The sequence below is a fragment of the Saccharospirillum sp. genome, assembly GCF_039982735.1.
GTDB lineage: Bacteria > Pseudomonadota > Gammaproteobacteria > Pseudomonadales > Natronospirillaceae > Saccharospirillum.
Genome location: NZ_JBDWXV010000002.1, coordinates 1 through 115,343 on the forward strand (window position 1 = coordinate 1; position 115,343 = coordinate 115,343).

General features: G+C 56.3%; 105 protein-coding genes and 3 tRNA genes (1 of these 108 running past the window's edge). 63 read left to right on the forward strand and 45 right to left on the reverse strand.

Translation table 11 applies throughout. From position 1 onward, the window contains the following. From ABJT94_RS00785 to ABJT94_RS00850, 14 genes are all read right to left on the reverse strand, one after another. Nucleotides 1–252: GTP-binding protein (locus tag ABJT94_RS00785; RefSeq protein ID WP_348473720.1), on the reverse strand; the 252-nt coding region annotated here is incomplete at its 3' end. A 100-nt stretch (nucleotides 253–352) separates the two neighbouring features. Next, nucleotides 353–427, reverse strand: a tRNA-Thr gene (locus tag ABJT94_RS00790). A gap of 58 nt (nucleotides 428–485) precedes the next feature. Then, nucleotides 486–559, reverse strand: a tRNA-Gly gene (locus ABJT94_RS00795). Nucleotides 560–580: 21 nt separating this feature from the next. Further along, a tRNA-Tyr gene (locus tag ABJT94_RS00800) sits at nucleotides 581–665 on the reverse strand. Nucleotides 666–893: 228 nt separating this feature from the next. Then, nucleotides 894–1,550 carry an SPOR domain-containing protein gene (locus ABJT94_RS00805; protein WP_348473722.1) on the reverse strand — a complete coding sequence of 219 codons (657 nt, stop codon included), beginning with the start codon at nucleotides 1,548–1,550 and terminating at the stop codon, nucleotides 894–896. Continuing rightward, the gene (locus ABJT94_RS00810; RefSeq protein ID WP_348473724.1) at nucleotides 1,547–2,278 is read right to left on the reverse strand and encodes a type III pantothenate kinase; all 732 of its coding nucleotides are present in this window, start codon (nucleotides 2,276–2,278) and stop codon (nucleotides 1,547–1,549) included. The genes ABJT94_RS00805 and ABJT94_RS00810 overlap by 4 nt, the downstream gene beginning before the upstream one ends. 22 nt (nucleotides 2,279–2,300) lie before the next feature. Next, complete coding sequence (locus tag ABJT94_RS00815; protein WP_348473726.1) at nucleotides 2,301–3,266, reverse strand: biotin--[acetyl-CoA-carboxylase] ligase; 966 nt, start codon at nucleotides 3,264–3,266, stop codon at nucleotides 2,301–2,303. A 166-nt stretch (nucleotides 3,267–3,432) separates the two neighbouring features. After that, nucleotides 3,433–4,269 carry an ABC transporter permease subunit gene (locus ABJT94_RS00820; protein ID WP_127558014.1) on the reverse strand — a complete coding sequence of 279 codons (837 nt, stop codon included), beginning with the start codon at nucleotides 4,267–4,269 and terminating at the stop codon, nucleotides 3,433–3,435. Continuing rightward, entirely contained in the window at nucleotides 4,266–5,168 is a 903-nt protein-coding gene (locus tag ABJT94_RS00825) for an ABC transporter permease subunit (protein WP_348473728.1), read from the reverse strand. The genes ABJT94_RS00820 and ABJT94_RS00825 overlap by 4 nt, the downstream gene beginning before the upstream one ends. Continuing rightward, the gene (potA, locus tag ABJT94_RS00830) at nucleotides 5,165–6,307 is read right to left on the reverse strand and encodes a polyamine ABC transporter ATP-binding protein (RefSeq protein WP_348473730.1); all 1,143 of its coding nucleotides are present in this window, start codon (nucleotides 6,305–6,307) and stop codon (nucleotides 5,165–5,167) included. Before potA ends, ABJT94_RS00825 begins: the two co-directional genes overlap by 4 nt. Before the next feature lie 196 nt (nucleotides 6,308–6,503). Further along, complete coding sequence (locus tag ABJT94_RS00835) at nucleotides 6,504–7,595, reverse strand: polyamine ABC transporter substrate-binding protein (protein WP_348473732.1); 1,092 nt, start codon at nucleotides 7,593–7,595, stop codon at nucleotides 6,504–6,506. A 109-nt stretch (nucleotides 7,596–7,704) separates the two neighbouring features. Then, nucleotides 7,705–9,099, reverse strand: coding sequence for an aspartate aminotransferase family protein (locus ABJT94_RS00840; protein ID WP_348473734.1), 1,395 nt, complete (start codon nucleotides 9,097–9,099; stop codon nucleotides 7,705–7,707). 270 nt (nucleotides 9,100–9,369) lie between these two features. Then, on the reverse strand, nucleotides 9,370–10,722 hold the full coding sequence (locus ABJT94_RS00845; RefSeq protein WP_348473736.1) for a glutamine synthetase family protein: 1,353 nt from the start codon (nucleotides 10,720–10,722) through the stop codon (nucleotides 9,370–9,372). Between the two features lie 18 nt (nucleotides 10,723–10,740). Further along, complete coding sequence (locus ABJT94_RS00850; RefSeq protein ID WP_348473738.1) at nucleotides 10,741–11,481, reverse strand: gamma-glutamyl-gamma-aminobutyrate hydrolase family protein; 741 nt, start codon at nucleotides 11,479–11,481, stop codon at nucleotides 10,741–10,743. Nucleotides 11,482–11,847: 366 nt separating this feature from the next. Here ABJT94_RS00850 and ABJT94_RS00855 point away from each other — a divergent pair, with 366 nt between their 5' ends. The 6 genes from ABJT94_RS00855 to ABJT94_RS00880 all read left to right on the forward strand — a co-directional run bounded on the left by ABJT94_RS00855 (nucleotide 11,848) and on the right by ABJT94_RS00880 (nucleotide 19,969). Beyond that, nucleotides 11,848–13,299 carry an NAD-dependent succinate-semialdehyde dehydrogenase gene (locus ABJT94_RS00855; protein ID WP_348473740.1) on the forward strand — a complete coding sequence of 484 codons (1,452 nt, stop codon included), beginning with the start codon at nucleotides 11,848–11,850 and terminating at the stop codon, nucleotides 13,297–13,299. Nucleotides 13,300–13,388: 89 nt separating this feature from the next. Further along, nucleotides 13,389–14,753, forward strand: a complete 1,365-nt coding sequence (locus ABJT94_RS00860; RefSeq protein ID WP_348473742.1) for a glutamine synthetase family protein — start codon at nucleotides 13,389–13,391, stop codon at nucleotides 14,751–14,753. A gap of 281 nt (nucleotides 14,754–15,034) precedes the next feature. Continuing rightward, nucleotides 15,035–15,904 (forward strand): N-carbamoylputrescine amidase, encoded by an 870-nt coding sequence (gene aguB, locus ABJT94_RS00865; RefSeq protein WP_348473744.1) that lies wholly within the window; start codon nucleotides 15,035–15,037, stop codon nucleotides 15,902–15,904. Nucleotide 15,905: 1 nt separating this feature from the next. Then, nucleotides 15,906–17,003 carry an agmatine deiminase gene (gene aguA, locus ABJT94_RS00870; protein WP_348473746.1) on the forward strand — a complete coding sequence of 366 codons (1,098 nt, stop codon included), beginning with the start codon at nucleotides 15,906–15,908 and terminating at the stop codon, nucleotides 17,001–17,003. A gap of 284 nt (nucleotides 17,004–17,287) precedes the next feature. Beyond that, nucleotides 17,288–17,947, forward strand: a complete 660-nt coding sequence (locus tag ABJT94_RS00875; protein ID WP_348473747.1) for a hypothetical protein — start codon at nucleotides 17,288–17,290, stop codon at nucleotides 17,945–17,947. Between the two features lie 609 nt (nucleotides 17,948–18,556). Beyond that, a complete protein-coding gene (locus ABJT94_RS00880; RefSeq protein WP_348473748.1) occupies nucleotides 18,557–19,969 on the forward strand; it encodes a DUF4397 domain-containing protein in 1,413 nt (470 codons plus the stop codon). Between the two features lie 81 nt (nucleotides 19,970–20,050). Here ABJT94_RS00880 and ABJT94_RS00885 read toward each other — a convergent pair whose 3' ends face one another. The 6 genes from ABJT94_RS00885 to ABJT94_RS00910 all read right to left on the reverse strand — a co-directional run bounded on the left by ABJT94_RS00885 (nucleotide 20,051) and on the right by ABJT94_RS00910 (nucleotide 26,498). Further along, entirely contained in the window at nucleotides 20,051–20,479 is a 429-nt protein-coding gene (locus ABJT94_RS00885) for a CBS domain-containing protein (protein WP_348473750.1), read from the reverse strand. 85 nt (nucleotides 20,480–20,564) lie between these two features. Then, nucleotides 20,565–21,218: a hypothetical protein gene (locus tag ABJT94_RS00890; protein WP_348473752.1), complete on the reverse strand. Its 654-nt coding sequence runs from the start codon at nucleotides 21,216–21,218 to the stop codon at nucleotides 20,565–20,567. Nucleotides 21,219–21,311: 93 nt separating this feature from the next. Next, on the reverse strand, nucleotides 21,312–21,767 hold the full coding sequence (locus tag ABJT94_RS00895) for a YaiI/YqxD family protein (RefSeq protein ID WP_348473754.1): 456 nt from the start codon (nucleotides 21,765–21,767) through the stop codon (nucleotides 21,312–21,314). Nucleotides 21,768–22,057: 290 nt separating this feature from the next. Beyond that, nucleotides 22,058–23,344, reverse strand: a complete 1,287-nt coding sequence (locus tag ABJT94_RS00900) for an FAD-binding oxidoreductase (RefSeq protein WP_348473755.1) — start codon at nucleotides 23,342–23,344, stop codon at nucleotides 22,058–22,060. A 264-nt stretch (nucleotides 23,345–23,608) separates the two neighbouring features. Further along, nucleotides 23,609–25,096, reverse strand: a complete 1,488-nt coding sequence (locus ABJT94_RS00905; RefSeq protein ID WP_348473757.1) for a CoA-acylating methylmalonate-semialdehyde dehydrogenase — start codon at nucleotides 25,094–25,096, stop codon at nucleotides 23,609–23,611. A 40-nt stretch (nucleotides 25,097–25,136) separates the two neighbouring features. Further along, complete coding sequence (locus tag ABJT94_RS00910; protein ID WP_348473759.1) at nucleotides 25,137–26,498, reverse strand: aspartate aminotransferase family protein; 1,362 nt, start codon at nucleotides 26,496–26,498, stop codon at nucleotides 25,137–25,139. A gap of 292 nt (nucleotides 26,499–26,790) precedes the next feature. Here ABJT94_RS00910 and ABJT94_RS00915 point away from each other — a divergent pair, with 292 nt between their 5' ends. The 21 genes from ABJT94_RS00915 to ABJT94_RS01015 all read left to right on the forward strand — a co-directional run bounded on the left by ABJT94_RS00915 (nucleotide 26,791) and on the right by ABJT94_RS01015 (nucleotide 47,699). After that, a complete protein-coding gene (locus tag ABJT94_RS00915) occupies nucleotides 26,791–28,281 on the forward strand; it encodes an aldehyde dehydrogenase (protein WP_348473761.1) in 1,491 nt (496 codons plus the stop codon). Between the two features lie 91 nt (nucleotides 28,282–28,372). After that, nucleotides 28,373–29,200 (forward strand): hypothetical protein, encoded by an 828-nt coding sequence (locus ABJT94_RS00920; protein WP_348473762.1) that lies wholly within the window; start codon nucleotides 28,373–28,375, stop codon nucleotides 29,198–29,200. Nucleotides 29,201–29,645: 445 nt separating this feature from the next. After that, nucleotides 29,646–32,441 carry a monovalent cation/H+ antiporter subunit A gene (locus tag ABJT94_RS00925; protein WP_348473764.1) on the forward strand — a complete coding sequence of 932 codons (2,796 nt, stop codon included), beginning with the start codon at nucleotides 29,646–29,648 and terminating at the stop codon, nucleotides 32,439–32,441. Next, entirely contained in the window at nucleotides 32,441–32,806 is a 366-nt protein-coding gene (locus ABJT94_RS00930) for a Na+/H+ antiporter subunit C (protein ID WP_127558074.1), read from the forward strand. The genes ABJT94_RS00925 and ABJT94_RS00930 overlap by 1 nt, the downstream gene beginning before the upstream one ends. Beyond that, on the forward strand, nucleotides 32,806–34,311 hold the full coding sequence (locus ABJT94_RS00935) for a monovalent cation/H+ antiporter subunit D (RefSeq protein ID WP_348473766.1): 1,506 nt from the start codon (nucleotides 32,806–32,808) through the stop codon (nucleotides 34,309–34,311). The genes ABJT94_RS00930 and ABJT94_RS00935 overlap by 1 nt, the downstream gene beginning before the upstream one ends. Then, entirely contained in the window at nucleotides 34,308–34,796 is a 489-nt protein-coding gene (locus ABJT94_RS00940; protein ID WP_348473767.1) for a Na+/H+ antiporter subunit E, read from the forward strand. The genes ABJT94_RS00935 and ABJT94_RS00940 overlap by 4 nt, the downstream gene beginning before the upstream one ends. Further along, nucleotides 34,790–35,059: a K+/H+ antiporter subunit F gene (locus tag ABJT94_RS00945; RefSeq protein WP_127558080.1), complete on the forward strand. Its 270-nt coding sequence runs from the start codon at nucleotides 34,790–34,792 to the stop codon at nucleotides 35,057–35,059. Before ABJT94_RS00940 ends, ABJT94_RS00945 begins: the two co-directional genes overlap by 7 nt. A gap of 46 nt (nucleotides 35,060–35,105) precedes the next feature. Then, a complete protein-coding gene (locus tag ABJT94_RS00950) occupies nucleotides 35,106–35,474 on the forward strand; it encodes a Na+/H+ antiporter subunit G (RefSeq protein WP_348473769.1) in 369 nt (122 codons plus the stop codon). A 258-nt stretch (nucleotides 35,475–35,732) separates the two neighbouring features. Then, nucleotides 35,733–36,866 (forward strand): hypothetical protein, encoded by a 1,134-nt coding sequence (locus tag ABJT94_RS00955; protein ID WP_348473771.1) that lies wholly within the window; start codon nucleotides 35,733–35,735, stop codon nucleotides 36,864–36,866. Further along, nucleotides 36,863–37,495, forward strand: a complete 633-nt coding sequence (locus ABJT94_RS00960; protein ID WP_348473773.1) for a hypothetical protein — start codon at nucleotides 36,863–36,865, stop codon at nucleotides 37,493–37,495. Before ABJT94_RS00955 ends, ABJT94_RS00960 begins: the two co-directional genes overlap by 4 nt. 41 nt (nucleotides 37,496–37,536) lie before the next feature. Then, on the forward strand, nucleotides 37,537–39,327 hold the full coding sequence (locus ABJT94_RS00965; RefSeq protein WP_348473775.1) for a hypothetical protein: 1,791 nt from the start codon (nucleotides 37,537–37,539) through the stop codon (nucleotides 39,325–39,327). Between the two features lie 34 nt (nucleotides 39,328–39,361). Then, a complete protein-coding gene (locus ABJT94_RS00970; RefSeq protein ID WP_348473777.1) occupies nucleotides 39,362–39,826 on the forward strand; it encodes a hypothetical protein in 465 nt (154 codons plus the stop codon). 38 nt (nucleotides 39,827–39,864) lie between these two features. After that, nucleotides 39,865–40,644, forward strand: a complete 780-nt coding sequence (locus ABJT94_RS00975) for a hypothetical protein (protein WP_348473778.1) — start codon at nucleotides 39,865–39,867, stop codon at nucleotides 40,642–40,644. Between the two features lie 43 nt (nucleotides 40,645–40,687). Beyond that, nucleotides 40,688–41,254 (forward strand): hypothetical protein, encoded by a 567-nt coding sequence (locus ABJT94_RS00980; RefSeq protein ID WP_213676660.1) that lies wholly within the window; start codon nucleotides 40,688–40,690, stop codon nucleotides 41,252–41,254. Nucleotides 41,255–41,257: 3 nt separating this feature from the next. Further along, entirely contained in the window at nucleotides 41,258–42,256 is a 999-nt protein-coding gene (locus ABJT94_RS00985; protein ID WP_348473780.1) for a hypothetical protein, read from the forward strand. A gap of 45 nt (nucleotides 42,257–42,301) precedes the next feature. Then, the gene (locus tag ABJT94_RS00990; RefSeq protein WP_348473782.1) at nucleotides 42,302–42,943 is read left to right on the forward strand and encodes a hypothetical protein; all 642 of its coding nucleotides are present in this window, start codon (nucleotides 42,302–42,304) and stop codon (nucleotides 42,941–42,943) included. Next, nucleotides 42,943–44,142 (forward strand): PASTA domain-containing protein, encoded by a 1,200-nt coding sequence (locus ABJT94_RS00995; RefSeq protein ID WP_348473784.1) that lies wholly within the window; start codon nucleotides 42,943–42,945, stop codon nucleotides 44,140–44,142. The genes ABJT94_RS00990 and ABJT94_RS00995 overlap by 1 nt, the downstream gene beginning before the upstream one ends. A 239-nt stretch (nucleotides 44,143–44,381) precedes the next feature. Continuing rightward, nucleotides 44,382–45,062, forward strand: coding sequence for a PASTA domain-containing protein (locus ABJT94_RS01000; protein ID WP_348473786.1), 681 nt, complete (start codon nucleotides 44,382–44,384; stop codon nucleotides 45,060–45,062). A gap of 77 nt (nucleotides 45,063–45,139) precedes the next feature. Continuing rightward, nucleotides 45,140–46,147, forward strand: coding sequence for an LLM class flavin-dependent oxidoreductase (locus tag ABJT94_RS01005; RefSeq protein WP_348473788.1), 1,008 nt, complete (start codon nucleotides 45,140–45,142; stop codon nucleotides 46,145–46,147). A 44-nt stretch (nucleotides 46,148–46,191) separates the two neighbouring features. Next, nucleotides 46,192–47,271: an aldehyde reductase gene (locus ABJT94_RS01010; protein WP_348473789.1), complete on the forward strand. Its 1,080-nt coding sequence runs from the start codon at nucleotides 46,192–46,194 to the stop codon at nucleotides 47,269–47,271. Between the two features lie 32 nt (nucleotides 47,272–47,303). Next, on the forward strand, nucleotides 47,304–47,699 hold the full coding sequence (locus ABJT94_RS01015; RefSeq protein WP_348473791.1) for a hypothetical protein: 396 nt from the start codon (nucleotides 47,304–47,306) through the stop codon (nucleotides 47,697–47,699). 2 nt (nucleotides 47,700–47,701) lie between these two features. Here ABJT94_RS01015 and ABJT94_RS01020 read toward each other — a convergent pair whose 3' ends face one another. Then, nucleotides 47,702–48,769 carry a helix-turn-helix domain-containing protein gene (locus tag ABJT94_RS01020; RefSeq protein ID WP_348473792.1) on the reverse strand — a complete coding sequence of 356 codons (1,068 nt, stop codon included), beginning with the start codon at nucleotides 48,767–48,769 and terminating at the stop codon, nucleotides 47,702–47,704. Nucleotides 48,770–48,871: 102 nt separating this feature from the next. Here ABJT94_RS01020 and ABJT94_RS01025 point away from each other — a divergent pair, with 102 nt between their 5' ends. Further along, nucleotides 48,872–49,831, forward strand: a complete 960-nt coding sequence (locus ABJT94_RS01025; RefSeq protein ID WP_348473794.1) for an alpha/beta fold hydrolase — start codon at nucleotides 48,872–48,874, stop codon at nucleotides 49,829–49,831. 6 nt (nucleotides 49,832–49,837) lie between these two features. Here ABJT94_RS01025 and ABJT94_RS01030 read toward each other — a convergent pair whose 3' ends face one another. Then, a complete protein-coding gene (locus tag ABJT94_RS01030; protein ID WP_348473796.1) occupies nucleotides 49,838–50,500 on the reverse strand; it encodes an SDR family oxidoreductase in 663 nt (220 codons plus the stop codon). A gap of 372 nt (nucleotides 50,501–50,872) precedes the next feature. Between ABJT94_RS01030 and ABJT94_RS01035 the strand changes: the two genes are divergently transcribed. Next, nucleotides 50,873–51,646, forward strand: coding sequence for a YiiX/YebB-like N1pC/P60 family cysteine hydrolase (locus ABJT94_RS01035; protein ID WP_348473798.1), 774 nt, complete (start codon nucleotides 50,873–50,875; stop codon nucleotides 51,644–51,646). 35 nt (nucleotides 51,647–51,681) lie between these two features. Here ABJT94_RS01035 and ABJT94_RS01040 read toward each other — a convergent pair whose 3' ends face one another. Beyond that, nucleotides 51,682–52,650, reverse strand: a complete 969-nt coding sequence (locus ABJT94_RS01040) for an NAD(P)-dependent alcohol dehydrogenase (RefSeq protein WP_348473800.1) — start codon at nucleotides 52,648–52,650, stop codon at nucleotides 51,682–51,684. A gap of 261 nt (nucleotides 52,651–52,911) precedes the next feature. On the opposite strand from ABJT94_RS01040, the gene ABJT94_RS01045 reads away from it, so the two are divergent. The 3 genes from ABJT94_RS01045 (at nucleotide 52,912) to ABJT94_RS01055 (ending at nucleotide 57,794) form a co-directional block, all read left to right on the forward strand. Continuing rightward, nucleotides 52,912–54,186, forward strand: coding sequence for a biotin/lipoyl-binding protein (locus ABJT94_RS01045; RefSeq protein ID WP_348473801.1), 1,275 nt, complete (start codon nucleotides 52,912–52,914; stop codon nucleotides 54,184–54,186). Continuing rightward, the gene (locus ABJT94_RS01050; RefSeq protein ID WP_348473802.1) at nucleotides 54,183–57,275 is read left to right on the forward strand and encodes an efflux RND transporter permease subunit; all 3,093 of its coding nucleotides are present in this window, start codon (nucleotides 54,183–54,185) and stop codon (nucleotides 57,273–57,275) included. The genes ABJT94_RS01045 and ABJT94_RS01050 overlap by 4 nt, the downstream gene beginning before the upstream one ends. Nucleotides 57,276–57,506: 231 nt before the next feature. Continuing rightward, the gene (locus tag ABJT94_RS01055; protein ID WP_348473804.1) at nucleotides 57,507–57,794 is read left to right on the forward strand and encodes a hypothetical protein; all 288 of its coding nucleotides are present in this window, start codon (nucleotides 57,507–57,509) and stop codon (nucleotides 57,792–57,794) included. Nucleotides 57,795–57,878: 84 nt separating this feature from the next. Here the strand turns inward: ABJT94_RS01055 and modC are convergent, their stop codons facing one another. From modC to modA, 3 genes are read right to left on the reverse strand one after another with little or no spacing between them, the layout of a single operon-like run. Continuing rightward, on the reverse strand, nucleotides 57,879–58,940 hold the full coding sequence (modC, locus tag ABJT94_RS01060; protein ID WP_348473805.1) for a molybdenum ABC transporter ATP-binding protein: 1,062 nt from the start codon (nucleotides 58,938–58,940) through the stop codon (nucleotides 57,879–57,881). Beyond that, entirely contained in the window at nucleotides 58,937–59,635 is a 699-nt protein-coding gene (gene modB / locus ABJT94_RS01065; protein ID WP_348473807.1) for a molybdate ABC transporter permease subunit, read from the reverse strand. Before modB ends, modC begins: the two co-directional genes overlap by 4 nt. A gap of 9 nt (nucleotides 59,636–59,644) precedes the next feature. Beyond that, complete coding sequence (modA, locus tag ABJT94_RS01070; RefSeq protein ID WP_348473809.1) at nucleotides 59,645–60,421, reverse strand: molybdate ABC transporter substrate-binding protein; 777 nt, start codon at nucleotides 60,419–60,421, stop codon at nucleotides 59,645–59,647. Nucleotides 60,422–60,835: 414 nt separating this feature from the next. Here modA and phnD point away from each other — a divergent pair, with 414 nt between their 5' ends. The 7 genes from phnD to ABJT94_RS01105 all read left to right on the forward strand — a co-directional run bounded on the left by phnD (nucleotide 60,836) and on the right by ABJT94_RS01105 (nucleotide 69,457). Further along, the gene (gene phnD, locus ABJT94_RS01075) at nucleotides 60,836–61,810 is read left to right on the forward strand and encodes a phosphate/phosphite/phosphonate ABC transporter substrate-binding protein (protein WP_348473898.1); all 975 of its coding nucleotides are present in this window, start codon (nucleotides 60,836–60,838) and stop codon (nucleotides 61,808–61,810) included. A 63-nt stretch (nucleotides 61,811–61,873) separates the two neighbouring features. Beyond that, nucleotides 61,874–62,671, forward strand: coding sequence for a phosphonate ABC transporter ATP-binding protein (phnC, locus tag ABJT94_RS01080; protein ID WP_348473810.1), 798 nt, complete (start codon nucleotides 61,874–61,876; stop codon nucleotides 62,669–62,671). Next, nucleotides 62,668–63,486, forward strand: coding sequence for a phosphonate ABC transporter, permease protein PhnE (gene phnE, locus ABJT94_RS01085; RefSeq protein ID WP_348473812.1), 819 nt, complete (start codon nucleotides 62,668–62,670; stop codon nucleotides 63,484–63,486). The genes phnC and phnE (ABJT94_RS01085) overlap by 4 nt, the downstream gene beginning before the upstream one ends. Further along, nucleotides 63,480–64,289 (forward strand): phosphonate ABC transporter, permease protein PhnE, encoded by an 810-nt coding sequence (gene phnE, locus ABJT94_RS01090; protein ID WP_348473814.1) that lies wholly within the window; start codon nucleotides 63,480–63,482, stop codon nucleotides 64,287–64,289. Before phnE (ABJT94_RS01085) ends, phnE (ABJT94_RS01090) begins: the two co-directional genes overlap by 7 nt. Before the next feature lie 174 nt (nucleotides 64,290–64,463). After that, a complete protein-coding gene (locus tag ABJT94_RS01095; RefSeq protein ID WP_348473815.1) occupies nucleotides 64,464–65,270 on the forward strand; it encodes a DeoR/GlpR family DNA-binding transcription regulator in 807 nt (268 codons plus the stop codon). A 109-nt stretch (nucleotides 65,271–65,379) separates the two neighbouring features. Then, a complete protein-coding gene (locus tag ABJT94_RS01100; protein WP_348473817.1) occupies nucleotides 65,380–67,428 on the forward strand; it encodes a hypothetical protein in 2,049 nt (682 codons plus the stop codon). A gap of 73 nt (nucleotides 67,429–67,501) precedes the next feature. Further along, the gene (locus ABJT94_RS01105) at nucleotides 67,502–69,457 is read left to right on the forward strand and encodes a choice-of-anchor tandem repeat NxxGxxAF-containing protein (protein WP_348473819.1); all 1,956 of its coding nucleotides are present in this window, start codon (nucleotides 67,502–67,504) and stop codon (nucleotides 69,455–69,457) included. A 126-nt stretch (nucleotides 69,458–69,583) separates the two neighbouring features. Here the strand turns inward: ABJT94_RS01105 and ABJT94_RS01110 are convergent, their stop codons facing one another. Next, nucleotides 69,584–70,828, reverse strand: a complete 1,245-nt coding sequence (locus tag ABJT94_RS01110) for an HD-GYP domain-containing protein (RefSeq protein ID WP_348473820.1) — start codon at nucleotides 70,826–70,828, stop codon at nucleotides 69,584–69,586. Nucleotides 70,829–71,049: 221 nt separating this feature from the next. Between ABJT94_RS01110 and ABJT94_RS01115 the strand changes: the two genes are divergently transcribed. The 4 genes from ABJT94_RS01115 to ABJT94_RS01130 all read left to right on the forward strand — a co-directional run bounded on the left by ABJT94_RS01115 (nucleotide 71,050) and on the right by ABJT94_RS01130 (nucleotide 75,956). Beyond that, the gene (locus ABJT94_RS01115; protein WP_348473822.1) at nucleotides 71,050–73,017 is read left to right on the forward strand and encodes a S9 family peptidase; all 1,968 of its coding nucleotides are present in this window, start codon (nucleotides 71,050–71,052) and stop codon (nucleotides 73,015–73,017) included. A gap of 126 nt (nucleotides 73,018–73,143) precedes the next feature. Further along, a complete protein-coding gene (locus tag ABJT94_RS01120) occupies nucleotides 73,144–73,968 on the forward strand; it encodes a M48 family metallopeptidase (RefSeq protein WP_348473824.1) in 825 nt (274 codons plus the stop codon). A 254-nt stretch (nucleotides 73,969–74,222) separates the two neighbouring features. Then, nucleotides 74,223–74,615 (forward strand): PAS domain S-box protein, encoded by a 393-nt coding sequence (locus ABJT94_RS01125; protein WP_348473825.1) that lies wholly within the window; start codon nucleotides 74,223–74,225, stop codon nucleotides 74,613–74,615. 354 nt (nucleotides 74,616–74,969) lie between these two features. After that, on the forward strand, nucleotides 74,970–75,956 hold the full coding sequence (locus ABJT94_RS01130) for a methyl-accepting chemotaxis protein (protein WP_348473899.1): 987 nt from the start codon (nucleotides 74,970–74,972) through the stop codon (nucleotides 75,954–75,956). A gap of 28 nt (nucleotides 75,957–75,984) precedes the next feature. On the opposite strand, the gene ABJT94_RS01135 is transcribed toward ABJT94_RS01130, so the two are convergent. Continuing rightward, on the reverse strand, nucleotides 75,985–76,815 hold the full coding sequence (locus ABJT94_RS01135) for a hypothetical protein (protein ID WP_348473827.1): 831 nt from the start codon (nucleotides 76,813–76,815) through the stop codon (nucleotides 75,985–75,987). Nucleotides 76,816–76,836: 21 nt separating this feature from the next. Further along, nucleotides 76,837–77,403: a YceI family protein gene (locus tag ABJT94_RS01140; RefSeq protein ID WP_348473829.1), complete on the reverse strand. Its 567-nt coding sequence runs from the start codon at nucleotides 77,401–77,403 to the stop codon at nucleotides 76,837–76,839. 213 nt (nucleotides 77,404–77,616) lie between these two features. Here ABJT94_RS01140 and ABJT94_RS01145 point away from each other — a divergent pair, with 213 nt between their 5' ends. From ABJT94_RS01145 to ABJT94_RS01175, 7 genes are all read left to right on the forward strand, one after another. After that, nucleotides 77,617–78,504 (forward strand): LysR family transcriptional regulator, encoded by an 888-nt coding sequence (locus tag ABJT94_RS01145; protein WP_348473830.1) that lies wholly within the window; start codon nucleotides 77,617–77,619, stop codon nucleotides 78,502–78,504. 389 nt (nucleotides 78,505–78,893) lie between these two features. Beyond that, nucleotides 78,894–80,630 (forward strand): AMP-binding protein, encoded by a 1,737-nt coding sequence (locus ABJT94_RS01150; RefSeq protein ID WP_348473832.1) that lies wholly within the window; start codon nucleotides 78,894–78,896, stop codon nucleotides 80,628–80,630. Nucleotides 80,631–80,655: 25 nt separating this feature from the next. Next, nucleotides 80,656–81,552, forward strand: a complete 897-nt coding sequence (locus tag ABJT94_RS01155; RefSeq protein ID WP_348473834.1) for a bile acid:sodium symporter — start codon at nucleotides 80,656–80,658, stop codon at nucleotides 81,550–81,552. A 228-nt stretch (nucleotides 81,553–81,780) separates the two neighbouring features. Continuing rightward, entirely contained in the window at nucleotides 81,781–82,836 is a 1,056-nt protein-coding gene (bioB, locus tag ABJT94_RS01160; RefSeq protein WP_348473836.1) for a biotin synthase BioB, read from the forward strand. Nucleotides 82,837–83,103: 267 nt separating this feature from the next. Beyond that, nucleotides 83,104–83,970 (forward strand): putative selenate ABC transporter substrate-binding protein, encoded by an 867-nt coding sequence (locus tag ABJT94_RS01165; RefSeq protein ID WP_348473837.1) that lies wholly within the window; start codon nucleotides 83,104–83,106, stop codon nucleotides 83,968–83,970. Continuing rightward, nucleotides 83,967–84,632 carry an ATP-binding cassette domain-containing protein gene (locus ABJT94_RS01170; RefSeq protein ID WP_348473839.1) on the forward strand — a complete coding sequence of 222 codons (666 nt, stop codon included), beginning with the start codon at nucleotides 83,967–83,969 and terminating at the stop codon, nucleotides 84,630–84,632. Before ABJT94_RS01165 ends, ABJT94_RS01170 begins: the two co-directional genes overlap by 4 nt. Next, entirely contained in the window at nucleotides 84,629–86,110 is a 1,482-nt protein-coding gene (locus ABJT94_RS01175) for an ABC transporter permease (RefSeq protein WP_348473840.1), read from the forward strand. Before ABJT94_RS01170 ends, ABJT94_RS01175 begins: the two co-directional genes overlap by 4 nt. Before the next feature lie 39 nt (nucleotides 86,111–86,149). On the opposite strand, the gene ABJT94_RS01180 is transcribed toward ABJT94_RS01175, so the two are convergent. Then, nucleotides 86,150–87,175, reverse strand: a complete 1,026-nt coding sequence (locus tag ABJT94_RS01180; protein WP_348473842.1) for a DUF2157 domain-containing protein — start codon at nucleotides 87,173–87,175, stop codon at nucleotides 86,150–86,152. 419 nt (nucleotides 87,176–87,594) lie between these two features. Further along, on the reverse strand, nucleotides 87,595–88,209 hold the full coding sequence (locus tag ABJT94_RS01185; protein ID WP_348473843.1) for a LysE family transporter: 615 nt from the start codon (nucleotides 88,207–88,209) through the stop codon (nucleotides 87,595–87,597). A 262-nt stretch (nucleotides 88,210–88,471) separates the two neighbouring features. Between ABJT94_RS01185 and ABJT94_RS01190 the strand changes: the two genes are divergently transcribed. Together ABJT94_RS01190 and ABJT94_RS01195 are read left to right on the forward strand one after the other, a co-directional pair. After that, complete coding sequence (locus tag ABJT94_RS01190; protein WP_348473844.1) at nucleotides 88,472–89,002, forward strand: GNAT family N-acetyltransferase; 531 nt, start codon at nucleotides 88,472–88,474, stop codon at nucleotides 89,000–89,002. Nucleotides 89,003–89,066: 64 nt separating this feature from the next. Continuing rightward, a complete protein-coding gene (locus tag ABJT94_RS01195) occupies nucleotides 89,067–90,164 on the forward strand; it encodes a histone deacetylase (RefSeq protein ID WP_348473846.1) in 1,098 nt (365 codons plus the stop codon). A 135-nt stretch (nucleotides 90,165–90,299) separates the two neighbouring features. Here the strand turns inward: ABJT94_RS01195 and ABJT94_RS01200 are convergent, their stop codons facing one another. Genes ABJT94_RS01200 through ABJT94_RS01210 form a run of 3 tightly spaced genes read right to left on the reverse strand, consistent with a single transcriptional unit; the run spans nucleotide 90,300 to nucleotide 94,076 of the window. Further along, complete coding sequence (locus ABJT94_RS01200; RefSeq protein WP_348473848.1) at nucleotides 90,300–92,087, reverse strand: ABC transporter ATP-binding protein; 1,788 nt, start codon at nucleotides 92,085–92,087, stop codon at nucleotides 90,300–90,302. Next, nucleotides 92,084–93,835 (reverse strand): ABC transporter ATP-binding protein, encoded by a 1,752-nt coding sequence (locus ABJT94_RS01205; RefSeq protein ID WP_348473849.1) that lies wholly within the window; start codon nucleotides 93,833–93,835, stop codon nucleotides 92,084–92,086. The genes ABJT94_RS01200 and ABJT94_RS01205 overlap by 4 nt, the downstream gene beginning before the upstream one ends. Then, nucleotides 93,828–94,076 carry a hypothetical protein gene (locus tag ABJT94_RS01210; RefSeq protein ID WP_348473851.1) on the reverse strand — a complete coding sequence of 83 codons (249 nt, stop codon included), beginning with the start codon at nucleotides 94,074–94,076 and terminating at the stop codon, nucleotides 93,828–93,830. Before ABJT94_RS01210 ends, ABJT94_RS01205 begins: the two co-directional genes overlap by 8 nt. Nucleotides 94,077–94,612: 536 nt before the next feature. On the opposite strand from ABJT94_RS01210, the gene ABJT94_RS01215 reads away from it, so the two are divergent. After that, nucleotides 94,613–95,083, forward strand: a complete 471-nt coding sequence (locus ABJT94_RS01215) for a hypothetical protein (RefSeq protein WP_348473852.1) — start codon at nucleotides 94,613–94,615, stop codon at nucleotides 95,081–95,083. Continuing rightward, on the forward strand, nucleotides 95,050–96,204 hold the full coding sequence (locus ABJT94_RS01220) for a GGDEF domain-containing protein (protein WP_348473854.1): 1,155 nt from the start codon (nucleotides 95,050–95,052) through the stop codon (nucleotides 96,202–96,204). Before ABJT94_RS01215 ends, ABJT94_RS01220 begins: the two co-directional genes overlap by 34 nt. A 143-nt stretch (nucleotides 96,205–96,347) precedes the next feature. Here the strand turns inward: ABJT94_RS01220 and ABJT94_RS01225 are convergent, their stop codons facing one another. Next, nucleotides 96,348–97,664, reverse strand: coding sequence for a methyl-accepting chemotaxis protein (locus ABJT94_RS01225; RefSeq protein ID WP_348473855.1), 1,317 nt, complete (start codon nucleotides 97,662–97,664; stop codon nucleotides 96,348–96,350). Nucleotides 97,665–98,482: 818 nt separating this feature from the next. Between ABJT94_RS01225 and ABJT94_RS01230 the strand changes: the two genes are divergently transcribed. From ABJT94_RS01230 to ABJT94_RS01245, 4 genes are all read left to right on the forward strand, one after another. Next, a complete protein-coding gene (locus ABJT94_RS01230) occupies nucleotides 98,483–99,136 on the forward strand; it encodes a response regulator transcription factor (RefSeq protein ID WP_348473857.1) in 654 nt (217 codons plus the stop codon). 131 nt (nucleotides 99,137–99,267) lie between these two features. After that, the gene (locus tag ABJT94_RS01235) at nucleotides 99,268–100,800 is read left to right on the forward strand and encodes a DASS family sodium-coupled anion symporter (protein ID WP_348473859.1); all 1,533 of its coding nucleotides are present in this window, start codon (nucleotides 99,268–99,270) and stop codon (nucleotides 100,798–100,800) included. Nucleotides 100,801–100,822: 22 nt separating this feature from the next. Beyond that, a complete protein-coding gene (locus ABJT94_RS01240) occupies nucleotides 100,823–101,347 on the forward strand; it encodes a hypothetical protein (protein WP_348473861.1) in 525 nt (174 codons plus the stop codon). 55 nt (nucleotides 101,348–101,402) lie between these two features. Next, nucleotides 101,403–101,606, forward strand: coding sequence for a hypothetical protein (locus ABJT94_RS01245; RefSeq protein WP_127558221.1), 204 nt, complete (start codon nucleotides 101,403–101,405; stop codon nucleotides 101,604–101,606). Between the two features lie 83 nt (nucleotides 101,607–101,689). Here the strand turns inward: ABJT94_RS01245 and ABJT94_RS01250 are convergent, their stop codons facing one another. From ABJT94_RS01250 to ABJT94_RS01260, 3 genes are all read right to left on the reverse strand, one after another. Further along, nucleotides 101,690–102,130 (reverse strand): hypothetical protein, encoded by a 441-nt coding sequence (locus tag ABJT94_RS01250; RefSeq protein ID WP_348473862.1) that lies wholly within the window; start codon nucleotides 102,128–102,130, stop codon nucleotides 101,690–101,692. Nucleotides 102,131–102,423: 293 nt separating this feature from the next. Then, nucleotides 102,424–102,798, reverse strand: coding sequence for a VOC family protein (locus ABJT94_RS01255; protein ID WP_348473864.1), 375 nt, complete (start codon nucleotides 102,796–102,798; stop codon nucleotides 102,424–102,426). Nucleotides 102,799–103,007: 209 nt separating this feature from the next. Next, nucleotides 103,008–104,000, reverse strand: a complete 993-nt coding sequence (locus ABJT94_RS01260; RefSeq protein ID WP_348473866.1) for an AraC family transcriptional regulator — start codon at nucleotides 103,998–104,000, stop codon at nucleotides 103,008–103,010. Between the two features lie 549 nt (nucleotides 104,001–104,549). On the opposite strand from ABJT94_RS01260, the gene ABJT94_RS01265 reads away from it, so the two are divergent. Next, entirely contained in the window at nucleotides 104,550–105,098 is a 549-nt protein-coding gene (locus ABJT94_RS01265) for a hypothetical protein (RefSeq protein WP_348473867.1), read from the forward strand. Nucleotides 105,099–105,324: 226 nt separating this feature from the next. Here ABJT94_RS01265 and ABJT94_RS01270 read toward each other — a convergent pair whose 3' ends face one another. Next, nucleotides 105,325–106,449, reverse strand: coding sequence for an NADH:flavin oxidoreductase (locus ABJT94_RS01270; RefSeq protein ID WP_348473869.1), 1,125 nt, complete (start codon nucleotides 106,447–106,449; stop codon nucleotides 105,325–105,327). Nucleotides 106,450–106,555: 106 nt separating this feature from the next. Here ABJT94_RS01270 and ABJT94_RS01275 point away from each other — a divergent pair, with 106 nt between their 5' ends. Beyond that, nucleotides 106,556–106,921 carry a helix-turn-helix domain-containing protein gene (locus tag ABJT94_RS01275; RefSeq protein WP_348473870.1) on the forward strand — a complete coding sequence of 122 codons (366 nt, stop codon included), beginning with the start codon at nucleotides 106,556–106,558 and terminating at the stop codon, nucleotides 106,919–106,921. A 178-nt stretch (nucleotides 106,922–107,099) separates the two neighbouring features. Here the strand turns inward: ABJT94_RS01275 and ABJT94_RS01280 are convergent, their stop codons facing one another. Next, complete coding sequence (locus ABJT94_RS01280; protein WP_348473871.1) at nucleotides 107,100–107,516, reverse strand: RidA family protein; 417 nt, start codon at nucleotides 107,514–107,516, stop codon at nucleotides 107,100–107,102. A gap of 137 nt (nucleotides 107,517–107,653) precedes the next feature. On the opposite strand from ABJT94_RS01280, the gene ABJT94_RS01285 reads away from it, so the two are divergent. Beyond that, complete coding sequence (locus ABJT94_RS01285; protein WP_348473872.1) at nucleotides 107,654–108,568, forward strand: LysR family transcriptional regulator; 915 nt, start codon at nucleotides 107,654–107,656, stop codon at nucleotides 108,566–108,568. A gap of 238 nt (nucleotides 108,569–108,806) precedes the next feature. Here the strand turns inward: ABJT94_RS01285 and ABJT94_RS01290 are convergent, their stop codons facing one another. The 3 genes from ABJT94_RS01290 to ABJT94_RS01300 all read right to left on the reverse strand — a co-directional run bounded on the left by ABJT94_RS01290 (nucleotide 108,807) and on the right by ABJT94_RS01300 (nucleotide 112,644). Continuing rightward, the gene (locus ABJT94_RS01290; RefSeq protein ID WP_348473873.1) at nucleotides 108,807–110,033 is read right to left on the reverse strand and encodes a hypothetical protein; all 1,227 of its coding nucleotides are present in this window, start codon (nucleotides 110,031–110,033) and stop codon (nucleotides 108,807–108,809) included. 187 nt (nucleotides 110,034–110,220) lie between these two features. Then, nucleotides 110,221–110,682: a hypothetical protein gene (locus tag ABJT94_RS01295; RefSeq protein ID WP_348473874.1), complete on the reverse strand. Its 462-nt coding sequence runs from the start codon at nucleotides 110,680–110,682 to the stop codon at nucleotides 110,221–110,223. An 801-nt stretch (nucleotides 110,683–111,483) separates the two neighbouring features. Further along, complete coding sequence (locus tag ABJT94_RS01300; RefSeq protein WP_348473875.1) at nucleotides 111,484–112,644, reverse strand: helix-turn-helix transcriptional regulator; 1,161 nt, start codon at nucleotides 112,642–112,644, stop codon at nucleotides 111,484–111,486. A gap of 242 nt (nucleotides 112,645–112,886) precedes the next feature. Between ABJT94_RS01300 and ABJT94_RS01305 the strand changes: the two genes are divergently transcribed. Continuing rightward, nucleotides 112,887–113,462, forward strand: a complete 576-nt coding sequence (locus tag ABJT94_RS01305) for an OmpW family outer membrane protein (RefSeq protein ID WP_348473876.1) — start codon at nucleotides 112,887–112,889, stop codon at nucleotides 113,460–113,462. Between the two features lie 205 nt (nucleotides 113,463–113,667). Further along, a complete protein-coding gene (locus tag ABJT94_RS01310; RefSeq protein ID WP_348473877.1) occupies nucleotides 113,668–114,345 on the forward strand; it encodes a DUF4386 family protein in 678 nt (225 codons plus the stop codon). A 74-nt stretch (nucleotides 114,346–114,419) separates the two neighbouring features. Here ABJT94_RS01310 and ABJT94_RS01315 read toward each other — a convergent pair whose 3' ends face one another. Further along, nucleotides 114,420–115,328: an oxidoreductase gene (locus tag ABJT94_RS01315; RefSeq protein WP_348473878.1), complete on the reverse strand. Its 909-nt coding sequence runs from the start codon at nucleotides 115,326–115,328 to the stop codon at nucleotides 114,420–114,422. After that, nucleotides 115,321–115,343, reverse strand: the end of a protein-coding gene (locus tag ABJT94_RS01320) for an MBL fold metallo-hydrolase (RefSeq protein ID WP_348473879.1). The gene runs 1,075 nt beyond the window's last position; the window shows 23 of its 1,098 coding nt (coding positions 1,076–1,098); its start codon lies beyond the right edge, outside the window; it ends in the stop codon at nucleotides 115,321–115,323. Before ABJT94_RS01320 ends, ABJT94_RS01315 begins: the two co-directional genes overlap by 8 nt.

Here is a 115,343-nt window from a genome sequence, read left to right on the forward strand (position 1 = left end):
CGGGCAGTCAACGTGCGCGTAGTGACGAGCCGGTGAATCGTATTCAACGTGAGAGGTGGCGATGGTGATACCACGCTCGCGCTCTTCCGGTGCGTTGTCGATGCCGTCAAACGCAACCGAGGCGCCTGTGCCCCACACTTCGTGACAAACGCGCGTCAGCGCCGCGGTCAAAGTAGTTTTACCGTGGTCAACGTGACCGATGGTGCCGACGTTTACGTGCGGCTTGGTACGCTCAAAAGTAGCTTTAGACATAGTCCCAGCCTCTCACCTGGATTCACATAAGCAAAAGGCAGCCACTGCTAAGTGCCTGCCTTCCGATTCACTCAGCCAGCCAAAACGCCGGCTATAAATATGGTGCTCACGATGAGATTTGAACTCATGACCTCTCCATTACCAATGGAGTGCTCTACCACTGAGCTACGCGAGCAAACACTGCAGACAGATCAGAAGGCACAGCCCGTAGGCCGACTTTCGACAACACTATCTGGAGCGGGTAGCGGGAATCGAACCCGCATCATCAGCTTGGAAGGCTGAGGTTCTACCGTTGAACTATACCCGCACTGCCTCCCGGGGGAGGAAATGGTGGAGGGGGACGGATTCGAACCATCGAAGCATAAAGCGGCAGATTTACAGTCTGCTCCCTTTGGCCACTCGGGAACCCCTCCAAACCGGGCGAGAGTTTGCATGAAGCCTGCCAGGGTGTCAACTCTGATCGTTAAATTTTTCTCAATCAGAACAAGCACTTAGACAACATGAAACCAAGTAAAACCCACCTTGCCTAACAAGGAGGCGCGCATATTATTGATTATGGGATTGAAATGCAACTGTTCGGCAAGTGTTTTGCGCCGCCGCTATGGGGCCGCACCAGAGGCGGCCTGCAGCGGCATACAGCATTAACAGCGGAAGCGCTGGAACGAGGCGCCTTCAAATTCAGAGACGATGGAATCCACAGCGGCATTTGATATCTGCCGGGCGGACTCGGCCCCGACCGTCAGGACCCAGACTTCGCGGGTCCGATCTACTCGCTCTACCCGGGCTTCTATGTCTTGCCCGGCCAGTTCAGAAACCCGGGTTCTGGCATTGGCGTCCGATGAAAACAACCCCAGTGAAATACCGCCGGCGAGGCGGCCCTGGTTGATCAGAAAGCTCTCGATGTCGTCGGACTGCAATTGCGCCAGGCGGTCACGCCCTTGCTGATCGGTGTCGAAGGGACCAATCACGACCCAGTAGTCCGAACGCAGAATCTCTTCGCGGGTGCTCATGTCAGAAGACACTTCCAGCGCCCGCAACCGGGATTGAATAATATCGGCCTGATCTTCAGCAGCAATGCCGGTGATTCGAATGCACTGCAACGGCTCGACCACTGGCTCAGCCACCACAGTTTGCTCCAGCTCTGCCAGTTGGTTTCGTGTCGCCTGGTCAATCGCCAGGTTGTTCATTTGTGCGACCGAGGGCTCAGCCACCTGCACGGTGGGCTGCGTCATCTGCCAGTACTGAAAACCACCCAGCGCCAGGTTCAGCACCAGCAGGGTCAGAATTATCCACTTCATCCTAGAGATTCCATGTAAGCCGCATCCTTATACAGTTGTTTCATACCGTCGATTACCAGGTCCGGCAGCTGCTCGCCGGCGGGTTCTACATGCCCCGCCAGTGCCGGTGCATCGCCTCCGGTCCAGACCAGGCGGCAAGGCGACAGGGCATACTCGATGCAAGCCGCGCTGACCGCTGCACTGAGCGTCAGTACCGCACCGTTGGCAATGGCATCGGCGGTGTTGTGACCGGGTGCCCTACTCTGACTCGCGGCCACGGCCGGTAACGCGAATGTATCACTTACCAGCGCACGACGCATCAGCGCCAGGCCGGGCACGATATAGCCACCCCGGTGCTGCCCGCTGGCATCCAGCGCATCAATGGTCAGCGCGGTGCCGGCATCCACAACAACCACGTTCTGTTGCCAGTGGCGCACGGCAATCAGCGTCAGCCAGCGATCCACTCCGTAGCGTGAGGGGTCGGGATAGGCCAGTTGAATGCCGTGCCAGCCATTACGCACCGTTATAACGCTGATCTTGCATCGACGGGTCGCTGACAGGGCCTCGTGAAGCCGGGCGCCGAAAGCAGAGACGGTCGCGATTACCACCTGCAGAGGTTGCCAGTGATCTATATCGGCCAGCGCCGCTTCAATGTCGAGCCAGTGGCCTCGGCGCTCACCCATCCGGTATTTGCAGCGGCTGTTGCCGCAGTCGAGGAACAGGACCTGTGCTTCCTGAATCGGTGTCATAGCCGCCACCCTCCTGCAGGCCTTACCACAGTACCGACACCTCACCGCCATTGACGGTTCTGCGTTGCCCGGCCTCGTCATCGACAATCAACTGACCCTGGGCATCGATACCGCGAGCGACCACGGCTTCTTTCCCGCTGCCTTGCACCAACGTGACCGAGCGGTCCAACAAGCAGTCGTATTCAGACCACTCTCGAAGCAATTCCGCCAAACCACCAGACTGCGTCAGGCTGGCCAGCACGCTGTGCAGTTCGTTAAGCAATGCTGCCAGCAAGTCATTACGATCAATAAACCGACCGGAAAGATCGCGCAAGCAAGCAATGTCGCGGTCCAGCCCCGGTGGCGCCGCGTTCACATTCAGACCAATGCCGACGACCAACACGGGCTGATCGAGCAGGTTTCCCTGTAATTCGCAGAGCACGCCGCCGAGTTTGCGACCTTCATAATAAATGTCGTTGGGCCATTTCAAGGCGACTGACAAGGTCGTAATCTGCCGAATGGCCCGCACTACGGCTACACCGACCACCAGGCTGGCGGCATAGAGGGCATCGCCCGTCAGCGATTCCCGCACCGCCGCCGAGACCATAACGCTGCTGGCGGGCGGACTCTGCCAGGCCCGCCCGCGGCGCCCCCGACCCTGGTGCTGATAATCAGCCGTGCACACCGACCAGCGCCCCGGCGCGGGCGGCTGCGCCAGCACCCAGACGTTAGTGGAATCGACATCGGTGCGGATATCCAGCACCGACAAGCGGCGCGTGACCTCACTCGTTAGCAAGCCCAGTATCCGCTCCCGATCGAGCAGACTGACCGGTTCGGCCAGCCGGTAACCCCGCCCCTTCACCGAATAAACATCCACGCCCTGCGCGACCAGTTCAGCTACCCAGTTGGAAACGGTGGGCCGCGTCACCTGAAGCTCGTCAGCCAGGGCCTGGCCTGAAGTAAATTGCTGGTGGGACAATAGTGGCAATAATCGATAAAGGCTTTTCATGCGAACGAGGCAACCCTGGCGGCCAACGGAATGGTCGACGGGGCACTCAGTGCCCCCTGTGGGCACATCATAGGGAAATTTGAAGCCCCGGCACAGAGCTGATCTCACTCTGGCCAGGGAGGGGAGTGGCCAGCGACCAGTGCGCCGGCGCTATGAAGCGGTGGCGTTAACCCTGAGCCGCCATGCGAGCCGCGGCCCGGTTGTGCTGATCGATCTTGCGGAACAGCAGCCAGCTGGAGAAAGCTACGATCGATACGACACCGATGATGATCGTCGCCAGCGCATTGATCTTGGGCGTCACGCCCAGCTTGACCTGGCTGAACACTTCAATCGGCAACGTAGTGGCCCCGGGTCCGGTGACGAAACTGGCGATCACCACATCATCGAGTGACAAGGTAAACGACAGCAGCCAGGCGGAAATGATCGCTGGCGAAATCACCGGCAGAGTAACCAGGAAGAACGCCTTGATGGGTGTCGCACCGAGATCAAGCGCCGCCTCTTCGAGGCTCTGGTCCATCTCACGCAGCCGGGAGCTGATCACCACCGTCGAATAAGCTACACAGAAGGTTGTGTGCGCAATCCAGATCGTCAGCATGCCGCGCTGGGCCGGCCAGCCGAGCGACTGCGCCATGGCGACGAACAGCAGCAGCATGGAAATACCGATGATCACATCGGGCATGACCAGCGGCGCAGTGATCATGCCGCTGAACAGGGTGCGACCGCGAAAGCGGGTGAAGCGGATCATCACTATGGAGGCCAACATACCAATCACCACGGCGGTACTGGCCGAATAGAACGCAATTTGCAGAGAACGGCCGACCGCACCCATCAGTTGCTGGTCCTGAAACAGCTCACCGTACCAGCGCGTCGACCAGCCGGCCCACACCTGAACCATGCGCGAGGCGTTGAACGAATAGATAATCAGCATCAGCATCGGGCCGTAGAGAAAAAAGATGCCGAGCCAGAAAATGGTGACGCTGAGACTGAAACGACCCGACCTCATAGCCCCGACTCCTTGTTCTGATAGCGATGGAACAGCATGATCGGAATGATCAGCAACAGAATCATCAGCACCGCCAGCGCCGAGGCAACCGGCCAGTCGCGGTTATTAAAGAATTCCTGCCACAGGACCTTGCCGATCATCAGTGTTTCGGCACCGCCCAGCAGTTCGGGGATGACGTATTCACCCACCACCGGAATAAACACCAGCATTGACCCGGCAATAATGCCGTTGACCGACAAAGGCAGGGTTATACGGAAAAAGGAAGTCACCTTGCGGGCACCCAGATCACTGGCGGCCTCCAGCAAGGCATTGTCGTGCTTGACCAGGTTGGCGTACAGCGGCAACACCATAAACGGCAGGTAGGAATACACCACACCGATGTACACCGCAAAATTGGTGTTGAGCATTTGAATCGGGCTGTCGATCAGACCGATCCAGATCATGAAATTGTTGAACACGCCATTGTTGCCGAGCAGCCCCATCCAGGCATACACCCGAATCAGGAACGAGGTCCAACTGGGCAGTAGCACCAGCAGCAACCAGGTGGTCTGCAAATGCGACGGTGCCTTGGCAATGGCATACGCCATGGGGTAGCCCAACAGCAAACAGAAAACGGTTGCATTGAACGCGATCTTGATCGAATTCCAGTAGGCGCGAATGTACAAATCATCACTCAGCAACCAGGCGTAATTGCTGAATGTCATGCGGATGTTAAGTGTCTGATCCAGCCATTCGAACATCGCGGTGTACGGTGGAATGCCCAGAAAGGTTTCCGACACGGATATCTTCGCCACCATCACAAACGGCATGAAGAAGAAGACCAGCAACCAGAGGTAGGGGCCGGCAATCACCCAGCGGCGACCACCCGGAAGAATGCGAGCCAGATCGAGTTTTTTCATGAGCGTAACACCACACCGCTGTCGCTGGCCCAGTGCACATAGACCGGGTCATCCCAGGTCGGCCGGTCAGCCCGTCGTTCGACATTGGCCAGGAAACACTGAACGATTTTGCCCTGCGGCAGCCGGACGTAATAAACGGTGTGGCCACCCAGGTAGGCAATGTCGTGCACAATGCCGGACGACCAGTTGTAATCACCTTCTGGTTTCTCGCGCGTCATCAGGGTTTTTTCCGGGCGCAGGGCGAACAGCATGCTGCGCTCGTCCACACCGGAGGTCACCCCGTGGCCGATGTAAATATCGGCATCCAGATCCGGGGTGTGCAGGGTCATGTGGTCTTCCTGATCGTCGATGATCTGCCCGTCGAACAGATTCACCGACCCAATGAATTCAGCCACCATACGGCTATTCGGGCTTTCGTAAATATCGACCGGCGAGCCGACCTGCTGAATAAAGCCCTGGTCCATAATCGCAATGCGGTCAGCCATGGTCATGGCTTCTTCCTGATCGTGCGTTACCATCACACAGGTAACGCCCACGTTTTCCAGGATATCGACCACTTCCAGCTGCATTTCGGTACGCAATTTTTTATCGAGTGCACCCATGGGTTCATCGAGCAACAACAATTTGGGCTGTTTAGCCAGGCTACGCGCCAGGGCCACTCGCTGCTTCTGACCGCCGGATAACTGGTGCGGTTTTCGCCGCGCATATTTTTCCATATGCACCAGCTTCAGCATGCGCTGCACCCGATCAATGATCACGTCTTTCGACAGTTTTTCCTGCTTCAGGCCAAATGCCAGGTTTTGCTCTACGGTCATATGCGGAAACAGCGCATAGGACTGAAACATCATATTGATCTGACGCTGGTATGGTGGCTGATGGGTAATGTCTTCCCCCTCCAGCAAAATGCGCCCTTCGGTCGGATTCTCGAACCCGGCCATCATTCGCAACAGGGTTGACTTGCCCGAACCGGACGCCCCCAACAGCGCAAAAATCTCCCCCTGACGAACCTCCAGCGTCACGTTATCAACGGCCAGATCTTCATCGAAGTACTTGGTCACCTTTTCGATACTGAGCAGGGTTTTCTTCACTTCAGTACTGGTTTCATGCTGTTGTCGGCGCGCGCCGGCCGCTAATGCCATCTGGGTGTCTCCCCTTTCACGCTGGCTAAAATTACCGAGTTTGGTTTTTTAATAATGGGCAAGTGCCCCTTAACCCTGCATCGGGCTGACAGCCCTGCTCCAAACCCACGGTTGTTTTTTTACTGCTTACTGTACCGCTTGGAGCAGAAATGTCGGGGCCGGATTAACCGGCCCCGTTGTCATGCATTGAGATAACTCAGCTGCCGGACTTGAAACGAGTCCAGCTGCGTGTAATTTCCCGCATGATGCTGTTGGGCAGAATCTCGTTGGTGAACAACTCTGTGCCTTCGGGTGGATAGATGCCCGGGTTTTCAAGAATTTCCGGGTCGATGTACGGGTTGGCCGCTTCCACCGGGCTGCCATACCAGACGTAATTGGTGATACCCGCAGCTACCTCAGGCTCCAGCACGAAGTTGATGAACTCGTGGGCTTCTTCCACATTGCGGGCGTCCGCTGGGATCACCATCATGTCAGACCAGAGCACAGTGCCTTCTTCGGGAATGAAGTAGTCAACCGAGACACCGTTTTCCGCTTCTTCAGCGCGCCACATGGCCTGGAAGACATCACCGGACCAGCCGATGGAAACACACACTTCGCCATTGGCCAGGTCGGAAATGTAGCGTGAGCTGTGGAAATACTGGATGTACGGACGCACCTTGTTCAACTCATTCAGTGCGGCACGGTAGTCCGCTACGCTGCGGCTGTAGGGGTCACGGCCCATATACTGAAGTATCAGCGGGAAGATCTCGTTACCGGAATCGAGGAAGGTAATGCCGCATTCGGCCAGTTGCGAGGCGTATTGCGGATCGAAGACCAAATCCCAGCTACCAACGGGCGCATCGTCACCCAGAATTTCCTGGATTTTGCCGACGTTGTAGCCAATACCATTCGTGCCCCACTGGTAGGGGACTGAGTATTCATTGCCCGCATCGAAGTTCTCGAGGCGCTCCAACAGCTCCATGTCGAGATTGTCGTAATTGGTCAGCTTGGATTTGTCGAGCTTCTGGTAAGCACCGGCCTGAATCTGACGCGCCATGTAGTTGGTGGTCGGGACGACAAGGTCATAACCGGTCTGACCGGAAAGCACCTTGGCTTCCAGTACGTCGTTGGAGTCGAACACATCGTACACAACTTCAATGCCGGTCGCTTCGGTAAAGTCTTCCAGCGTATCCGGGCCAATGTAGTCAGACCAGTTATAGATATAAACAACGCGATCTTCAGCGATCGCCGTTCCCCCAACAGCCGCCGCCAGTGCGGCGATGGCGATGGTCTTCTTATGTTTACTCATCGAAAGATACTCCCCTGCATCATTTTTTTATTCGGCCCTTCGGCTGACCTGGCCAGCTTCCGGACCACCTGCCTACAGTAAAATGAGATGATCAAAACACCAAAAGAATTTATGCACCGGCCGGATATTCTTTCTGCAACTGAGCCAGGGTCTGGTCCAGCGCCCGCCGCGTTTTGGCGACAAGTTCATCAATTTCAGCCGGCTTGATCACCAGCGGTGGTGACATCAGCATGGTGTCACCGGTAGCGCGCAACACCAGCCCCCCGGCTAACGCAAAATCCCTGCACAGGGTGCCGACCCGCCCTTCATCAGGGTAACGGCTACGGCTTGCTTTATCCTGAACCAGTTCCACCGCACCCAGCATGCCCACGCCGCGGACTTCGCCCACCAGCGGGTGGTCTGCCAGCGTCTGCAACTGTGCCTGCAAGTAAGGTGCCGTTTCCTCCCGGACCCGATCGACAATGCCTTCTTCGCGCAGTATTCGCACATTTTCCAGCGCCACGGCGGCACAGACCGGGTGCCCCGAGTAGGTGAAACCGTGGTTAAATTCACCACCACTGGATTTAAACACCTCGGCAACCCTGTCGGCCACCATGACACCGCCTATGGGCAAATACCCGGACGACAACCCCTTGGCGATGGGCATGAGGTCTGGCGTTAAACCATAATAGTCAGAACCAAACCATTCACCGGTGCGGCCAAAACCACAAATCACCTCATCAACCACTAACAGTAGATCATAGCGTTTAACGATGCGTTCGATTTCCGGCCAGTACGTGTCCGGGGGAATGATCACGCCACCGGCGCCCTGAATGGGTTCGGCAATAAAAGCACCCACCGTTTCCGGGCCAAGCTCCAGAATTTTCTCTTCAAGGGCTTGTGCCGCGACCAGACCAAACTCGTCTGGCGAGAGATCTCCGCCCTCTCCAAACCAGTAAGGCTGACGAATGTGCGCAATGCCCGGAATCGGCAAATCCCCCTGGGCATGCATGGGACTCATGCCGCCCAGGCTGGCGCCTGCCACGGTCGAGCCGTGATATCCGTTATGGCGACCGATGATGGTTTTCTTCTGTGGCTTGCCCTTCAAGTCCCAGTAGCGGCGCACCATGCGCAGTACGGTGTCATTGGCTTCACTGCCGGAATTGGTAAAGAAGGTATGATTGATATGCTTCGGCGCAATCTCGGCCAGTGCCCCGGCCAGTTCGACCGCCGGTGGCGTCGCCGACTTGAAAAACAGATTGTAATACGGCAGCTCGCTCATCTGTTTGCTGGCTGCCTCAACCAACTCCTGCCGGCCATAACCCAGGTTCACACACCAGAGCCCGGCAAAGGCGTCGAGGTACTCATTGCCTTCACTGTCCCAGAGCATTACGCCTTCGGCTCGGGTAATGATGCGAGCCCCTTCGCGGCCGATGGCGCCGCTGTCACCAAAGGGGTGCAACATGTGGTCCGCCCCCTGGTGTTGCCAGAGTTCGGTCTGAGTCAGTGACGGTGCGGCGGTCATGACAGTTTTCCTTATTTAATTCAATGACAAGTTTCGAAGTTCGATGATCACCCATTTCGCTTTGAACCTGCGACGGATGGGAGGAGTATGATCCGGAGCTCGCAACCAATTTAGTGTCAGGTGCCGGGTGTACCTATCTGGGGAAGTCCGCAGCATGAATGCTGTGGTCTAGGCCCCATGGATGGGTCCATGCCGACCCCGGATAGGTACACCCGGTGCTTGACACGGACTCCTGGTACCAGTACTGACCGAACTCCAAACGTACGGTTACTAAACCGTACTCAACAGGAACTCCCGTTCCCAGGAACTGATCACTCGCTTAAACCCTTCATACTCAGCCCAACGTGTAGCGATAAAGCCATCCACAAAAGTTGGTCCCAGCAGCTCCCGCATTTCCTGGCACTCGGCCATGATGTCCAGCGCCGCCTCCAGGTTGAACGGCACATCCGGGTCGGCCTCTGCGCCGGCACGTCCGGTGACCGGCTTGCGCGGTTTGATATCTTTCACCATGCCCAGGTAGCCGCAGGCAAGGTTCGCCGCCATGGCGAGGTAAGGGTTGGTGTCGGCGCCGGGCAGTCGGTTTTCGACACGGCGCGATTCCGGCGATGCCTGCGGCACCCGCAACCCCACGGTGCGATTTTCCTCACCCCACTCAATGTTCACCGGTGCATTGCCATCCGCACCCGGCAAGTAACGGCGGTAGCTGTTCATGTTCGGGGCAAACATCGGCATCAGTGCCGGAATGTAAGCCTGCAACCCACCGATGTAGTTCAGGAATTGCTTGGAAGCCGAGCCGTCCGGATTGGAAAACAGGTTCTTGCCGGTTTTGGCGTCGACCAGCGACTGGTGAATGTGCATCGAACTGCCAGGCTCACCGGTAATCGGCTTGGCCATAAAAGTTGCACCAATATTGTGCTTCATCGCCGCTTCGCGCACCGTCCGTTTAAACACAAACACCTGGTCAGCCAGTTTCAACGCATCGCCGTGGCGGAAGTTGAATTCCATCTGGGCGGTGCCTTCCTCGTGAATCAGCGTATCGATGTCCAGTCCCTGGGCTTCACACCAGTCGTAGATATCCTCAATGATCGGATCAAATTCGTTGGCGGCATCGATGCTGAACGACTGGCGACCACTTTCCTTGCGGCCAGAACGGCCAATCGGCGGCTCGAGCGGCAAATCCGGGTCGGTGCAGCGCTGGGTCAGGTAGAATTCTACTTCCGGGGCGACAATGGGTTTCCAGCCTTTGGCTTCGTACAGGCCCAGCACTTTTTTCAGTACCGCCCGTGGCGACAGTTCGATCAGGTTGCCGACGCTGTCGTAGCAGTCGTGAATCACGTGAGCCGTTGGCTCCAGCGTCCAGGGCACCAGAAAAGCAGCGTTCGGGTCCGGACGCAAAATCATGTCGATGTCGGCCGGGTCCAGAATGCTGTAATAGGCTTCGTCGTCCGGGTAATCGCCGGTTGCAGTCTGCAACAGCACACTCTCGGGCAGGCGGATGCCGCGCTCGGCAATGAACTTGTTAGTCGGCATGATCTTACCGCGTGCGATGCCGGTCTGATCGGGCGTGATGCATTCAACTTCGGTCACGCGGTTGTCTTTAAGCCACTTAATTAAATCGTCCATACAGGGTTCGTTCGGTTGTCACGCTCTACACGCATCACCGAACGCCTCAAACAGTTGTCGTTGTTGGGGATGGTTCATAACCTGCCATTCCGGGTGCCACTGCACGGCCAGTGCAAATCGCATGGCGGCGACTCGCACTGCTTCGATCAAACCGTCCGGTGCAGTGGCTTCTACCTCTAAGCCGCCCCCAAGTGTTGCTACACCTTGAACATGCAAGGAGTTTACCTCCAGGGTGTCAGTCGAAAGTATCTGCTGCAGCAACCCACCCCGGGTCAGTGCAACAGGGTGTGCCGGCGCGTACTGCTGCGCTAGCGACTCGTCTTTGTTTTCGCGATGTTCCTGCAAACCCGGCACCTCATGCAATGCCTGGTGCAAAGTGCCACCCAGAGCCACGTTTACCTCCTGAAAACCACGGCACGCAGCAAAGAGGGGCAGGTCCCGATCCAGAGCGGCGTTGATCAGAGCCAGACTCAACGCATCACGTCGTTCATCATAGGCCTGATCCGGCAAAGGCGCTGCCCCATAATGCCGTGGATGCACCATGGAGTAACCACCGGTCAGAAAGAGACCGTCGAGACGGCTTACAAAGGAAGTGGGATCGAGCAGATCGGTCAGGGCAGGCAGCAGCACGGGGGTTACACCAGCGGCCTGGGCCAGTGCGGTCAGGTACTTGTCACCGGCCATGTGAAAGGCATGCGGCGGTACCATTTTGACATCGCAGACGACGCCGACCAGTGGCCGGACACGTTCGGGCTGCATGCAAACCCCCTCTTGTGCTGTGCTTTATTATTACCTTGAGCGCTCCGGCTTCGACCTCTATCAGGCGGTAAAATCCGGTGGCTGCTCAGGTGTTTATTTTTTACCACGTTACCATAAAAAATAATCAACACAAGGCACTCAAATGGCCGAATGTTAATTATATAAAACATTATTGACGGCCTTCAGGCCCCAAAGCCCGGTAAAGTGTCAATTATTTTCACCACACCTCTTGAGCTTAACCGCTTTTTGGGGTTAGCTTGCTTCATCGATTAATCCTCTCCGGGACACGACTATAACCACTACACTGGGTGGTTCACGGCGACGAGGTCTCGCCCGTTAGCGATGTAACCCATAAGGAGCGCCTTCATGACAGAATCCATGATTCACAGCCTCAGTTTTATCGATGGCGACTGGGCAACGGCCCAGTCTGGCCGAACCTTCGATGTCACCAACCCGGCCAATGGCGAATGCCTGGCCGTGGTTACCGACTGCGGCCCGGAAGATGCCGAGCTGGCCATTGAAGCGGCGCACCGGGCTTTTGCTTCCTGGAAACATGAAACGGCCAAGAGCCGTGCGACCATCCTGCGCCGCTGGTTCGAACTGATCATGAGCCATCAGGATCAGCTGGCCGAACTGATGACACTGGAGTGCGGCAAGCCCCTGGCCGAATCGAAAGGCGAAGTCGCCTACGGTGCTGCCTTTATAGAGTGGTTCGCCGAAGAGGCCAAGCGCGCCTCGGGTGATGTCATTCCAACACCGAACAATGACCGCCGTATTCTGGCCATCAAACAGCCAGTCGGCGTCTGCACCGCCATTACACCGTGGAACTTTCCACTGGCGATGATTACCCGCAAGGTTGCACCGGCGCTGGCCGCCGGGTGCACCATCGTCGTCAAGCCAGCCGAAGCAACGCCGCTCACGGCCCTGGCACTGGCCAACCTGGGCCGGCAGGCGGGCCTGCCCAAGGGCGTGCTGAACATCATCACTGCCAGTAATGGCAAAGCCGTCGGTGAAGTGCTCAGCACTCATCCCCTGGTGCGCAAGGTGAGCTTTACCGGCTCAACCCCGGTTGGCAAGACGCTCATTCGCCAGGCCGCCGACACGGTGAAGCGGGTATCAATGGAGCTTGGCGGTAATGCCCCCTTTATTGTCTTTGACGACGCCGATATTGAGGCGGCTGTTAAAGGTGCCATGGCGTCCAAATACCGCAATACCGGCCAAACTTGCGTCTGTGTAAACCGCTTTCTGGTGCAGGAAGGTGTGTACGACCGCTTCGCCAGCGCCATGGCCGAAGCCAGCGAACAACTGAAAGTGGGCAACGGGATGGACGACGGCGTGACCATTGGTCCGCTGATCAACGAAGCCGGGCTGGAGAAAGTCGAGTCACTGCTTAACGAAGCAACCAGTCAGGGAGCCAAGGTGCTGCTCGGTGGCAAACGTCACAGTCTGGGCCACAGTTTTTTTGAACCGACCGTGTTAACCGACGTAAAACCGGCCATGCGCGTCAGCCAGGAAGAAATTTTTGGCCCTATCACCGCCCTGACCCGGTTCAAAACCGAAGAGGAAGCGGTGCAACTGGCAAACGATACCCCGTTCGGACTCGCCGCCTACTTTTACAGCAGCAACCTGTCGCGCATCTGGCGGGTTGCCGAGGCGCTGGAATATGGGATGGTGGGCATTAATGAGGGTATTATCTCGACTGAGGTCGCGCCCTTTGGTGGCGTGAAGGAGTCGGGCCTGGGCCGCGAAGGCAGCCAGTACGGTATCGATGAATATCTGGAACTGAAATATTTATGCATGGGCGGTCTCGACCGCTGACCCTTTTGGCGGCAAGACCGCCCAACTGTTAAGTCGCTGTGTCAGGCCCGGTACGCCCGGGCCGTCATCGCCAACGATGAGAAAGTATCATGTCACACCCTGAAGTAACCGCCTTTCTGGAACAACACCCGGACGTCACCACCATCGAACTGCTGGTCACCGACCTCAACGGTGTGCTGCGCGGCAAACGCATTGAGCGTGAGCTGCTGGAAAAAGTGTATGAAGAAGGCTTTAACCTGCCTGGCTCTGTGATGGCGCTGGACGCCACCGGCACCACCGTCGAAGAAACCGGCCTGGGCGCTGAAGACGGCGACCGCGACCGGCTCTGCCTGCCGGTTCCCGGCACTCTGGCTATGGTGCCGTGGCACGCCGACGGCGACCGGGCTCAGGCGCTGTTCACCATGTTCGAAACCGATGCCGAAACCCCTTTTCTGATGGACCCGCGTCAGGTATTGGTGCAGGCCGTCAAGCGTTTCAATGAACTGGGCTATACCCCGGGTATCGCCGTGGAGCTGGAATTTTATCTGATCGACACCGAACGCGACGCAGAAGGCAAACTGCAGCCACCGGTCTCGCCGGTCAGTGGGAGGCGCATGAGTTCCAAACAGGTCTATTCGATGGATGACCTGGACGATTACGATTTCTTCATCCGCGATGTACTCGACACCGCCCACGAGCAGAACATCCCGGCCGACACCGTCATCACCGAATACGCGCCCGGCCAGTTTGAGGTGAACCTCAATTACGGCAACGATCCGATGCGCGCTGCGGACGAAGCGGTAATGCTCAAGCGCGTTATCGCTCAGGTAGCACGCAAGTGGGAAATGGAAGCCACTTTTATGGCCAAGCCCTACATCGAGGAAGCGGGCAGCGGCATGCACATTCACCTGAGCCTGATGGACGAAGACGGTAACAATATCTTTGCCAGCGAAGACCCGGAAAACGTACCGGAAATGCGCTGGGCCATGGGCGGATTAATTGACATGGCCGACCACGTTCAGGCGCTGCTGTGCCCGAACATCAACAGCTACCGCCGTCTCAACCCGGATGCCTTCGCCCCGACCGCCAAGACCTGGGGTTACGATAACCGCACGTCAGCCTTGCGCATTCCCTCTGGCAGCATCGAAGCCACCCGCATCGAGCACCGCCTGAGCGGAGCCGACACCAACCCCTACCTGGCCGTAGCGGTGGTATTGGCTGGCGTAACCGAAGGCCTGCAAAACCACATAGAACCGCCCGAACCGGTCGAAGGCAACGTCTACGACCAGGACCACCCGGAGCTCGCCGACAACGCCCGCGATGCGCTGCGCTCCATGATTCTGGATGAGCGCGTCCAGACATGGTTCGGTGCCGATTTCATCGAGATGTACCGCATCTGCAAGTGGAGCGAAGTGCGGCTATTCGAGCGCCAGGTCACCCCCATGGAATACGAGCTTCTGCTACCCTATATTTGATCAGGTAAGTAGCCGTGAGCCCGTGTCAGGCACCGGGTGTGCCTATCCGGGGTCGGCGTGGACCCGTCCATGGGGCCTAGACTGAAACATCCATGTTTCAGACTTCCCCGGATAGGCACACCCGGCATCTGAAACTCGGTTGGTAATCGCCTTTAACTTTAGTGAAATACTGCTTTTGAGCGGCCCTTCACCGGCCTGAAAATAACGCTGGTGTTTTCGTCGTTTTCAGGAAAAATACGCGCCCCTGTAAACTCAGGGTTAACCCCGAGGAGCCAAGATAGATGAGACCGGTAACTGTAGCTGCCACCCAGATGAGCTGTGGCTGGGACGTTGACGCCAACATTGCCAAAGCCGACGCCCTTGTGCGTGAGGCCGCTGCAAAAGGCGCACAGATTATCCTGATTCAGGAGCTGTTTGAGCGCTGCTACTTTTGCCAGAAGCAGATAGAAGAGTACATGGCGTTTGCGACCCCGGTTGAAGAAAACCCGGCGATCAAGCATTTCAGCGCAGTGGCCGCGGAGCTCAAGGTAGTGCTGCCCATCAGCTTTTACGAGCGGGCCAATAACGCCTTTTACAATACCGTCGCAATCATTGATGCCGATGGCTCCAATCTTGGCATCTATCGCAAGACACACATCCCCGATGGCCCGGGTTACTCGGAAAAATTCTATTTCACGCCTGGCGATACCGGCTTCAAAGTCTGGGATACCGCCTATGCACGCATCGGTGTGGGCATCTGCTGGGATCAGTGGTTCCCGGAGACTGCCCGTGCGATGGCACTGATGGGTGCCGAGTTGCTGTTCTATCCGACGGCCATTGGCAGCGAACCGCAAGACAACACCATCGACTCGCGTGATCACTGGCAGATTACCCAGCAAGGTCATGCGGCGGCCAACCTGACGCCTTACATTGCCAGTAACCGCACTGGCTCTGAAGTTGAAGGCGAGCAAACCATTTCGTTTTATGGCTCTTCATTTATTGCTAATGAACTGGGCCAGAAGGTGGCTGAATTCGATCGCAAAGACGAGGGCGTGCTGGTGCACACCTTTGATCTGGATGCCGTGGCCAGCACCCGCCGTGCCTGGGGCGTTTTCCGCGATCGCAGACCGGATCTGTACGGCCCGCTGATGACCAAGGACGGAGGCCGCTGATATGCCGGCGCCGCTAACCTCGACCCCGCGCGCAGACGGCTATGGCATGCCCGCCGAATGGGCACCACACAGCCAGACCTGGATGCTCTGGCCAGAGCGGCCGGATAACTGGCGCTACGGCGCCAAGCCAGCCCAGGCCGCTTATACCGCGGTTGCCGAGGCCATCGCCCGGTTTGAACCGGTGACCATGGGTGTGTCGGCCGACCAATACGAGAACGCCTGCGCCCGGCTTAGCGCCGGCATTCGGGTGGTCGAAATATCCTGCAACGATGCCTGGGTCCGGGACACCGGGCCGACGTTTGTTATTAATGGTGAAGGCGGTTTGCGCGCCAACGACTGGGAATTCAATGCCTGGGGCGGCCTGACCGGCGGGCTGTATCAGCCGTGGAACCGGGACGATCAGGTGGCGCAGAAGATCTGCAATATGGAGCGCATTGAACGCTATCGTACCGAAGGTTTTGTACTCGAGGGCGGTGCCATTCATGTCGATGGCGAAGGCACGCTGATGACCACTGAAGAGTGCCTGCTGAACAATAACCGCAATCCGCATCTGACGCGGGCGGAAATAGAGCAGCGTCTGCGGGATCACCTGAACATCGACACCATTTTGTGGGTGCCAGACGGTATCTATAACGACGAAACCAACGGCCACATCGATAACATGGCCTGCTTCGTCAGCCCGGGCCAGGTGGTGTTGGCCTGGACAGATGACGAAGCCGACCCGCAGTACCATCGCAGCCGCCAGGCTTACGATTACCTCAGCGCCCATCGCGACGCCAAAGGCCGGTCACTGAGCATCACTAAAATGCCGTTGCCCAAGCCGCTGATGCAGACCGAAGCCGAGGTCGACGGCATCGACTGGGCCCAGAAAGCCTGGCCGCGCCGGGCTGGTGAACGCATGGCCGCCAGCTATGTGAACTTTCTGATGGTCAACGGCGGCATCATTCTGCCAAGCTTCGATGACCCGCAAGACGACATCGCCGCCAGCATTCTCAGCGACCTGTGCAAAGACCGGGAAATAGTACAGGTGCCGGGCCGTGAAATTCTGCTCGGTGGTGGCAATATTCACTGCATAACCCAGCAGCAACCATTGGCCTGATAACGCGAGTTAGCCTGGCAGTCACCTTTTGGAGAAGGCTCAATTCAATGTTGTGGCTAGAATCCGCGCCAGGCGTCGGGTACGCCTCAGGCGGTCGCTGCAAGTACCTCCATGTAAGCTCGACGGTCCCCATCCCTGGGGACCGACGCCCGCCTGAGGCGTACCCGACGCCTGACGCTAATCAGCCCGGGTTTAATCAACCAATATGTTCCTTTGATAAAGATGCCTTTCCAGCCGCATTTCGTTACTCTTCCCCCACCTTTTTACTGCCAGTCGAGACCTACATGCTTTACACCTTTTTAAAGGACACTGCCCAGTTCTTTCGCCAGCACTTGATAGCGCTGATCATCATCACCGTGGGTCTGGGGTTCCTCTTCGAAGTACTGTTTGTTTTGCTGCAAGGGGCATTTGCCGAGTTTCCCTATGCCTGGCCCCTGATGTTATTGCAATGGGTGGGTGGTGTCTGGGCCTCAGCGGCCGTGGTTCTGTACGTTCGCCAGTCACTGAATAACCAGTACCTGCCCCCTAAAGACGCCATTACCCAGGCCCTACCCTGGGTATTGCCACTGGCCGGCGTACAAATTCTGACCGGCTTTGCGGTGGGCCTGGGTCTATTGCTCATTGTTCCGGGGATCTATTTTGGTGTGCGTCTGGCGCTGGCGACTTTTTACCTGATCGATGGCCGGGAACCCATACCCGATGCACTGCGTAAAGCCTGGACCGGCAGCATGGGGTTCGGCTGGATCATCTTTGGCGGCTACGCGCTGATCTACGGGGTGCTACTACTCGTCAGTCAGCTACTTGTGGGAGGTCTGGATTTGGCAGCGGGCTATGGACCACTGAACTTCATCATCGCGCTTGTCTTTAAGCCGGTCGGTGCCTTTGCGCTGATCTTCGGCTTTCGCATCTACTCGGAAGCCGTCAAACAGCCCGCCAAGCCCTGATCGGGCGCGGTGGATAACACAGCCTTGTGGCGGTCGCAACCGACTTTTATTCACACTCCATCTGGCCATCCGGCCGCTCGCTGTCAAGCCATTTTTTCATCAAAAAGGCTCTAAAACAGGCTTGACAGCACATGCTCTCGTCACAACCTCCCTAAGTCCATCGCATTCTACTTACCCACAGAAAATGTGGATAACCTTCTGCATAACTTTGGGACAAGCCCAATGAATGCGAATCTTTCCCCACTATCATGGCGTTACAGCCGGGTGTGAAAAATTGACTGATTTTCCAACACCCGCTTTGAACTCGCTGGAGGATCGGGCTGTTAAGGTCGAGGCCGAAATGTGCGCCTGTTCACTTTTTACACACAAAATCTGACTTTGACTCCACCCGTTTGCCTGTCATTCCAATGCCTGGTCTTTTTCCGCAGGCGACGGCAAGGGTTTGAATTTTCGAGCATTTCCTGATCTGGCTGCCGCTCGTCTCCTTCATTGTTCATGGAATCCGACCATTTCATTCAAATTCTCTGACTGATCAGTTGAAACCTGATTTGTCGTATTCCTTCACGCTGGCCAGCACCCACAACAACTTATTCTGGAAGGATAACGACAATGCACACTCTAAAAGTGATCGCCGGAATCGCGGTCAGTGGCCTTATTCTGGCCGGCTGTGAGTCCACCAGCGACGATGATGACACCACCACCGCCCAGGCTTCGCTGCGGGTGCTCCATGCGTCACCCGATGCCCCTGCGGTAAACGTCTACCTCAACGATGCCATGACGCCCGCCGTTGATACGCTCGACTATGGCTCGGCATCTGCCTTTGCGTCTGTGGACGCTGGCACCTATGACACCGAAGTTTATGGAATTCTACCAGGCGGAGCTGACACCGATGACGCCGTTATCGATGCTGACCTGACCCTGGAAGAGGATATGGAATACACCGTGGTTGCGGTCAATTCGCTAGCCAGCATCAGCGCCAAAGTCTTCAGTGACGATGGTTCTGAGCAGGACAGCACCAGGGTACGTGTCCAGGTCGCCCACTTGGCACCCGATGCACCCACTGTGGATGTTCACGTAACGGCTCCCGGAGCAACGCTGACCGCCAACACGGTCTTAGGCACTCTGGAATTTACCGCCGAGTCTGATTTACTGGGCCCGACTCTGGTCGATGAAGGCACCTACCAGATTCGCGTCACCGCGCAGGGAGATACTGATCCGGTTTATGATTCCGGTTCCGTAGAACTGACTGCCGGCAGTGATCTGTTCATCGGTGCCATTCCCAATATGTCAGGGATTGGCAACTCACCGATAGCCCTGGCGGTGTCTGATGGCACAAATACGAGCCTGCTTTATGACAAGAATTCAAGCGATGTAGCTGTGCGCGCTGTTCACAACGCAGTCGATGTGCCAGCGGTGGATATCTTTGCTGCCGCAGACACCACCAGCGCGCTCGACGTCACCGATTTCACAAGCGCCGACGCCTTGTATTCCGACGTATCCTTTCCGGCTATTTCGGCTTACACAGAGGTGGGGTCTGGTGATTACGACCTGGCCGTCAGTCTGAATCCGGATGCCGCTAATGCGTCAATTTCGGCTGAAGGAATCACGCTGGCCAACGGCACTAGCTATACCGTATTCGCCATGGGTACGCTGGATGGAACCGACAGTGCAGACCTGGAACTCGTGCCTTACGTCGATGACCGGCGGTCGGTCGCGACTGCCGCCAAAGTCCGCATCATTCATGGCTCTGCCGGCACAGCGGATGTTGACCTTTATGCCACCGCTGGTACCGACATTACCAACGAAGACCCGGCCTTTGAAGACGTTGCCTACAAGGGCAGCACTGGCTTTATTGAACTGGCCGCTGGCACCTACAATTTCACGGTCACACCCGCCGACAGCAAAACCATTGCTGTTCAAGCGGAGTTGACGCTCGCTGCAGGTGACATTGTTACCGTATGGGCCAGAGATGAAGGTGCCGGTGTCGACCTAAGCGTTCAGGATGACAGCCCGGCTCCCTGATACAGTCTGTCGACGATACACCCATATGTAACCACTAAAAAAGGCCGCTAATAGCGGCCTTTTTATTGCAATGAACGCCGACTAATCAGCCTTGCGTTTGTGCTGACTAACTCGCTCCATCGTTCTTAAAATATCCCGCCAACTGACCATACCCAAGGGTTGATTGCCCTGTGAGACCACGGGCAAACAGGAAATTTTGTTCCGGTTAAACAGACTGATAGCATCGGCCAGTGAGGCCTCTGGCGATATGGTGATGGGGTCGCGCGTCATCACCTGATGGGCGCGCCGGAACAGCGTGCTGGTATCGCGCGTTTGCTCCGACGGCGTCCCCACGTAGGGGGACAGCGCTTTCAGAATGTCCCGGTCGGAAACAATGCCCTTGAGAATGCCGCGCTCGGTAACCAGCAAGTGGTGAAACCGATGTTCTTCAAACAACTCGCGCATGCGCGCCACGGTGTCTTCCATCCCGACCACCACCGGGTTGGGATTCATGATTTTTTTGACACTCATACCCGCCTACCCTGCTGTTACCGTTCTGCACAGCATACCGCCATCGCTCTGGAGTGTCTTCACCTCCCAGCCCGGTCAGGTCAGGTCAGTCGAGCCCCTCTACCTGACGTATTGCCGTCAATTCTTCACGGGCAACCACGAGCCCCCCTTCTTCACGCGTCGCATCGATGGTGCCATCACCGTTTTCATCAACGCCATTAACCAGAGCATTGATCAGCCAGGCCATGTCATCGAGAGACTCCTGCGCGGCTGATGTCGACCGGGCGTCCAGTGCTGCATTGCCCGCGCGAACGGCCAGCTTGGCCAGCGACTCGGCGTTGCGCAACGGATTTCGAACCCTGAGGTTATTATTAATGATGTTGTCGGAGGCACCCGGCGACTGGGCCGCATACAGGGTGTGTTTTTCTGCACCGTCGGCCCCTTCAATAACACCGAAACCCAGGCCCGGCCCGCTGCTCTGTTCATCGGGGTCCAGCGCATGCAGTGCATGAGCCACATGCTGTTTGAGGGTAGCGAGGTCTCCGTTGTGATCTTCAGCCAGCCTGACATGAGTCAGAGCAATCTCGGCTTCCTGCAGGGCCACGGTCATGAACCCGACCTGGCCGGGCGCCTCCGGCCAGGAGGTCGAAACGTGTTCCAAATGCATGTGCGCAACGTTCATGGTGGACTCGGCCTGAACGCCACTCATCAGAGCCAACGCCACACAACACCCAGCCATACTGATGGTTCTTTGCTTCATCCTGCTACCTTCCATGTTTATGAATGTGAGAATCGTACTGATTAGACGAAGCCTAGCGGGTTTTGGATGCAAGCGAACACAAAAAGCGTGATTTCAGTTTTTGCGGCCGTATCGGGCGAGGTAGCTGTCGAGTTTGTTGGCAAACGCCATCCGGTCGGTATTATCCATCGTCTTTTGCCCGCCAGACTGAATGCCGCTGGCGCGCAGCGTCTCCATAAAGTCGCGTACATTCAGCCGACCGCGAATGTTGTCGCGGGTAAAGGCTTCACCCCGGTGACTCAGCGCACTGGCACCTTTCTCAATCACTTCTGCCGCCAGCGGAATATCACTGGTGATCACCAGATCTTCCGCCTCGGCCAGTCGAACAATTTCATTGTCCGCCACGTCAAACCCGGCCGGGACCTGCACCGAGGTCACGTATTTCGACGGCGGCGTCTTGATGTACTGATTGGCCACAAAAGTGGTTTGAACCTGCGTCCGCTCCGCAGCCCTCACAATAATGTCGCGGATCACCGTTGGACAAGCGTCGGCATCTACCCAAATGCGCATATCAAATTCACTGCTTTGCTGGTTTGACGGTATTTTCGCACGCTTTGGGGGTTGAATGGGACTACTGATCGGTGGCACAGGTTGGCTGGGAGGCGCTTTCTTAAAGGTGGTTGAATGCAATTCGATGGCTTGCAGCCGCAACCGGCACCGGGTACGGTTCTGGCGGTCGCTGCAAGTACTTCCATGTAAGCTCGACGGCCCCCATCCCTGGGGACCGACGCCCGCCAGAACCGTACCCGATACCTGTTGCTGGTCTGAATCGGTCAAATCTACTGTGCATTCCGAACCATTTAGATTCCCAGCTTATCTCGCAAGCCGTAATAGGTTGCACCAATGGCTGTATAAGGCGCCCTGAACAGTTGGCCGCCGGGGAAGCGGAAGTGCTTCAGGCTGGCAAACGCATCGAAGCGTTCGGCCTGGCCACGCAGCGCTTCGGCGATCAGTTTGCCGGCCAGGTGAGTGGTGGTGACCCCGTGGCCGCTGTAGCCCTGGGCGTAGTAGATGTTGTCGCCGATGCGGCCGAACTGGGGTAGCCGGCTCATGGTGAGCAGGAAATCCCCGCCCCAGGCGTAGTCCAGTTTTACGCCGGTGAGAGACGGAAAAATGGATTCCAGGTGCGGGCGCAGGAAGCGCTCGATTGAATCCGGATCACCGCCGCCGTAGGTGACCCCACCGCCATAAAGCACGCGAAAATCACCGGTGATGCGGTAATAATCGAGCTTGTAATTGCAGTCTTCGACGCATTCCAACTGGGGAATCAGCTCGCGGGCGCGCTCTTCACCGAGCACCTCGGTGGCCACGATCTGGGTGCCACAGGGCATCGACTTGGCGGCCAGTTCCGGCACCAGGTTGCCCAGGTAGGCATTACCGGCAACCATGACGTACTTGGCGCGCACCTGGCCCTTGTCGGTATGGATCACCGGCTCGGCACCCCGGTCAATCTTCACCACCGGCGAGTCTTCAAAAATCTGCCCACCGTGCTGCTCAATAGCTGCGGCTTCACCCAGGGCCAGATTAAGCGGGTGAATGTGCCCGCCCCGATTATCGCGCAAACCGCCGATGTACTTGTCGGAGTTCACTACCTGACGCACCGCATTCTGATCCAGAAAATCGAGCTGGGTATGACCATAACGTTCCCACAGGGCTTTCTGCTCCTGCAGTTCGTGCAACTGGCGTTTGTTAAACGCCACAAACACACCGCCGTCGCGATAGTCGCAGTCGATGTTGTAGTCGCGAATGCGCTGACGAATGATATCGGCGCCTTCAAACGCCATGCCGCCCAGCATTTTGGCGGTATCCATGCCGTAGTTTTTTTCGATCACATCAATATCGCGGCTATAGCTGTTCACCAACTGGCCGCCATTGCGACCACTGGCACCATAGCCAATGCGCGCCGCCTCAAGCACCACCACGCTGAAACCGGCTTCGGCCAGATGCAATGCAGTCGACAGGCCGGTAAAGCCCGCGCCAATCACACAGACATCAGCCTGAACAGAGTCAGTCAGGGCCGGGCGATCCGCTGTCGGGTTGGCACTGGCGGCGTAATAGGAACCGGTATGTTCGGTACGACGGGTCATCTGGGGCTCCACAAAGAAGAATATAAAGAAGGACGATTGAGATTCCGGTAACTCAGGTTTTGGCGTTCGCATACAGACAAGTGCCGGGTGCCGGGTGTGCCTATCCGGGGATAGTCCGCAGCATGAATGCTGCGGTCTAGGCCCCATGGATGGGTTGAGTGGGCGGCATTCCGCCCGACCCCGGCTAGGCACACCCGGTGCCCGGCACGGACCACTGGCAACATAGCAGCACCGAACGCCATAACCTGAGTTAACCGACCACTATTATTTCATGGTCGGCATCACGAAATCTGCACCCATGTCACCTTCCGGCCAGCGCGCGGTCACGGCTTTGCGACGGGTGTAAAAACGCACCCCTTCCATGCCGTGCATGTGGTTGCTGCCAAACAGCGAGCGCTTCCAGCCGCCGAAGGCATGGAAGGCCATCGGTACTGGAATAGGCACGTTTACGCCGACCATGCCGACCTGGATATCGCGGGTAAACTGGCGTGCTGCGCCACCGCTGCGGGTGTAGATTGAGGTGCCATTGCCGTATTCATGCGCGTTGATCAGTTTGACTGCGCTGACGTAATCCGGCACGCGCACCACACACAATACCGGGCCGAAAATTTCTTCCTGATAGATCGTCATCTCCGGGGTCACGTGGTCGAACAGGCAGCCGCCGATGAAATAGCCCGACTCATGTCCGGCTACTTTGTGGCCACGGCCATCGACGACCAGGGTGGCGCCTTCTTTCACTCCGGCATCGACATACCCGGTTACCTTGGCCAGGTGTTCACGGGTAACCAGCGGCCCCATATCCAAACCTTTTTCAGCGCCGTTGCCGATTTTCAGGGTACGGGCTTTTTCCGCCAGTTTGTCGACCAGTTCGTCGGCGATGTCGCCAACTGCGACTGCCACTGAAATCGCCATGCAGCGTTCACCGGCAGAGCCATAGGCCGCTCCGGTCAGGGCGCTGACCGCGCCATCAATATCGGCATCGGGCATGACCACCAGGTGGTTCTTAGCGCCGCCGAGTGCCTGCACACGTTTGCCGTTGGCGCTGGCGGTGCTGTAAATGTATTCAGCAATAGGAGTCGAACCGACAAAACTAACCGCCTGAATAGACGGGTGAGTCAGTAATACATCGACGGCTTCCTTATCACCGTTCACCACATTAAACACGCCATCGGGCAAGCCAGCTTCTTTTAGCCATTCGGCGACCAGCAAGGGCGCGCTCGGGTCTTTTTCGGAGGGCTTCATGATGAAGGTGTTGCCACAGGCAATGGCGACGGGCCACATCCACATCGGCACCATGGCCGGGAAGTTGAAGGGCGAAATGCCGGCGACCACGCCCAGCGGCTGATTGACCGACCATGCATCGACACCACGACCGACCTGCTCGGTAATTTCGCCTTTCAGCAGGTGCGGAATGCCACAGGCGAATTCGACCACTTCCATGCCACGCACGACTTCGCCGCGCGCGTCTTCAAACACCTTGCCGTGTTCGGCGCTGATCACTTCGGCCAGTTCATCCAGCCGTTCTTCAAGCAGCATTTTAAAGCGAAACAGAATGCGCGACCGGTTCAGGGGAGTGGTTTCAGACCAATCAACAAAGGCAGCCGTTGCCGCTTTAATGGCGCCGGCGACTTCGTCGGCACTGGCCAGAGAGACCTCCGCCGTCTGTTCACCCAGCGCCGGGTTGTACACCGGGCCGGAACGCTTGCTTGGCGCGGTGGTTGCGCCGTTAATAAAGTGGCTAATCTGTTTCATCGGGTTTCCAGTCTGATAAATAGAATAAGTCGGGGCCGGTTCAGTCGGTGGCCTCAATGGCGGTTTTCAGCGTCGACATCAGTTCGTCTATCTGTGCTTCATTGATGATCAGCGGCGGCGACATGGCAATGGTGTCACCGGTGCAGCGCACCAGCGCATTGCCTTTCCAGTAGCAATGGTGGAACACATCATAGCCACGGGCACCGGGCGCTTCGCGCGCTTCCAGTTCAATGGCGCCGATCAGGCCGATGTTACGAATGTCTTTTACGTGGCGCGTGCCTTTGAGGCCGTGCAGGGCATCCTGCCAAACGGGTTCCATCGCCAGCGTGCGCTCAAACAAGCCTTCCTGCTCGTAAATGTCGAGAGTCGCCAGGGCGGCGGCGGCGGCCACCGGGTGACCGGAGTAGGTGTAACCATGGAACAGCTCGATCACCGACTCCGGGCCGTGCATAAAGGCATCGTGAATGAAGTCGGCCGCGAACACCGCGCCCATGGGGATGGCGCCGTTGGTCAGGCCCTTGGCGGTGGTCATCATATCCGGTGTTACGCCAAAGCGGTTGGCGGCGAACGGCTTGCCGACGCGGCCAAAGCCGGTGATGACTTCATCAAAAATCAGCAGAATGCCGTGCTGTCTGGTCAGTTCGCGCAGGCGCTGCAAGTAGCCTTTGGGTGGCAGAATGACGCCTGCCGAACCGGCGACCGGTTCCACGATGACGGCCGCAATGGTTTCTGCACCATGCAGCGCGATCATCCGTTCGAGATCCTGAACCAGATCAGCACCGTGCTCGGGCAAACCCTTGCTGAAGGCATTTTCCGGTAACAGTGTGTGACGCATGTGATCGACGCCGTTCAGCCCCATGCCGAAGGCCTTGCGATTGTTCACCAGACCACCGACAGAAATGCCTCCGAAGCCAACCCCATGATAACCCCGTTCACGGCCGATCAGTCGCGTACGCTCGCCCTGGCCTCGTGCCCGGTGATAAGCCAAAGCGATTTTCAGAGCTGTATCGACCGACTCAGAGCCGGAATTGGTGAAAAACACCTTATTAATGCCGTCTGGCGTGTGCTTGATTAGCCGCTCGGCCAGTTCAAACGGCTTGGGGTGGCCCATCTGAAAGGTCGGAGCGTAGTCCATTTCACTGATCTGACGTGCGACGGCGTCAGATATGTGCGCCCGGCCATGGCCGGCATTCACGCACCACAGCCCCGCCGTACCGTCCAGAACACGGCGGCCGTCTTCAGTGGTGTAATGCATACCTTCGGCGCCGACCATCAGCCGGGGTTCAGCTTTGAATTGCCGATTGGCGGTAAAAGGCATCCAGAACGCATCGGTCTTTGCCGGTGAGTCGGCCGAACGGGCCGTCTGGGTTTGCTTGGACGTGTTATCTGGGGTCTGGGTCATGGCCGTTCTCACTCCGACTGAACCGTGGCGCTACCGTCGGGCCGCACCTTTGATGTTTGTTATTTCGAACACATGGGGGCCAGTGTATGTAAAATAATTAAAACATCAAGTCTTGCTGAAGCCTTGATTCGATAGGGTCATCAAGGCGCATCTGCTAATAGCTGAGGGTGATATGGGCGGCATTGATAATCGGCGTAAAGCGCGCCCTTTGCGTTCAATATATTGAAACCCGGCCAGCGACTGGGGTAAGGTAGCGTGCAATAAGAATGACGCTGACTAACAGGTTCCCAACATGACAGATACCCTCGAATACTGGACTCAACGCGCCGCCGAGCTCAAGCCGGAAGGCCGTGCCTTTATCAATGGCGAATACCAGGCCGCCAAGTCAGGCGAGACGTTTGAAAGCCGCAGTCCGATCGACAACCGGTTGCTGGCCAACGTAGCAGCCTGCGACAGTGCCGATGCCGACAGTGCCGTACGTCACGCACGCGCTGCCTTTAATGATGGCCGCTGGTCGCAATTGCCGCCTGCCAAGCGTAAAACCATCCTGCTGCGCTTCGTCGACCTGATCAAACAGCACGGCGACGAGCTTGCACTGCTGGAAACGCTCGACATGGGCAAACCTATCTCTGATGCCCGCAATGTCGATATCCCGGCCACCCGCCGCAGCCTGCAGTGGTCGGCTGAAGCCATCGACAAACTTTACGACGAAGTCGCCCCGACCGGCCCGGGCGAACTTGGCCTGGTCACCCGCGAAGCCGTCGGCGTGGTTGCCGCCATCGTACCCTGGAACTTCCCGCTGATCATGGCCAGTTGGAAAATCGGCCCGGCCCTGGCCATGGGCAATTCAGTCATTCTGAAACCATCTGAAAAATCACCATTGTCAGCACTGCGTCTGGCCGCCCTGGCCAAAGAAGCGGGCATTCCCGACGGTGTGTTCAACGTACTGCCGGGCTTCGGCCACACCGTCGGCAAGGCGCTGGCCCTTCATATGGATGTAGACACTCTTGTGTTCACCGGCTCTACGGCCATTGCCAAACAACTGATGATCTACGCCGGCGAATCCAACATGAAACGGGTCTGGACCGAAGCGGGCGGCAAATCACCCAACGTCGTCTTCGCCGACGCACCGGACTTGCCGGCCGCCGCCAAAGCCGCCGCCGAGGGCATTTGCTTCAACATGGGCGAAGTCTGCACCGCGGGCTCTCGTCTCTTAGTCGAGGCCAGCATTGCCGACGACTTCATGGCCGAAGTGGTGCGGGCAGTACAGGACTGGAAGCCTGGCAACCCGCTCGACCCGGCCACCAATGTGGGCGCCATTGTTGACGAGACCCAGCTCAAACGCGTTCAGGGCTACATCGACACCGGCAAAACCCAGGGCGCCCGGCTCTCAACCGGAGGTAACCGCGCCGACACCGTCGACGGCGGTTTCTTTATGGAACCGACCGTCTTCGAAGACGTCACCCGGGACATGACCATCTTCAAAGAAGAGATATTCGGACCCGTGCTGTCGGTGGTAAGATTTACCGATGAAGCAGAGGCTCTGGCCATCGCCAACGACACCATTTACGGCCTGGCCGCCGCCGTCTGGACCAGCAATCTGAGCCGGGCGCACCGCTTTGCACGCGGTCTGCGGGCCGGGTCCGTCTGGGTCAACCAATGGGATGGCGGCGACATGACAGCACCCTTCGGGGGCTACAAGCAATCCGGTAATGGTCGCGACAAATCGCTGCATGCGTTCGATAAATACAGCGAAATCAAAGCCACCTGGATCAAGCTGTAACACCCCTGCACCATAAATCGGTTAGCGGGGTGAGGCCTACAGGAACAGGCCCCACCCCGAGCAAACTGACCTCCAACGTTGGGCGCACCGGATGCAAGTACTCACCAACCTGTCCCAACACCGCCGTTGGCTGCACATCAGCCTGCTGTGCTTGCTCCCCCTGTTGACGGCCCACGCCAGGGAACCAGTACACCTCACTCTGGGCGGAACCCCGGCGTCCTTTAATTATATGGCCACCCTGTTGACGCGCTCACTGAATCATCAGGGCTATGCCGTGGAAATCACCAACCTTGGCAACATGCCAACCACACGCCTCGAAGTGTTGATGGAACAGGGCAATATCGACACGCTGATACTGGGCCAGACCCCCGCCCGCAACGAACGCTTTCTGAACGTCCAGGTCGGCATGACCGACAATCTGGTGAACCACCGTATCCTGTTCATCCCTCCGGGCAGCCAGCAGGACTACAACCAGGTCAGTACGCTCGACGACTTTATCGCGCTCAACAAAGTCGCCGGTATGGGTCAGGCCTGGGGCGACAAGCTCATCTGGGAAACCAACAACCTGCCGGTGCAGGGCATACCCGGAGACTGGAAACGGCTCTACCAGATGGTGGCATCTGGCTTGCGGGGTGTCGACTACCTGCCGCGGGGAGCGCATGAAATCGTACTCGAATGGCCTCACCAACAGGAGTTGGCCGTGGAGGAAAGCCTGGTCTTCGTGTACGACCGCGATCACATTCTCTACGTCACCCCCACCAGGCCGGAATTGCATACCCTGCTCAATACCGTCATGAAAGCGGCCTATCAGGACGGTGTAATTCGTGATGTCGCCAATGAATTGTTCAGTGAAGTCTATGACCCGCCGGTTAATTTGCACCAGCGGCGGGTTATTACGCTGGTTACACAGCCGGGTTGAGAGGTGCGGTGATCGGGTTTTGTGCTAGTTATTAACTTCACTGGCACTGCGTTCTTCTGGTCGCCCAGAGGACTGGCCTCTTACAAAGACCGCAAACACAGTAAACCACCAAGCCGTGTGATGGGAGATACTAGGGTGTGCCGCCGGGCCGAGTGACGGCTGCCGGTCAGGCCTCTCCGGCGATGTCTGAGGCATGGATGCCGAAGTCTAGGCCCCATGGATGGGTTCACGCCGACCCCGGAGAGGCCTGACCGGTAGCCATCACGGATTCCTGGCACCCATCCAACAATTCCGGTTTTTCTGGACGCTCGTTGCCTGCCTCGTTATCCTCTTTCGCCATTGAACAGCGAGCGAGCGGACCCATCTGTGCACCGCGCTGTAGCGTAGGTTCAAGGGTCGTCTCGCTGGATGTTGCCGTTTTAACCAAGGGGAGTCTTACCCACCCATGAGTCTTTTCTGGATACTGCTGTTACCTTTGCTGGGGACAGTTGTACCCCTGCTGACTGATCGCTTCGGTCGTACCGCCTGTGCCTTTGCAACCGCCGCCCTGCCAGCGCTGGCACTGGTACTGGTATTGCTGCAGGTACCGGCCGTCTTTGACGGACAATCCGTGGTTGCCACCCTGCCCTGGATACCCCTGCTTGGTCTGGAATTGTCCGTGCATCTCGATGGACTGGCGCTGCTGTTTGCCATACTGGTACTCGGCATCGGCCTGCTGATCATCCTCTACGCCCGCTATTACCTCTCCGACAAAGATTCAATGGGTCTGTTCTACGCCTACCTGATCCTGTTCATGACCGCCATGCTCGGCATCGTGGTCTCACATAACATTCTGCAAATGTGGGTCTTCTGGGAAATGACCAGCGTCAGCTCCTTTTTGCTGATCAGCTTCTGGAACCACAACAGCGACGCCCGCAAAGGCGCCCGCATGGCCATGACCGTCACCGGCCTCGGCGGCCTGGCACTGCTGGCCGGCGTCATCATGATCGGCAACATCGTCGGCAGCTACGACCTGACCGCCGTGCTCAGCAGTGGCGACCTGCTGCGCGAACATGCCGCCTACCCGGTCATCGTCATCCTGGTATTGCTCGGCGCCTTTACCAAATCGGCCCAGTTCCCGTTTCACTTCTGGCTGCCCTACGCCATGGCCGCGCCGACACCAGTGAGTGCTTACTTGCACTCCGCCACCATGGTGAAAGCGGGCATCTTCCTGATGGCGCGGTTTTACCCGGTGCTGTCCGGCACCGAACTCTGGTTCGTGATCGTCAGCCTCACCGGCCTGACCACCCTGCTGATCGGCGCCTACACCGCCCTGTTCAAACACGACCTCAAAGGTCTGCTGGCCTACTCCACCGTCAGTCACCTGGGCCTGATCACCCTGCTGCTTGGCATGGGATCCGACATGGCCGCCGTCGCCGCCGTGTTCCACATCATCAACCACGCCATCTTCAAGGCTTCTCTGTTCATGGCCGCCGGCATCATCGACCACGAGACCGGCACCCGCGACATGCGCCGCCTGAGCGGGCTGTGGAAATACATGCCCTACACCGCAACGCTGGCCATGGTAGCGGCCGCCTCAATGGCCGGGGTGCCGCTGCTCAATGGCTTCCTTTCCAAGGAAATGTTCTTCGCCGAGACGCTGGATCAAAGCTCGCTGGGCTCACTGTCCTGGATGATTCCGGTACTGGCGACCGTCGGTACTGCCTTCTCGGTGGCTTATTCACTGCGCTTCATTCACGACGTCTTTTTTGGTGGTGAGCCCGAAGAGCTGCCCAAGCAACCGCACGAGCCGCCGCGTTACATGCGCCTGCCAATCGACATTCTGGTTGCCTTATGCCTGCTGGTCGGTATCTGGCCTGCGCTGCTGATCGGTAATCTGCTGGCCGTGGCAGCCGGTGCTGTGGTCGGCGGCGACCTGCCCGACTATGGCCTCTACATCTGGCACGGCTTCAATTTGCCGCTCCTGATGAGCGCCCTGGCGATGACCGGCGGAGCCTACGTCTACTTCAACCGGGAAAAACTGTTCACCTTCCAGGCCCAGTTTCCGGAAGCCAATGCCAACCTGATCTTCGACAAGTCGGTGAAATGGGTAATGAAGCACTGCGCCCGCTTTATCGACTGGTTCGAGAACGGTTCGCTGCAACGCTACGCCTTCCTGCTGATACTGCTGGCGCTGGTGCTACTGGGGTTGCCACTGATCGATCTGAACACCACCGCCGGCCTGCGCCCTCAGATTCCGGTTGATGCCGTCATGCTCTCAGGTGCAGCCCTGCTGGCACTGTCATCCCTGGCGACCGTTATCTGGCACCGCAAGCGGCTGATTGCGCTGCTGATGCTGTCGGTAGTCGGTCTGATCGTATCTCTTGCCTTCGCATTGTTCTCCGCACCCGACCTGGCACTGACCCAGCTGTCGGTTGAAGTAGTCACCATCATTTTGTTGTTGCTGGCGCTGTTCTTCCTGCCGCAAAGCACGCCCAAGGAATCGAGCCCGAGCAGGGTCGCACGGGACCTGACCATTGCCGCCATCTTTGGTGGCATCATCGGCACCATCAACTACGCCATCATTACCCGCCCGCTGGACAGCATCTCCGACTTCTTCCTCGACAACGCCAAGAGCGGCGGTGGCGGTACCAACGTGGTGAACGTCATTCTGGTCGACTTCCGGGGGTTCGATACCCTGGGCGAGATCACCGTGCTGGGCATTGCTGCACTCGGCATTTACAAACTGATCGCCCGGATGGGGCTGTTCAAACCCACCAGCGACGACGATGGCCGCCCCTGGACCGAAGACAAACACCCGATGATGCTCTCGGTCATTTCCCAGGGCCTGTTACCACTCGCCCTGCTGGTTTCGGCCTACATTTTCCTGCGCGGGCATAACCTGCCCGGCGGTGGCTTCATTGCCGGGCTGGTCACCTCCATTGCCATTATTCAGCAGTACATTGCGCACGGCGTCGACTGGCTCAAAGACCGGCTGAAACTCGACTACCAGAAGGTCATCGGCAGCGGCCTGCTGATCGCCACGCTCACTGGCCTCGGCAGTTGGGCGTTTGGCTACCCCTTCCTGACGTCCTGGTACGACTACTGGACCTGGCCGGTCATCGGCGAATTCGAGGTCGCCAGCGCCATTGCCTTTGACCTGGGCGTGTACCTGACCGTAGTCGGCGCCACCATGCTGATTCTGGCGAACCTGGGCCAGCATACCACCACTGAACGCGCACGAGAGACGGAGCACCAATAATGGAAGCCATCTTTGCCTTTTGCGTTGGCCTGATGACCGCCTGCGGCCTGTTTTTGACCTTGCGCGGCCGCACCTTCCCGGTAGTTGTCGGCATTACTTTGTTGTCCTACGCGGTTAACCTTTTTCTGTTTTCCAGCGGTCGACTGCTGATCAACGGCGCCACCATTCTGGGCCAGTCGGATCAGTACGCCGACCCACTGCCCCAGGCTCTGGTGCTGACTGCCATCGTCATTGGTTTCGCGATGACCGCCTTCGTGGTGATTCTCGCCATTCGCGCCCGCTCCGATCTGGGTAACGACCACGTCGACGGCCGCAACCCACCAGGTGCCGGCTTGCCCAGTGACCGGCTCAAGGAGAAGAATTAATGCAACATTGGGCTGTGCTCCCCATTCTGATTCCTTTGCTGGCCGGTACTCTGATGCTGCTGCCACCGCTGGCTGGCACCATCCGGCGCCAGCGCATTGCCAGCCTGGTCAGCCTGACACTGATGCTCGTCGGGGCTCTGGTGCTGTTCCGCCTGAGCACCCAGGCAACGCAACTGTATGTACTGGGTGACTGGCAACCGCCGTTCGGCATTTTGCTGGTGGCCGACCGTCTATCGTCTCTGCTGGTGCTGTTAACCACTGTGCTGGCGATCGGGGCCGTGCTCTATTCTCTGGCCGGCGACGACAACCGGGGCAAATACTTCCACTCGTTGATGATGTATCAGTTGATGGGTGTCAACGGGGCCTTTCTGACCGGCGATATTTTTAACCTCTTCGTCTTCTTCGAAGTGCTGCTCATTGCCTCATACGCCTTGTTGATTCACGGCGGTGGCAAGCAAAAAACCCAGGCCAACGTGCACTATATTGTGCTGAACCTGATCGGCTCGGCATTTTTCCTGTTTGCGCTCGGCATGCTCTACGGCACCCTCGGCACCCTGAACATGGCGCAAATGTCGACCCGCATTGCCGGGCTGACGCCCGGTGCCAGCATTCTGGCTGAAGCCGGAGCGCTGTTGTTGCTGGTCGTGTTCGGCCTGAAAGCCGCGATGATGCCGTTGCACTTCTGGCTGCCCAAAGCCTATGCCTCGGCCAGTGCGCCGGTTGCGGCGATGTTCGCGATCATGACCAAGGTGGGCATATACAGCATCTTCCGGGTACATACTGTGGTGTTTGGTGAGCAGGCCGGAGACCTGGCCTACATTGCCATCCCGTGGATCTGGCCGATGGCGCTGCTGACGCTGGTGATTGGCGCGGTAGGCGTACTGGCAGCCCCGACGCTGCGCACCCTGGTCGCCAACCTGATTCTTATTTCCGCCGGCACCTTGCTGGTGGCCGTGGTATTGCTCAATACCCAGGCGGTCATCGGCGGGCTTTACTATCTGGTGCACACCACGCTGGTTACCGGCGCCCTCTTTTTACTGGCCGACGTGATCGCCCAGCAACGCGGTCAGGCGTCCGACCGTTTTGTGGTTTCACGGCCCATGAAACAGGCACCCTTGCTTGGCCTGTTGTTCTTTATCGGTGCAGTTACGGTTGCGGGTTTGCCGCCGCTCTCCGGTTTTGTCGGCAAGGCGTTGCTGCTGCAGGCGGCCCAAACCGCCACAGAGATGGGCTGGGTTTGGTCCACCATTCTGCTCAGCAGCCTGGCAGTGATCATTGGGTTGTCCCGGGCTGGCACAAACCTGTTCTGGCATGTCTCAGGCAATAAAACCGGTACCGACAACGCCCGGCCGATTCAGCTGATTGCCATTGCCTTCCTGCTGCTGGCCTCGCCGGCGCTGGTTATTTTTGGCGGCCCGGCTACCGAATTTGCCGAGGCAGCGGCTTTGCAAATGCAGCAGATGTACCCTGAAGTCCAGACGCTGATCGCGGAGGGCCAGCCATGAAACGACTACTGCCGTTCCCGTATTTGAGCCTGCTGCTGTTGATCGTCTGGCTGCTGATGAACAACAGCATGTCGCCCGGTCAAATTCTGCTCGGGCTGATTTTCGCGTTGCTGATTCCGCTCGGCACTTCGTCCATGCGCAAGAACCAGCCAACGCTGAAAAAGCCGCTTTCGGCTGCGAAATACCTGCTGATGCTGATGGGTGACATCATTGTCTCCAACGTTGAAGTCGCGATTCAGGTTCTAGGCCCCGTGCGCAAGATTAACCCGGGCTTTATCGCCGTTCCGCTCGACATCACACAGGATTTGCCCATCACCCTGCTGGCCAGCAGCATTTCACTGACGCCCGGTACCGTGAGTATCGAGGTATCGGAAGACAAACGCTGGCTGTATGTTCATGTTTTGAATCTGGTGAACGAAGCTGACACCATCGCCAACATTAAACAGCGCTATGAATCGCCGCTGAAGGAGATATTCGGATGCTGACGATTGTTGTTCTGATCAGTTGCACTTTTGTAGGCATCGGGCTGCTGCTGAACCTGTGGCGACTGCTAAAAGGGCCCAGCGTGCTCGACCGGGTGCTGGCGCTCGATACCATGTACATCAACAGCATCGCTTTAATTGTATTGCTGGGTTTGTATTTCGGCTCGCCGCTGTATTTTGAGGGCGCCCTGCTCATTGCCATGCTGGGTTTTGTCAGCACTGCGGCACTGTGCAAATACCTGGTACGCGGCGATCTGATCGAATAATACCGGGCGGCCCGCGCCGCCTGCCGACCATTTGTGGAGTTGTTCAATGAGCCTTTTTGTAGAATGGCTGGTCATAATACTGTTATTGCTGGGTGCCTTTTTTCTGATGGTCGGTTCCATTGGCCTGGCCAAGCTGCCCGACTTTTACACCCGCCTCCATGCGCCCACCAAAGCCTCAACCCTGGGCATCGGTGCGGTGCTGATCGCCTCAACGCTGTTCTTTAGCGTGACCCAGGATGGCATCAGCGTGAAGGAACTGGTGATCACCCTCTTCCTGTTCATCACCGCTCCCATTACCGCTCATATGATGGGCAAGGCAGCGATGCACAAGGAAAAAAACGCCATCGACCGCACCCAGAACCTGCATCTGCAGGAACCCGCCCGCAATCGGCAACCGCCTGAGCAGAGCGAGTGAAGCGGGCCCCCTCCCCATAAAGCGAGCCTACCACCGGTAAAACTGCGCATCTGCTCACAAAATTAGCTTTTTTACCGCCTTCCTGGCCGAAGCCAGTTTGACACCTCCGTCACCCGCTGCTTTTCTTCCGCATGCACTTACGTTGTCGCGATGTTCAGATCGTGAAGTGACTTGGGTGTCCCCGTATCGTGTTGCTGTCTGCGTGGACAAGGAACAGCCACTGGTGCTAAGGCACCAGCTAGGGAACGGGTTAAGCCTATGTCTGTCGCTTCAGCCAACACTGCGCCTCAAACACCGCCTGCTGAAGGCGAGTATAGACTGGTCGTCACCTCTATTGGAACGGCCACGCCGGCATCTGCAAAATCCATCGCACTTGGGCTCGGCGTTTCCGTTCAAAGCGTACTCAATGCCCTCTACCGCGCGCCCTCCATTCTGGTTGACCGGGTGTCGGTCGACATCGCCGAACAAATGCAAATGTTACTGGCCAGCCTCGGCTACGAGACGCGAATTGACGCCTGTGATCAGCCACTGACGCCTGCGGATGGCTATTTCGACATCGCCGCTTATATTACTGACGTTCAGGCTTACGACCGCATCCTTGATGAACTCGCGCGCTTTCTGGGCACGACCGCCGCTGAGACATCACACCTGCTCACCTCGCCGCCCGGCATCATTCTCGGCAATGTCAGCCAGGCTACGCTGTCGGCGCTGCGTGACCGCCTGGGCGATGGCATTGAACTGATCGCCTCGAACCCGAAAACCGCTCGCTACAGTGTCTTTCTGACGGCAGACAGCCCCGAGCAGGCTCAGCGGACCGGTCTGGAACTGCGCCGACGGGGCTACCAGCCTATTGCCGACCAGGGCTGCGTATTGATTGACCTCGACAAAACACAGGCCGATGCACTCTGGTCAGCCTTTCAGAAAGCCAACACCCTGCGGGTGATCAATCAGGATTTTCTGCGCTACGATTTGGTACTGACCGAACCCGGCCAGGGCGCCACCGCCGACGCCTGTGCCGCCCTTGGCGACTTGGCAGGCATCCCTGAACACATTGTTCCGAAACTCTTTGCCAATACCCCCATCACCCTGATCGAAGCACTGCCCAACCAGCACCTCCAGTCCACACTGCTGGCTCTGACGCAGACCGGACTCAGCGTGCGTGCCGACCTGATCAGCTTTATGCCGCTGGGACTGAAAATCACGCACACCCGTGAGCCCCGGCAATTGCAGCGCACGCTGCAGTCTCTGGGCTTGCTCGACGGTGCCCAAACGACCCTGCCTGCACTCCCCTTCCAATTGCCCTACGCCCTGCCTGAGTTGCAGGCTCGGGTGGTACGCAGTGCGTTGGCAGCAACCGGTACAGCAGCAGAACTGGTGGAGATAGCCTCATGACCCAGGCGAGACCAAGACAGTCAGGCAAACCAACCAGCGCCGACGCGCACGCCTACCACCTTGGTGTGGCTGAAGCCGGAAAATGCTGTGCACTCAGGGGCGATCATGACGAAGCCCTGCGTCACTATCGCGAGGCCATCAAGCTCGCGGTGTCGGCCCGGGCGCCCGAAGTGTTTTTCCGGCACTACAGCCAATGCGTACTGGAGAGCCTGGAGCTGACCGGAAGTTATCAGGACGTGCTGGACTACTGCGAAAAGGCCGACGAGTACTATCAGACCCTTCGGCAAGCGCCGGGCAATCAGCGCCAGCTACACGCCCGGGATCACGGCAGCATCCTAGAACGCCAGGGCCTGATCTACGCCAAACTCGGCGATCGCAAAGCGGCCTTTGCCAGCCTGGAAAAAGCCCGTCAGATTGCCGGGCAAAATACCCTGGGGCTGACTGAACAGGTGATTGGCTGGTTGCAGCGCGGCTTGCACCCGGATGCAGCCCGCCTGACCGACGCCCAGCGCAAGCATCACTATTTCAGCGTTCGTACCGACCAGGTCGACGCTCGCCGGGCACGCCCGTTACCGGCAGCGACGAACACCGGTCCGGCGTCGCACCGCACCCGCAGTTCACTGTTATAAACCGCTGATTACTCCGCCTGCAGGCGGCCAGGAGAAAGGCAATGTCAGATTACGATGGACTCACACCCGGCCAGGTACTGGCAGACGCCAGTGTCGCCGAATTCATTAAAACTCTGGGTTTGTCCATTGCGGAGGCGCAACAGGCACTGGATGAAAACTCGGTTGATCAGATCGCCGAATTCATCACCCCCAGGGACGGACTCGGCGGTCGCACCTTGCTCGACCTGGGTCTGTCTCCGGCGTTTTATCATTACCAACACGCCGATATTTCCTGTTCCTTGCAATTGAGTTTGCGCGTTGAAAAAGACCTGAGCGTGGGTTTGAACCTGAACGGCTCATTCAACGACACCCAAACCTCAAACAGCGACCAGTCCGAAAGCAGTGAAAGCACCGAGAGCGGGTCGAGCACGGCTTCGCGTGAGCGCACCGCTGAAATCAGCGTGCAATCATCCAGCACCGGTGCACTGACCCTGGGCGGTCGCCAATTCCAGATCAGCGGTGATGACCCCCTGGCACGCATCCGCGCACTGCAGGACGCAGTTACGTCAGATGCCCAGGCTGGTGTACCGCGGCTGTTGTACGAACACCCCGACCGTACTTTCACCATCAGCACCGATGCCGAACCCGAAAAAGTAGCCACCACCGACCGCACCGTCGCATTTAAGGGCGGGGGCTTCGACCGCTGCGTGATTCAAATCGACGCCAACAGCGCTACCGATTATGAGTTTAATGGCAGTATCACGGTAACCACCTCCGCCCAGGGCGCACTGCAGGCGTACGCCGACCATGTAAAAACCGAAGTGGAAGGCGCGGGCTACACGGCGTCGCTCTATGCGCCCACCGACCCGATCACCACCACCCATTTCAAAACTGGCAAGCACCACCTGGAAACCTTCAGCATCGATGGCACCACGTACAACGACGACATGATTCAGAGCCTTGGTTATCTGGCCCAGTTCGCCAAGGATCATAATTTTGAACTTGAAGTCAAAGGCTTTGCCGACGCTCAGCGGTACCGGAATCAGAGCCCTTCCGAATCAAACCAGAGCAATATCGATCTGGGCAACTGCCGGGCCGATGAAGTCATTCGAATTCTGATGGGCCAGGGGCTGCCCGCAAACCAGGTAAGACGGATAACGTCAGAGGGCTCCGCCGATGCACAGGCCGCCGGTGGTACGCCCGATAACGTGAATTTTCGCAAGGCGGAGATTCGCATTAAAAACCGTTCAGCCTATTACCTGCTGGTACGCTCACCCAACTCAGGTCTGACCATCGAAAACGTCACGCCGGATAAAACCACGCCCGGTACCAGCGGCAACGGGTTCGCCTGGCTGTACCGGCCTCAGGCGCTGTCCCTATCTGGAAAAAAAGTCACCATTGAAGGGACGGATTTTCCCTTCTCCGGCGCATCAGCCGCAGGCCATGCAGCGGGCAGTCCATCAGCCTATGCCGAGAATCTGAAGAACGATATTAACGCCAACGCCAGTGTCGATTTCAGTGCCTCTGCCGAGGCCAATGTAGTGACGGTGTTTGGCAAGAGCACACCCTTCCGGCTGACGCTGGTTTCCTCTGAAGAACGCTCGATACAAATCAGCGGCACCGAGGGTATCACCGTAACCCGGCAGTTCACGCGTACCGAGTCTTCGAGTCTGACGCGGCAAAACACCGGCAATCGCACCGTGGCGGTTGGGGCATCACTGGATGTGCGTTTCTCGCGTCAGTTTGAAATGAACGTCACCGGCAACTCCTCCATTTCGGCGCGACTGGTCTCCATTCCTGCGCCACCGGAGTTTCTGGAAACCATAAAAACCTTTTTGGCACAGAACGATTGAACGGCCATGAAGCAACGACCGAGGAGCATTCATCATGAGTGAGGTACCGGCGGTTACCCGCTCGTTAATGTCGGCCCCGCTGCCGCAGATTATTGAAAAACTGGGGGTTGCCATTGCCCAGGCGCAATTGGCGCTCGATAAAAACTCGATCGAGATTGCCCAGTCGCTGGCCGAGTCGGAAGTCGAGATTGGCGACACCACCTACAACCTGTTATCGCTCGGATTTGTGCCCAGCTTTTATGCGTTTACCGAGGCGACGGTGGAAGCCAAGCTCAGTTTCAGCATGACGGAAAGCACCGAAACCTCGGTAAATGTCGGGGTGCAGGTGGGCGTTCAGTACGGGGTTTTTATGGCAGCGGCGTCGGTCGATGTGGGCTACGCGAGAAAGTTCTCGGTATCGGCCGAAGGCATGTCGTCCTTAGCCGCGCGGCTGGTGTCGTTACCCGCACCGGAAACGTTTTTATTGTTACTGAAACAGCAATATCAGCAAGACATTTGACCAACCGGAACTGAACAGTCAGCCAGAGGAGAACGGCAATGGCAATAGGACAAGAACTGCTGAACGTACCCATGGGCGATATGATCCGGCAAATGGCCTTCGCCATCGCCGACGGTCAGTATCAGCTCGATGAAAACTCGATCAACGTTGCCGAAATGATGGGCGGACTGACGACGGTGTACGACGAGCGAGGCGAGGTCACCTTTGACGACAGCCGGGTATTTTTCGGCTACGAATACATGACCATCAAGGAAGCTCGGGCCTTCGCTTTGACCGACGATGCCCTCTCGGGAACCCTCAGTGACGACGCCATCAAACTGTCGGAGGTGCTTGAACCGCTGACCAAAGACTCTGAAGGCGCCGACCTCGACGACAACACGGAAATTCGGGTACCGGTACGCCACTCGATGATGGAGCTGGGTTTTGTACCCACCTTCTATCAGTTCGTCGATACCATCATTGAAGTCAAGATCGCGATCAAGATTACCCGTGAGCGCGAATACACCCATACCCGTAGCAAGAAGACAACAGACCGCGCCAACGCCTACAAGCGCAAGCGCTCTTTCTGGGGCACGTCCAAGTCATCCGGTTCACAAAGTAATGTATCCACCAGCCAGGTTGATGCTACCTACTCCAGCAAATATTCCTATACCGCCGAGGGTGCGTCCATTCTGCGCACCAAAATTGTTCCGGTGCCACCACCGACCGTACTGGAAGATCGCATTCGTTCCTTTATGGAATCCGAGGAGGCACGGCGCGAAGCCAACCTGGAAGTCCGGCGCCGGGACCTGGGTTTGGACACCGATGACGATGCGTAAATTCCCGCGCACTTTTTGCGGCATACAGGCAGAGGGCTAACCCATGTCCATAGGCACAGAGATGCAAAACACGCCGTTTCCCGAGATGGTGCGAACACTCGGGATCGGCATCGCAGAAGCCCAGTATGAACTCGATCTGGTATCACTCAAGATCGCACGGATGATGGCCGGCTACGCGCCCGACCCGGAACCCGAAGACGGCGAACCCGCTCCCACGCCAACCACACCACCGGAGCGCAACATGCTGGTGAAGCTGGGCGATGGCAACGAGTACTCCCTGCTGGAGCTCGGTTTCGTGCCCACTTTCTATCAGTTCGTCGACACCCTGATCGAACTGAAGCTGTCGATTTCGATGTCGCGCGAAACCAACTTCAAGCGCTCGTCCACCAATGTGAATGCATCGGTCAGCGGCAAGGTCGGGTTTTTTTCGGCCTCCGCCAAAATGAGCGTCAGTTCGGTGTCGGCCAGTTATTCCTCCAAATATCAGTACTCGGCAGAGGGCTCCTCGCTGATGCGCACCAAGCTGGTACCGGTTCCGGCCCCGGCGATACTGGAAGAGCGCATCCGTTCAATGATTGCCAGTACCCTGACCGACGCCGACGATGAGTGAACCATGACCCGACGGACCTGGCGCGACCTGGATCAGGATTCAAACGAGCATTCAGCATCGTCCGCTGGGCCGTCCGCCCCGGCCGCTGTGACAGGCTCCCGCGGGGCGTCTGACCTGGCAGAGGCCGCCCGGCTGGCCCCGAACAGTCAACTCAACCAGCTGTTGACCCGGCGCAATGAGCTGGAATCCAAACTGCGCGGCCTGACCGGCAATTCGCAACAGGACCCGGCCATCAGCCAGCGTTTTCCGGTGGCCAGCTTTGCCGAACGGCGCCAGCAAGAGCAGGAATGGGCTGCGCAACGGGCTGCCGCCCGGCAACGGCAGCAACAGCAACAGGGGAATGGGCCAGCGCCGTTGGGCACACCTCGTGGCGGTCTTCCTGCGTCGCCACTCGAAGGCCGTATGGATGCCGGGCTGCCGGATCGCAGCGCCCTGAGTGAGGGGCCAGACAATCGCTTTGTCACGGCCAGCCGTCAGGCTCGCTCTGGCTTGCGTCGCATTGGCGAGGCACTGACGCCACTCCAATCGGTCAGCCAACCGGTGCGAGACGCCCGGCAGTCGGTCGACGGCGCCCGCGATCAACTGCGCGATCTCGACCAGCAACTGGCCAGCGAAGGGGTCTCCGAAGCAGACCGGGCCGAGCTGCGCAAAACCCTGCAAGGCGACCGGCTCGACAAGACCAGCGCCGTTTTAAACCGCGCCCAGTCCGCACTCGATGCGCCTCAGCGAGCCGTCGAGCGCATTGAATCCGGATGGCAAGCCCGTGAACAACGCCTGACTGGCGCCATGGACCGGTTTTCCAGCTACGCCGATCGTCGCGAACAGCGCCTGTCGCTCGACAGCGGCGGCTCCGGAGACCTGTTCGCTCGCATGCAGGCGAACCGACAACGCGCCCTGGAACGACGGCGTGAACGACAACAGGCGGAACAACGCGATCAACAGCGCCGGGAGCGGGCGCTGGCCAAACAACGCAAACGATCACGGGAACAGGACAGTGCCTGATACACCCCAGACGTCAACGTAACGGGCATTAATCGAGGTAGTTGAATGAGCGAAGGAAAATTCATTGCAGACACGCTGGAAAGCGTACTGGTCGGCATTGCCGAAAGTCTGCGCGAAGCCCAGGAAGAACTGAACAGCATAGCGCCACTCGACGGTTATGGACGGCCTGCCCCCCAATACCGCATACCGCATCTGGATTTCGAAGTGGGCTTTCAGCTCAAATCCGAAACCCGATCCGGCGGGGGCGTTCGCTACCTGTTTGCCCCCGTTAAGAGTGGCGAGGCGTCCAAAGAAGTGACCAGCCGGATAACCGGCCGCTTTGTGGCCGTGCCCCCGGGTGAAGGGATGCCGGTGCCACAGCTGGCCGCCGACATTACCTCAGCGGGCAATCGCCGCACCGTGACATTCACGGCCACCACCAGTGCCGGTGAGGTGTTGACCGGTGCTGACATAGAACTGAACCTCGACCAAGAGGCCTCAGTGGGTTTATCCAAAGCCGCCGGTGTCAGCTCACCCCGGCTAACAGCTGTGACGCTGAGCAGTGCCGTGGTAAAGACCGATGAGTCAGGCATGGCCGTCACGGAAGTACAGCTCGGCGGTTCCCTGCAAACGGCCGCCAGGGTAGTGCTGGTCGCAGAGCTTGGCTTTGAAACCCTGCGTCTGGTCATCGGCAAGGAGGTCAGCTGATGGGCAAAGTCATCGCCACCGTTCACTTGCTGACCGATGAAGGCAAAGTTGCCGAAGGCCATACCCTGAGCCTGGAAGCCTACCAGTTGAAAAACCGGCGCTGGCAAGCCGTTGCCAGAAGCAAAACAGACGCCGAAGGCAAGGCCACGCTGACCACCAACAACAGTGCAGTCAGTGACACCATGGCCCCCGCCCTACGACTGACGGAAGCCGGTACACCGGCACCGCGTGTCCTCGCCCACGGCGGGCTGATGCAATATGACGCCCGTCAGCAAACCCTGTTTCTCGATTTTGGAAAAATCGAGCGCCTGGAAGAAACCGCACACCGGTTGCAGCACGTCGACAGTCGCTTCGCCCGCACCAATGAATCGGTCGCCGGGGCACCGGTCGCGCCGCAGATTTCAACGCTGGCCGTCAACCGCCTGGTGATGGCTAACCCGACCCTGACCGCCAATCTGACCCGGGTCGACGTGGCCAGCGAAAGAATAAAACCAACGACCGAAGCCACCGGCGTGAAGCTGGACCCGGCCGTCACCGCCACCCTGTTGAACACCAAAGAACTCGATACGCTCAAAGCCCGGGAAGTGCAATTGAACGCCCAGCTACTCGATAAAAGTCGTGAATTCACGCTGACCGCCGAGCAACTCTCAACCGCCAAAAGCCGCATCAGCACCCTGGAAACCGACCTGTCGCAAACCGCGACCGAAAAGGAAGTGCTGGCCGCAAAAGTGAAACAACTGGAATCCAACACCCGTCAACCCGCCGCGATTGAAACCGTGTTGGTAGGTCTGGGCTCCAAGGTGAGCAGCTCCAATACCCGCATGAAAGCCGAGGCACTGCCTTACCGGCTAGGGAACGTGAAAATCGATTTGCGCGGGTCCATGTCGGACGACGGGAGTTCCATCGTCATGGGCGAAGCCGGAGGCGGCTTCAGCACCGAGCTGATCAGTGAGTCAGCCGATACCGGCGAAACCAGAACGTCGGTCCCGGACATCATCGGCCTGACAGAAAGCGCCGCACGCCGGGTATTGCGATCGGTCGGGTTGCGCATGGCCAGCGCCCACCAGCAACTTGCCGAGGGGGCGGGTGTACCCGGCCAGGCACTCAGTCAGCACCCGGCCCCCAGCAGCGAAGCGGAGCACGGCAGCTCGGTCATGGTGGTATTTGGTGAACGCAAACAAGCAGCTTCGCCGAAGTGATCCCGATACACAGGCCTTTCCTGTGATTCGGACTTTGCCACCAACTGAGTGTCAGGTGCCGGGTATGCCTATCTGGGGAAGTCTAAGGCATGGATGCCGAAGTCTAGGCCCCATGGATGGGTTCATGCCGCCCCCAGATAGGCATACCCGGTGCCTGACACGGATTTCTGGCACCAAGTCAAACCCGAACTCCGAAACTTGAGCTACTACCTTGAATCATTAACAACAGGAGCATGTCCATGAAAAATTTGCGTTCTCTGGTACAGGATGTTGTGGCGTCTCCACTCGGCGATGTTATTGCCTCGGTTGGCGAAGGCGTCGCGAGCGCGCAACAGGCTCTCGACGACGGATCGCTGGCCGCCGTGCTTGATCTTTACGCCGAAAATGATGACGTTAAAATGAAGCTGTTACAGGACATCGGTTATCGGCCCACCTTTTACGCCCTGCCAGACACGACCGGTGAAGTTAGGGTGGCCTTGCGCCTGGGTCAGGGCGCGGCCGGGGCCTCACAGGCCACCGCCGTGAAAAAATCAGCGGTACCGGCGGTTCGGGCGGCGCTTGGGCGGCAGGGGCTGAACACCAGCCGGAAGCTCTACGCCTCGCCGGTCGATGCCGGTTACACTAACCAATACGGGTTCAGTGCCGACGTCAGTGCCAAACTGACCTTTCGCATCGTGCCCATTCCACCGCCGGACGGCGTCGACGAACTGCGCCTGGTGCCGAACCTGGTCACTGACCGGGAAGGCAAGCCGCGCAGCCTGGCCGATGCCCGCGCGGTGCTCGAACAACTGGGCTTAAGGGCTGCGCTGGCTGATGATGAACAGGATGCCAATGACACCTCGCTGATCGCCAGCCAAGACCCCACACCCGACAGCATCGCCCGTGCCGGAGATGAGATCCTGCTTACACTGGCACCGTGACTATCGACACCTTGTGACTGGCGGGATGCCCCTCATGTTGTGGGCATCATTCACTGAATTCGCTCTTGGAGACCCCAGTGACCGCCTATTCAATTCTCGATTTATCCCCCGTTAACCAGGGTAGCAGCGCCCGAGAAGCCCTGCATCGCTCCAGGGCGCTGGCACAGCACGCTGAAAAAGCGGGTTACACCCGCTTCTGGATGGCCGAACACCACAACATGCCCGGCATTGCCAGTGCCGCTACCTCGGTCGCCCTGGGTTTTGTCGCCGAAGGCACCGAACGCATTCGCATCGGGGCCGGCGGCGTGATGCTGCCCAACCATGCACCGCTGACCATCGCCGAACAGTTCGGCACCCTGGCGGCGCTATATCCGGACCGGGTGGACCTCGGCCTCGGCCGCGCGCCCGGCACCGATGGCGCCACCATGCGGGCACTGCGCCGTAACCCGATGAACGCCGCCGATACCTTTCCAGACGATGTGCAGGAACTGCTGCACTACTTTGAACCGGTACAGCCAGGCCAGACGGTGCAGGCTGTGCCCGGCGCCGGCTTGAAAGTGCCAGTCTGGTTGCTCGGCTCCAGCCTCTACAGTGCCCAGCTTGCCGCCGCGCTCGGCCTGCCGTTCGCCTTCGCCTCACACTTTGCGCCCGATCATCTCGATCAGGCCCTGGCTATTTACCGCGAACGCTTCAAGCCTTCCGAGTATCTGGATGCTCCCTACGCCATGGCGGCCGTGAATGTGTTTGCGGCCGACACTGAGCATCAGGCCCGGGTACTGAAAACTTCAGTGGAACAGCAATTCATGGCGCTGCGTCGGGGCACACCGGGCCCATTGAAACCCCCGGTCGAACCGGATCAGGTCGGCAGCCCAATAGAGCGCGCCCAGGTAGATCACGCTCTGGCGGAATCAGCCGTGGGCACGCCCGGCCAGGTGGAAGCATGGTTACGGCGCTTCATTGATCGGACAGACGTCGACGAAATCATCTTTACCGGACAGATGTTCGACGACAAGGCCCGGTTCAAATCGTTCGACATAGCGGCCGATGCGATGCGAGCCATCGCTGCCAGCCAGGTGGCCGTATAACCCCAGGCCACTAATCTCCCAATGACGTAACAGGAAGCCAAACTATGACCGATGCCCTAACGATAGACCCGAACCAGTCCGTACTGGTGACCGGCGCCACCGGCTACGTCGCCGGCTGGATTGTGAAAAACCTGCTCGACGCTGGCGTCACTGTGCACGCCGCCGTGCGCGACCCCGACAACGCCGACAAGGTCGCACACCTCAAACAACTGGAGCAGGAAGCCCCGGGCACGTTGAAACTGTTCAAAGCCGATCTGCTCGACCCGGGCTCCTATACCGAGGCCATGACAGGGTGCTCTGTCGTGTTCCATACCGCCTCGCCGTTTATTCTTTCGTTCGATGATGCGCAAAAAGACCTGATTGAGCCGGCCCGTCAGGGCACCCTGAACGTGCTCGACAGCGTGAATAAAACCGAAACCGTCAAACGCGTCGTACTGACTAGCAGCTGCGCAGCCATCTATGGCGACAACATCGACCTGGAGACCTCGGGCAAGCCGGCGCTGGATGAAACCGACTGGAACCGGACATCGTCACTGACCCACCAGCCGTACTCCTATTCCAAGACCCTGGCCGAACAAGCCGCCTGGGGAACCGTGGAAAAACAGTCGCGCTGGGATCTGGTCACCATCAACCCCTCCCTGGTACTGGGGCCGGGCATCAACCCGCGCAGTACTTCGGCCTCGCTCGGCATGTTCAAACAATTTGCCAGTGGTCAACTCAAGGCGGGCGTTCCGGCCTTCTACATTGCCGCTGTCGATGTGCGTGACGTGGCCGATGCACACATCAAAGCCGCCTTCACACCGCAGGCTAAAGGCCGCTACATTGTTTCCGGTCACGACAGCAGCTTTATCGAATTTGCGCAGATCATGCGCAAAGAATTTGGCGAAGGGTACGACTTTCCGAAGCGCATTCTGCCCAAACCATTGGTCTGGCTGGTCGGGCCACTGGCCGACAAGGCCATGACCCGGGCCATGGTCAGTCGCAACGTCGGGCACCCGATCCGGTTTGATCACAGCAAGAGTGAGCGTGAGCTGGGAGTCCGGTACCGGCCGCTGCGGGATTCAATCGCCGATTTCTTTAATCAGCTGCTGGAAACCGGCCAGATCCCCAAGGCCAACAGCTAACCTGACACGCTAGGCGCGAGTGGGAGGGTACTATGAAAAGTTTTCTGACCCTGGGATTCACGGCGCTGGTGACTTTGTTCGCCGCCAGCCTGGCGTTCAGTGAAACAGACGCTGAACAACGCCACCCGGACGTGATCGACGTCAGTGTCAGCGCCACGGGTGACAACCGTTTCACCTTTCAGGTAACGCTGTCGTCACCCTACGACACACCCCAGCGATACGCCGATGCCTTCAGGGTAATGACCGACGAGGGTGACACCCTGGGGGTGCGTGAATTGCTGCACGACCACGCCAGTGAACAGCCGTTCACCCGAAGCCTCTCCGGGGTATCCATCGCGCCCGGCATTAACCGGGTGATCGTTCAGGGACGCGACCAGGAATTTGGCTACGGCGGCCAGACCATGACGGTCTCACTACCCGGTCGTTGACTTCATGACAATGCCTGAACGTCGGCGACATGGGTCGAAGCCGGGGCTGGCTGACTGCCGGGCTGAAACCCGAACTGATCACGGTATTTCTCCATGGTCATGCCCAGCTCGCGCTTGAACAGCCGGCGAAAATTGCTTTCGTCCTGGTAGCCGACATCGAACGCGATGCGGGCCGAGGTAAGTCGACTGTTTTCCAGTAACTGACAGGCGCGCTTCAAGCGCTCTTTCTGCAAATACTTCAGGGGCGACACACCCGTCGCCTGCTGAAACCGCCGTTTGAACTGCCGGCTACTGATATTCAGTTGCTGCGCCGCCAACTCCATATTGACCGGGTCATGCAGGGACTCCCGAAACCGTGCCTGCGCCAGACGCACCAGGTCATCGTTATGCGGTTTATCATCATCCGTAGCACTGAAGGCCGTCGGTGGCGTCGGGAAACGATCAACCTGCATCATTTTGGCCCCTGTCAGCGCCAGGTCCCGGCTGCCGACTTTTTCCGCCAGGTGCAACACCAACTGATAGGTGGTTTGAGCACCGCCCGTCGTGCAGACGATGCGCCCGTAATCCGCCAACACAGAGCGCGTATCGACTCTGACCCGGGGGAACAGCTGGCGGAAATTCAACTCACTGCGCCAGTGCATCAGCGCCGGGCAATGGTCAAACAAGCCGGCGGCTGCCAGTAAAAACGAGCCGGTACAGCAACTGGCAACCCGGCCTCCCCGCTGATAGTGATCGGCGACCACATCGACCATCGGCTGCAACCGAGCCAGGGCATCCACGATTTTGGACTGACGGGAGATGGCGTCGTAAATGGACGGCACCACCCATAGCTGCTCGTCCAGCGGTGTTCGGGTATCGGCAAAGGCCTGGTGTATCGAACAATCGGGCATCAGCGTCATGCCGTTGAAGGGCGTTACCGCCTTGCCATCCATCGAGGCGGTTACCCATTCGAACAAAGGCCGTTCGCCCCCGGCCTTCAGGTGGCAGTAGTTGAGCGTGATCAACCCATCGATCAGGCTCATGGCCATTGAGCCTACACAGCGGTCGGTCAACAGAATCACAACCTTCATGATTTTGTCCATTTTCGCCAGTATTAGGGCAAATATGACACTTATGCACGGGGGTCGCAAGGCGCACACTCGCTGAACACTCACCCCGTCAGGAGACCCATCATGACGCTGCGACCCGAGCTGTCACAACCGGCCGAGCCCTATTCACCCCCGACAAAAACCGTGCCTCAGCATGCCGAACCTGGTCGAGTACCCGCCAGCTACCGGGCCCTGGCTGCAGGCTTGAACCTGATTGGCCAGGTATCGCCCGACCTGTCAGCCCGCCTGCTTCAGGCCTTGTGGTTTCGTCCGGTCCATGGTCGGCCTGGCAAGCGCACTCAGGCGTTCTGGCAGTCTGCCGATCGGCGCCACCCGCTAATTACGGACACCGACGGCGTCGACCTTCATTTTTGGGGTAAGCGGGATGCACCCATGATACTGGGGGTTCACGGCTGGCGCGGCACCGGTGCTCAATTCCGCTACCTGGTACCCGGCCTGATTGAGGCCGGTTATCAGGTCTGTCTGTTCGACATGCCGGCCCACGGCATGAACCGGACGCGTTTTACCCACGTCTTCGAATTCATGCAGGTACTGTTGTCCATTCAGGCCGAGCTCGGCCAACCCGCCGGGGTCATTGCACACTCACTCGGTTGCCAGGCGGTGATACAGGCAGTCTCCAAGGGGTTCAAGCCCGGCCATCTGGCATTCATTGCGCCCGGTTTTAACATGGACGCCATGCTCGACCGGTTCAGCCAGTCAGTTGGGCTGAGCGCCACAGTGCATCAGCGCTTCAAAGCCCGGCTAGGCACCCAGTCGATCTCGATCAGTGAAGCCTGGGTGGGAACGCGCGAAACGCTCTACCAGCGATTATCACATCAGGTCGTTCGCCAGCACCTGAACCATCCCGGACTGCTTGTTGCCGATGATCAGGATGAAGAAATTCTCTGGCAAGATTTCGAAACAATTACCGACTACTGGCCCCAGGCCGAGACCAGTTTCAGTTCCGGGCTAGGTCACTACCGGATTCTAAAAGATGAAACGGTTCAGCACCGGGTCGCCGCTTACTTCAGCCGCCATCGATAGCGACTGTTACCAGGGCAAGGCATCACCATTGCTGTGCCAGAACGACCCGGTATTGTCCAGTGTGAGGCCGTCTATGCGCGCAGCCAGCCCGGTAGCAGCTTCTTCGGGCGAGATCATACCGCCAAAGTTTACCATCCGGGTTTTCACGTAACCGGGGTGCAACAAAGCTACCGCTATGCCTTTGGGTTTAAGGTCTACAGCAAGCGATTTGCCAAAGGCGTTCAGCGCGGCTTTCGACGCCCGATAGCCATAACGACCGCCGGAGTCGTTGTCAGCGATGGAGCCCATGCGGCTGGTGATAAAGGCCACTTTGCCACCGGCTTCCATGTTCGGCAGCAACGCCTCGGTCACTCGCAACGGAGCGTAGGCGTTGATCTCCATCTGGCTTCGAATGGAATCCAGATCAATGGAACCGAGTTGCTCATCCTGCAACAAGCCAGCGTTGTTGATCAGCAAGTTGATGGGTTCACCGGCAACAGCCGACACCAGCGTCTCGATACTCTGTTCCTCGGTAACGTCAATGCCTTGCACAACCTTCTTCGCCAAGGCATCCAGTTCCGGGGATGACTGACGACACACACCAATGACCTGCCAGCCATTGCCGACATAATGACGCGCCAGTTCCAGACCAATACCGCGATTCGCGCCGGTTATAAGTACCTGTTTCATCCCAGGGCTCCTTTTCCGAATAAGTGAAGCACCCCAACCTAACCGATGAGCGTCCCAGTTGCCAGTAGGGTAGCAGTGTCAGACAATCAGCAAGCTAGCCAAACTGGCCAAAGCCAATCCGTAAATATTTTGGCACCCGCGGAACCTAACTTGAATCGTTCAGAAGGTGCCTAGCCGACGGTTGAAATTTATAGAATTTCCGCAGTTTGCCGAAGATCAAAATGTTATAAGTAAACAATGAGTGGGCCACAGCCAGACGGTAGTGCTGTTAACACCTACTCTTGGGCGGCTTTCTGGACAGTTACCCAGGCTGATCGCGTTGACCCACTGCAACCGGCACCGGCTGGTAATGCCACCTTGCGGAAAGTAGTTATGATGCAATCGATTGGCCGCATGATGGCCTCTTATCTCAGTCGCAGTAACCCCAAAAATCAATCGGTGGAGACCAGTTCTCTGGTATCCGTACTGCCCACCCTGAAGCGGGCCGATGTGCTGCTGGTTGAAGGCAACAGCAAGATTAGTCAGGGCATCAAATACCTGACACAGTCAACTTGGTCGCACGCAGCGCTCTACATTGGTGAAGCCTTGTTGCCCGAAAGCGAGGGCATACCAACAGCCGCGTTAATCGAAGCCGATGTGCACGACGGTGTGCGGCTGGTTCCGGTTAGCCGTTATGCCAGTTTCCATACCCGAATCTGCCGGCCTGTGGGGCTCAGTGACGACGATATTGATCGGGTAATCGCGCACGCCATGCAGCACCTCGGCCACCAGTATGACTTGAAGAACATTATCGATCTGGTTCGCTACCTCTTGCCTACGCCACCGGTGCCACAACACTGGCGCCGTCGCATGATCGCACTGGGCAGTGGTGACCCGACCCGCGCCATCTGTTCTTCTCTCATTGCCAAAGCCTTCCAGCATGTTCACTACCCCATCCTGCCAGACATAGAACACATTGACCGTCAGGAACCGGGGTGCATTCGCTGCCGCGACGAAATACTGCATATTCGCCACCACAGCCTGTTTACCCCGCGGGATTTTGATGTGTCGCCCTTTTTCCAGATCATCAAACCCCGCATTGCCGCCGGCTTTGATCCGTACCGGGTTACCTGGTCTCGTGAACCTTTGGCACCGCCCCTTGAATAAGAGCTGACCTTACAGGCACCCTTCACGGGCATGCACTACTCCACCTTTATCACAATCTTGCCCAGGTGATCAGCCCGACCAAATCGAGCCATGGCGGCGGGTACGTCGGTCAGGGCAAAAGGCCCGTCGATCATGCAATTCAACGCACCGGCTTCAAATAAATCATTGAGTCTGTCTAGCCCCTGGTTTGGCTTAAGTGCCAGTATGGTCAACTGCTTTTTCGTCACCTTGCGGATAAGCGGGCCCGCGCAAAACAGCTGAAACAGTTTTGGCAAATACCCGCCCACCGATACGTAACGCCCACCGGGTTCCAGTGCGTTCAAATACCGTAAGGGTGAGTGTGTCGTTTTGGCATCCAGCACCAGATCGTAGCGTTGTCCGTGCCGGGTAAAATCCGTTTGTTCGTAGTCGAGCGTTTCATCAAATCCCATCGCGTTCAGCGCGCCGAGTTTTGATGCTTTATCCACACCAGTTACCCTGCAACCATAGGTTTTTGCAATACCCAGGCCTATCGCGCCTACCCCGCCGCCAGCGCCATTAATCAGCACCCGGTCCCCGTGCCGGATAGCGCCTGCCCCGACCAGGCCCTGTAATGCCAGCAACCCGGCATGGGGCAACGCAGCCGCCTGCTCGAACGTCATGTTAGCAGTCATGGGATGCATGGCATTTTCCGGTACGCTGACATAGTCTGCAAAACCGCCGAACCCAGCCTCCGACAAATCGCCATATACTCGGTCGCCCACGGCAAAGCGCGTTACGCCTTCCCCCAGTGCTTCAACAACACCCGCGACTTCCGTTCCCAGAATCGTTATCTTGGGTTTGAATGGCCCGGAGAATAAACGCAGCAGATGAGGCTGGCCACGCAGGAGCGTCCAGTCCCAATCATTGATGGCAGTGGCATGGACTTTAACCCGCACCTTGCCCTTGCCAGCAATGGGCACCGGCTGTTCACGCAGCTGCATCACTTCAGGCGTGCCGTAGCGGCGATAAATAATGGCTTTCATAGTATCCGGCGACTCCTAAACTGATCACTCCGTTCTATATCGCAACGGTGTAGCCGTCAACATTAGCGGCCAAAGATGTGACGATCAGCCAATACGAGCCAGGGTTAAACCAAATGAACAACCCGGCGTGACCGGTTGTTCATTATCCAAAAGTCACAGGCAGTAATATGACCGCTGGCACTGTTACGACCTGGCAAAACGCTGAACACTTTGCGTTTTGAATAACAACAGCCCAACCAAGGGGCGACAAGGAGAGTATGAATGAAAACCTGGCAGACGCTGTTAGTAAGCGCCGCTATTTTGGCGGCGGCCGGGACGGCCGTTGGAATCATGATGAACCAGACGCCCGAGCCGGAAAAAACCGAGGCGTCGGAAACCGAGTGGCGCATTGAAAGCGTTCGGGCTGAAGCCGGTTTTCATCACCCCGAAATTCGCTTGGTCGGTCAACTTGAAGCGGCGCGTCAGCTTACTGTGACAACAACGCAGAGTGCCGACGTTATTGAACTGAATGTAACGGAAGGTAGTCGGGTTGAATCCGGAGACCTGCTGCTGCGACTGGATGACTTCGATAGCCGCCAGCAACGCGAACAGGCCGAAGCCGACCTCGCCGATATCACCTCTCAAGTTGACATCCGCCAATTGCAGCAAGTTCAGGAAACCCGGGCTCTGGCGGTTGCCTCCGCCGAACTTGAACAAGTGCAGTCGCGCCTTGTGCAACAACAGCGGTTGGCCGAACGCGGGCTCGCCTCCCAGCAACAACTGGAAGACCTTCAACAACAAGTCGACCAGCAGCAATTGAGCGTCTTGCAACACCGCACCAGCGTCGACAGTCATCCCGCCGAGCTGGCCCGACTGAATGCCAGCCGAACCAAGCTAGCGCTCAACCTGGAACGTGCGCAACGTACCCTGGACCAGACCGATATTAGAGCCCCCTTTGCCGGCCGCATTGGCAGCGTGGCGATACGCCTCGGCCAAACTACCCAGCCGGGCCAGGCATTGCTCACCCTGTACTCGGATGACGCCCTGCAATTGAAAGTGCAACTGCCCCATGCCCTTGCAGGGGAGGAGGAAGCGCTTGCTGCCACTGTGACGCAGGGCAATCGCGAGACGGAGCTTCAATTCGACCGCGCCCAGGCCCAACTGAATACCAGCCAGAGTGGCTTTACCGCCTGGTTCACTCTGACCGACCCTTCGGGCTGGCTACCAGGTGGTTACGCCAGGGCCACCGTACAACTGCCGGCCAGATTCAGTTACCGGGTCCCTGAAGCGGCTGTTTTTCAGGACGGCTGGCTGTATCGCATCACCGACGAGCGCCGCCTGCAGGCTGAACCGGTCGACATTCTGGGCATCAACCAGGAAGGCGATAAGCGCTGGCTGGTGGTTCAGGGGCCGGAACTCACAGGCGATCTGCGGCTGTTAACCACCCGCCTGAACAACCCCATTACCGGCATGCGTGTTCACGAGCCTGGTGTCGACCCGGATCCAGACCCACAGGCCGATGCTGAATCGGTCGAACCGGCCGGGGTTACTTTATGACTGCGCAGAATAACCACGGCCTCCTGGCCTATTTCAGTCAGCACCGGGTCGCCGCCAACCTGATCATGATCGTTGTTGTGCTGTTTGGTTTAATGGCGCTCAGCCGGTTACCAACCCAATTGATGCCCGATTACAGTTTGCCGGGCATTGAGGTATCGACGGCCTGGCCGGAAGCGAATGCCCAGGCGGTTGAAACCTACCTGACCACCCCGCTGGAACAGGCCTTCCGACAACTGGACGACGTTGAAGAGGTCTGGTCCTGGTCGAGCCAGGGGCACAGCCGGATCATCGTGCGCTATTCGATGGATGCCGACATGGACAGCGCCCTGTCGGACATGTCAGGCCAGCTGAGCGGTTTCAGTGATCTGCCCGACGGTGCAGAGACACCCAAGCACCAGCAAGTGGTCGAGAAGGAAGCGGTATTCTCGCTGCTCATACGCTCTTCCGGGCCACTGAGCGAATTGCGCCCCCTGGTGCACGATTTCAAAAACGAATTAATGTCCCGAGGCATTGCGGACATCGACGTACGGGGGTTTCCCGATCAGGAAATCGCCATTGATGTGCCACTCGAACGCCTGCTGGCCAATGGCCAGTCTCTGAACGACATCGCCCATCAGGTTCGTACTGCTAACCGCGACGACAGCGCCGGCCAGGTTGGAACCGATTTCTCCCGGGCCTCGGTCATCAGCCAGCGTCGCGCCGATGGCGCCATCGCGTTAACCGACCTGCCCCTTGCCAGTCAGCAACCGCTATCAACGCTGGCGGACGTTAACCGTCAGGTCGCCCCAGGCGCTCGCCATTATGTGCTCGAAGGGCAGCCCGTCGCCCGGATGCTGATTTACCGCTCCGATCATCTCGACAGCCTCGACACCAGCGAGATCATCTATGACTGGCTCGATGACGTTCGACCCGACTTACCGGCCGGAACCGACATCGTGGTCTGGTGGGACATGTCTGAATTCGTGCAGGGAAACATGGACATGCTGTTGCAAAACAGCCTGATGGGCCTGGTACTGGTGGTCGTCATTCTGTTCGTGTTCCTGAACCGGCGTGTCGCCTGGTGGACCGCCATGGGCATCCCGGTGTCGGTGCTGGGCACACTGATTCTGCTCTACTTCACCGGCGGTTCGATGAACTTCCTGTCGATGTTCGCCTTCCTGATGGCGCTCGGCATTATTGTCGATGACGCCATCGTCGTCGGTGAAGAAACCGTCACTCAAATGGAAAAAGGCCTGGCCCCGGACGAAGCCACCCGGGTTGCTGCCAAACGCATGTTTGGTCCGGTCATGGCCAGTTCGCTAACCACCATCGCGGCCTTTTTTCCGCTGTTACTGGTCCCAGGCCCGTTCGGCGAACTGCTGCGCCCGATACCGGTGGTCATTATCAGCGTAATTGTTGCCTCGCTGATCGAATGCTTTCTGATATTACCCGGCCACCTGAACCACAGCTTTCACGGGCATAACCCGAAACGCAGCCGCTTTCGCCTCTACATGGACACAAAGATCCACCACCTGCGCGAGCATTATTACCGCCCCTTCGTCACGTTCGGCATCCGCAACCGGTCAGTCACACTGAGCCTGGCCGTCGGACTGTTTGCCGTGGCCATCGGTTTGCCGATGTCCGGCCTGGTGCCGGTCACCGATATGAACAACATCGAAGACAACATGGTGACGACTTACATCGAGTTCTACGACGGCACCGAAGAGTCAGCCATTGACCGCTACACCGCCCAGGCAAAAGCCGCGCTGGCCGACACCGAAACAGCCCTGGGCAACGGCCAGCCAATCATCGATCAGGTGTATGAGATTTACAGCGCCGATGAAGGCTTCACCCAGGTTCAGGCCAGGCTGGTCGACCGCGATGACCGCCCCGTCTCCAACGGCGATTTTCTGAAAGCCTGGGGCGGGCGCATTGAGACCGGGCCCGAAGTCTCCTATCTGTCGACAGAAAATGAGAGCGGCGGCGGCCAGTCGACGCTGACTTTCTTTCTTGCCGGGCGCAGCCTGACCGATCTCAAACAGGGCGCGGAAGAATTAAAAACTCGCCTCGAAGATTACAGCGGTCTCGCGAATGTACGCGACACCCTGCCCTGGGGTGATGAACAACGCCTCTTTGAACTGAACGCCACAGGCCGGGGCCTGGGTTTAACCGAGCCCGACATTGCGGCCCAGATCCGCCAGGCCTTCATGGGCATCGAAGCACAAACCTTCACCGAATACGGCCAGGACATCCCGGTCATGGTTCGACTGGCCCAGGCCGATCGCGATGCCCCCGGCGCTTTGTATGACCTGCCGGTTCGCACCGGCGAAGGCCACTATGTGCGCCTGGCCGACGTTGTCGATTTTCGAACCGAACGCGAACTCAGTTCCATCTTTCACAACAATGGCCAACTGGGCGTGGAAGTGAAAGCCGACGTGCTCGGCGAAGACGCTAACCTGGCCGACATTGCCAACGACATTCGCGCACAGGAGCTGCAACCCATTCTCGACCGCTACGGACTGACGGCCGAGATTCAGGGCAGCGCCCAGGACATTCAGGAAATGCAGCAGAACCTGATCTTCGCAGCCCTTGGCGGGTTCGCCCTGATCTACTTCATACTAGTGTGGATGTTCGGCAGTTACAGCTGGCCGCTGGCCGTCATGTCGGCCATACCGCTCGGGATGACCGGGGCTATTTTCGGGCACTGGCTGCTTGGCTTTGAACTGACGTTCCTGTCGTTCTTTGGCTTGTTTGGCCTGGGCGGCATCATCATCAACGACGCTATTATTCTGATCAATCGTTATCAGGAAATTCGGGCTGAACAACCGGAACTCGACTCAAGAATGGCCATTATTGAAGCCAGTTGTCAGCGCTTTCGCGCCGTCATGCTGACGTCCATCACCACCGTAGTCGGGCTGATCCCCATTCTTCTAGCCGACTCCGTGCAGGCTCAGCTGGTGAAAAGCATGGCCGCTTCGCTGGCCTTCGGGCTCGCCTATGGCACCTTGCTGGTGCTGGTCGTTATTCCCGCCACCCTGACGTTTATCGAATCGGCCAATCACCGGCGCCAGCGATTCATCGGCTGGTTCAAACGGCGGGTGTTTTTGTAAGTTGTGAGCTTCGAGCTGCGAGCTATGAGCTATGAGCTTTGAGCTGTTAACTCGCAGCTCGCAGCTCGCAACGTCAGCTTCTCCACCCATTCCCAGGCCATAGCATCTGCGCGGGCTACATTTCCTTCATTCCAAGAGCATTACGCGATAATTTCGACGAGTGAACTTGTTCATTGCAAATACTGAGTTTACCTTTGTGGAACCCTAGCCAAAACCAAAGAGAACGTTGGGATGTCAGTCCAAAAGATATCGGTCACCCTTATTGCGCTGTGGCTTGTAGCCGCGACCGTGCTGGCAGGCTGTGCAACCACCCCAACCCCAGCACAAAACGACGAGAACCTGCTTGGGCAAGACGTTCGACTGCTGTACCAGCAATGGGGGCAACCCGAATACCGCTCCAACGCGACGGCTGACGAACAGCAACTTCATATCTGGGACATCCGTGGCTGCAAAAACAACATAACCACCCGGCCCGATGGCACCATTATTGGCTATGCCGTCACCGGCGATTGCCCCTAGGCAACCGGGGCCAGCCCGGCCCAACCGATCAATACTCACAGGCGCTTACTGCGTGACAACAGCGCACCGTTTCAGCCTGAAACCTCAGTGAACCGCCACGCCTTTAATCAGTGCGTACATCCGCTCTCCCGGCTGCAAGGCCAGTTGCCGGCGCGAGCGTTCGGTAATGCGCGACAGCAGCACCTGGGTGCCCAGCCTGAGCGCGATCAGCACATGCCCCGGCTGCGAATCGGCTTCCAGAGCCTCAATCTGAACCGCCAGGCAATTAAGCACACTGCTGTCGGTCGCCGGTACCCGGCTGATCGTTACATCCCGTGCCGCTACGCTCAAACGCACCCGGGTGCCACAGGCCTGGTTTAACTGGGAGACCCAGACTGACTGGCCATCGCACATCACCTCGGTTAGGTGGTCGGCCTCATCCTGGCGGGTTACAACGCCTTCCAACAGAGCTTGTGCGCCCTGCTGATGCGCCAGCGGCATATCGAGCCGAGTGAGCACCCGGGCGACCGGGCCCTGGGTCAGCACTTGACCGTCCTCCATCAAAACCAACTGGTCAGCCAACCGCAACACTTCATCCTGGCTGTGACTGACATACACAACAGGTACCGCCAGAGTGCGATGCAGTTGCTCCAGATAAGGCAGTATTTCAGCCTTGCTGTCGCTGTCGAGCGAGGCCAGGGGTTCATCCATCAACAACAGATCGGGGCTCGTCAGCAGTGCCCGACCCAGCGCAACACGCTGGCGCTGGCCACCGGAGAGCTGATCCGGGTAACGATTCAGCAGGGGAGCCAGCCCCAGCAATTCGATGGTCGTCTGCCACTCAACGCGCCGATGCGACGGCGCTACCCGCCGCCAGCCATAGCGCAGATTGCGCTCTACGGTCAGGTGGGCAAAGAGGCTGGCTTCCTGAAACACATAGCCCAGGGAACGCCGATGTGTTGGCAGGCACTGGTGGCCCGCTTGCCAGACTTCACCGGCAACGTCCAACTGCCCACTGGCCTCCGGCTCAAGCCCCGCCATGCACCGCAGCAAACTTGTTTTGCCACAGCCGGAGCGACCAAAAACAGCGGTAATGCCCCGGTCAGCCAGTTCAAAGGCCACATCCAGCGTGAAATCACCCCGCTTAAGCTGAAACCGGACCTTCATTGCGCCACCCCGACCAGCCGAAAGCGCCGGTTCAGGGCGTAGACCGCCAGCAATAACGAAAACGCCAGCACCAGCAACACCAGCGACAGGCCATGAGCCGCACCGTAGTCAAGCGCCTCGACGTGGTTGTAGATGGCGATTGATGCAACCTGCGTCTGGCCGGGAATGCTACCGCCAATCATCAGCAGCACACCGAATTCACCCAGGGTATGGGCAAAAGACAACACAAAGGCGGTGAGAAAACCCCGCCGTGTCAGCGGCAACACAACCGTCATAAAGCGATCGATAGGCCCGGCACGCAGGGTGGCGGCGGCTTCGAGCGGCCGGGTGCCCAGGCTTTGAAAGGCATTCTGCAGCGGTTGCACCACAAACGGCAGGGAATAGACCATCGACCCGATGACCAGGCCGGTAAAGCTGAACGCCAGGTGGGTCAGCCCGATTGACTCCAGCGCCCCGCCTATGGCGCCCCTCGGGCCCAGCAATATCAGCAGATAAAACCCGATCACCGTTGGTGGCAACACCAGCGGCAATGCTACCAGCGCTTCAATCAGCACCTTGGCCCGGCTGGGAGTAAACGCCAGCCACCAGGCCAGGGGAACACAGAGCACCAGCAGCAGAACCGTGCTGATCAGGGCGAGCCTGAGTGTCAGGAACAAGGCTATCCAGTCTGCCTCGGCGATGCCGGCTATCACCATCTCAGCACCTCAGGGAATGACGGCGGGCAGATCATACCCGTACGTCTGAAACAAGGTTGCCGCCTCCACCCCGCGCAGGTAGTCGGCGAAATGCCGGGCGACCTCGTTCTGCGCTGCACGGCGGGTCACCACCAGCCCCTGTTCCAGCGGCCTGTGAACATCCACGTCGATCAGCGCGTAACCGCCCTGAGCCGCAATAACCGGGTTCAGCACCTGTGCCAGGGCTACGATTCCAACCTCGGCAGCGCCGCTTTGCACCAGTTGCAGAGTACCGGAGACGTTGTCGCCATAAACCAGCCGTGGCTGCAGAGCGTCCCAGAGGCCGGCAGAGATCAGCGCTTCTTCTGCCCGGGCGCCATAGGGCGCAAGCCGCGGGTTGGCGATGGCCACCCGGCGGAAACGCTCATCGGCCAGGTCAGCAAGCACCAGCGATTGCGCATCGACCGTATTACTCCAGATCGCAATGCGACCGATGGCGTAGGGCATCGCCTCACTGGCGGCAAAGCCAGCCTCGACCAGCGCAGCGGGGTAGTCCATATCTGCAGAGAGGTAAACATCGAAGGGGGCACCGTGGGTGATTTGCGCGTAAAACCGGCCAGACGAACCGTATTGAATGTCGATCGTGTTTTGTGGATAACGCTCACGATACTGCGTCGCGATCGCCTCCAGGACGAAACGCAGTTGGGAAGCCGCAGCCACCCGGGTGATTTGCTGTGCCTGAACCGCCGTCGCCATCAGCAGCGCCGTCACCGCCAGTCCAGCCAACACCGCCTGACGGATCCACATAGCACGCTTCCTGACGTTAGGGGTTAACGCCCCGGAATATATCGTCATAGATAACGACTGACAACACCGTAACAGACTCATCTGCAGCCGCCGGGGATTACTGTGGCTAAAAGGCCGGAGCCATCCACGGCCGCTGGTGCACAGGATCGCACCAGGAAATTCAATTGAACATGGTATTCAATGACTGCTTTCTTATATTTCAATAATTTATCGCTATCAGCCACCAGGCTTGCACTTTTTTGGCGCAGTTCGCCTTGCCAATTGAAGGTTTGCTGTTAGTATGAATGTTCAATTGAACATCTAACAATAACAAACGTCTGGGGCAGGTCCTTTCAGGATGTTCAATTCAAGGCATGGAGCCTTAACGCATGGACCGCACCCAATGGAGAACCAATCATGAATCTGCATAAAACAATGCTCTCCCGCCTTTCACCCACGGCCACTGCCATGGCAACCGCTTTGTTGCTTGGCGTCAGCAGCCATGCGTTGGCTGAATGCGAACGCGGTGCGCTCGATACCATGTATTGCGACGCCGACGGTGATTTGGTCGCTGACTTGCCGGCCGATGAATCGCAATGGGTTGACCCGGACACGTTGATTTTCGCGTACACACCGGTTGAGGATCCGGCCATTTATTCCGACATCTGGCAGCCTTTTATCGACCATCTGGCTGAAGTCACGGGCAAAGATGTACGCTTTTTTGCCGTGCAATCCAACTCGGCCCAGGTAGAAGCCATGCGCAGCGGTCGTTTGCATGTGGCTGGCTTTTCCACCGGGCCTACGCCGTTCGCGGTTAACCTGGCGGGCGCCGTTCCCTTTGCGCTGATGGGCTCTAGCTCCGGTCAGTTTGGTTATTCACTGCAGGTGTACACCCATGTCGATTCCGACATCTATGAGATGGCTGACCTGAAAGGCAAGCGCATCGCCCATACCTCGCCGACTTCCAATTCCGGTAACCAGGCACCCCGTGCCCTGTTCCCTGAAATGGGTGTTGTACCGGGTGAAGACTATGAAATTTCGTTCTCTGGCAGCCACGACCAGTCAATGCTGGGTGTCGTTGCAAAAGACTACGATGCGGCACCGGTCGCCTCGGAAGTGGTGGAACGCATGGCCGCACGCGGTCTCTATGATGAAGACGACGTACGCCTGGTCTGGGAGTCGGATCGGTTCCCGACAACCTCCTATAATCATGCCTACAACCTCCACCCCGAGCTTGCCGAGAAGGTCCGCCAGGCGTTTTATACCTTTGAATTCGCCGGTACCGAGTTAGGTGAAGAGTTCGAAGGTGTTGAGACCTTTATCCCGATTAACTACAAGGATAACTGGCGCGTCATCCGCACCATTCAGGCCTCCAATGGTGTGCAGTACACCCGCGACAACCTTCAATAAGCTCTTCAAATAAGAATGGGTGCCTCCGCCCAAGGGCTGGAGGCACCGTCGGGAGTGAAACAGATGTTAGAAATCACCAACCTGGTAAAACGATACGGGCGCAACGATCCAGTGCTCAAAGGCCTTAATCTGAGTGTCGAGGGCAGCAGTGTCGTGTCGATCGTCGGCGCGTCCGGTGCGGGCAAGAGCACCATGCTGCGCTGCATAAACCGACTGGTCGAACCGACCTCGGGCTCGATCAAGCTAAACGGTCATGAACTGGTCAACCTTCGCGGCAGCGAGCTGCGCCATTCCCGCCGACGCATCGGCATGGTGTTTCAGGGGTTCAACCTGATCGACCGGCTGACGGTAATGGAAAACGTTCTTTCCGGGCGGCTCGGTTATGTGTCGTTTTTCCAGGCGCTGACACGCCGCTTTCCGCAAACCGATATTGAGCGTGCCTTCAACCTGATGGAGCGTGTGGGCATCGCACACTACGCCAATAAACGGGCCGACCAACTCTCCGGCGGTGAACGCCAGCGAGTTGCTGTGGTGCGTGCTCTGATGCAGGAACCGGAGATTCTGCTGGCCGACGAGCCAACCGCCTCACTCGACCCGAAGACCTCCCAGCAAATCATGAGCCTGCTGCAAACCCTGGCCAGTGAAATGTCGCTGCCCGTGTTGATTAACATTCACAACGTTACTCAGGCCCGTATGTATACCGACCGCATTGTCGGCATGCGCCATGGCCAGATGATATTCGACGGCGCGCCCAAAGATTTTAATCAGGACGCACTGGACGCCATCTACGGCGGCATCGAATCGCCGGAAGAAGACGGTGGTGAACCGCAACACCAGACGGCTCAGGAGGCACTGGCATGACACCCGTCAGAACCGCTACCGATGCGTCGTCGGGCAGGGTCTGGAAGAAACCACCTTTTATTGCTAACCCCTGGGTTCGATATGGGCTGGTTGCCATCACTCTGGTGTATTTGTATTGGGCATTTTCAACACTGCCATTCAACTGGGAACGCATTGCCGAAGGCTTGCCGCGTGCGGCAAGAATTTTTGGCGGCGCCTTTCCACCAAGCTTTGAACGCGCTGGCCTGCTGTGGACCGGTTTCAAGGAAAGCTTCCAGATCGCGTTTCTATCGACATTACTGGGTGTGTTTCTGTCGGTACCCATCGCCGTGATGGCAGCGCGCAACGTCGCTCCGTTGCCGGTGTATTTGCTCGGGCGCACCATCATCATTGTGTCGCGCAGTTTTCATCCGGTCATCGTTGCCATTCTGTTTGTTGCAGCCGTTGGCTTTGGACCACTGGCGGGCATTCTCACCCTGACGCTCTACTCCATCGGTTTTGTCGCCAAGCTGTTGGCAGAAGAAATAGAAGAGATCGACTGGGGCCAGGTTGAAGCCATGCGTTCGGTCGGTGCGGGCTATCTGAAAATGCTGATTTACGGTGTGTTCCCGCAAATCATGCCGCGCCAGATTGGCTTGTCTATGTACCAGCTCGATAGCAATTTGCGTGCTTCGGCCGTCGTCGGCATTGTCGGCGCCGGTGGTATCGGTGGCACGCTGATGAACGCCTTTGGACGTTACGATTACGATTTCGCATTTGCCATTCTGCTGATGATCATCGGCATCATTCTGGTCAGTGAAGGCATCAGCGGATGGGTGAGGAAAAAAGTATGGTAGATCACGCAGCAAAACTGTCCGATCACGTCTGGTCTCGCTACGACCGCAAGGAGCAGTGGACCCGCTACGGGGTTTATCTGATCACGCTGATCGCCATTGTCTGGGCGGTACGCGACATCGACATTTTCTGGCCCTGGGTTTGGGATGCCCCCAACCAGATTCAAAGCCTGGGCGCGCGCATGTGGCCGCCACGATTCGATACCTGGAATGCCATTTTCCACGCCATGCTGGAGACGGTACACATTGCCACCCTGTCGACCATGCTGACCATATTCATTGCCCTGCCGGTCTCCTACATCGCGGCACAGAACACCACGCCGAACAAGGCTACGCTGTGGCTGGGCCGGTTCATTCTGGTCTCCAGCCGCTCGGTAAACACCATCATCTGGGCGCTGCTCTTCGTGGCCATTTTCGGCCCGGGTGTGCTGGCCGGGATTCTCGCGGTGATGTTCCGGTCGGTTGGTTTCATCGGCAAGCTGATGGGCGAGGCCATTGAGGAAATCGACCGGCGTCCGGTTGAAGCCATGGAAGCCACTGGCGCCAGCAAAATGAAGATTGTGCTGTACGCCATTGTGCCTCAGGTGATGCCGGCGTTCTTTGCCATCATTATTCTGCGCTGGGACATCAACATTCGCGAATCCACCGTGCTCGGCCTGGTGGGCGCTGGAGGCATAGGAGTGTTGCTGCAAGGGTCGATTGACCTCTTTGCCTGGCAGACCGTTGCCACCATTCTGCTGGCGATTGTCGCACTGGTTATTCTGGGAGAAGCGGTAACCAGCGCCCTGCGCAAGAAGGTAATTTGAGGCCGGCAAACGATGCCCGGGCGCTGCCTGTGGCATCTTCAGCCAGTCGAAACTCGCCCGAAAATCCGCTAGTATGGATTTGGCAAAGCTGATGTTCTGTTCACCGGGTTGGACCATGCCGAGGCGCGCCTCGTACAAAATCAACAAGGGTTTACTGATAGTGGCTTTATTCTAATGGGTGCCAAAGAACGGCAGTACAGTATTCTCGAATGGGTGCGCGAACAGGAGCATGTCGAAGTTGAAGACATAGCCCGGCGCTTCGGTGTCACCACCCAAACCATTCGCCGGGATATCAACCGACTCTGCGAACAGGGTTTGTTACGCCGCCGTTACGGCGGTGTCAGTTTGCCGACCAGTGCTTCAAAAAGCCCACTGGGCGACTCTAAAGTCCGTAATCTGCTGGCCAAGCAGCAGATCGCCCGGCGGGTTGCGGCTGACATACCTGAAAACGCTACCGTCAGTCTGGGCGTGGGCAGCAGCATAGAGCTGGTCGCCCAGGCGCTGATTCACCATCAGTCATTGCGCATTCTAACCAACAACCTGAGTGTCGCCTCGGCGCTTTCCGGAAACCCGGGTATCGAAGTGATTGTATCGGGCGGGCAATACCGGCATAACGATCACGATGTGGTCGGCCCGGAAGTCACCAACTTTTTCAGTTCCTTCATTACTGACTACGGCATCATCAGCACCGGTAGCATGGACCTGAACCACGGCCTGATGGACTACGACATTCGCGAAGCGGAAGTCAGCCGCGCCATCATTTCCAATACCCGGGCTCGTTTGCTTGTCGCTGATCGCAGTAAATGGACACTCAACTCGCACTGCAAGGTTGCTTCATTCAAATATGTAGACCGCTTTTACACCGACCTGATACCAGCCAATAAGCGTACAGAGTTACCCGACTCGGTAGACATCATTGAGTGTGGCGAAGCAGAACCGGTGTTTGATAAACAGAACCCGTTGTCAGTCAGCAACCTCTAACCATTCTGACGATAGAGATGAACCGACCAGAATCAGGACATCTGGCGCAGGTTTGGCTAGGCTTGGATAACCGTGTAAACATCTTCTTCATGCAAACAGGGCATCCAATGTGTCTCAACCGAACGATCTGGCTGACAGACTGAATCGAAACCGGCGACGATTCCTGGTCGGGCGCCATCCGGAAAAAGCGGCCATTGAAGCGTTTGCTACGGCATCCCCGAAACAACCCGGACTGGTCATGCACCTGTGTGCGCCTGGCGGGGTCGGCAAAACAACACTGTTAAAAGCCTTTCTTCAGGATACCCGTTACGAACGCCCCATCTTGTGGTTCGATGCCCGTAACCTACCTCCCAACCCCAACTTGTTTACCGCTGCCATTCAGTCTTTGCGTGACGAAAAAGGCGTTGGAGAAAAAGAGCCGCACCTACTGATCATTGACACCTTTGAATGCCTGGCACCCCTGGAAGGCTGGCTGAGGGACGTATTCATACCCACGCACACTCTGGGCTTCAGACTTATCCTGGCCGGTCGGAATCCGCCCGCCCTGGAGTGGCGAACCGACCCGGTCTGGATCGATGAACATCGCCAGATAACCCTGTCACCGTTTACCGACACCGAAGTGGATGACTACTTAACACTGCGCGGCATAGAAGCCTCAGGCTTTGAGCGCGCCCGACAGTTTGCCCGGGGGAATCCGCTGGCGCTGGCACTCTATACCGATTCGATCGGCAAGCAGGAGGGGCTCTCTGGCAGCCTAGCTCGCAGTTGGCATCAGAGACTGGTCGACAGCCTCGACAGCACACATCAGCGAGCGGCACTTGAAGCCTGCTGTACGGTCCGCCAGATGAATGAATCCATGCTGGCCAGCATGCTCAAACTGCACGCCCATGAAGCGGCTGACTTATACGACTGGCTGGCTTCGCAGTCATACATTGAAGCCGGAAGGAACGGCCTGTTCCCTCACGATCTGCTGCGCCAGGCTTTCACCGACGAGCTTAAGCAGCGCCAGCCTAGCCGGCTGATTGAACTGGGAGACCGGGCCTTTACCTACATCCATGATCGGCTTGAACACGCGGCCGAAGACCGAATCGGGCTCATACAGGACGCCTTCTTTTTGCTGCGGGACATTGATATTCAGCAAACCATGAGCAAGCCGGATCCGGGAGACGTTTACGTCGACAGTCTTCACCCGGCGGACTGGCCGTCCATTGATGACATGGTGCGACGCTTCGAAAATGACCATGCCGTTGACCTGGTTCATCAGTTTCACACCTGTCAGCCCGAGTCACTGACTGTTGTCAGGGACAGTGCCGGTAAAGCCGTCGGTTTCTTTCAGATTCTGCGGGTCGACCGGTTACCCGCACACGTGCAGGAAGCAGACCCGGTGTGTGCAGACTTTCTGTGCCTGGCCAGGCAGACATTAAAGCACTCGGGAACCGTTGTTCTACAACGGTTCTGGCTGCACAGCGACCAGGACATGGCGGCGTCTTCGGTCTACACGCAGGCTTTTTCGCACGCCGCTTTTCTATCGGCCAGTGTCACGCCAGCGGTGATGGGCAGTGTTCAGGGAGACACCCCTGAATGGCGGCGGGCGATGGCTCGTTTTGGTCACTCCGATGCTGAAATCACCATGCCCCGGCGACGCGGAACGCCAGCCATGGTTTTATACCAGGACTGGAGCGCCGACAACCGGGCTGGCATCAACTGGCTACGAAACGCCTATCGACAGGCGTTTGGCCTGGCAGAACCGATCAGCAGAGTGTCAGTGGCAACAGCACCTTTGCCGGATAAAAAGGCCTTCCAGAGCGCTCTGCGTCAGGCATTTCGCAGCGCTACCCGACTCGACCGACTGCAATCCAACGCCCTGGTCGACAGCAAACTGGTGCTCCAACATGGCCCGAACCAGGACCGGGTCACCCGCGCACAAAGCCTTCAGCGCCAGCTTGAAACAACCTGCGAACGACTTGAGTCGCAAGCCACGACCCGAGACCATGCGCGAGTGTTACAAGCCACCTATTTACGGCCGGCGCCCAACCAGCAAGCCGCCGCTGACCGGCTGGCCTTATCCTATGCCACCTACCGCCGCCGCCTTACAGAAGCCCTCAAGCTGGTAGAACTGGAATGGTGGGCTGAAGAGCTGAAATTGCGCGAAAAGTGAACATAAAATGGAGCAGATTGTGAACCCTGACCCTCGTACAGTGAACTGACATTCGCTGAAGGAATAGACGGTCATGGACATCAAACTCATAACGCCACCCTCTCCCCTGCGTCAGGTCATGATCAGCCTGATCATCATTCCCACACTGCTCCTGGTAGGCTGCGGCAGCAGTTCCAGCGACGACGCTGACGATACCGAAGACACCAGCGATAGCGACCCGGGGCCCATTGAAGGCCTGGTCGCGCCAACCGTATCGGTTGACTATGACAACTGGCAATTGCGATTCACCTGGCGCGATATGACAGGCGCTGATTTCTATCGCATCCATGAAGACCCGGACAGCATGAGTGGCTATTCCCAACTCGGGCCGGACCTGACCAGTAACGAATACGTGTACAACATCAACCTCAGCGAAATAACCAACGCCCGCTTTATTGTTGAGGCATGTGACGCGGAACAATGCATCGATTCCGATATAGTAACGCTGGATACGGTGTCACCTGGCATCACACCGATCGTCGTCAGTGGCGATTCAGCGCCGGACATGGGCAGTGCTGTGTTCAGCAGCAACATCGGAACTGCGTTCGACTTCGACGTCAATGGTCCGGGCACCATTGCCATACACGGAGTGACCGACCAGACCGACAGCAGCGGCAGTGCCCGTGATGGCATTTTTAAATATGAATCCGGAACCGGTTTAACGCTCGTCCAACCCGATGATGACAACTTGCCTGCAAGCGATGCCAGCTACAACGGGTTCTACGATGTCTGGATAGCCGATAACGGCCACATTTTATTTGGCGGGTTGCTCAATCTCGACAATACATTGACCGACGATGTTGACGGGTTCAACAATGAAGTCCTGTTACGCAATACGTTCGGCACCACAGCGCTAATGGCCCGTGAAGGCGAGCCTGGCAGGGGCGGTACGGCCTTCCCGACGCTAGACGCCGGCGCAAGCGTTTACTTCTCGGAAAACATCACCGCGAACCGGGTTTTTACCAACCTCAGTATCGATGCATCCGGTGGCATTACTTTCCAACTGGGGTCCAACACAGACGCCTTTCGAACCGACGATGACTCTGACTTTTACGACTCGACCATCTGGACCATCAAAGGTGATGGCACCAAGCTCCAGTCACTGAGTACCAGCCAGACCGAACTTCCGGGCAACCTTGATATCGGTGTGTTCAGTGCGTTCAAACAATACAGCCAGAATGCATCCGGCCAGCTTGCCTACGGCCTGGCAATTAACGGAGTACCCACCGATAACAATTCAGGGGTGTATGTCCGGGATACAGACGGCTCACATACTGAAGTGGCACGGGAAGCCGGTGGATCAGTCAGCGACTACATTGATCGTTTGCAAACAGCCACCTTACAGATCACAGACAACGGCGAAGTATTCTACTTCACCCAAAGAGACGTCGCAGGTGTGGGCAACAGAGGCCTGTATACAAACGCAACCGGCACGTCCAATACCCGGATCGCCCGCATTGGCCTGCCGTTCTTGCTGGAAGACGGAACCACCCAGGAAATCACCGGTTTCATCGGCGGAGGCAGCTCATTTTCTGCTGCCGACAACACAGCGGCATTTCTCGTGAATGCGGGTTCGGTAGACACAGAAGACGCCCTGATTGTCTGGCAAGATGGCACCGCGAAGCGTCGGTTCCAGGAAGGCGATGCGGTTCGCGGGCTGCTGGACAGTTCAACCGTTGATCTCGACCTGGTATCCGTACCGGGAACCGGGCCGAGGATCGAATTGAACAACAACGGCTGGATTGGCTTCCAGGGGCTCACGGCCTTTGGCACTGAAGCGCTGTTTGTTTCAAGCCCCAATGGGTACACGCGATTGATGGTGCGGGAAGGCCAGTCGTTTTCAGTGGGTGACATTGACTACGGCACCGTCATGGAGGTCCTCGACTTCCAAATCGATCAGGCCGCCAACATGATTGTGGGCTTGCGCTTTGTCGACGGTACCAACGGCATTTTCAGTGTCACCCTGTGTGGTTCTGACGAACCTTGCTGACGTTGCTCTAATAAGGCCAGGGTGACCCACCTGTCAGGAAACGCGCCCTGGCACACGGGTTAACACCCTGGTCCACCATCGGCTGACCACCGGGCCGCATAGAACCAGCCAAATGGGATCATTACGTTACAGAAATGGCGTGACATCCAGGTTTAACTGACGAGCGTCCAGCGTCCCGACGATGTCGTACTTCGCTTTTTCGCTGGAAAGGTCGACAAGCACCGGCTCAACCTGATGCCGGTTCACGGTATTGTAGAAGACTCTGACCATAGGGTGTTTCGGGCTGCGTCGGTTGGCTTCAACCACCACTCCGGCTCTGTTTCGTGTCAACTCAACAAGCGTTCCTACCGGGTAAACCGACAGGCACCGGATAAAGTCGTACACCAGGTCTTTGTCGAGGTGGAAAACACTCCACTCAATCAGCTTTCTCAGCGCCATATCGGGCGCCATGCCCGTGTGGTAGACGCGGTCTGCGGTCACGGCATCGTAAACGTCGCAGATGGCCGCCATCCGGCCATAGCGATCGATCTGCTCCCCGGCTTTATTTCGCGGATAGCCCGTGCCGTCGAGCCGCTCATGATGAAGCTGGCAAATCGACCGGCTCAGGTCGCTCAACCCGGCCGTCACGTCCAGAATCTTCTCGCCATAGGTGACGTGGCGCTTCATTTCTTCCCACTCTTCAGCTTCAAGCTTGCCGGGTTTGTGCAATATTGAATCAGGCACCAGTACCTTGCCTATATCGTGCAGAATGCCGCCGATCACAAGGTCCTTTAAAACGTTGCGCTCAAGCCGCATTGAGCGACCAAATATACCCAGAAGAATGCCGACGTTTATCGAGTGTTGGAGAAGATAGGTATCTTTTGAGCGAATATGAGACAAGCACGCCAGGGCATTTTCATTGGTATTAAGCGATTCAAGCAGCTCTTCGGAGGTCTCATCGACCGCCGCCACATCGATGGGCTGGTTGTTTTTGACATCATTCAACACCTCGTCCAGAACATTGCGGGCTTGCTGGTAACGCTTTTCAGCCCGGTCGCGCTCTTGCGACACAGGCACCCGTTTCACGGCCGTTCCGGCATCCGACTGAAGTTGTAACGACTCCAGCTGCTGGGCTTGAATCTGTTTTTGTTCATCGGCCGGCAATGCCTCCGGGCAATCCAGTCCTTTGGCGGTGTCTATATACAGCTCGGTAACCCCAAGCCGCTTAATCTTCTCGATGGTCGCCAGATTGCCAATTTTGCCACTTCGAGATGCGTTATTGCTCGGAACCCACTGGTTATTCAGATCGGAGACATACATTCCGGGCTTCAACATGCTGATCAGTATCTTCTTTATCACTGTACACCCCGAGCCATGATGAAAACCTTCCATTACTACCAGTCTATACTAGCAACATACCCAATACCTGTCCCATATATGAGCATTTATTAATCAATGATTCGAATAGGCCAGCTATATCGCTCACTGTTCCAGTAAACGCTGCGCTTAGCACAGGTATATTGAACCCCTACCTGAAGACGGTCTACAAAACCTGCGCCCGGGTGGTAGAGTTAAAGCATAACTGACAGGGAAACCAGCCAGGGAGCCGAACCATGAAATCCACAGCACCGCTTATCCCCCGCAAACAGCTGTTCAGTAATCCGGAACGCAACGCAGCCATGATCAGCCCCGATGGCCGGTATCTGGTCTGGCAGGCACCGCTCGACGGTGTCATGAACATTTGGCTGGCGCCGAGTGATGATCCCGGCGCCGCACGACCGATCACCCATGACACCCATAGAGGTATTCAGTCATGCCACTGGGCTTACAACAGCCGGGCGGTGCTTTACACCCAGGATAAGAACGGCGACGAGAACTGGCATGCCTACGCTCTGGATATCGAAACCGGGGACAGCCGAGACCTGACACCCATTAGCGGGGTGTCGGCGATGTTTACCCAGCTCAGCGAGCGTCACCCTAACTGCGTCGTCATTGGTTTGAACGACCGGGATGAATCACATCACGACCTCTACGTCATTGATGTGCTCACTGCAGAGTGCACCCTACTGGTCGAGAACCCGCGCTTTCAGACCATCATCGTGGATCGAGACTTCCAGGTTCGGCTGGCGGGTGAAGTGGAAGCCGACGGCGCCATACAATGGAATCAGTACGATCAGGGCAACTGGCACCCCCTTGAGCGAATTCCTGCAGAAGACGCCATGACCACGAATATCGTCGGCTTCGAATCCGACAGCAATCAATTGCTCATGTTCGACAGCCGGGGGCGTGACACCGCGGCCCTGATTCGCTGGAATCTCGTCACCGGCGAACGCGAAACGCTGCTGGCCGATGACAGGGCAGACATTAGCAAACTGATGATCCAGCCAAGCACGCGCACGTTGCAGGCAGCGGCAGTGGAATACGAACGGCTGGACTGGATGCCTCTGGCCCCGGGCATCGAACACGACCTGGCCTTCCTTAAGACGCTGTGCAACGGCGATTATACAATCACCTCCAGAACGCTGGATGACCAGCAATGGATTGTTACCTATACCACCCCGGAACAACCTCGGCACTACTACCGCTATGATCGCAGCCAACGAACAGCTGATCTCCTATTCACCAGCCGACCACAGCTGGAAGGCGCGCCGTTGTCTCCAATGCATCCGACGATTATTACCGCACGCGACGGGCTTAACCTGGTCAGCTACCTCAGCTTGCCTGAAGAAAGCGACCCGGAACGAACCGGCGTACCATCGGCGCCATTGCCCATGGTGCTGCTGGTTCATGGCGGCCCCTGGGGACGCGACAACTACGGGTGGAATGCCTACCACCTCTGGCTCGCCAACCGGGGCTATGCGGTACTCAGTGTCAACTTCCGTGGCTCCAACGGTTTCGGCAAAGCGTTTATCAACGCTGGCGACCGGGAATGGGGCAGAAAGATGCACGATGACCTGATCGACGCCGTTGACTGGGCTGTTGAAGGCGGCATCGCCCAGCGTGACAAAGTTGCCATTATGGGCGGTTCCTATGGCGGCTATGCCACCCTGGCGGGCCTGACTTTGACTCCAGAGGTGTTCGCCGGTGGTGTTGATATAGTCGGCCCCTCCAACTTGATTACGTTGCTGGAATCCATCCCACCCTACTGGGCGCCAATATTCAATATGTTTGCCAACCGTGTGGGCGACCCACGAACTGAATCGGGCCGTGCCTTTCTCAAAGAGCGCTCACCCCTGACTTATGCACACCGAATCTGCAAGCCGCTGCTTATCGGCCAGGGCGCCAACGACCCACGAGTGAAACAACAGGAAGCCGACCAGATAGTCGCTGCTATGAAAACCCAGGGCATACCGGTTACCTATGCCCTCTACCCGGATGAAGGCCACGGCTTCGTGCGCCCGGAAAACAACCTGTCTTTCAACGCCCTGGTCGAAGGCTTCCTGGGCACAATACTCGGCGGCCTGGTCGAACCCATCGGAACGGATCTGCACGATACCAGCTTGCACATTCCCGAAGGCGCAGAAAACATTCAGGGATTAGACCCGAGCCTGATAAATGCCGGATACCCGGAAAACACTTAGACGGGCCGTTTCAATCGCCCGCTGCGAAATGCGCCATCTGATCCGAAATAAAACCGGTACAATCATAAACTGCTATTCTTGGCTAAGTTTCCCTGATCCTAGCCCTCAAATTTGAAAGGAACTCCCATGAGAACCGCTATTCTGGCCGGTATTGGTTTGTTACTGATCTCCGCCTGCGCCACCAGCCCCACCGGCCGCTCCCAGTTGATGCTGATATCGCCGGAGATGGCCATCAGTGAGTCCAAACAGGCCTACGTCAGCACCGTTGCTGAAATCACCAATGAGTATCAGCTGATCACCGACGAGGCGTGGGTTGAGCGCATATCGACCATCACCGGCCGCCTGGTCACCGAGGCGATCAGGAAATACCCGGATTCACGAGACTGGGACTGGAGCGTCGCCATCATCGACGACCCGGACACCCTCAACGCCTGGTGCATGGCGGGCGGACGAATGGCAATCTACACCGGTATTGTCACCCAGCTCAACCTCACGGATGACGAAATCGCCCAGATCATGGGGCACGAAATATCCCATGCGCTGGCTAACCATACGGCCGAAAAGATGTCCCGCGCCGTGTTGGTGAATACCGGGTTGGCCATCACCTCGCAGGTAACCGACCAGAACGGCTATATACTGAACGGAAGTGCCATTGCCGCGCAATTGGCGCTGCAGTTGCCGAACAGCCGGGATGCAGAACGTGAGGCAGACGAGATAGGCATCGAACTGGCGATTCGTGCCGGTTACCGACCCGAGGCAGCCGTCTCACTCTGGCGCAAGATGTCACAGGCTGGCAGTGGCGGGCCGGAATTTCTAAGCACCCACCCCTCACCGGGAAACCGAATGGACACGCTGCAGGACCTGGGTAACAAACTGAAACCGTTAAATCCGACACTGGTAAAATCCGGAGTGCACCCGGTCAGGATCGTTACCGACATTCAACAACTATAATCCACAGAGTCAGTGTGGGAGACAGGGCGGTATTTTTGCAAGTCTCCCACGCCTGAATGAGTCTCCAGGGCTTGCCGTTACTGCTTCCTCAAGCGGTAGCGACCTGCTCTCTGTACTCAATAGCAGGCCTCATTGAGCGCCCGAATAGCGCCCACCGTCGTCATAACGCCAGCAAAGTATAAAGTTTTGTCTAAACTGCCAGATAACCTGTTCAGAGTCCGATTTTTCTGACGCACCCTCTGGAGCTACCGGCAATGCTTGGCTTTTCTAACAACGTCCTCGCCGCAATTAACAATACCTTTGCCTCTATCGAGTTCAAACTCGATGGCACCATTGTTAAAGCCAATTCGCTTTTTCTGGAAACCATGGGTTACCGGGCTGACGAAGTCGTTGGCAAGCACCATCGGCTGTTTGTAGACCCCGACGAAGCGAACAGCAGGCAGTACGAAGACTTCTGGAAGAACCTTCGGGCAGGCAAGGCACAAACCGCACGGTTCGAGCGAATCACCAAAGACGGCAGAAAGGTCTGGCTGCAGGCGTCTTATACGCCCATTCTGAAAGGTGGCAAAGTCAGCCGAATCATCAAGTTTGCCAATGATATTACCAGCCAGGTACTCCGTGAATCGGATTACGAGTCAAAGGTTTAGGCCATTCTTCGGTCTCAGGCCGTCATCGAATTCGACCTGTATGGCAACATTCTGGACGTCAATGAGAACTTCCTCGCGGTATTTGGCTATGAAAAGCAGGAGCTGGTCGGCAATCACCACCGCCTGTTCGTCGATGCAGCCTATGCCCAAAGCTCGGATTACAAGGCATTCTGGGAAACCCTGCGCAAAGGTCAGTTCCAGTCCAGCGAATACCGGCGCATTGCCAAAGATGGATCCGATGTCTGGATTCAGGCTACCTATAATCCCGTCAAGGATCCAAAAGGCAAGGTCCTGAAAATTATTAAGTTTGCCAGCGACATTACGGCCGACGTATTAAAGCGCGAGAAGTTCAAACTGCTGTCGCTGGTCGCCAATGAAACCGACAACTCAGTGATCATTACCGACGCCAATGGCCTTATCGATTACGTTAACCCGGGGTTTGAACGCCTTACCGGTTATAGCCTGCAGGACGTCGCTGGCAAGAAACCGGGAGCACTGCTTCAGGGGCCAGAGACCGACAAGGCTGCGATCGCCCGAATCCGCCAGGCGCTCGACAAACAAGTGCCCTTTTACGATGAGATTCTAAACTACAGCCGCAGTGGTGAACCTTACTGGATATCCCTTTCCATTAATCCGATCTTCGATGACAGTGGTGCCATTGATAAATACATATCCATCCAGGCAAACATAACCTCTGTCAAACAGATGGCTCTCGACTTCGATCGCAAGTTGGCCGCCATCAGTGAAGTATTGCTGCTCGTAGAGCTAACCCCCAATGGTAAACACGCGCACTGGAACGAGTTAGCGAAAACCAAACTGCTGCCCATCATCTCAGAAGCAGACTTCGCAAGCCTTGTGTTTAATGGATTAACGAAAGAAGAAATTGGGCGAATAGATACCGAAGGGTCTGTTAAAAAGATGGTCAGTGTTGAACGCAATGGCAAAGCACTGCATCTCGACGCCCGTCTTTGCTGCCTCAGAAATGTGAAGCAGGAGGTCGCACAATACCTTTTGCTTGGGCTTGATATCACAGATCGAAAACAGGCAGTGGGTCAGACTAAGGTGGCGATGACCAGTGTGCTGGATGCCAGCAAACAGATCAGCGCCATTGTCAGTGCCATTAACGGCATTTCCGAACAAACCAACTTGCTGGCACTCAATGCTGCCATAGAAGCAGCGCGTGCGGGGGATGTCGGTCGGGGCTTTGCCGTTGTCGCCGATGAAGTAAGAAGCCTTGCTGCGAATTCAAAGCAATCGAGTACTGAAATAGACAGCCTGGTAAAAGTCACCGTCGGGAAGATTGAGGAATTGGCAGGCTTGTTGTCCAAAATCGACGACTAAGCCTGCATCGATACCATTAACGCTCACGTCAGTACAACGACTGCTCCGGCCACACGTACCAGAGGCTGAATGCCAGCGGCAATGCGGTCACCAACACCAGCACAACCAGCTTAAGCCACCAGCGACTTGCCTCAAGCCGGGCACGAAACAGGCTGCCTACCAGCCAGGGCAGCGCGGCGGCCAGCAAAGCCACAGCAGGTACTTCAACCAGGTGGTAGGCCGTCAGCGCGACCCACATCAGTGGCAGAGTCAGGCAGGGAAGCAGGCGTTGCCACAAACGGGGAACTTGCCAGTCTGCAATAAGCGGCGCACCTCGGGCAACCCACCAGCAAACCGCCATCACCACACCCATGGCACCGGCTATTTCAGCAAGTTTGATACTGCCAGCCAGCCCGACAGTCGGCGCCAGCACCGCCACCGGCGCGACCAGAAAACCCGGCATCCAGAAGTCTGTGGTAGTCGGCGAATCGTCCGGGTTATCGGCACCTGAGGCCACCAGTGCTACCGGCACCAGCAGGGCCAGCGCCTGGCTTACCCAGACCACGGGGCCAATTGAACCGGCAAACACCCAAACCACCCAAACACTGATTGGAAGGCCGAGCAGCATCAGCGCCGCACCCTGGCGTCGGCCGAGACTGGCAGCGAGTACGGCCACCAGTGTCATCAGCCAGAGGCCATCCATCGCCGCAGGTTCCAGCAAGTGGTTTAACCGGAAGCCCTGTATCCAGCCAAAGGCACCCAGTATCGCCAGCAACACCCCGACCGCAGGCGCCCAGCTCAATCGCAAGCTGGCCGCCGCTGCCGCCAACATGACCAGCAAAGGCATTACAACGGTGGGCAGCAGCATGTCACCAATCATGGTTATAACTCCCGCTGGCCGTTATTGGCGAATACCTTCAATGAAGATCGTCAGTTCGGTTTCATCGGGCACGTTGGGGATGAAATAGTCGATGTCAAAATCACTGCGCATCAGTTCTGTGGTTGCTACGAAGCCCTGACGAAAGCCACCCCAGGGGTCGTCACCTTCACCGATTTTCACGATGTTCATTTCCACTTCGCGGGTTACACCATGCATGGTCATCTCACCCGTCAGCACGCCTTCGTCTGCGGTGCCTTCGTAACCGGTGCTGGTAAACTCAATGGTCGGGTACTGGCGAACGTTGAAGAAATCCGGACTGCGCAGGTGTTCATCACGGTCGGTGTGGTTGGTGTCGATGCTGTTAGCCTGAATCTCAATTGACACGGCATTTTCCGACAGATTGTCGTCCGACCAGGTATAGGAACCTGAAAATTCGTTAAAGCGGCCGGGCAAACGAGAAACACCCAGGTGGCCGGTTTCGAAAGTGACCGCCGAGTGGGCATGGTCAATCTGGTAATTGGCGGCCAGTGCCGAGGCACTGATCATTGAGACGGAAATGGCCGCCAGCGTCAGGGACAGAGTTTTCATGATCGCTTCCTTGTTGAGGGTAAGACAGGATAGAGCCCGCCACTCTACTGAGTCACTCGCACGCTGTAATCCACTGTAATTGAAAATGGCTTTTTCGAATTTGGAAAACAGTGATCCCGATTATACTTTGATGTATAGAAAGCATAAGGACGCCAACATCAAATCCAAAACCGGGTACCATGACCGGTTAGGTCAGAAGAAGGAGGCCGGTTGATGGACCGATTGGACGCCCTGCGGGTGTTTTGCGCCGTAGTCGAACACAGTAGTTTTTCCCGCGCTGCGACGGAGTTGAACATATCGGTCGCCAAAACCAGCAAACTGGTCCAGTCGCTGGAACAGGCCCTGAACACCAGCCTGTTGCGTCGCAATACCCGGCGCATCACCCTGACCGAAGCCGGTGAACGCTACTACCACGACGTCGTGCCGCTGCTGGAAGAGATGGCCAACATCGATGCCCGCGTCGAACGCATGACCACCACCATCACCGGCACTCTGCGCATGACCATGCCGCTAGACTTCGGGCGCCGGCTGATCATGCCACTGATCCCCGAATTCAAACTGACCTACCCCGATCTGGAGCTGGACATTGAACTGTCAGATCGTCACGCCGATCTGGTTGCCGAAGGTTTCGACCTGGGCCTGCGCGTTGCCGACCTCAAAGACAGCAGCCTGATCGCCAAACCCCTCGGCACCTATCGCATGAAGTGCGCAGCCTCACCGGAATATCTGGCCCGCCACCCAGCCATCAACACGCCCGAAGATCTGGAAGCGCACCCTTGCCTGACCTACTCACTGAGCGCCCAACCCAGCAACTGGACCCTGATCCGCGGCGAAGCAGAAGCCCGGGTCCGGGTTCAGTCGGCTCTGCAGTTAAACAACGGCGATTTGCTGGCCCAGGCAGCCTGTCAGCACCTCGGGGTCCTTTACCAGCCCGATTTCATCCTCAGCACCTATCTGGACTCCGGCGCGTTGACGCCCATCCTAACCGACTGGCAAGACCGGATGGTCCATGCCTGGCTGGTCTACCCGGCCCGAAAATACCTGCCGATGAAAGTGCAGGCGATGCTCGGTTTTCTAAAAACCCGCCTCTCGGATCAATGACCGTTTACACACCGCAGCGGGAAACCGGGTTTTCAGTCGTGTCGCTTCACTGACATCGGCATGATGCGATGAATGATGTCCGCATGGCGATTCAGCCATCCACCAGCGACTGCGAGCCAGTCGTTACGGAACACCCACACTTGCATTCAGTGTCAAGTAGATAAGGGCAAGTGTTGGCGGCTCTTTGGCAAAGCATCGATCGGGGTCAATAATCCGTAAGCAGTTCGGGTATATGTGCAGTTTTCTACAAACAGACGCTAAAGCGGTTGTTGCCTTACAGCACTGTTGAGTATTGTATCGGGGAATAAAAACAACAAAGACCTGTAGTACGTTACCCGGAGAGCGCCTTGGGAGACGAACACTGACAGGTCATCACTGCGAGGCCATTCATGTCGAATGATCAGTACTACGATAGCAAACCCTGGGAAAGCCATTACCGGGCAGCCCGGTCCGAGGCCGGTAACAGCACCGCCAGTCAACACAAGCACGACAATCTACCCGCCCTGATACAAGCTGCCAGCCAGACCTACAGCGACCACCTGGCGTTCACCACCTGCATGCCAAACGGCATGAACGGCCGGCTCACCTACGCCGAAGTTGATGAAATGTCCGATGCCTTTGCCGTCTATTTGCGCGAATGCATCAAGCTCGAAGCCGGCACCCGGGTTGCGGTGCAAATGCCCAACTGCCTGACCTTGCCAGTAGTCGCCTTCGGCATTCTCAAAGCCGGTTGCATACTGGTGAACGTCAACCCGCTCTACACCAAGCGGGAAATGGAGCACCAGTTCAACGACAGTGGTGCACAGGCGCTGGTCATCGTCGATATGTTCGTCGATAAACTCGAAGCCATTCTGGCGAAAACCGCCATCAAACAGGTGGTCATCACGTCCGTTGCCCAGTGGTTTCCACCGGTAGTCAGGGGGGTACTCAAAGCTGTCCTGAAATACTGGAATCGAGCGATTCCCCGGCATCAGGTCAACGCCGACGACATCAACACGGCTCTGAAAAAGGGCCGCGAAGCACAAGCACAGGCAAGCCTCGACGTTCGCCAGTATTGGGAACATCTGACTCGCTCAGACACCGCGCTGCTCCAGTACACGGGCGGAACCACCGGGGTCAGCAAAGGGGCCGAGCTGACGCACGGCAACCTGATCAGCAACCTGGAACAGGTCGATTCCGTGGTACAAGGGCACATCGAACCTGGCAAGGAATGCATCCTGACCGCCTTGCCGATGTACCACATCTTTGCGTTCACGGTGAATTTGCTGGCCTTCTATCACAAGGGGGCGCACAACATTCTGGTGCCCAGCCCCAGGCCCATCCAGAATTGCCAGCGTGCGTTCGATAACTACCCGATTTCGGCTATCTCGGGGGTCAACACCCTCTATAACGCACTGCTGAACGAAGAATGGTTTACCGTCTACCCGCCCAAAACCATGAAGGTGGCCATGGCAGGCGGTACCGCGCTGCACCAGGCTGTCGCCGAGCGTTGGCGCACCATAGTCGGCAGCCCCATCTCTGAAGGCTATGGCCTGACCGAAACCGCCCCGGTCATTTGTTTCAACCCGATTGGCCAGGAACGCCCCAACAGCATCGGCATCCCCGCACCCGATACCGAGGTGCGCATCGTCGATGAACAGGGAGCCACCGTACCAGTCGGCGACCCCGGCGAAATCATCGTCCGTGGCCCCCAGGTCATGAAAGGTTACTGGAACCGCCCGCAGGATACCGCCGACTCCGTCAGGGACGGCTGGTTCTATACCGGCGACATCGGCGTGATGACCGAAGACGGCCATTTCAGCATCGTCGATCGCAAGAAAGACATGATTCTGGTCAGCGGCTTTAACGTCTACCCCAATGAAATAGAAGACTGCATCGCCCGCATTCCCCAGGTGCAAGAATCGGCCGTGATTGGCGTCGCTGACGATCAGACGGGTGAAGCAGTACAGGCATTTGTGGTGTTGCGCGAAGAAGGCATTACCGAGCGCGACATTATCGCCCACTGCAAGCAGGAACTCGCGGCCTATAAAGTGCCCCGAAAAGTCGTCTTCTGGGATGAGTTGCCTAAAACGCCGGTCGGCAAGGTGCTCAGAAAAGAAGTCCGCGCCGCCGTCATAAAACAATAACAGTTACTCAGTCGGAGCACAGAACATGCTTAGTCCATTGGAAGAAAGTTTATTGTCGATCATGATGGTGATCATCATGTTTGGCATGGGGTCGTCACTGACCTTCAAAGATTTCCGCCTGGCCTTGCGACACCCGCAGGCGGTGGGGGTTGGTTTCGCTTCGCAATACCTGCTCATGCCGTTGATCGCCTTTTTACTGTCACGCGTGCTGGATTTAACGGTAGAGCAAACCGTAGGGCTGGTTCTCATCGGGTGCATGCCGGGTGGCACGACCTCCAACATCTTTGCCTATTTTTCAAAAAGTCTGCTCAGTCTGAGCATCATGATGACCATCTGCTCAACGCTGGCTGGTTTCGTTATGGTGCCGTTGCTGATGGAGTTCTACACTCAGGGAATCGATGATGCGTTCCGTATCCCGCCAGACCAGATTGCCCGGCTCCTGTTTGTGTTGCTGATCCCCACCCTGATTGGCATGTGGCTGCGCCGCAAAAACTCCAATATCGGTGCGGTTATCGAACTGATGGGCGGCATTCTCGGTGCCATCGTCATTATCTTTCTCGTAATCACCTGGGTACCCAGAAACTGGCGCTTGCTGGTAGAAACCAGCTGGGAAGTCTATGCCGCGGTGATTTTAATCGGGCTCATTGGCTTTACCTTCGGCTATATTTTCTCCCGCGTGCTCAGACTGAACCCGCAAAAAGCCAGAACAGTATCGCTGGAAACCGGCATCCAGAATGGCCCGCTGGCGGCGCTGATCGTCATCATGACGTTCGCCGATGAAACTCAGCAGCTTATCTTGCTGATACCCGTCATGTATTCACTTTTTATCGTGATCAACTCCACCATCGCCACCGTCTTCTACCGTCGCTGGACCCGGCGTGAAGAACTGGCGCGAGACCAGGCCAAGGTCGAACCCGCCTGAAGCATCCCTTGCCTCTATGGCACCTTGCGATGATCCGTCGCAAGGTGCCATCTACAGAAACGTCTTCCCGTACTCGTTGTCTGCACGCATCGACACTTTGGCGGGGCTTGTTTACAGCACGGCATCCGATCATCAATCAACCAACAGTAAAATCTGAAACCCGACAAAGTTGACTGCGCCTGACTCAGACTTAGACTTCCAGGCGCCACTCATCAACAAGGATTTCTCATGCAGGCGCCCGGTGCCATACGCCACGGCTGGACAACCGCCGAGGTAGGTGAGCTTTTCGCATTGCCTTTCAATGATCTGCTGTTTCGGGCGCAGAGCGTACATCGCCAGTATTTCGACCCCAATCGCGTGCAAGTCAGCACCCTGTTGTCGATAAAAACAGGCGCATGCCCGGAAGATTGCAAATATTGCCCGCAAAGCGCCCGCTACAATACCGGGCTAAAAAAAGAACGGCTGATGGACGTGGACACCGTGTTGCAGCGGGCAAAGGAAGCCAAACACAATGGGGCCACCCGCTTTTGCATGGGCGCAGCCTGGCGCAACCCTCACGACAGAGACATGCCCGCCGTCATCGGGATGATCAGCGGCGTAAAATCACTGGGCCTGGAAACCTGCATGACGCTGGGCATGCTCAGCCCCAGGCAAGCTGAGATGTTGAAAGAAGCCGGGCTCGATTACTACAATCATAACCTAGATACATCACCCGAATATTACGCCGATATCATCAGCACCCGGACCTACCAAAACCGACTCGATACGCTGGAGCAGGTGCGCAATGCCGGCATGAAGGTCTGTTCTGGCGGCATTGTGGGTATGGGTGAAAGCGCCAGCGACCGGGCCGGGTTGCTGGTGCAACTGGCCAACCTGGAGCCGCACCCCGAAAGCGTCCCCATCAACAAACTGGTCAAAGTAGCAGGAACACCGCTGGAGCAGGTCGAAGACCTCGATGAGTTCGAGTTTATTCGCACCATTGCCGTCGCCCGCATCATGATGCCTAAAAGCCATGTGCGGCTCTCCGCCGGCCGTGAAGCCATGAACGAACAGATGCAGGCGCTGTGCTTTTTGGCCGGTGCCAATTCACTATTTTACGGCTGCAAGCTACTGACAACCGCCAACCCCGAAGAAGACGCCGATGCCCGTCTGTTTAATAAACTCGGCATCAACACCGAACACAACCACGACGCCAACCATAAAGAGCAGAAAGCCGAAGCAGTGGATGCGTTGAATCGTCAGACAACCAATGCCTTGTTTTATGATGCCAGCTCCAGATCCTAGCTAGCACTTTACAGTGCATGGTTTGCCTCTAGGAGCCTCTGAATTTCCAATGGGCAAACCATCGCCCCACCCCAGTCGACGCCCTCCCCAATAGTTCAGCTTCATAAGCCACTGTCACCACGTCCGCTCACCAAGGCCCGAATGTTTCTCCAAACAACGGGTCAACGGTGCGCAGGTGAATACAGGTACAGCGCAGTCTTTTGATATACTCCTGCCCCTATTCCTCCATGCCCATTTGCTACAATGGCCTCAACAAGGACACTCTACATGAACTGGATAACAAAAACCTTTTGCGTCAGCCTCGCAACGTTTCTGGCCCCAGCCGTTTTGGCCGAGACCTTTGTGTTCACCGCCATCCCCGATCAGGACGAACGTCAGTTAACCGAGCGCTTTGGCAAGATCGCGGACTATCTTGAACAGCAGCTTGAGATCGAGGTTCAGTACATTCCCGTTAAAAGTTATTCTGCCGCCGTTAGCGCGTTTCGCAGTGATCAGGTGCAAATGGCCTGGTTTGGTGGTCTAACCGGAGTACAGGCAAGGCAGTTGGTGCCGGGCAGTCAGGCCATTGCCCAAGGCGAGGAAGACACCGCCTTTAAATCCTATTTCATCGCCCACGAAAGCGCGGGCCTGGCTCCGGCCGACACATTGACCGATGCCTTGCGCGGCAAAAGCTTCACCTTTGGCTCCAAAGGCTCTACTTCAGGACGGTTAATGCCGGAGTTTTACCTGCGCGAGCAATTCGATGAAGCGCCGGAAACCCTGTTCAGCCGGGTCGGCTTCTCCGGTGATCATTCACGTACCATCGCCCTGGTCGAATCGGGTGCCTATGACGTAGGCGCGGTGAACTACGCCGTTTGGGACGCCGCTGTAGAAGCGGGTGAGCTGGATACCACCGTCGTGCAAATCATATGGGAAACCCCGGCTTATCCGGATTACCAGTGGACCATCCGCGGCGATGCCGACGCCCGTTTCGGAGACGGCTTCACCCAGCGCGTGCAACAAGCACTGCTGGATATGACCGACCCGGACCTGCTCGCAGCTTTCCCGCGCAGCGGTTTCATTCCCGCAACCAATGCGGATTACGCACCCATTGAAGCGACTGCAATATCCATCGGCATCATGGACGCCCAGTGACCGGCTTTCGACTTCAACAGGCCGCGTTGACGGTAAGCGGCCGCACCGTGTTACACGACCTGGATCTCAACATCCGGTCGGGTGAACGGGTAGCGCTGCTGGGGGAGTCAGGCGCGGGCAAGACCACTCTGTTGCGGGCGCTGCGCGAGCAACAAACGAGTCAGGTGGCCTGGTGCCCGCAGCAGCCCGGTCTGGTGCCGGTACTGTCTGTTTTTCACAATCTCTACATGGGTCGGCTCGACCACTATGCCACAGCCTATAACCTGCTGAACCTGATTCGCCCGGCACCGGCTCGCCGTCGTGAGGTTACAGAACTGGCCAACCGGCTCGGCTTGGGCGACCGGTTATGGGCACCGGTGGAACAATTGTCCGGCGGCCAGCAAAGCCGTGTGAATCTGGGACGGGCACTGTACCAGCAACGCCCCGTCTTTATTGGCGACGAGCCGGTGTCGGCGATTGACGAACGCCAGGGCGACGACTTGTTAGCGCTGGTGTGCGAACAGCACGAAACCGTTGTGCTCGCATTGCACAATATTGATCAGGCGCTGACACACTGCAATCGCATCATTGGCATTCGCGATGGCCGTGTGGCATTCGACCGCCCGAGCGACCAGCTGACCAGTACCGACATCAAACCGCTCTATCCATCAGACGTTTCATGACCACTCGCCCCCTGCCCCGCGATACCGGTGCCATGCGCCGCACCATCGCCCTGTTCGTTCTGCTGGCACTCTTATGCCTGCCCTGGGCCGACATCGCGATTCATACTCTGGCTCCCGGGCGGGAACTGGGGCGGCTGGCGCAGGGCCTGCTGTGGCCGCAATGGCCGACCACCCGCACCCTGGGCGAGGCCATCGCGGCCACTCTGGCTTTCGCGTTTCAAGGGGTAGCACTGGGCGCCGTCGCCGGCTTCGGGCTGGCACTGATCTATCGGCGGCGTGCGGTTCGCTGGCTCGCGGCTTCTTTGCGCGCTGTGCATGAACTGTTCTGGGCATTGCTGTTCATTCAATTATTCGGGCTGAGCACCCTGGCCGGCGTGCTGGCCATTGCGGTGCCCTACGCCGGGATCTTTGCCAAGGTCTACGGTGAGCTGTTCGAAGAGACCGACCCGGCCCCGCGCCAGGCATTGCCGACTAACGCCAGCCGGCTATCGAGCCTGATGTTCACCACCCTGCCCCAGGCCTGGCCGAACCTCGCCGCCTACACCCGTTACCGGTTGGAATGCGGCATTCGCAGCTCCGCCGTTCTCGGCTTCATCGGCCTGCCAACGCTGGGCTACCATCTGGAAAGTTTGCTGCGCCAGGGCTTTTACGCAGAAGCAGCGCCGTTTTTCTACGCGCTGCTGATTCTGATTGCCACCCAGCATCGCTGGTGCCGGGGCTGGATGATTCCCGCCTTGCTGCTGGCAGCCCTGTGGTGGCTGCCGCCAGTCGCGCCGGTTAACGCCAGCCTGATCTGGCAGTTTCTGACCTACGACATCGTGCCCGCACCGCTGCGCAGCGGCGTCGATGCATGGCCCTGGTTGGCCGACCTGTGGCAAAGCCAACTTTGGCCGGGACTGGTCAACACCCTGGTGCTAGCAATACTCTCGCTGGTGGTGATGGGGCTGCTCGGCGTAATGCTGTTCCCGTCCGTTTCGCGATTGTTTGGTAACCGCTGGACGCGTGGCCTGAGCCACGGTGTTCTGGTCGTGCTGCGCTCGCTGCCGGAATACCTGCTGGCTTTTATCGCGCTGATTCTGCTGGGGCCCAGTATGCTGCCTGCCATTATCGCGCTCGGTCTGCACAACGGCGCCATCATCGCTCACCTGATCGGCCAGTACAGCAACACTCTGGTACTGCGCGACGATGCCGCCCGCGGCGTGAACCGCTACTTTTTTGAAGTGCTGCCGCGCCAGTTCCGTCTGTTCCTGGCGTTCTCACTTTACCGCTTCGAAACCGTCATTCGCGAAACCGCGATTCTCGGCATGCTCGGCATTCCCACCCTTGGTTTCTTTATCGATTCTGCCTTTGCCGAATTCCGATTCGACCGGGCGGTCCTGCTGCTTGTCGCCAGCGCTATCCTTAACATCGGCGTCGATGGTTTCGCACGGCGGATACGGCGACGGTTGCATTTGCAGCAGCAAGTACAGGTGTGCTGAGAATACAACCTCTGAGAGGATCTAAGCGGCGGTTTAACGTTACTTGGAGTCCAGTAATTCTCGCAGGGCAACCGGCAAAATGCTTCGCACTTTCACGGTAAGGCTCTGCTCATTCTTCTGCCACAAAACACCCAGATAAATGATCGCCAGGCCAATCGCCGTTAGCGCGATCGGAAACAGCAGGCTGTCTTCAAACACCGAGTGAGCAAGGTACCCGAGATAAAAGCTACTGCCCAGCGCACCAAACACCATAAAAACCCTGCGCACCAGCATCACACCCAGCCCCATCATTATCAGGTTAATGCCAAAGTACAGCAGTTTCGACAACTCGCTGTCAGAATTCTGTGCGGTCAGGCCACCCCAAAACGTCAACACACCGAACAGGTAAAGCCAGAACGCGTAATCCGCAGAATGCCTGGCTCGAATATCCACCCAGAACGCCAGGCCCAGCATCAGCAAACCAAAATACAGCGATACCAGCGACCGTAACTCAAAATCGGGCCGCTCGCCCACCAGCATGGCTGCCAGATCCATCGACAAATACCATAGAGTGAAGGCGATCGGCAAAACCAGAAACGGGTATTTGTATAGCCGGGCTATGATGACACCAGTGGCAAGCGTACCGAGCTCCATATAAAGCCAATGCCACTTAATGTACCGGTGGTAATCACGGTACTCACTGCCTTCGGGCCAGACACCCAACCCTTGCTGAAGCCCATAGATGAACAGCGGTGTGAGAAACACCGCGAAGGTGGCACATATGCCCGCTGGGATGGCATAGCCTTGCTTCTGAAATCGGTTGGCAAGCAGTAACCCACCTGCCGCATAGAAAAGAGAGATACACACAATACCCCAGCCGCCAAAGGCTTCCCAGCCGAGCCCCATAAACAATGTCATAGCGCCGATAGCAATGAGCCCGCCAAGATAGTAGAGCACATGGGTCAGACTGAAGCTTGGGCCAACCTCCGGTCGGGCTTGCAGAAACGCCAGCAACCGCAAGGATTGCTCCTGCGAAAGAATGCCTTCCGCTACGGCCGCGTCCATTGCGCTTTTGGTTATTTTCATTCGGTTATCTCCTTGTTTTGGCTAGATCAGCAAGCCATCTGAACTGGTCTGTCACCTGCCCTATTATTTTCATCATTCGCACTTGACCTCAAGTTAACATGAGGAATTAGCATGGCCGTGCTCACATCAAACACAGCAACTATGAGGAAGCAGCCATGTGGACCCGTCAACTCCTTAACGTCATCAGATCACGGTACCAGCGCTCCAGATGGTTAAGACACCAGCGGGCCATGCGCCTGGACGTGGCTCACCTGAGCGATCACCTTAAAAAGGACATTGGGCTGAACAACCTCGGCGCGGTGCCCTTGCTGACCTGGCAAGATACGCCAGAAACAGCACGGACTGCACCAACCAGAGGGAACCCGACTGGAACCCTGTACCCGGAATACAGGCAGGCATCGCGCTCAAAAAAGCCGATGCTAATTACTGGTAAACGGTAAGGCTGAGCCAATGGCAATAAAAAGCCCGCCACAGACGTGATTAAACCGCTTACCAACCCGGGCCAGCCAGGGTCTAATGGTAAAAGCCAATCGCGCCAGCCCGTACTCGACAAAAAACTCACCCAAGGCAAAGGTCAGCGCCATGATCACGAACTGCTGCAACAGGGCCGCATTCGGGTCCAGAAACTGCGGTAGAAAAGCACCAAAGAACAACAGCACCTTTGGATTCGACACAGCGGCCAACAAGCCTTGCCGGAACAAAGTAGTGCCAGATACCCATTTCAGTTCCGAAACATACTCGACCTGAGGCGGAGGTGAGCGCCAGACCTGGATACCCAGCCACACCAGATACGCAGCCCCTACCCATTTCAACACCATCAGCGCATGGGCTGAGGCCTGTAATAACATGCCGATACCAAACATCGACAAGGCAATGGCGATTATAAAACCGAGTGTGCCGCCGCTGATGGTAAACAGAGACCGTCGATGGCCATAAAGCGCGCCATGGGTCAGCGCGAGCAGGCTATTGGGCCCGGGTGTTAACGACAACCCAATGACCGCAACCAGATAAATCAACCAGATGTCCAGCGCCATGAAAGCCCCCTCACTGACTAAAAAACCACTATGAAGGCTGTCCGGGTTGCTGTCTACTGTGAACGCGCAACCGACGCACCCATCTCACTGAGTTCACCCGAGCTATCAATCCCTGACTGTGATAGCCACCAATATGAATGTCTTAAGAACAGTGGTTCCAGTGACAAACACCGGTTTAGCTGCTTACCTAGTTGAACGGCATCTCTCTGTGAAGCAAGTGACATCCATATTCAATCAGAGACACCAATAAGGAAAACCTGGGATGGCTACCAAAAAGCAGACACCCGCCTACACCATCCGCGATGCGACCGAGGCGGATTTACCCATGCTTGTGGATTTTCTCAAAAAGCTCGCGCTGCATGTAACCGGGGGGCCAGAACTGGAACTCAAGGAGTCGGAATACCAGCGGCTGCTCGAAGTGCTTGAAGCGGCACTGGCCTCGCCCGACAAACGCGTCGTCGTTGCCGAGCAGCCCGGTGTGGGGTTGATCGGTATGGGGGATGTTACTGTCTGGTCCAGTCAGAGTATCTGGGAACAGGCGACGGTAGCAGAATACCGGTCTGCTATTCTTGACGACATCTGGGTTGAGCCGGAGTTCCGCAAAGCCGGTATCTTCAAGGCATTGCTGCGCGGTCTGGTTGATTTTGCCGACCAGCAGGGGGCGCACGATTTAATGCTGGAGTACTCATCGTCCAACAAAGAAGCCAAATCAGCCTGGACACGGCTTGGTTTTGTAACAACCGGTGTTCGCGCTGCTGCATTCACCCACAAGGTGAAGGAAGCCCTGACATGACAGCCCTGGTGCGGAACGCAAACCCAGCAAACACCGGACAATTCCTGGAAGAGGTGACGATCTGATGCCTAGCCGAACGGTTAACGTTTTCTATGATGAGATAATGCTTGGCCACAACCCGGAAGTCGACGTGCCCTATCTACCCAGCCGGGTTGAGAAGCGCGTCAGAACCATCCTGAGCGGGCTCGATTTCAAATGGAGCTATCCCGAACACCCCGGTCGTATTTCTGCGGTAAAAACCTACCTCGATGAGCACCCGATTCGCGGCGTTCATGTTCGCACCGGCCCGAAGGCCAGCTACAAACAACTGGCGCGCGTTCATACCAGCGCCTACCTGGACTATCTGTTCTCGTTAACCGGCAAAAACGCCTGGCTCGATTCAGACACCACCGCCGTCTCGCCCGACAGCATCGACGCCGCCGTCATGGCCGCTGGCCTCGCCATCGCGGCGGTAGAGTCGGTCGTTCACGGCAAAGCCGACAGCGCTTTCGCCCTGGTTCGTCCTCCGGGCCACCATGCCGAACCGGTGCGCGCCCGTGGCTTCTGCCTGATCAACAACGTCGCCGTAGCGGCCGCACATGCCCACGCCAAACTCGGTTGCGAGCGCATTCTCATCATCGATTGGGATGCGCACCACGGCAACGGCACCCAGGATATTTTCTGGGCCGATCCCAGCGTGCTGTTTTTCGATACTCATTGTGCCGCACCCTTTTATCCGGGTTCCGGCCATCTGGAAGAAGTAGGCGCTGGTTTGGGGGAAGGCTACACCATCAATGTGCCATTGCCCGAGTCGGCTGGCGACGTCGCTTTTGAGAAAGCCTTCCGGGACATTCTTGTCCCTGCTGCTGAACGCTACCAACCCGACCTGATACTGGTATCGGCAGGGTTCGATCCGCACCGGAACGATATGGCACTGAACCTGACCTACGACGGGTTCAAGGTGATCACCAGCATCGTGCAGGGAATCGCCGACGCACACTGCAAAGGCAAGCTGGCGTTCGTGCTCGAAGGCGGTTACAACCTGACCTCGTTATCAAAGGGCGTTCACGCCGTCCTGGATGTTTTGACGGGCGGTGATGTGCCCGAAATCAGTGAGACGGGCATCAAAGAGGTGGAGACCGCAGCGGCCTATCATCGCTCAGCCTTCACAGACGACGAATAGGCCCTGACCTGTCAGTTTGGCCAGGGCGTTCATCTCAACGCCCACCTTACTGCTGCATCCTCCAAGCCTTACCAAGAGCCACCGCAGAACCGGCGCGTACAATTGCTGCCTAAGTGACGTCAGTGTGTATACGGATCACGACAACACCAGTTCCTCACCGGCGTCACCCGGATCGTCGGCTTGTTGCAACAACCCGGCGTAAACGGCGTTTTTCGCCAGCAACTGCTCATGGTTACCCTGCTCGACAACACGCCCCTGGTCGAGCACGAGAATGGTATCGCTGTGCCGGATCGTACTCAGCCGGTGTGCAATGGCGATCACGGTCCGTTCTTTAAACAGTCGGCTGATCGCCCGTTGAATCAGGTTTTCGGTCACCGAATCGACGGAGCTGGTCGCTTCGTCAAGCATAATCACCTGGCCGCCCTGGGCGACAGCCCGGGCAAAGGAAATCAATTGTGTCTGACCGGCACTGAGGTTGCCGCCATTGCCGTCCAGCTCCATGTCATACCCGCCGGGCAGTGTTTTTATAAAGCCATCGGCATACACATAGCGTGCGGCTTCGTGTATCTGTTCACGATCTACCGAGGGTTTACCGAGGCCAATGTTGAAGGCGATGCTTTCGTCGAACAGGTACACATCCTGCTGCATCAGAGAAAACAGAGGCATGGCGTCTTCGATCGACAGGGACGACAGTTCGATGCCGTTGAGCAGAATGCTGCCTTCGTAATCCTGGTAGACTTTTGAGATCAACCGCAGAATCGTCGACTTACCGGACCCGGTCGTACCCACCAACGCCAGCTGATGACCCTTCTCCAGCCGAAAGGAGACGTTTCTTAAAACCCAGGGCGCATCGTTGGCGTAACGGAAGGACACATCCCGGAACTCCAGCGACTCGAAGGTCTGCAGCTGGTCCCCCAGCGTGTCTTTACTGATAAGGTTCCGGCCATCTTCTTCAAGCGGTTCCTGAAAGAGTTCGTCGATGTGATCGAACGCGGCGAACGACCGCTGAATGGCGGCGATCTGACCGGTGAAATCACGCAGCGGCACGAAAACTTTTTCCATGTTGTTAATGAAAGCGATCAGCACACCGAGCGTCACCGCTTCCTGCACCACCTTGCCGGAGCCGTACCAGATGATCAGACCTATGGTGATGGTGGTCACACCGGTAATTACCGAAAACAACACGGCATCGTATTTGTTCGACTTCAACTGGGCCTGCAAAAACGACTGTGTATAGTCGGCATAGCGTCGTTCAACTTCCTCTTCGGCTCCGTACAACTGCACGGTCTTGACGCCGAGCAGACACTCCTGCAAAAAACCGGTGCCCTTGGCCAAAGCGCTGCGGGTTATCTGATACATGCTGCGCAGTTTGTCGCGAATCAGTTTGGTGATGTAGAGCACCGGTGGAAAGACGGTCAGCACAATCAGCGTCAGCTTCCAGTCGATGACCAGCATCAGGATGATCAACGCGATGGTGTTGATCAGGTCCCGCACCATCGACAGAACACCCATGACGAAGGAATCGGAAATAGCTTCCAGATCACCGGTCAGACGCGACAGGGTGACGCCGGTTGGTGTCCGGTCGAAATAGGTTCGAGGCAGTTTCAGAATGCGCCGGAACAGCAACATGCGGATATCAAAGAGCGTGAACTGCCCGGTTTTGCGCAGGAAGAACGAGTAGCATGAATCGGCGATGTAGTTGACGACGACCACAGCAACCATCAGCCCAATCAGCAGGGGCAAGCCTTCGTATTCGCCAACGGACAGATAGTCGTCAATAATCTTGATGGTCAGCCAAGGAAACAGCAGGTTGCTCGCGATGGACAATGGCAACATCGCGACGCCGATCAGCCCCCAGGTTTTGTAAGGCTTCGCAAATTGCACAAAGCGGCGAATGTAGCTGATGTCGAGTCCCTTGATCATGCGCTTTCCTCCACATCGTGCTGCTGCAGTTCCCAGGTTTCCCGGTAGTAGTCGCTGCTGTCGAGCAATTGCTCATGAGTGCCCCGGGCAATGATCTCCCCGTTATGAAGCACCAGAATTTTGTCCAGATTTTCCAGAGCACTGATGCGATGCGAGACCACCAGCACCGACTGCTGCCCGATGCGACTGAACAGACCGCCGAGGATTTTTCGTTCTGTCTCGTAATCCACGGCAGAAAGTACATTGTCCATGATGATCAGGTCGGCCGGACTGAGCAGTGCCCGCGCGATACTCAGGCGCTGCTTCTGGCCGCCGGAAAGCATAATGCCTCTCTCGCCCACCAGGGTCTGGTCGCCGTCCTGAAAGCGCGAGATGTCGTCGCTCAACTGGCTCAGCGCCAGTACCTCGTCGATCTGATGTTTGTCGACCGGCTGCCCATCGGTTCCGAAACGGACATTGGCTTCCACCGTATCGGAGAACAGATAAGGCTCCTGGGTGATGGTTCGCACGGCGCTGCGCCACTGTCGTCGTGGCAGTCGGGCAATGTCTTCATCGCCCCAGAAAATGTGCCCTTCAGGTACATCAAGGTGATGGTTGATGCAATTGACCAGCGTCGTTTTCCCGGAGCCGATGCTGCCCAGCACACCCACCTTTTTACCGGGCCCGATATCGAAGCTGATGTCTTTCAGCGCCAGGGTATCCTGCCCCGGGTAGGCGAAGTTCAGATGGCGGACACTGAGTGTCCGCCCGGCCGACGCCGCTGGCTGAGGTGGCGTACGATCCGTCTCGGGTATCTCGGCATTCAAAATAGACTGAACACTTTCGATGCTGACCATCCCCATCTGATAGACCACAGCAATCCGGCCCAGTTGCGCCAGTGGCAACGCCAACAGCGCGGAGTACGACAGGAAGGCGGTCATTTCCCCCAGCGTCAGCCCCTGTTGCAGAACCATGTAACCCCCGAACCCGAGAATGACGACCTTCATCAAGTCGTTGGCGTAATCCAGCAACGGCAGAATGAATGTCTGTATCCGGGTCACTCGCATAATGGTATCCAGCAAACGGCTGTTCACCTGCTCGATTTCGGCCAGCACCCAGGGACCCATCTGCTGGTTCTTGATCAGGTCGATGCCCGAGAGGTAGTTCATCAATTGTTCGGATAGCCGTTGCAACCGCTGCATGCGCTCGGCCTGGTACTTGCGCATTCGCATAAAGCCCTGGTTAAAGGCAATAAACGCCAGCGCCACTGGAATGACCGAATACAGCATCAGCGAGGGCGAAATGCGCCACATCCAGATCGGGGTCAATGTCAGCGCGAAGATCACATTCACGGTCTGCAGGAAACCAATGCCATAGAACAGCCGAATGCCGTTCATGTCATTGTTGATGATCGAAATCAGCTTGCCGGACTGAAACTGCTGATGATAGGCGTTAGGTAATCGGTTCAGTCGAAAAAACAGGTCGTTCTTTAGCGTCGCTTCTGTAATCCGCCCCGGGTTCAGTGAATACATCCGCGACAGGATGCGCACACCGACCATGATCAGCGAAAACGCAACCACCCAAAGAACGTATTCGTTCAAATTGCTGCGGGCCGCCTGGTCGGCTTTGCCCAGCAGGTCGATGGCCTGCTGAATGTAGCGCGGGATCTCGACCTGCAACCAATTGACCACGAAAATACAAACCACAGCAATCAGGTACGACCACTTATTCAGCAAGAAATAGTGAAGAAGGAACTGGCGTTTAGTCATCGGCTTTCTCAGGCGTGCTGCAGGCATGAAGTTCGGAGGCATTGGCGGGCGGCTCAATGCCGTACTCGTTTTGACAGGCACGGATAATGGCGTGGCGAACATCGCACTGCTGCTCGAGAGCGTCGAGCAACCAAACCGGCAGGCGAACCGGGCGTGTTTTGATGCCGGGTTTACGGCCACAACCGGGCCGGGCACCGCCGCGGCTGCAGCAGCCGTCTGACTTGTCGGTCGAATCTGGCAAGGGGAACTCCGGGAGAATTTTGAAAAGTGTACACTTTTCATTTTAAAAGTACAGCCTGGCTGTGGGCACATCGGCTTTGCCGTGCTCAACCTAAACGATGCCTGCACCCGCTTTGCAGGCTTGGGCGACCCCTTTGTGAAGCGCCCTCAAGAGGGAAAAATGAACGACTTCGCTTTTATCTAAGACCCGGATGGCTTTTGGATCGAAATATTTGAACCCAGCCGCATCCCAGCCGGTTCAGCGGCGCACCCTGGGGAATAAACAGGCTCTGCAACTTCTTGTTGGTTCGGTCAATACAGTCCATGTACACTATCGGACGTTTTTTGACCGATACCGGTCTTCGGGCCCTGATACTCAAGAACGCGGTGCCCTTTTTCACTCCCTTCAACCCCGAGGTCAGGTAGACGCATGCGACTACCGTTCAATAGCCAACCTGAAGGCTAGGCTGTACATTCGGTCGCGTGTGGAAGGGCTACTGGCACAACCTGACGCACTAACATCGCGTTTCCAGGTCTCAACGGACAAGAGGGCTTTCCGTGAAAACGCTATACCGGGCACTTATTTCGCTTTCGTTATTCCTACCCATGCTGGCGTGGTCGACGAACCATCGCGATGGCATCACGCTGATTCAAGGCACTGAAAACCGCGTGATGAACCTGGAGGAGCTACACACCCAGGCAAACGTCTCCATTGTTATTTATGAACCTTTCCGTCGGGATCAGATCTCAATCCAGGGCATTCGCTTGGCAGACTTTGTCTCGCAGCATTTCGAGGGCACCCCCAGCAGTATCGAACTTCAGGCTCACGATGGTTACACCGTCGTCATCTCCAACTGGCAAGACCAAAACTGGATTCTCATGACCCATGAGAACGACCGGCCGCTGACGTTACGAACACATGGCCCGGTCAGGTTGGTAGAGGAAGACCTGCGCAATCGCGATCCGAACATACTGCGGGACTTCACCGAATGGGTATGGATGATTCAACAGATCAGGGCGGTAGAGTGAACCTGCTGCAGAATCGGTTATCCTGGTGGCTGTGGTTAGCCACGTTGAGCTTCGGTGTTGTTGCTGCCTGGGTGGTGTACGAAGTACGCTGGTTTTACCCCGACCTGCAACGCCATTTCGGCCCTGTGGGCGACCCACAGGTAGGCCGCCAGATCATCACCCGTTCACGTGAGTATTTGCAAAACGGGCTCACGATACTGGCCTCTGAACCGCTGGATAAGGAGCAGTTCGAAGACGGCTATTTTCAATTTGAACTGGCCTACAGCTTCCTTAATGTTGGGCTCTATCTGGAGCGTTATGACTGCACTGAACCGAGCTTGAACCAACTCGGTCAACTGTTAGATCGCCTAACGAGCCCCACCACGACCGACCTGGCGTCCGTCGTGCGCACCGTCAACCCCGTCATTCAGTGCGCAACGTCCATTGAACAACATCAGTGGGAACTGCGTCAGACACGTGCCCTGCACATGGCCGAACGCCTCGATCGCAGCCAACGCTGGTTTTTAACCGTTACCGGCATTGCCTACTCCATGGGTGTTTTGTTTCTGGTGTTTTATGAACTCCAGAGACGACGAACCAATCGTTCTTTGAAATCCCAGGTATCCTGGATGGAAAAAGCGTTGGAAGATGCACTGACCGGCGCACAGAACCGACGAGCCTTCGACCAGGACCTCCAGCGCCATTTCAAACGATTCAAGAAAGGCGGCGACAGCTTTTCGTTGCTGATGTGCGATCTGGACTACTTCAAAGCTTACAATGACCAATTTGGTCATACTCGCGGTGACGAAGCCCTGCAGCAGGTGGTTGAAGTTATCACCCAAACCCTGAGACCCGGGGATCAGGTTTACCGGTACGGCGGTGAAGAGCTGGCCATTCTTTTGCCCAATACGCGTCAGAAAGAGGCGCGCCCGATTGCCGACAGAGCCATTACTGCAGTGCGCCGACTGGACATCGGCAACCCCGCCAGCCCATTGAAAACGTTGACCCTAAGTGCCGGCCTGGCAACCAGTGGCGACAACGACACAACAGGGGAAGACGTGCTAAACCGGGCAGACAGTCTTCTGTACCAGGTAAAAGTAAGCGGCAAAGACGCTGTCATCGACGAATCACAAAGCGAATAAGAACTGGGTGAATCGAATAGGACCCAGCAAACTCTATAGAAAACAGATAGTACTGACTTTGGCGCCCACGCTGACAATATAAATACAAGCTATCACAGTGAAAGCCTGATAGCCGTCTAGAGTGGGCTTCTCGACCGCCAGGGCTACTTCAGCTGATTGGCGAACTGGCTGACAATGCTCACAACTTGCTGAGCGCCTTTCTTAATTTCTTTCATGACGCGGCCAGACTCGCTAGACAGCTCCAAACTTTGCTGTGCTTTTTCTTTACTCTGTTTGATCGCGTTAACCGAAGACTGTGTCAGGTTCTGATTTCTCTGCACTACTTCCGCAATTTCCTCGGTGGCGTTACTGGTTCTTGAAGCCAATTGGCGTACCTCATCGGCCACTACCGCAAAACCTCGTCCCTGTTCCCCGGCCCGGGCTGCTTCAATGGCGGCATTAAGTGCCAGCAGGTTGGTCTGATCGGCAATGCTGCTTATGCTCTGTACGATACTGGCAATCAGTTGCGATTGTTCGTCCAGGGCCGATATTTCTTCTCCCGCCAGATCCATTTGAGTGGACAATTCGCGAATGACATTCAGGGTCTTTTCAATAACCTGAGCGCCCTCATCGGCCATGGCATCGGTTTCTGTTGAGGTGCTGTAGGCAATATCTGCCGCAGAGGCTACGGCCTTTTCTCTTTCAACCTCTGTTGTAATGACGGTGGCAAACTTAACAACCTTATACAGCACATCATCCTGGCTAAAAATAGGATTGTAAGAAGCCTCTAGCCAGACATCGTTACCATTCTTGCTGATCCGCCTGAATCGGTCTGAAACACTTTCGCCGTTGGCAAGCCTTTCCCAAAACCGTGTATAGGAACTGGAGGCCACTTCTTCCGGATCACAAAAAATTCGATGGTGCTTCCCTTTGATCTCATCCATGGTATAACCCATAGCACCCAGAAAAAGGTCATTCGCATGCATCACATGACCATGTGTATCAAACTCGATCAAAGCCGTTGAGCGATCCAGTGCCTCAACCAGATCCTGATAGGCTCTTGACGTATCAATGGTACGGGTGAGCACGGTACTGTGTAGCGTAAACTCTTCGAGGTTATCTTCCTCATCAACGACCGGCTGCAACACTGACCTCAGCCACTCCTGCTTACCATCTGAATTCAAAAACTGTATGGCACCAACCCAGTGCTCTCTGTTTTTCAATGCGGACTTTAGGCTGGCAAAATGCGGGGTATCTCTCGCATTCTCAGGTACGCATTCCAGGAGTTGCCTACCCTTTATTTTCTCATCGGAATACCCTAGCTCATCGGCCGTATTCTTGTTTTGCGCCGTAATGATGCCAGAGCCGTCTAATATAAGAACCAGCATTTCTGCATCCAGGCTTTTTCTAACCTGATTCAACTTGTACAGCTTACTTTTTAGCCTGGCGATTTCGGCTTTTGAGTTTCGGTTAAAGAACATAAAGATACCATCATATAAGTGAGCGATTTCTCTCGCATTGTAACGGCTGCTTAGCAGGTGAACTTTAACGAATTATAGTCAGCATAATCCAAACCGCTATTCATTCAAAAAACACCCAGACAACCCATCCAAGACACCACCTGGGCATTGGGCCAACCAAATATACCCTGTTGTTTTTCACTCGGCAGCTAATCGCTGCGCCAGATCAGGTCTATTTATTTGGGGGAAATCGAGAATCAAATAACGGGCATCAGACACACCGGAACATCCACCTTACGAACAACATTTTTAGCTATATAAAATCACCCATCGATAGCCAATAAGCATGGGTTGTCATGTGCTCTAAACAGCAGATTGGCTCTTGTTGTGCATGTTCATCTAGGCTCTTTCAACAGCATTGCCCAAATTCAGGGCTTTGCAACCCATCACCTCTGGACTAATAGCAAAGACAGTCCGAATATGACGCTGTGCGGCACTACATCGCATAATTGAAGTTGGCCCTTGTGGCCTGAGCTCTACTATTGACTCCCACTAAGAATGGGAGATTACTGCAAGAGCAGTACGGCGGACCCTATGAAGTCTGGGCGCACCATTGAAGGGTGCCCTAACCGCTAGTCAATCTTGGTCAGTCGTACCTTTTTTTGAAGTCCACGGGACTCTCATTAACACTGACAAGGATAGGCTACGATGCAAAAGGCCCCTGTGAATCACTCTGCCACGCCTCCCATCTCAATTGCGGTTCATACCCGCCGGTCCGCCTTATTTAAACCCGGCATTAGGTAATATCCAGAGTTCGGGCTAGACACAGGTCTAACTCAGTGGATATTCGAGTCTTCATTTCACACAGCTACCCGTTATTGCGGTATGGATTACGCTGTCTTATTACCGACGCCCCGGGGTTGTTACTGGTGGGTGAGAATGACGCTGGCCGTCAACCACTGCGACAGCTTCAACGCCTCAAGCCGGATATTGCGTTAATCGAACAACAAGACAATGAAAAATGCTGGCAAACGTTAGACGCCATTAAAGTTCGCGGCCTGGCCATCCGGGTGATTTTGGTCGCTATCCATCCCAGGGGTGAGGTTATCTACCGTGCAATGACAGTCGGTGCCGCCGGATACATTACCCGCCAGACTCCTCTGGATCGCATCGTTGAAGCGATTGAAATTGCCGCCGCTGGCGACGTAGCACTCTCTCCCGATGCGCAATCGTCGCTACAAGCGTTTATGCAATACCAAAGCCATCACCATCAAGAACAGCAAGCCCATCAATTGCCGCGTTTTTCAGACGTGGAACTGGAAGTGCTCTATCTGATCGCTCAGGGGTTGTCCAACAGCGAAACCGGACGTTTGCTGCACATCAGCTCATCCACGGTCAAAAACCACCGCCAGAATCTCTTCGCCAAACTGGGCGTGCCTAACGCACCCGCTGCAGTGTATCGCGCCATTCAGAACGGCCTGCTCGAACCCTGACTCTTATTGAGTACATCACCGCTCCAGAGCCCATGACAGCAGACTTGTCCGAAAGTCTGGCCGTTCAACCCATGGTCGTCTGCATTGCCCTGGCCTAGCGTTGAGGCTCATGAGCAGCGAAGGAGGCCGATATGGCTCTTCCAAAAACCAAAACGCCACCGTCCAACAAGCCGCCTTTCACCCGAACCAAAGTTATAGGCCTGTTACTCGGACCAACACTGATGCTGGCCATCCTGATGACTCCCCTGAGCCTGACCTGGGAGCAGCAGGCGCTGCTGGCGGTGATTTTTATGACCGTTACCTATTGGATCACCCAGCCCATTCCCATTCCGGTAACCTCCATCCTCGGCCTGACGCTAACCGTCGTGCTCAATGTCGCGCCTGCCCGCACCGTCTTTGGTGCGTTCTCGTCGCCAACCCTGTTTCTATTGATAGGCGGCTTTATGATTACACTCTCTATGGTGAAATACGGTTTGGGGCAACGGGTTGCCCTGGGCGTGCTGTCACTACCGGGTATTGGCCATTCAACCACGCGCATCATCTTTGCCTTCGGTCTGCTTGCGGCCCTGTTGTCTGGTGTCATCGATAATGGCGCAGTGGCTTCAATGCTGGTACCAATTGCCATTGGCCTGGTGCAGGCACTCGCGCCAGACATTCATGAAAAACGCCCGGACCTTTCCGACCACCAACCCCTGCGTTTCGCCACGGCACTGATGCTGATTACCGCCTACGGCGCTACCGTCGGCGCGCTACTGACGCCCTTTGGAGATGCCACCAATATGGTAGGGCGTGAGTTTATTCAAGCCGAGTTCGACGTGTTGATTTCAGTAGGCAGCTGGATGGCGCTGGCAGTCCCCATCGTTGCAGTGCTGTTTCTGCTGTTGGTCACCATCGTCATCCTGGTCAATCGTCCGGAAGTGCGCACGCTACCCAATGCCCAACAGCATCTGGCCGAGCACCGCCGCCAGCTGGGCAGAATGAGCCGCGGCGAAAAGAACACGGCCATCGCCTTCGGTCTGGCGGTCTTTCTATGGCTGCTCCCTGCGCTGATGGCGCTGACGTTCGGTCATGGCTCGGCACCACACCTGTTTCTGGTGCAACGGCTGCCACCACCCGTAGTCGCCATTTTGGTCGCCTGCAGCCTGTTTCTGATGCCAGTTAATCGCACAGAGGGCTTCACGCTGCGCTGGCGTGATGTCCGGCAGATGGATTGGGGGCCCGTATTGCTTGTCGGTTGCGCCCTGGCGCTGGGCAACCTGATGACACTGACCGGCCTGGCTCAGGTTTTCGGCGCCGGCTTGGCCGACCGCATCGGTAATGTTGGCCCGCTGATTGTCAGCTTTCTCGCCTCGGGCACGGCCATTCTGTTCTCCGAGATCAGCACCAACCTGGTGAGCATCACTGTTCTTGTTCCGACCATTCCACCAGTCGCCGAAGCCGGCGGTGGTGACCCGCTGGTCGTAGCGCTGATCGCCACGTTTTCCGCCATTTACGGCTTTATGCTGCCGATATCGACCTCGGCCAACGCCATCGTTTTCGGCTCTGGCCAGGTACCGGTCTGGCAGATGATCAAGACCGGGTTCTTCGTCGACCTGTCGGGGATCCTGGTCATTGTGACGGGTGTAACCATGTTGCTGCATATCGTGCAGCTGGTTTCACTCTAACCCGCAGCGAAAGGGGTGACCCATGAGCACGCTAAAGACCCATGCAAACAGTAACACCGATACCGATACCGATACCGACACCAACACCAACACTGACAATAAAACCAATAGTGCCAAGACCACGGCCGACCGGGAAGCGGGAGCTCAGCAAGAGAAATACAAGGAAAAGCCGGTGGTCGACCACGGCCCTCACGCCGTGGCGACCTCGGCCGTAGCCGCCGAAGCCGAACAGGGTGACGGCCCGGCTTCGGCTAGCGCGGCGAGCTCAGCGGTCGGCGATGGCGTCGCCGAAACCAGCGTGGTCTCAGTCAGTGTTTGCTCCGACTACGCCGCTGCCGCATCAGACACGGTCGCTGTCGCCGTTGGCCCATATGGTGCCGCCGCAGCCGGGCCGGTCGGGGTGGCCGTAGTCGCGCCGGACGGCGCCAGCGCATCGAGCAATGCGGCCAACTCGAGCAGTACCAGCATCAATAACAAGATGAGACCAGACGGCACCGGCGAGGTAACCGATTCCAACCGCAAAGCATCCAAGCGTCCAAATGCCTGAGTTAAAAACCCGGGTGTGGACAAACGCAGTAACTTGACAACCAAAGGAGGAAATCATGACACAACAAACTGACACTCAAGGCGCCATCCTGTCTCTGGTTAAAGAGATTAAAACGATGGTTATGGCAGAGCGCCGTGAAGCCGAGTTCGATCAGGTACACGACAAGTTGAACGCTCTGACCCGGCAGCATGAGACGATTCGCAATGATTTGCGGGAAATTCTCATGATGCTGGCTCAGAACCAGACTGCCGCTGACTGACTCGAACCCTGGTTCGAGTAACAGGCCCCCGGGGTTGTTGCCCCGGGGGCTTTCTGCCTAATTCTTACAGCCGCCCTCTTTGGCTACCTAAGCGCATCGAGCAGCAGCGGGTACACCGTCGATACCTCCTGCGCGTACAAATCCTTCTCGCCTCTATGGACCACTCCATTCAGGACTAGATCGAACTTTACGCTAACGTACCAGCCATCAACACAGGGGACAGGCTCCAGGTTTTCAGAGTCAAAATGTTGCTGACCCTGCTGCCAGAAGCCAGCTGAATAGTCACTAAGCAACACCACCGCTATCTGCCCCGGGAATTCATAGGAGAAATTTCTCACGAGGATTGATTCAATATTTGGGTTACGTCCAGCAGTGGTACCCTTGGCACGCACAAAAAATTCAAAATTGACAGACTGGGGAGCGTGAGAGTTCTTGTACAAAAAAGGGATATGATTTTTTGTCGCTGGAAACCAGGATGGGAAAGTAGAGACCACTAGCTCGTTTTCATCATCCAGCGGAAACACATGCGACTCATACTCGTACTTCACATAACGAGCACAACTCGCAATGGAGGTAAAAACTGCGATTACCACCGCACATTTAAATAGAACCGTCAAACTACCAAGCTTACAGTGCATCCTGCCACCTTCAAAAAAAACTGCCAGCTAATCCATTGAACCACTGAGTGGCAACCTATGATAATGAAGCTGCTAACAGCGAATCTTGAATCATTTTCATATCAACTTTCGACAGCAAATGACTCCCAATTGAATCATGCAAGGGACTTTCGTAGCGTGCCTTTACAGTAAAGAGTGGGTTATCGCTTCTCTTCCATCAGACCTACCAGATTACCATCCGGATCCCGAAGAAAACCCGTCCATAGCTCATGGTCTGGCATATTAGCAGCGAGTTGCGGTGCTCTCTCGCTGTGGGCACCCCGATTAACGGCAGCAGCATGTACTGCCTGTATATCTGAGACGTTGAAATACAAAATCGAATTCCCGCCAACGATACCCGCTCCCTGAGGAGTACTGAGCATAAGGCGAATTCCATCCGCATTTAGAAATGCAAGATCGGGCCCCGCACTGAACAGAAATTCCAGTCCCAGCATATCCCGGTAGAAAGCCAGTGCCTGTTCTACATTGCTTACCGTAATGGCAATTTGACCAATGGTTGATAGTCTTGCTTCCATAGCCCATTACTCTCTCTGTTAACGTTACCGATCATCCCTAGCGGCTTACCCAGCAATTGCGTGCAAGTGTATCTCCGACAGCCAACATAGGCGCCCACCGATACCTTCGATCGGCCGACACAGTTCAAAGCAGGCAGGGGTAAATTTGCACCATCCAGGGCGACTCACTATGGCATACTCGCCGAAAATTGCTTAACTTAACAGCCCTATCATGACGCCTTCAGTGACCGACGATAAGCGCTTGGCGTTAGCTGAGTTACCCGAAGAAACTCCCGGTTGAAGTTGGACTTGGTCTGAAAACCAGATTCTAAATAAACCTGGGTGATCGAATGGGTTGTATTAGCAAGCAGCTCTTTTGCCCGTTCAATCCGATATTCATTAACAACTTGCGAAATATTCCGGTGATACACCCGGTTAATGGCCACCGATATCTGTCGCGAGGGTATTCCAGACTTGCGAGCCAGTCTGTCCAGTGTCAGGTCTGGATCCAGGAATACCTCTTTCTTAACCATCAACCCAGTAATGGCCTCTATGATGGTTTTGGCGGCATCATCTGAGAGTTCAGGAGTTGAGCCTTCGTCGACATTGCTGGCCATCGTTTGCGCAGCCGGCTGAACTTCCTGGCCTCGACGGTCTGACGGTACTCTGCTCATACCAATTAACAGCACCATCCCGGAGAGCACCGGCAGTAGGATGAAGTGCCCAGTGCTGAGAATCGCATCCTTATGCAATCCCTGAAATTTAGCAATATCAACGCTGATGACAATGTCGAATATTGCGGATAGCAATAACAGCACGCCAGCAAAGCGTTCGGCCACTATCGCTGTTCCAGCCTGGGAAAGCCGTACCTGACCGGGCACATTGTCGGCACTGAAGGACACTCGGATCAACGCAACCCCGTACCCCAAATAGATAGATGCCAGCAATGGGTCCAGTGGAGGGTTCCAAAAAGGATAGGTTAGCGAACCCAGGACAACGAACAGGGGCAGCAACGCATGAACCAGAAAGGCCGCTTTGCGACGATGAGCCCTGGCAAAGCAATACCAGGCAGCGACAGGAACACAGGATGCGATTGCCGGTTGCAAGGCTCTGAATAGGGCAATGTCCGTCATTGCTCTGACGCCCACGATGACGGGCACGGCCGCACACAACCCAATAAATACATACGTGGCAAGACCGACAGGCCGTTGCTGTGCAAACAATACAATAGCCAGAATAACCAGTAGCAGAGCGACGACAAAGGGTAATGGAACAAAAATCATAAGAACCTATATATCAGTATATTGAGCGTCATTTTGGACCGAATCGCGCTTCAGTACGTCCTCGAACCTGATTCAGGACGCCTTCAAAGCTATCACAGCCGAAGATGAAGGGGTCTGAAACTGATAAGGAGGACAACGTATGTACGAGTATCTGGACGGCTGGAGACGGCTTTTTCAATGGTCTGGAAAGGCGTCTCGCCAGGCTTTCTGGCAATTCATGCTGGTTAACTTACTGATCTCGGCGATCCTGGTTAGAATAGATGCCAGCCTAAATTGGTACGGCGCTTTAGAGGGACTCTACAGTGCCCTTGCACTGATACCGACCCTGTCAGTCAGTGTACGACGACTCCACGACATTGGGCAATCGGGGTGGTGCTTACTGCTGATTATAATTCCCGTGATCGGGGCCCTTTGGTTACTCTGGCTGCTGGCACAGCCAAGTGAAGACCCGGGCGGCATAGGATTCAACCCATCGACCGGGGGTGTCAAATGAAACGTTTAGCCATAGGAGGAACCATTATAGGCCTGTTCCTAGCCAGCGTCGCCATGGCCGATGTAACCGGTGGCGAACTCGTTAGTGATTTCAATTCACCTGGGACCGCGTTGAGTGAGGGCAAGGCACCCACGGGTATGATTTTTATAGAGTCGCCTAAACGAGGCAGGCTAATGCGGCTTCAGGGGATCGTCGGAAGAGGTGAGCTGGTTGCCAGTCAGAGTGACGGGTCCTGCGTTTCAGTTGCGATACGAATCGCCTCGGGCAATTTCAATGGACATGGGGTTGGTATTTCACGGGCCGAAAGCATCCAACTTGTTATCCACTCCAAGGTCATCACGGAGCGGCTGTTGGCAGGAGAGGAAGTGGTAAGCCAGCACCATACGGTGGGCTTTCGCGATGCAGTAACCACTAGCGATATACAGATAACCAGTGGGTTGAGCGTCAGCGATGATTTTGTACTCAACCCTGGAGAATGGTCATGGACCTCCTTGTTTGGGCTGGCTAAAACGGAAGTGGCCTGTGAACGCCTTTACTCTACCTGATACCCAGGTCTGGACAGTCGGCGCTGACTTCCTGGTAATGACTGAGCGATCAGCCCCAAGCCCAATAGGCAGAGCTGTCGAAAAAACAGGGTCGATAGCCCTACCTATTTAAATGCCCTTTATCCAATTGTCGATGCGACGCCGTTTATCTTGGGTGTCACAGCAAGATCGGGCTAAAACCGGTGTCAGCCGTTGCTGAACACCGGTACAGTGAGTGCTGGTCAGGTCAGACCAGCTCAGCCAGTTGCGCTGGTTCGAATCCGGTCAGTTCATCGCTGGCACCGCGCTGAACTTTCTGCGCCCAGTTGGGGTCGCCCAACAAGGCCCGTCCGACGGCGATCAGATCAAACTCGTTGCGCTCCAGGCGACGCACCAATTGATCCAGCTCCGTTCGCTGCGAACTGTGACCGCCAAAGGCAGAGAAGAAATCGCCATCAAGGCCGACCGAACCAACGCTGATGGTGGTTTTACCGGTCAGTTTTTTCGCCCAACCCGCAAAGTTCAATCCGTTTTCACCATCAACCTCAGGAAATTCGGCTTCCCAGAAACGGCGTTGCGAGCAATGGAAAACATCCACTCCGGCATCGGCCAAAACCCCGAGCCATGCGTCCATTTCCGCTGGTGACTGCGCCAGCCTGGCTTTGTAGTCCTGCTGTTTCCATTGGCTTAACCGCAACAGCACAGGGAAGTCAGGGCCCACCGCCTGGCGGATCGATTTAATGACTTCAACGCCAAAGTTGGCACGTGCCAGCACCGTGTCGCCACCCCAGCGGTCGGTTCGCTGATTGGTACCTGCCCAGAAAAACTGGTCAATCAGGTAACCATGAGCACCGTGCACTTCAACCACATCAAACCCCAGGCGTTTGGCATCTACTGCGGCTTGAGTAAAGGCGTCTATGGTGTCGGCGATATCAGCGTCGGTCATGGTTTTGCCGACTGGCTTATCCGGAGCGAACAGACCGGACGGGCTTTCCATCTCCCCTTCGGCCGTCCAGCCACTGCCGCTGGGGGCCGTGCCGGTATGCCAGATTTGCGGACCCATGCGGCCGCCAGCCTGATGCACGCCATCGATCACCGTTTTCCAGCCGGCCAGCGCTTGTTCGCCGTGAAAAAAGGGAATATTCGGTTCGTTGCGTGACACCGGTCGGTTGATCACCGTACCTTCCGACAGAATCAGGCCGACATCCGCTTCGGCGCGACGACGGTAGTAGTCGGCATTGGCTTGACCGGGAATGCCTTCGGGCGCCATATTGCGCGTCATCGGGGCCATTACAATGCGATTTTTAAGGGTCAGAGAGCCCAGTTCAACGGGCTGGAAGAGAACGGATGTATCAATAGAATCAGCAGACATCAAAAAAAATTTCCTGTTCGGTTGTTTAACGGCGAACATAGTATATTTTTTATACCTAGTGTAAATTAGGCACTTCAATTGCACCAAGTTACCTTGAGGAAACCTTGTGGCCGACAATCCGTGTTTTACCGCCCATTGCCCAAATCGAGTTCTATTTGCCGAAATTGCCGACAAGTGGACGATGATGATTCTGACCGTCCTTGAGCAACACCCGCGTCGCTTCAACGATATCAAGCGACTGCTGGAAGGCATTTCCCAAAAGTCACTGACCCAGACCTTAAGACGCCTGGAACGCAACGGTATTGTCACCCGTGAAGTCATCAGCAGCTCACCGGTAGCGGTACAGTATGAACTAACCGACATCGGCCAAAGCCTGTTACAGCCCTACAAGGCACTGTATTGCTGGACGATAGAGAAACTGCCAGAAGTGAATAAAGCCCGCCAAGCATTCGACCAGCGTCAGCCCGCCTGAATCGACACCGGCAAGCAACAGGGTATAGACACTCACCCTGTCCTTAAACGAAAGCTATAAGAAGATGGCTTTTGATCGCGGTCTAATGCCGGTGTCTCGACAGTGCGCTTTAAATCTCAACATCCGGCTGTTCAGGCACTCGCCATTGCCCAATAAAACTCTGGTTCAGAACCTGGTTCTAGCGAGCTGTTGAACCCGTGGCACCTTCTGGCAGTTTTGCGATCACCTTGATTTCAAACTGAAAGCCAAACAACCAGGTAACCCCGATGCCGGTCAGTGTTGGGTACGGCGCCTCTCCCCAGTTTTCATGCACTACCTTCATCACAGGGCCAAAGACCGAGTCAGGGTCCACAACAAGCAGGGTTGTGTCGATCACATCATCAAAGGTGCAACCCGCCTCCTTTAGAATGGCATTCAGGTTATCGAACGCCCGTTGTACCTGTTTTTCCAGGTCCGGCTCTGGTGAGCCATCCTCGCGGCTACCTACCTGCCCGGAAACAAATAAAAGCCCGTTGGAACGGACCGCCGGTGAGTAGCGGTTCTGTTCGTAAAGTGCCTGGCGGCCAGGCGGAAAAACGACGTCACGTTTGTTCATGGGTAACTCCATCTTTGGGCAACTAGGCCCTGGTTAGTGATGGGATTACTGTAAAGCCGCTTTCGGGGCCGATAAACTAGCCATTGCCGTCAACATTGTTTGTATAATCCAAACAATCTAAAAGAGCCGGAGTAACCATGGACCGTTTCAATGCCATGCAGGCGTTTGTTCGAGTGGTGGAAACAGGCAGCTTTACCAAGGCAGCTGACACACTCCACATGAACAAGACCAGCGTCACACAACTGGTTCAGCAACTGGAGGCACACTTGCGGGTCAAGCTGCTCAATCGCACCACCCGTAAGGTCAATGTAACCGCCGACGGTGCGGCCTACTACGAACGAGCGGTGAAGCTATTGGCCGATATGGACGATGCAGAAACCGGCTTGCCCAGTGCGATTGCCGTTCCCCGAGGGCGATTGCGTGTGGATGTACCCAGCCCGCTGGCTCGTTTTATCCTGATACCCGCCCTGCCTTCGTTCTACGCACAGTACCCCGACATACAGCTGGACCTGGGAGTCAGCGACCGGGTTGTGGATATTGTTGGAGAGGGCGTGGACTGCGTGGTGCGTGGCGGGGAATTGGCTGATCTTTCACTGGTGGCACGCCGCGTAGGGAGCTTGCCGTTCGGTCTATATGCCTCCCCCGGATATCTGGAACAGTTCGGCACACCACTACACCCGAATGAGTTGGCAGGGCCACATCACTGTGTAGTCGGCTTCACCTGGGAACGTATCGGTAAGGCACTGCCCTATGTATTGAAACAAAACGGTGAGTCCATCACGGTGCAAGGCCGTAACCGAATCTCCGTCGACGATGGCAACGCGCATCTGGCTGCAGGTATGGCAGGCTTGGGGGTGCTCTCGCTCCCGGTCTACATGGCGAATGAGGCAGTCGCCAGAAATGAACTGATACCCCTGTTCGAAGAGTGGCAGCTTGACCCTATGCCGCTGTACGTCGCCTTTCCACAAAACCGTTATATCAGCGCCAAACTACGCGTGTTCATTGATTGGGTATCTGATTTGATGAACTCAGCAGAGAATGACAGCAACTGAGACACCTAGCCTATGCACTAATAAAAATCATCGGTAGCCTGTTCTAAGTAGCCACCTAATGTGAGAATCACGGAAGTGTTATTATCATTGTGATAGTAGCCCATTTAGCCCTCACCTAATTGACTTTGGTTAGATACGGCTCAACCTATATCTCAAATACCTACCAGCTTCTAAAAAACCGGCCACAACCTGATAGTTCTCAGCCTTAAAAATGACTGTAAACTCAAGTTAGAAGAACTCAATCAGTCAACCATATGAAATTAAATGAGTCCTTTCCGGGTGTACGGAATATTTCGGTTGGGAGGGTCATACCTGATAGGGAAGACAAACCATCAACCTTAACAATACGATCATTTTCCAATCCCCACGTCCTTGCCCAAAATGTGTCATCTATTATTCTTCCATAGAATGGCTCTTCAACAGAGAATATTTCAGTCTTAACACCGCTAATGGGATCCAGCTGCTCCAAGACAGTCTCGACTCCGCTATCCCGCCATATATAAATGTAGTCACCAGCCGTTCCTGCACCGAAAGCACCATACAATGACTCGGTATCAAGAACCTGCAGAGTAAAAGTACTTTCATTGAACTCGATGATGGACCTATTTAGCTCATCAAAAAAATAGGTTTTATCATCAATTACACCAATAAAATGGCTTCCTGATGCGCATGCAGGCAAGATTATCCGGCTGCTCCCAACTAATTCAGATGTAAGAGCACCTTCATCGACAACTCTAAATATCTCTCCTTCATAATACGAATTATATTCCCATGGCTGATAATAGAGAGAGCCACTTGAACCGACCCAATAAAACACATTTGAGTCAATCGCTAACTGCTCTGTGTCCGTTAAGCTGGCAATAACAGTTCTGCATTCATTGCTCGCAGTCGCTGTAGTTGTAAAAGCGAGCAACCCTTTCTGGCTGAGATGAAAATTTCTTGTATTCTCAGAATTAGGAACTGAATTAGTGGCTAACTGGCCGCTAGAGTCAAACTCCCCCACCTGAAGTTCCATCTTGTCAAGAGTATCGTTAACAACCCTGAAAACAGCAAAGTCTCCCTGGGTTTGGAAAATATCCTCTTTAAACTCACGAAAGCTTCCATAGTCCCCATAAAGAACGGTGTCATTGAGGCCATCCAAGCTCGTTAGTATAGGTTCTGAAATCACATCCCCTGAAGGTGAACGAACCCAATACACCTCGTAGGCATAATGAATCACGGCTATATTATTTGCTCCCCGCGTCGGGAAACTCGAAACAATTGGATTCAAGTGACCACTTTCATCGAAGACTGCGACTTCCTCCACTGCTCCATTTCGGGTAACTTTTTTTAACGGTTCCCCGTTTTCTGTAAAAAGGATGATGGCATCCTGGATGTCAAAATGATTAGGGACAACCCGGTCGTCATTCGTATACTCACACGCGGAAAGCAAAACAATTCCAGTAAGCATCCATACTTTGTTCATTTTTTTCCCTTCGCCAAGGAGGAGGAAAGCTTGTCTTACCCTCCAATGTGGTGGTTAACATCCATCACCAGATGCATATTCAATACTCGTTACTCAATTCTACAAACTGACGGCGAACAAATGAAGCAAAATATCAGACTGCTTGTTATCTCTCGATACATACTATAATGCCTGTCGAATTAGTTCGTTACAAAATCTGTCTTATCAGGTTTGGAACAAGTATCTCAGTATGATACAAAGACAATGAATCGACAAGAATACCTAGATTGATTGTTTTTCCACCGTTGCCAACCACGGCACAGGATGTATTGTTCGCCCACGAACACGCGGTATAGGCAGAACCGATTGGTTGCAGCTGGCGGGAGTAGGTAACCCACCCCGTGTCTGATACAGGGACTTCGTTAAGGAATAGCCCGACAATTTCATCGGTGAACGTGGCTGACGTGAAGTTTACTCCCACAGAGCTGGTCTCGAACAATTGATTAATCACCACGTTTGGAGACCAGGTTGACAGAATGGCCGAATTTCCAGCGTCTACCCATTGAGTTAACGCGGTGACATTAGCCTGAGGAATTCCAACATTCCGTTCCGAATATATAACGACATCAAAATCACCAGTACCGATGCTGGCCGCAAAGTCAGCAGACATGACTTCCGTCAGCTCAATTACACCACGTAACTCCAGATTACTAAGTACGTCAATGAACTTATCGGAAAAGTTAAGATTGGGCGTAGTAACACCGTCAACAAAATACAGAACTCGTGTTCCGTAAATATCGTTAAGAACTTCGTTGGAAGAACAAATTATAGCAGTGTCTACAATGGCATCGATTAAACCGTCATCATTGATATCGTAACCGAAGTCAAGTGAGGTCCCGCCAGATTCACATGATGTATCGTAGCTGTATTCAACGATAAGGTTCTAGCCGGATTCGCCATTGCACATCGTGGCGATATCGACTACTTCATTGATGGTCCCGTCGTCGGTGTTGTCGTACCCAACCGTAAGCATCGAACCACCGGCCGGACACTCCTCACTGCTAGCAGCGGATATCTTGGTCAGTAAAGGCCTGCTTGAAGTATCGCCTGTCCTATTACATGCTGCCAGAAAAAGCACTAACATGCCGATGGCACATAATCTAAAAGTTGATTTAAGCATTTTACCTGTCCCGCTATTGTCGTATTCTACGCAATATGCTGGCAGGACTTTAATGCTTTCCAGCAACTATCAATTTTATGTCCATTCCCTATGATAGCAAAGATATTGAAGCCTGCTTAAACGGCCCATTCAAAGAGCTGACGCAAGATTCTCGTTTAGAAGATTCTCGGTGGGCCACCCACACCCTCACTAGCTAATAGATAAAAACTATATAAAACCAGTTCTTGATAGTGGACTTGGGTGGATGTCACGATAATCGTGCGATACGCGTATCACGATGAAACCAGTCGGCTAATGAAACGGCTCAGCTGAAGTGGCAGACGCCTTATATTTACTTGGCGTCATGCCTGTTCTCTTCTTAAACGCATTGTAAAACGACGAACGGGTATTGTATCCGACGGATAATGCGACTTCCAAAACAGTCTGTTCACTGGCTTTCAGTGCTTCTTTCGCCGCTTCAATACGAGCGTCATTAATGTAACTGTAAAAGGTCGTCTGCATTTCCCGACTCAACACTTGTGATAAGTAATGACCGGAAATACCAAGTTCAGACGCGAGCGTTGAGGCATCGATATCAGGGTCCAGATAGGACTTTTCTCCCCTCACTTTCCGTTCAACCTTATCGGCGATGCGTTTTAAGCGTTCACCATCAATCGAGGAATTAGCGTATTTCTGCTCAGAACCTTCTTCTGATCCCAATTCCGGTTCGGGTTCGGGGTCCGGTTCAATATGGGAAAATGCTGGTCTTCTGTTCAAAGTCTGCAGGCAAAATAGCCAAATAAGCAGAAGGACCATTAAAGAAAGCGCGGTTTCGCTAATAAACGGCATCGATGTAGCGGAGGATGCCCCCAAAACAATGAGTGCATAAAGCCAGGTGACCACCAGCAGGGCGGTAAAGCCGACAAGCCAGTCCAGCCGCTTACCTTCATGGTCTGCAAACTCGGTATTCAGTCGTTGGTGATATGCCCTGGTATTGATCACGATTCTACCGAGGTAGAGAACGCTCAGGATCGTCCACCCGACCAAAAGAAAGGCAAACCCTGCGGAATTAATACCCACCCAGACCGAAAGCTGCTCCGGGTCGTTAAAGAACATGTTGTTGAAGTCTTCGCCCGGCATTAAGCCAATGGATAGGCTGAGCAAGCCAGCCAGCCCAACGGGTATCCAATGGAGGGCTCGTTTCTCGGGCTGTGGCTGAGTGCCATAGGCGGTCAACCGCTGCTGATACCAATAGATCATCGGTAGCAGTAGGAAAAAGACGACGGGGATTGAGGCGATATAGAGCCTCGCGAATAGGCCTCCCTGATCCAGCATAAGTGTGCCGGATACCAGCCAACTCATGATAACTATGACGCCGGCAACGAGTTTACTCGGTTTGTGATAGGCCGGATTCAGATAGAGCAGCGATAGAAACAACACCCCTATACCAACGCTTATCCCATCGATAAACATCCTGAATTCCCTTTAATTTGGTCAAAAACCTGTCCTTCTCACTTGGAAAGGACGAAGACAGCGGCAGAAAAACCATAATAGCACCCTCAACTTTTGACGAAAACTGTAAAAAGTTGATGGGCTTTATGGCCAACGAAACGAGCCACGGTCAACGTCAGTTACAGCCGTTTCCCGGCGCAACGTTTTCGGACCGTCATTATTCCATCGCTGATTACTTCTTACCTTAACCGGAGAAACCACACATGAACCACCCCTTTAAACTGTCTATTGCCGTTGCTGTCACCTTATCGACTGCCTTGCTAACCGTGGCTGAGGCTGGTGAATCAACCATCAATACCAAAGCCTATTTTGGCGGCCAGACGATTGATGCCAGTGCCTGGAGTGCACAGGATGGCCATGGCTCGATAGGCGTGCTGACCGATTTCAAGACCGGATTTCATGGCATACGCGTTGCCGTCGATTTGTTTGGGTCTGGCAGCGAAGACAGTACGACGAGCCAGGTGAAAGGCACCTATACCGCAGCGGCACAGCTGGGGTTGAGAAAGTACATTGACCTGCAATCGAAGTTCAGCCCCTACATTGGTGGCGGTGTTAACTTGGCGTATGCCGCACAGGTGAACAATGACGGGTCGGGAGACACAGAGGAAGAGGACATGGACACTGGGCTGTGGCTGAACGCCGGTGTCGACTACCTACTGACCGACCAATTCACGGCCGGCGTTGACCTTCGCTATGCCACCGCAGAGGTGGAGCTTTACGGCGAATCGGTTGTGCTGGATGCAACAGCGTTCGGCGTTTCCCTGGGGTATCGCTGGTAGGTCGACCTATCACTGCCCCTAGTATCAATCACAGCCAAATGAGAGTTGAGTGCATCTGTGATGCCTCAACTCATCCTGGCGAACAGGATAGGCCTTCGCAATGACTCAAAAACAGTGTCCTTCTCACTTGGAAAAGACGATTACAGCGGCGGAAAGGCCCAAAATGGCTCCATCAACCTGAGATAAACACTGAGGAAACCAAGAGATGGACACACTGATCAACGAAATAAACCCGGCCCAGCGTCCGTTAAAACCCCTTGCCGGCGCAGCCTTTATCGGCATGGCTTTATGTTATATCACCCTCTTCATCATCTATGGCGCCCTATTGAGCACACCGGCAGATGCGACTACCGCCGAAAAGATTGCATACCTCATTGAAAATAAGGGCTTATTTAACGTTACCTACGTTTTGGGCTATGTCCTTTTTGCTTGTCTGCTGTGCTTCTGCGTGTATGTCATTGGCGGCCTTTACCAGAAGGTGTCGCAACCCGCCATGGCACTGGCCACGCTGTTTGGCTACTTCTGGGTAGTGGTATTGTTATGCACCGGCATGATCGGCATAACTTCACATGAGCTATTGGCAAGCTATAGCACCTCGAACCCCGCTGCAGCAGAGGTAATCTACTATGCCAGAGCCCTGCTGACGGAAAGCCTGGGCGGCGGCATCGAGTTTATCGGTGGTGTGTGGTTGTTACTCTTTGGAGCGGTTAGCTGGCGCCATGGCTTGTTCTCAAAGCCCCTATCAGCGTTCACGCTGGTAAAGGGGGCGATCGGCGTAGCCACGATTTTTTCCACTGAACCGGTGTTGAGAGATCTGTTCGGTATTACCGGAATCGTCTGGTTTCTCTGGATCGGCATTGCCATGATCAGGAAGCCTTCCTGATCAGAGCCTTTTGAGAAGCCGCCTAACGTGGGTGTCACGGTAGGCGCATCATGAGCAATGAGCGATAAACACCATCAGTCGAAATACTTCGCCCCGGTCAGTTCTAACGACACGTCCCACAGTCGCTTGCTGACGTCTGCGTGCAATGCGTGAGGCCGGGGCTGTACCTTAACCGGTTGCTTACCGCGCATTTCATTAAAGCCGTTAGGTCCTATGTAATCGCCACTGTGAATATCCTCGCCGAGCGCCGCATACAATTGAGGCAGTGCGCCTTCTTCCGGTGAGGACAACAGGAAGCCGGCCACGGGGGTCAGTATGACGATGAGCGGTTTAGGTAGATAACGGCTTAACGCAGTATTGGCAACACCCGGATGCGCTGCTACAGCCAGCGTCGAGTATCCACGGTCTTTAAGATGTTTATCCAGTTCATAGGTGAACATCAACATGGCCAGCTTTGATTGGCCATAGGCTTCCATCTTTGAATAGCGTTTTTCGAAATGAAGATCGTCGAAATGAATCTTGCCGCTGCGATGGGCAATGGAACTCAGGTTAACGATGCGTGCGTCTCCGGTTTTTTCCAGCAAAGGCAACAGCAAGCTGGTCAACAGGAAGTGCCCAAAGTAGTTGGCCCCCATCTGTAACTCAAAACCGTCTACGGTTTTCTCGTAAGGCGGCACCATGACACCGGCGTTGTTGATCAGCAGGTCGAGCCGATCAAACTGACTCAGAAAGCGTTCAGCAAAGGCCCTTACAGAGGACAGGTCGCTCAAGTCGAGAGGCAGGTAGCTTAAGCTCGCTTCAGGTACGTCATTTTTTAACGACGCGATGGCCGCTTCGGCTTTGTCTTTGTTGCGACAAGCCAAAACCACCGTGGCGCCATTTTTGGCCAGTTCCAGTGCCGTCGAATACCCTAAGCCGACATTGGCGCCGGTCACGATAGCGACTCGGCCTTCTTGCGATGGTACGGAGTTGAGATCAAACATAATCAGAGGCTCCTT

Excerpts from the sequence above, each read along its gene's own strand:
- ABJT94_RS00805 (WP_348473722.1), bottom strand. The coding sequence starts at position 1,550 with ATGAAGTGGATAATTCTGACCCTGCTGGTGCTGAACCTGGCGCTGGGT.
- ABJT94_RS00810 (WP_348473724.1), bottom strand. The coding sequence starts at position 2,278 with ATGACACCGATTCAGGAAGCACAGGTCCTGTTCCTCGACTGCGGCAAC.
- ABJT94_RS00815 (WP_348473726.1), bottom strand. The coding sequence starts at position 3,266 with ATGAAAAGCCTTTATCGATTATTGCCACTATTGTCCCACCAGCAATTT.
- ABJT94_RS00820 (WP_127558014.1), bottom strand. The coding sequence starts at position 4,269 with ATGAGGTCGGGTCGTTTCAGTCTCAGCGTCACCATTTTCTGGCTCGGC.
- ABJT94_RS00825 (WP_348473728.1), bottom strand. The coding sequence starts at position 5,168 with ATGAAAAAACTCGATCTGGCTCGCATTCTTCCGGGTGGTCGCCGCTGG.
- potA (WP_348473730.1), bottom strand. The coding sequence starts at position 6,307 with ATGGCATTAGCGGCCGGCGCGCGCCGACAACAGCATGAAACCAGTACT.
- ABJT94_RS00835 (WP_348473732.1), bottom strand. The coding sequence starts at position 7,595 with ATGAGTAAACATAAGAAGACCATCGCCATCGCCGCACTGGCGGCGGCT.
- ABJT94_RS00840 (WP_348473734.1), bottom strand. The coding sequence starts at position 9,099 with ATGACCGCCGCACCGTCACTGACTCAGACCGAACTCTGGCAACACCAG.
- ABJT94_RS00845 (WP_348473736.1), bottom strand. The coding sequence starts at position 10,722 with ATGGACGATTTAATTAAGTGGCTTAAAGACAACCGCGTGACCGAAGTT.
- ABJT94_RS00850 (WP_348473738.1), bottom strand. The coding sequence starts at position 11,481 with ATGCAGCCCGAACGTGTCCGGCCACTGGTCGGCGTCGTCTGCGATGTC.
- ABJT94_RS00855 (WP_348473740.1), top strand. The coding sequence starts at position 11,848 with ATGACAGAATCCATGATTCACAGCCTCAGTTTTATCGATGGCGACTGG.
- ABJT94_RS00860 (WP_348473742.1), top strand. The coding sequence starts at position 13,389 with ATGTCACACCCTGAAGTAACCGCCTTTCTGGAACAACACCCGGACGTC.
- aguB (WP_348473744.1), top strand. The coding sequence starts at position 15,035 with ATGAGACCGGTAACTGTAGCTGCCACCCAGATGAGCTGTGGCTGGGAC.
- aguA (WP_348473746.1), top strand. The coding sequence starts at position 15,906 with ATGCCGGCGCCGCTAACCTCGACCCCGCGCGCAGACGGCTATGGCATG.
- ABJT94_RS00875 (WP_348473747.1), top strand. The coding sequence starts at position 17,288 with ATGCTTTACACCTTTTTAAAGGACACTGCCCAGTTCTTTCGCCAGCAC.
- ABJT94_RS00880 (WP_348473748.1), top strand. The coding sequence starts at position 18,557 with ATGCACACTCTAAAAGTGATCGCCGGAATCGCGGTCAGTGGCCTTATT.
- ABJT94_RS00885 (WP_348473750.1), bottom strand. The coding sequence starts at position 20,479 with ATGAGTGTCAAAAAAATCATGAATCCCAACCCGGTGGTGGTCGGGATG.
- ABJT94_RS00890 (WP_348473752.1), bottom strand. The coding sequence starts at position 21,218 with ATGAAGCAAAGAACCATCAGTATGGCTGGGTGTTGTGTGGCGTTGGCT.
- ABJT94_RS00895 (WP_348473754.1), bottom strand. The coding sequence starts at position 21,767 with ATGCGCATTTGGGTAGATGCCGACGCTTGTCCAACGGTGATCCGCGAC.
- ABJT94_RS00900 (WP_348473755.1), bottom strand. The coding sequence starts at position 23,344 with ATGACCCGTCGTACCGAACATACCGGTTCCTATTACGCCGCCAGTGCC.
- ABJT94_RS00905 (WP_348473757.1), bottom strand. The coding sequence starts at position 25,096 with ATGAAACAGATTAGCCACTTTATTAACGGCGCAACCACCGCGCCAAGC.
- ABJT94_RS00910 (WP_348473759.1), bottom strand. The coding sequence starts at position 26,498 with ATGACCCAGACCCCAGATAACACGTCCAAGCAAACCCAGACGGCCCGT.
- ABJT94_RS00915 (WP_348473761.1), top strand. The coding sequence starts at position 26,791 with ATGACAGATACCCTCGAATACTGGACTCAACGCGCCGCCGAGCTCAAG.
- ABJT94_RS00920 (WP_348473762.1), top strand. The coding sequence starts at position 28,373 with ATGCAAGTACTCACCAACCTGTCCCAACACCGCCGTTGGCTGCACATC.
- ABJT94_RS00925 (WP_348473764.1), top strand. The coding sequence starts at position 29,646 with ATGAGTCTTTTCTGGATACTGCTGTTACCTTTGCTGGGGACAGTTGTA.
- ABJT94_RS00930 (WP_127558074.1), top strand. The coding sequence starts at position 32,441 with ATGGAAGCCATCTTTGCCTTTTGCGTTGGCCTGATGACCGCCTGCGGC.
- ABJT94_RS00935 (WP_348473766.1), top strand. The coding sequence starts at position 32,806 with ATGCAACATTGGGCTGTGCTCCCCATTCTGATTCCTTTGCTGGCCGGT.
- ABJT94_RS00940 (WP_348473767.1), top strand. The coding sequence starts at position 34,308 with ATGAAACGACTACTGCCGTTCCCGTATTTGAGCCTGCTGCTGTTGATC.
- ABJT94_RS00945 (WP_127558080.1), top strand. The coding sequence starts at position 34,790 with ATGCTGACGATTGTTGTTCTGATCAGTTGCACTTTTGTAGGCATCGGG.
- ABJT94_RS00950 (WP_348473769.1), top strand. The coding sequence starts at position 35,106 with ATGAGCCTTTTTGTAGAATGGCTGGTCATAATACTGTTATTGCTGGGT.
- ABJT94_RS00955 (WP_348473771.1), top strand. The coding sequence starts at position 35,733 with ATGTCTGTCGCTTCAGCCAACACTGCGCCTCAAACACCGCCTGCTGAA.
- ABJT94_RS00960 (WP_348473773.1), top strand. The coding sequence starts at position 36,863 with ATGACCCAGGCGAGACCAAGACAGTCAGGCAAACCAACCAGCGCCGAC.
- ABJT94_RS00965 (WP_348473775.1), top strand. The coding sequence starts at position 37,537 with ATGTCAGATTACGATGGACTCACACCCGGCCAGGTACTGGCAGACGCC.
- ABJT94_RS00970 (WP_348473777.1), top strand. The coding sequence starts at position 39,362 with ATGAGTGAGGTACCGGCGGTTACCCGCTCGTTAATGTCGGCCCCGCTG.
- ABJT94_RS00975 (WP_348473778.1), top strand. The coding sequence starts at position 39,865 with ATGGCAATAGGACAAGAACTGCTGAACGTACCCATGGGCGATATGATC.
- ABJT94_RS00980 (WP_213676660.1), top strand. The coding sequence starts at position 40,688 with ATGTCCATAGGCACAGAGATGCAAAACACGCCGTTTCCCGAGATGGTG.
- ABJT94_RS00985 (WP_348473780.1), top strand. The coding sequence starts at position 41,258 with ATGACCCGACGGACCTGGCGCGACCTGGATCAGGATTCAAACGAGCAT.
- ABJT94_RS00990 (WP_348473782.1), top strand. The coding sequence starts at position 42,302 with ATGAGCGAAGGAAAATTCATTGCAGACACGCTGGAAAGCGTACTGGTC.
- ABJT94_RS00995 (WP_348473784.1), top strand. The coding sequence starts at position 42,943 with ATGGGCAAAGTCATCGCCACCGTTCACTTGCTGACCGATGAAGGCAAA.
- ABJT94_RS01000 (WP_348473786.1), top strand. The coding sequence starts at position 44,382 with ATGAAAAATTTGCGTTCTCTGGTACAGGATGTTGTGGCGTCTCCACTC.
- ABJT94_RS01010 (WP_348473789.1), top strand. The coding sequence starts at position 46,192 with ATGACCGATGCCCTAACGATAGACCCGAACCAGTCCGTACTGGTGACC.
- ABJT94_RS01015 (WP_348473791.1), top strand. The coding sequence starts at position 47,304 with ATGAAAAGTTTTCTGACCCTGGGATTCACGGCGCTGGTGACTTTGTTC.
- ABJT94_RS01020 (WP_348473792.1), bottom strand. The coding sequence starts at position 48,769 with ATGAAGGTTGTGATTCTGTTGACCGACCGCTGTGTAGGCTCAATGGCC.
- ABJT94_RS01025 (WP_348473794.1), top strand. The coding sequence starts at position 48,872 with ATGACGCTGCGACCCGAGCTGTCACAACCGGCCGAGCCCTATTCACCC.
- ABJT94_RS01030 (WP_348473796.1), bottom strand. The coding sequence starts at position 50,500 with ATGAAACAGGTACTTATAACCGGCGCGAATCGCGGTATTGGTCTGGAA.
- ABJT94_RS01035 (WP_348473798.1), top strand. The coding sequence starts at position 50,873 with ATGATGCAATCGATTGGCCGCATGATGGCCTCTTATCTCAGTCGCAGT.
- ABJT94_RS01040 (WP_348473800.1), bottom strand. The coding sequence starts at position 52,650 with ATGAAAGCCATTATTTATCGCCGCTACGGCACGCCTGAAGTGATGCAG.
- ABJT94_RS01045 (WP_348473801.1), top strand. The coding sequence starts at position 52,912 with ATGAAAACCTGGCAGACGCTGTTAGTAAGCGCCGCTATTTTGGCGGCG.
- ABJT94_RS01050 (WP_348473802.1), top strand. The coding sequence starts at position 54,183 with ATGACTGCGCAGAATAACCACGGCCTCCTGGCCTATTTCAGTCAGCAC.
- ABJT94_RS01055 (WP_348473804.1), top strand. The coding sequence starts at position 57,507 with ATGTCAGTCCAAAAGATATCGGTCACCCTTATTGCGCTGTGGCTTGTA.
- modC (WP_348473805.1), bottom strand. The coding sequence starts at position 58,940 with ATGAAGGTCCGGTTTCAGCTTAAGCGGGGTGATTTCACGCTGGATGTG.
- modB (WP_348473807.1), bottom strand. The coding sequence starts at position 59,635 with ATGGTGATAGCCGGCATCGCCGAGGCAGACTGGATAGCCTTGTTCCTG.
- modA (WP_348473809.1), bottom strand. The coding sequence starts at position 60,421 with ATGTGGATCCGTCAGGCGGTGTTGGCTGGACTGGCGGTGACGGCGCTG.
- phnD (WP_348473898.1), top strand. The coding sequence starts at position 60,836 with ATGCTCTCCCGCCTTTCACCCACGGCCACTGCCATGGCAACCGCTTTG.
- phnC (WP_348473810.1), top strand. The coding sequence starts at position 61,874 with ATGTTAGAAATCACCAACCTGGTAAAACGATACGGGCGCAACGATCCA.
- phnE (WP_348473812.1), top strand. The coding sequence starts at position 62,668 with ATGACACCCGTCAGAACCGCTACCGATGCGTCGTCGGGCAGGGTCTGG.
- phnE (WP_348473814.1), top strand. The coding sequence starts at position 63,480 with ATGGTAGATCACGCAGCAAAACTGTCCGATCACGTCTGGTCTCGCTAC.
- ABJT94_RS01095 (WP_348473815.1), top strand. The coding sequence starts at position 64,464 with ATGGGTGCCAAAGAACGGCAGTACAGTATTCTCGAATGGGTGCGCGAA.
- ABJT94_RS01105 (WP_348473819.1), top strand. The coding sequence starts at position 67,502 with ATGGACATCAAACTCATAACGCCACCCTCTCCCCTGCGTCAGGTCATG.
- ABJT94_RS01110 (WP_348473820.1), bottom strand. The coding sequence starts at position 70,828 with ATGGAAGGTTTTCATCATGGCTCGGGGTGTACAGTGATAAAGAAGATA.
- ABJT94_RS01115 (WP_348473822.1), top strand. The coding sequence starts at position 71,050 with ATGAAATCCACAGCACCGCTTATCCCCCGCAAACAGCTGTTCAGTAAT.
- ABJT94_RS01120 (WP_348473824.1), top strand. The coding sequence starts at position 73,144 with ATGAGAACCGCTATTCTGGCCGGTATTGGTTTGTTACTGATCTCCGCC.
- ABJT94_RS01125 (WP_348473825.1), top strand. The coding sequence starts at position 74,223 with ATGCTTGGCTTTTCTAACAACGTCCTCGCCGCAATTAACAATACCTTT.
- ABJT94_RS01135 (WP_348473827.1), bottom strand. The coding sequence starts at position 76,815 with ATGATTGGTGACATGCTGCTGCCCACCGTTGTAATGCCTTTGCTGGTC.
- ABJT94_RS01140 (WP_348473829.1), bottom strand. The coding sequence starts at position 77,403 with ATGAAAACTCTGTCCCTGACGCTGGCGGCCATTTCCGTCTCAATGATC.
- ABJT94_RS01145 (WP_348473830.1), top strand. The coding sequence starts at position 77,617 with ATGGACCGATTGGACGCCCTGCGGGTGTTTTGCGCCGTAGTCGAACAC.
- ABJT94_RS01150 (WP_348473832.1), top strand. The coding sequence starts at position 78,894 with ATGTCGAATGATCAGTACTACGATAGCAAACCCTGGGAAAGCCATTAC.
- ABJT94_RS01155 (WP_348473834.1), top strand. The coding sequence starts at position 80,656 with ATGCTTAGTCCATTGGAAGAAAGTTTATTGTCGATCATGATGGTGATC.
- bioB (WP_348473836.1), top strand. The coding sequence starts at position 81,781 with ATGCAGGCGCCCGGTGCCATACGCCACGGCTGGACAACCGCCGAGGTA.
- ABJT94_RS01165 (WP_348473837.1), top strand. The coding sequence starts at position 83,104 with ATGAACTGGATAACAAAAACCTTTTGCGTCAGCCTCGCAACGTTTCTG.
- ABJT94_RS01175 (WP_348473840.1), top strand. The coding sequence starts at position 84,629 with ATGACCACTCGCCCCCTGCCCCGCGATACCGGTGCCATGCGCCGCACC.
- ABJT94_RS01180 (WP_348473842.1), bottom strand. The coding sequence starts at position 87,175 with ATGAAAATAACCAAAAGCGCAATGGACGCGGCCGTAGCGGAAGGCATT.
- ABJT94_RS01185 (WP_348473843.1), bottom strand. The coding sequence starts at position 88,209 with ATGGCGCTGGACATCTGGTTGATTTATCTGGTTGCGGTCATTGGGTTG.
- ABJT94_RS01190 (WP_348473844.1), top strand. The coding sequence starts at position 88,472 with ATGGCTACCAAAAAGCAGACACCCGCCTACACCATCCGCGATGCGACC.
- ABJT94_RS01195 (WP_348473846.1), top strand. The coding sequence starts at position 89,067 with ATGCCTAGCCGAACGGTTAACGTTTTCTATGATGAGATAATGCTTGGC.
- ABJT94_RS01200 (WP_348473848.1), bottom strand. The coding sequence starts at position 92,087 with ATGATCAAGGGACTCGACATCAGCTACATTCGCCGCTTTGTGCAATTT.
- ABJT94_RS01205 (WP_348473849.1), bottom strand. The coding sequence starts at position 93,835 with ATGACTAAACGCCAGTTCCTTCTTCACTATTTCTTGCTGAATAAGTGG.
- ABJT94_RS01220 (WP_348473854.1), top strand. The coding sequence starts at position 95,050 with ATGGATGATTCAACAGATCAGGGCGGTAGAGTGAACCTGCTGCAGAAT.
- ABJT94_RS01225 (WP_348473855.1), bottom strand. The coding sequence starts at position 97,664 with ATGTTCTTTAACCGAAACTCAAAAGCCGAAATCGCCAGGCTAAAAAGT.
- ABJT94_RS01235 (WP_348473859.1), top strand. The coding sequence starts at position 99,268 with ATGGCTCTTCCAAAAACCAAAACGCCACCGTCCAACAAGCCGCCTTTC.
- ABJT94_RS01240 (WP_348473861.1), top strand. The coding sequence starts at position 100,823 with ATGAGCACGCTAAAGACCCATGCAAACAGTAACACCGATACCGATACC.
- ABJT94_RS01245 (WP_127558221.1), top strand. The coding sequence starts at position 101,403 with ATGACACAACAAACTGACACTCAAGGCGCCATCCTGTCTCTGGTTAAA.
- ABJT94_RS01255 (WP_348473864.1), bottom strand. The coding sequence starts at position 102,798 with ATGGAAGCAAGACTATCAACCATTGGTCAAATTGCCATTACGGTAAGC.
- ABJT94_RS01265 (WP_348473867.1), top strand. The coding sequence starts at position 104,550 with ATGAAACGTTTAGCCATAGGAGGAACCATTATAGGCCTGTTCCTAGCC.
- ABJT94_RS01270 (WP_348473869.1), bottom strand. The coding sequence starts at position 106,449 with ATGTCTGCTGATTCTATTGATACATCCGTTCTCTTCCAGCCCGTTGAA.
- ABJT94_RS01280 (WP_348473871.1), bottom strand. The coding sequence starts at position 107,516 with ATGAACAAACGTGACGTCGTTTTTCCGCCTGGCCGCCAGGCACTTTAC.
- ABJT94_RS01285 (WP_348473872.1), top strand. The coding sequence starts at position 107,654 with ATGGACCGTTTCAATGCCATGCAGGCGTTTGTTCGAGTGGTGGAAACA.
- ABJT94_RS01290 (WP_348473873.1), bottom strand. The coding sequence starts at position 110,033 with ATGAACAAAGTATGGATGCTTACTGGAATTGTTTTGCTTTCCGCGTGT.
- ABJT94_RS01295 (WP_348473874.1), bottom strand. The coding sequence starts at position 110,682 with ATGTCTGCTGACTTTGCGGCCAGCATCGGTACTGGTGATTTTGATGTC.
- ABJT94_RS01300 (WP_348473875.1), bottom strand. The coding sequence starts at position 112,644 with ATGTTTATCGATGGGATAAGCGTTGGTATAGGGGTGTTGTTTCTATCG.
- ABJT94_RS01305 (WP_348473876.1), top strand. The coding sequence starts at position 112,887 with ATGAACCACCCCTTTAAACTGTCTATTGCCGTTGCTGTCACCTTATCG.
- ABJT94_RS01310 (WP_348473877.1), top strand. The coding sequence starts at position 113,668 with ATGGACACACTGATCAACGAAATAAACCCGGCCCAGCGTCCGTTAAAA.
- ABJT94_RS01315 (WP_348473878.1), bottom strand. The coding sequence starts at position 115,328 with ATGTTTGATCTCAACTCCGTACCATCGCAAGAAGGCCGAGTCGCTATC.